A 115,343-nucleotide genomic window follows, 5' to 3' on the forward strand; every position below is an offset into this window, starting at 1 on the left:
GGCGGCGCGTGCGCGCGGCGGCCAGCAGCGAGTACACCCCCACCCCGGAGCCCACGTCGAACACCGCTCCGGGGCGGGTGTGGTCGAGCATCGCCATGAAGCAGGCCAGGCTGTCGGGCTCGTGCCGGGCCAGCCCGAAGGCGGCCAGCCGCCGCGGAACGGTGAGGTCGCCGGGCAGCCGCAGGGTGAGGCCGTCCGGGCCGATGCGGCGCGTGTCCGACTCCAGGCGGGGCAGGGAGAAGGCCACCTCGCGGGTCCACGGCGGAACCCGGTCCGGGTCCAGCCCGCCCAGCCGTCTGGGCAGCCGGACGCGGATCTTGCGGGTCGCGAAGCGCACGAGCGGGTAGCGGCGCACGAGCGCCCTCAGTTGGTCGGTGACCACGGTTGTCTCCCCCCAGGAAAGGTGCTGCGACGGCGGCGCCGGTGCACGGCGTCGGCCGTGTGCCCGGGCGCCTTCGTCCGACGCGGTCCGGGGCCGGTCCCTCCCATCGGCCGCCGCACCGCGCGCCTGCCGTGCCAGCGGCGGTGTGTCGGTCCAGGTCCGGGAGGCGGAGCCGTGTGCGCGACGGGTGGCCCGCGCGCCGGACGGCCGCCGCCCCGGTTCCCGGCAGCGTTTGTCGAACCTACTGTGAGTAGCGTCTCCTGTGCACTGCGTTTCGGTGATTGGCCCTGTTTTTCCGGTCCGGCACCGCACGCGGACCCGCGTCCCGCCTTCGGCCCCGCCGTCCGGAGCGGGGCCCGCCCCGTTGACCGGCGCGGTTCGGCGGCGGGGAGGTTTCCGGCCGCGGGCGGGGACCGGCGATCCGGACGCGGCGGGACCGCCCACCCGCGGGTCCGCATAGACTCTGACCTTGTGAGTCTGTCTATCGGGATCGTCGGCCTGCCCAACGTCGGCAAGTCCACCCTCTTCAACGCGCTGACCAAGAACGACGCCCTGGCCGCGAACTACCCGTTCGCGACCATCGAGCCCAACGTCGGGGTCGTGGGCGTTCCCGACGCCCGGCTCGGCAAGCTGGCCGAGATCTTCGACTCGGCGAAGGTCATTCCGGCGACGGTGGACTTCGTCGACATCGCGGGCATCGTGCGCGGCGCCTCCACGGGTGAGGGCCTGGGCAACAAGTTCCTGGCCAACATCCGCGAGAGCGACGCCATCTGCCAGGTGATCCGGGCCTTCGACGACCCCGACGTCACGCACGTCGACGGCGACGTCGAGCCCTCCCGCGACATCGAGACCATCAACACCGAGCTGATCCTGGCCGACCTCCAGACCCTGGAGAAGGCGCTTCCCCGCCTGGAGAAGGACGCCAAGCGCAACGCCAAGGACAAGGACGCCCAGGAGCTGCTCCAGGCCGCCCGCGACGCGCAGGAGGTCCTCGACGGCGGCACCTCGCTGTCCGCGGCCAAGGGCGTGGACCTGGACCGGCTGCGCGAGCTGAGCCTGCTCACGGTCAAGCCGTTCATCTACGTGTTCAACCTCGACACCGACGAGCTGGCCGACGGGGCGCTGCGCACCAAGCTCCAAGACCTCGTCGCCCCGGCCGAGGCGATCTTCCTGGACGCCAAGATCGAGGCGGAGCTGGCCGAGCTGGACGAGGACGAGGCGCAGGAGCTGCTGGAGTCCATGGGCCAGACCGAGTCGGGCCTGGCCCAGCTCGCCCGGGTCGGCTTCGCCACCCTGGGCCTGCAGACCTACCTGACCGCCGGGCCCAAGGAGGCCCGCGCCTGGACGATCCGCAAGGGCGCCACCGCCCCCGAGGCCGCCGGAGTCATCCACACCGACTTCCAGCGCGGTTTCATCAAGGCCGAGGTGGTCTCCTTCGACGACCTGGTCGCCGCGGGCGACATGCAGACCGCCCGCGCGGCGGGCAAGGTCCGCATGGAGGGCAAGGAGTACGTGATGGCCGACGGCGACGTGGTGGAGTTCCGCTTCAACGTCTGACCGGGCCGACGAGGGGCCGTGGGAACGCGCCGAGCGCGCGACCCCGCGGCCCCTCGGCGCTCCCCGGGTCTGGAATCCCTCCGGCCGGCCCCGTCCGCACGCGAGCGGTGCGACATGCGGTAGCACTCATCGAAGGGGCCGGGACGCCCGTCACCGCGGGCGGAGCACGCAGACCCCCTTCCCGTTGACCACGAGGGCCGACGGCGGCCGAGGCGCCGTCGGGACCGTGCCCGGGCGCGGACCGCGAGGTCATCGACGTCTCCGCCCGCTCCTGCCGCCGAGGCGCGGCGGTTTCCGTCTCGTGGGGAGAGGCCGGTCGGCGGGTCCGGACGGGGGTCAGCCGGCGCCGTCCTCCTCGCGCAAGCGCGGTTCGACGCGCCGCTCCGGGCTGTGCCCCGCCTTGTCGGCGTAGAAGGCGCGGACGCGGCCCATGTCCTCCGCTACGTCGCCGGTCAGTTCGAAGGTCGGGCCGAGCCCGGTGGTCATCGTGGTGCGGTCGACGAAACCGAGCGTCACCGGCATCCCCGTCTCGCGGGCGATGCGGTAGAAGCCGGACTTCCAGTGCGTGTGCGCCCCGCGGGTGCCGTCGGGGGTGATGACCAGGCCGAAGGTCTCGCCGGACCGCAGGCGCCGGACGACGTCGTCGACGACCCGGCCCGGATTCGCGCGATCGACGGGGATTCCACCGAGCGCGCGCATGATCGGGCCGCGCCAGCCGGTGAACAGGCTCTGTTTCCCCAGCCAGTGCAGATCCAGGCCCAGGCGCCAGGAGATGGCGAGCATGAGCACGAAATCCCAGTTGGAGGTGTGCGGGGCACCGATCAGCACGGTGGGGCGGTCGGGCTTGGGCTCGGTGGCCAGCTTCCACCGGCTGAGGGACCAGAACACCCGGGCTGCGAGGTAGCGGAGCATGCCGCCAATCTAGGGCACGCTCCCGGGCTCACACGGTGGATCCGTGCTCGGGGCCGGATCGGCCCGAAGCCGGGGGAGCGCGGCCGGGAGGCGGCTGCCGCTCCGCCGGGCGCGAGGAGATCCCTGTTACATCCCGTCAACGGTTTCCCGGTCCGCGGGGACACATCTTGCTGCCTTCGAGGGAACTAATCCCTTTCCGGTCCGACCATAATTGCGGCGAAGTGTGTGACCGCAGCAGGAGTTAGTGCAACCCTTGCCGTATTGTGCCTGTTTTGGGAAGTTAAGCCCATGTGCGCAATGTGCGGTTGGCGGGGAAACGCGGAGTCACCAAGGACGCTCCCAACCCGCACAATGCCTCACTATAGGGATGGGGTAGACAAGGGCATGGCGGAGACGCCGTCCGGAGCGGGCGGCACGGACCTGTGTGCAGGAGGCGGGGATGGCGAAGGCGTCGCGGCGCGGTGCCGCCGCGGGTGAGCCGGACGACGGCGGTGTGGGGCTCGACGCCCCCCGCGCCCGACGGCCCCGGGCCGGAGCCGGAGGGCGCTGGTGGGTCGGTGTGGGCCGCGCCGTCCTGTGGGCCTTCATCATCGTGGTCGTCTTCAACGGCATCTGGTTCCCGCTGCGCGGCGGGTTCGCCCTTCCCGACACCTCCGAGGAGCCCGAGCGGAGCGACACCGTGACCTATCCGGAGACCGCCGCCGCGGCCTTCGGCATGCGGTTCGCCGAGGCCTACCTCGACACCGCCGACCCCGAGGCGCGCCTGTCCGACCTGGCGGCGTACGTCCCCGAGGGGGAGGCCGCAGCCCTGGACGTCCCCGCCGACAGCCTCACCGGCGACAACCTCACGGTGGTCGCCGTGCACGTGGAGGACGACCACAACGGCCTCGTCGTCGTGCGGGCCGACGTCAACGGCCAGCCCATGCGCCTGGACGTGCCGGTCTACGCCGACGGGGAGTCCCTGGTGGTCTCGGGCAACCCGGCGCTGCTGGCCGCGCCGACGCAGGCCAGCCTGCCCGAGGGCTCGGCCTTCGAGACCGACCCGGAGGCCGAGGAGCAGCTCGGGGAGGTGCTGTCCGGCTTCTTCGAGGCCTACGCGGGGGAGCCGGCGCACCTGGAGCGCTATGTGGAACCGGGTGTCACCATCGCCCCGCTTCCGGAGAACAGCCTGGAATTTGGTGAACTGTCCGATATCACGGTGCCAATCCGGGCCTCGACCGGGAATGATGACGTACGACAGGTAGCGGCCACCGTCCGGTGGGACGTCCCGGCCTCCGACGGGAACGACACCGGGCAGATCACGCAGGACTACCTGGTCACCGTCGTGGACTCGGGCAGCGAGTGGCACGTGCGTGACATCCAGGGAGCCCCGCGCTCGTTCGGCGGATGACGGGGCCTGTAGGCAAGGAGAAGAGACGGACCATGCGCACACCAGAAACGACACCGGGGGGCGGCGCCTGACATGCTCCCCCTGCTGTCCTCCACACCGGACGTGTTCCACGCCGCCGGAGGTGCCGACCTGCTCTTCCTCGCGGCGCAGACCACCGAGAACGCCCCCGACACCGGTGGCCTCGCCGACTTCCTGAGGGGCTTCTTCGGACCCCTCTTCCTCGTCATCGTCTCCATCGTGGCGGTGTTCTTCCTGTTCACGAGGGAGATCACGAGGTTCGCGCAGTTCATCATCCTGGCGATCTTCATCGGGATCGTGTTCTACGTCCCCGGCATCATCGAGGTCATCGCCGTGGCGCTCGCCCGAGCGATGGGCGTATCGACCGAATAGGCGAGGGAGGCCGGGAACGTGGACCTGCCCACGTACACCAACATCTGGCGTATCGAGAAGCGGCTCTACAAGCTCTACGATTTCCGGCTGCCCATGCCGCTCCCGGTGGGCACCTTCGGGGTCGCCCTGGGCGTGTTCGCGCTCTGGGTGGTCCTGCTCAGCCTCGTCAACGCGCCCTTCGTGTTCGGCAACGGCTGGCACCTGGTGCTGTGGGTGGTCCCGCCCGGTGTGATCACCGTGCTGGCCACCCGGCCGGTGATCGAGGGCAAGCGCCTCACCGAGCTGCTCATCTCCCAGGCGCGCTTCCTGGCCGAAGCGCGGGTGTACAACCGCCTGGCCCCCGAGTACGAGCCCGCCGAGGTCCGCGTGACCGTGCGGGTGTGGCACCGCGACCCCGCGTCCGGTCCGCTTCCGCTGGCGTCGCGGCGCCGCGCCGAACCCGAGGCGGAGACGGCCGGGGGCGGGATCGCCGAGGCCGCTGGGACCGCGGTCCGCCCGTCCCGCTCCGACGCGCCGCCGCTGCTCGGTGTGCGCGGTTCCGTCGACCCCGCTCCGTTCGCCGAGACCGAGGGGGAGGCCCCGGCCCGGGGCGGCTCCGGGAGGCCGGACCGGGGACAGGAGAGGGCCCCCGCCGAGGCTCCGCGCATCCGGCCCCGAAGCGACGAGGAGACCGGGAGGCGGGTTCCGGTCCGGGCGAAGGCCGTCCCCGCCCGGCCGGAGTCCGTGTCCACCAGGGCGGAGAGCGCCCCGGCCGAGCCGGAGGCCGTCCCCGCCCGGTTGGAGGCCGCTTCCGCCCGGACCGAGAAAGCTCCGGCCCTGAAGCGGGAGACCCCGGCGGAGAAGGCCCCGGCCGCTTCCGAACGCGCCCCCGTGGCCGTCGCCGCGCGCCCCGACCCCGAGGAGCGGCGCGCCCCGTCGCGTCCGCACGAGGAGCGGCCCGACGCGTCCGCCGCCTCCGGAGGGGACGGCGGAACGCCCGACGGTCCCCGGCGCGGGGTCGGCCGCCGCGTGCTCAACTACTTCGGCTTCGCCTTGGGGTCCGCACCACGGGAACCCCGGGAGGAGGAGCCCCCCGGGCCCGAGGCGGACACCGGGGAGGACCCCGACGACGGTTTCGCGCGGGAGAGGATCTACGAGACCGAGGGCGAGGAGCAGCGCGACAACGACGAGTGGTTCGCCCGCCTGCGCGCCTCCTCCGGCGAGACCCCCCTCGGCCTGACCTCCAAGAGCGCCTACAGCGTCGGTGACACCGCCGCCATGAACCGGGGGGAGCTGGCCGACGCGGTGGACGAGCGGCGCGTCTCCGGCTCCGATGAGGAGGAGACCGCCGCGGCCCGGCGCCTGCGCGGCCGCACGCAGGGTCTCAGGGTCGCCAAGGACCTGGAGGAACAGCGCCGCACCGAGCGCGTGCGCGAGCGCGGCCCGAGGGAGCTGCCGACCTCCCGCGCCCGGGGCCGGGGGCTCCCCGGTACCGGCGAGGAGCCGGAGCCGCCCCGCCGCAGGGGGCGCCCCCACGCCGCCCCGTGGGAACTGGAGAAGAAGGCCGAGCCCGAGGCCGGCTACGGCGACCTGTCGGACTACGCCGCCCGTTACGCGGCGGCCACCGGCCGCCCCCCGGCCGAGGCCGGTGCCCTGCCCTGGCTGCCGCCCTCCTCCGCGACGCCGCGGGAGGAGGACCGCACGGCCGAGGACGGGGACGCGCCCGCCCGCGCCGAACGGCGGGAGGACCCGGTCGGCGCCGAGGACACCGCGAACGCGACCGGTGCGCCCGGGACCACGGACGCGGACGGGACGGCGGACACCGCTCGTCCGGTGACGCGTGCGGAACAGGACACGGCGCAGGACGGGCCCGAAGCCTCCGCGGAGGCCGCTCCCGGCACGGGTACGCGGGACGCCGAGGCCTCCGGGCACGAGGCCGCCTCCGGACCGGAGGGCACCTCGGCCGCCCCCCGCCGGAGCACCACCGGCTCCGAGGACGCCCAGCGCGGGTCCGTCACGGGAGACGAGGAGACCGTCCCACAGCGCGGCCTCGCCGGACGCGGGGACACCGCCGAGCCCGAGGACGTCGAGTACCGGTCCAGCACGGGGCACGAGGCCACCACAGGACACGGGCACACGGCCGGGCGTGCGAGCACCGCCGGGCTCGGGGACGCCACCGGGAACGGGAGCCCCGCCGGGGCCGAGGAGACCGTCGAGCACCGGCCCACCACGGGGCGCGGCGACACCGCTCTTCCCGAGGACACCACCCAGAACGGGGACACCACCAGCCCCGAGACCGCCGCCGCGCGGACCGCTCCCCGCGGCGCGGACGCCCGTCCCGCTGTGGACGCGGCGGCCCGGGGCACGACCGCCCCGGACGACACGTCCACTCCGGGCACCCCCGACACCCGGGTCGCTCCGGACACCGCCGTGCCCGTGGCGCCCGCGGCCGAACGCTCTCCCCACAAGCCCGCGCTGGAACTCGACCACGGCACCGGCGAGCAGGACGCCATGCCCGGGACGCCGCGCGAGGAGTCCCAGGACCGCGGTCCCGAGTGGAACGAGCACATGTCCGTGCTCGACAACCACCTCATCACCGCCGACACCCCGGCACCGCCGCGCCCGAAGTTCGCCGACGCCGTTCCCGCGCAGGAGCGCGACGCCAAGGACCCCTCGCGGTGGTTCGAGGACGGCAGGAAGCGCCACCCCGACCAGCCCAGGGTCGGTGACCGGGGCAACCCCCTCATCCCCGCCAACGAGCTGCGTGAGGAGGACGCCGCCCCGGCCGCCTCCGAAGACACCGCCGGGACCACCGCCGCCGGGGCGGTCGGTGAGGCCGCCCCGGCCGGGCGGGCCCCCGCCGACGAGCCCAAGCCGCCCACCCAGCTCGACCACGGAACCGGTGAACTCGTCAGCTTCGTCGAGGTCCGGGACGACCACGGGCGCGGGGACGGCAACGTCCGCGTGGACCCGGGCACCGAGCAGGTACGCCGACGCACCGCCTCCGACCTGGAGAGGGCGGAGGCCGAGGCCCTGGCCCGCCGCCGGCGGAACGCGCGCCGGGACGCCCTGGACTCCGGTGAGGCCCGGGGCTCCGACGGCGCGGCGGCCCCCGCGGCCTCCGGTTCCGCCGGAGCCGACCGCGGCGACGCGTCCTTCCGCGCCCGCTGGAGCATGCGCGCCACCGGCACCGCCGACTCCTCCGGACGGGACACGGACGCCTCCGCCACGCCCGACCCGGCCGCCGACTCCCGGAGCGGGAACCAGGGCGCCGGGACCGCCCGCGCCGCCTCCGGGGCGCGGGAGCACCGCACCGGCGCCGCACACGACCCGAGGGCCAACCCCAGCATGGCCGGCTCCCTCGCACAGGAGCGGACCTCCACCGAGGAGGAGCGGACCTCCCCGCCGGCCGTCCAGGACACCGGGCGGACCGAGGACGGGGCCCTCACGGACCGCCCCGCCCCGAGCACCGGCCAGGAGCACCCCGCCGAGGAACCGCGGGAGTCGGAGGACCCGCACGACGGCGTCTTCCACCGGGTGGCGCAGAACGCGCGCAGGCTCGGCCAGCTCTTCGGCCAGCCCGTGCCCGGGGAGGAGCCCGAACCGTCCGCCCGCGAACCCAGGACCGCGCTGGAACTCGACCACGGCACCGGCGAACAGGAGCGCCTGGGCGACACCCCCAACGGCGTCCCCGCCCACCGGACCGAGGAGCCCGAACCCCGGCGGCGGGCCGAGGAGCCCGCCGCCAGCGACTCCGGCGGCACCCGGGGCTGGCGGCGCCTGGCCAAGGTCGTCACCGGCGGGGCGGCCCCCGTGCGCTCCGACCTGCCGCCCAGCGACATCGAGCGCCTGCGCACCCCGCTGGACGGCCCGCGCAGCCTCGTCGTGCTGGGCTGCACCGGCGGCGCCGGGCAGACCGTCACCGCGCTGATGATCGGCCACACCCTGGCCGCGCACCGCGACGACCTCGTCGTGGCCGTCGACGTCAACCCCGGGCCCAACGGCCTCTCCCGCCGCGTGGGCGCGCAGACGCCCGAGACCCTCACCGGGCTGCTGGCCAACGCCGAGGCGATCCAGGACTACTCCCGGATGAGCGGCTACACCAGCCGGACCGCGACCGGCCTGGAGGTCGTGCAGACCCTGGACGACCCCTACGTGCAGACCCTGGACGACCGCGACTACGGCCAGCTGGCCTCGCTGCTCGGCGGGTTCTACGGCGTCACCCTGCTGGACCCGGCGGCCACGGGCGTGGCGCGGGCCCTGCCGGTCGCCGACGGGCTGGTGCTGGTCGCCCCGGCCAACGCCGACGCCGAGCGCGCGGTCTCCATGACCTTCGACTGGCTGGACGGCAACGGCTACGGCGCCCTGCGCGCCAGGTCCGTGCTCGTGGTCAACGGGGTCAGCAAGCGCAGCCTCCAGGACGTGGACGCCGCCGAGCGGGTGGCCCGCGGCCGGTGCCGCGCCATCGTCCGCATCCCCTGGGACGACCACCTGGGCTCGTCCTACACCAGGATCGACGTGGGCGCCCTGCGCCCCGCCACCAAGCGCGCCCACGGCGCCCTGGGCGGGGTCCTGGTCAACTCCCTCACCCAGCAGTAGCGCCGGAGGCGGGCCTGGGCGGCTCCGGTCCCGGAGTCAGGGCCGGGAGGTCCCGGCGACCGCGGTTCCCCGGCACGGGAGAACCCCCGTGTGGGGCGGGCTCGGGAGCCCGCCCCACACGGGGGCGCGGGACCACGCCCTCCGGGCGGGTACCGGTTCCGCTCGCCGCGGCCTGCGGCCACGCGGCGCGCTCGGGCGCGTCAGCGGCCCACGGGGGTGAACTCGCGGGCGGAGAGGAACTCCGGGCGCGGGGCGGGGGCGCTGAACGGCCTGTCGCAGGCGTTCTCGACGCTGTTGAAGACGATGAAGACGTTGGACCGGGGGTAGGGCGTGATGTTGCCGCCCGAGCCGTGCATGCAGTTGGAGTCGAACACCGTCACCCCGCCCGCCGGGCCGGTGAGCACGTCGATGCCGTGCTGGTCGGCCAGGTAGGACAGGGAGCTCTGGTCCGGGGTGCCCACGTGCTGGCTCTTCAGCGAGTCGCGGTAGTGGTCGTCCGGGGTCTGGCCCACGCAGGAGACGAACGTCCTGTGCGATCCGGGCATGATCATCAGCGCACCGTTGTGCGCGTAGTTGTCGGTCAGGGCGACCGAGAAGCTGACCGCCCGCATCCGCGGCATGCCGTCCTCGGCGTGCCAGGTCTCGAAGTCGGAGTGCCAGTAGAACGAGCCGCCGCCGAAGCCCGGTTTGTAGTTGACGCGGCTCTGGTGCACGTACACGTCCGAGCCCAGGATCTGGCGGGCGCGGTCGACCAGGCGCGGGTCGTTGACCAGGTCCGCGAAGACCTTGCTGACCTTGTGCACCTCGAACACCGAGCGCACCTCGTCGGAGGTGGGTTCGACGACCACGCGCTCGTCGCCGCGCAGGTCGGGGTCGGAGCTCAGCCGCTCCAGTTCGGCGCTGTAGGCCCCGACCTCGTCCGGGGTGACGAGGGAGTCGATCTGGGTGTAGCCGCGCTCGTCATAGGCGCACAGCTCGTCGTGGGAGAAGGGGCCCTCGTCGGTCCCCCAGACGGCGGGGTCCCTGCGGTACAGCAGGGCCGGTTCGGTGCTCTTACGTGTGGGGTACTCGTCCGCGGTGCTGGTCGGAAGGTCCATCTGCAGAGTCATGGTCGATCCCCTGGCGGGGCTCATCCTCTCCGATGTCGACGGTTTCTCCTACGACATGCGAACTTAACAAAGGACGGGAAAGCCTACTTACGGCTTTTTTATGTGCGGTGTTTAGTGTCCTTTTTGTCGGGTATGACAGTTATACTATATGGAGGAAAACTGTGAGGGCGGCCGGTTTTCCTTTTTGTCTCCATCTTTGCCTCGGGTCGGGGTCGTTCGCTCACCTGCGTAGCGTCACTCAGAGTGAATATTGACAACGGAGCGTGCATATCCCCAGGTCGTCTGCCCGTACTCTTCACCTTCGGGGTCGCTTGTGAAAGAACCCACTTTCGGAGTGTGCTAGATCACACGAATACGGTTCAGGGGCTGGTGCAGAACTCCGGGCGAAGGGTTGGGAGGTCATCCCCGATTCCGGCGGAATTTCCCGCGGGGTACTGGTGGGAGAGGAGCGGTTGTCGCACAGTGGTGGGGTCCGTGCTTTCCTCCCACCCGCTCGCAGAGGAGAAAAACGTGCCCTCCCCCCGCCCCCGTGCGCTTCCCCGCGCGCTCGCGGCCCTCAGCGCCGCCGTCCTCACCGTCGTCCTGGGCTGGTCGGCCCCGGCCGCCGCCGACCACGTCCTGCCCCCGGGCATCCCCGGCACCTCCACCGCCCAGAGCCAGCTCGACTCCCTCACCGTCCGGGCCAAGGGGCCCCAGACCGGCTACGACCGCGGCCTCTTCCCGCACTGGAGCGTCGTCGACAGCCCCTGCACCGCCCGCCAGTACGTGCTCGTCCGCGACGGCCACGACGTGGTGACCGACTCCGACTGCCAGCCGACCTCCGGGCGCTGGTACAGCACCTTCGACGACGTGTGGTGGGACGGCGACGTCTCCCAGATCAGCGTCGACCACATGGTCCCGCTCAGCGAGGCCTGGAAGACCGGCGCGGCCGACTGGACCACCGAGCGGCGCCGCGACTTCGCCAACGACGTCGACTCCCCCCAGCTGTGGGCGGTCACCGTCAGCAGCAACAGCGCCAAGGGCGACAAGGACCCCTCCCAGTGGATGCCGGACAACACCGCGATCCACTGCGACTACGTCAAGGCCTGGGTCAACGTGAAGCACCGCTACGACCTCACCGTCACCTCCGCGGAGAGGTCCGCCATCCAGGACACCATCGACACCGCCTGCTAGGGCGCCACCGGGCGGGACGCGTGCCGACGAACACGCCACCGCCCCCGCGGCGGGTCGGGCCCGTCTCCCCCCGGAGGCGGGCCCGTCACCGTCCTCCGGGGTTCTGGCGCGCCGTAACCCCGTCCGCTTCTCCCGTTCCGGGGCGATACTCCACTATGAAGGGGGCGAGGGCGGCGGGTCCGGGTAGGAACGACGGAACCCCGCCACGCGACGCGACCAGAAGGGCGAAGAGATGACCGGCACCAGGGGGACCCGTGGCACGACCCGCCTCGCGGTCCGCTACTTCGACGACCGCGTGCTGTTCAGCGACAGCGAGGCCTGGGCCTACTTCCGCCTGCCCACGGTCTCCTACGAGTTCACCACGCCCGAGGAGCGCCAGGCGCTGGCCACCAACGTCACCATCGCCCTCGCCGCCATCCGCATGAACGACGCCGAGGTCCACCTGCGCGTCGCCCACCGCACCTACCCGGCCGCGGAGTGGGCCACCCGGCTCGACGCCACCTCCGACTCCGGCCCCGGCTGGTACGACTACCTCGACGAGACGTACCGGCACGTGTGGGCCAAGGACTTCTGGACCAAGGAGGTCTACCTCGGCGTCCGCCTCGGCCAGCGCAACGCCGGCGCCGGACTCGGCCTGTTCTCCCAGGTCTTCGGCGCCTACCAGCGCACCGAACAGGTCCTGGGCATCAACGACGACGCCGTGGACGACCGCGAGATCGCCCGCTGGACCGACCAGGCCGAGCGGCTCGGCCGCGCCCTGGCCGCCAGCTCGCTGCACGCCCGCCACGCCACCTCCGACGAGATCGCCTGGCTCATCCGGCACGCCGTCAGCGGCACCGCCGAGGAGATCCGCCCCTCGGCGGCCGGGCGGCGCACCTGGGGCCGCGGCGAGATCGAGGCGCTGGTCGACGGCGTCGTGCACAACGGCCGCTCCGCGCTGCGCCTCGAACAGCCCGCGGGGTCCACCCACGTCGCCTTCCTGTCCTTCGCCCGCTTCCCGGACCTGATGCCCTTCCCCGACGGCGAGCCCTGGATGCACCACGCCGACGCCCTCCCCTTCCCGGTGGAGATGTCCCTGCGGATGAAGCTCATCCCGCCCGCCAAGGCCTCCAAGGACGTCGGCCGCAAGCTCGCCCACGCCCGCGACATGGACGCCCACATCCGCGAGGCCGGGGTGGAGGCGCCCATCGCGCTCGCCGAACAGATCGACGCCGCCCGCATGCTGGAGCACGGCATCACCAAGGAGCGCCTGCCCTTCGTCTACGGCTGGCACCGCCTCATGGTGTCCGCGCCCACCGAGCGCCTGCTCGGCCAGCACGTCGAGGCGGTCATCGAGCACTACCGCGACATCGGCATCGACGTCATCAACTCCACCGGCGACCAGTTCTCGTTGTTCAACGAGTCGCTGCCCGGCGACCGCATCCGCCTCAACGCCTACGCCCAGCGCCAGCCGCTGCGCACCATCGCGGGCGGCATGCCCACCGCCACCGTCGACGTCGGCGACCGCGTCGACCACTCCGGCGGCGGCTGGGTGGGCCCCTACGTCGGCGAGACCATCGGCCGCGCCCGCTCCATCGTCCACTTCGACCCCATGGTCGCCGCGGCCCGCAACCGCCCCACCGCCATCGCCATCACCGGCGAGCCCGGCGGCGGCAAGACCACCCTCGCCCTCCTGCTCATCTACCAGCTCGCCCTGCGCGGGGTCACCGTCGCCGCCATCGACCCCAAGGGCGACGCCGAGTCCCTGGTCGAACTCCTGCAAAGACGCGGCCGCAAGGCCCGCATGATGTCCCTGGGCTCGGCCCAGCCGGGTCTGCTCGACCCCTTCGCCTTCGGCGACGACCTGTCCGCCAAGAAGACCATGGCCACCGAGACCCTGCGCCTGCTCCTGCCCCGCATGAGCGAGGAGCGCGAGTCCGCCATGATCCAGGCCGTGGCCGCCGTCGCCAACCAGCCCCAGCCCTCACTGGCCAAGGTCGTGGACCACCTGGTCTCCTCGCCCGGCGCGGCCTCGCGCAACCTGGGCGCCGTCCTGCAGTCCATGTCGGAGATGCGTCTGGCCAGCCTGTGCTTCGACCCGCAGGGCGAGGCGCGGATCGACACCGAGGGCTGGACCACCGTGTTCACCCTGGGCGGGCTCACCCTGCCCGACTCCGGCGTGGGCCGCGACGACTACTCCTACGAGCAGCGCCTGTCCGTCGCCCTGCTCTACCTGGTCTCCCAGTTCGCCCGCCGCCTGATGAACGGCCTGGACCGGCACCTGCCCAAGGCGATCTTCCTGGACGAGGCCTGGGCGGTCACCTCCACGCCCGAGGGCGCCAAGCTCGTCCCCGAGGTCTCGCGCATGGGCCGCTCCCGCAACACCGCTCTCATCCTCGTCTCGCAGAACGCGGGCGACCTCCTCAACGAGCAGGTCACCAACTGCCTGTCCTCGGTGTTCGCCTTCCGCTCCAGCGAGCGCTTCGAGGTGGAGAGCGTCATGTCCCTGCTGGGCGTGGAGACCAACGAGGACCACCTCGCCGTGCTGCGCAACCTCGGCAACGGCGAGTGCCTGTTCCGGGACCTGGACGGCAGGGTCGGGCGGATCGGCGTCGACCTGGTCTCGGAGAACCTGCTGCGCTGGCTGGACACCAACCCCACCCGCCAGCGCCCCGGCGAGGAGGGGAACCTGGTGCCCGCGGGCGGACGCGACGAGCAGCTCTAGGCGGTCATCCCAAACTGTTGCGGGTGTGACGCAGGAGTCCTCTCCCTTCCGGTGATCCTGCTGCCGGAGGCGTCGCGGGACGCCGACGGCGCCTCGGGGAGCAGGATCACCGCGGAGGGGGCGGGTCGGCGGGCCCCTCCGGGCAAGGGGCGCGCGGCGCCTGGTTCGGGGCGCTCCCGGGTGGGAATCTCCTACCCTGTCGGGTTCCGCCCCGGGTGCCCGACCTCCCCAGCCCCGGCATTCCGACCCCCCACCGCTCACGAGGGACCGCCCATGCGTGAGGACGCCATCCGGCCGCGACCCGTCATCGACCCCGCCCTGCCCGACCGCCAGCGCCGGGAGGCCTCCCCGGGGGTGCGGCCTCCGGGACCCCCGCCCAGAGGCGGCGGGGGGCCCGCCGAGGCCCGCCCGCCGAGGCTGTCCGACAGCGGCGTCCACCTGCTCGGCGTCGGGTTCACCACGACCCTGGCCCTGATCACCGCGGGCTGGTACCTGGGCATGGTGATCGCCAGCGTCAGCCTCGTCGCCTACGTCGCGGCCCTGGCCTTCCGGCGGGACGCCCACCCCGCCGTGCGGGCCGCGGGCTCCGCGGCGGGGGCGGGCACACTGGTCACCGCACCGGCCTGGCTGCTGGACGTCGTGCCCCAGGACCCCTCCCCGGGCATCCCGTGGGTGGTGTTCGGGGTGCTCGTCGCCGTGGTCACCGCCGACACCCTCACCTCGCGGGTGCGCCGGACCGACCGGGAGCGGCACCGGCAGCGCGTGGTGCTGCCCGACGACGTCAGCGAGGGCGACCACGCCCTGCTGGTGGAGGTGCAGCGCACGATCGACCTGGTGCGCGGGGCCCGGACCGAACTCGGCGGGGAGTCCCTGGACACCGACCGGGCGCTGACCGTCCTGCACGAGCAGGAGTGGCGCATCGCCTCGCTCCTGGCCCGGCAGCGCGAACTGCGCCGCTCCCACCAGCGCCGCTGGCAGCGGGCGGTCTCACCCCGCGTCAGGGAGGCGCTCAAGCCCCAGCGCGAGCACCTGCACGCCGTCGAGGAGGCCGTGCGCGCCCGGGTCGCCCAGATCACCGAGTACGGACGCCTGGTCGAGCAGGCCGTCGCGGCCCACCGGGAGTGGGAGCAGTGCCAGGAGGCGGTGGACTCGACCGCCGAGTACACCGAACACCTGGCCGCGGCGGGCTTCCTCGGCACCCGGGCCGCGGACGTCGCCGAACTCGCCGCCACCGCCGCCCTCGCCCGGCAGGTCCGCGACGAGCGCGTCAGCCGCCTGGCCGGACACGACCTGGTCGCCCACGGGTGAGCCCCCCGCGGTCACCGCGTCCGGGGGAGCGCGGCCGGGCCCCCGGACGCCGCGGCACCGGCTGTGACCAGCATCGCGGTAGTTGTCCGGATGCGGACAGTGGCGACTTCGGCAATCGTCCCCAAACACCTCCGGCTTCTGACACATTGGGCGAATGAGTGAAGTCAGGGAGAGCGTCCACCCCCTCACCTCCGCCAAGGAGACGGTGGCGGTCGGGGTCGCCTCGGGCCGGGACGGGTTCGTCGAACTCCTCCGGGACGCCCGCCGGAGCCTGCTCGACACGCTGGAGGACGGCGACCCCGGCGGGCGGGAGGTCCGCGAGGCCTCCGCCCGGCTCCACGACCACGTGGACCGGGCCCTGGCCGAACACGTCCAGCGCCAGCGCCGCTGGCCCGCCCGCACCGACGGCGAGCGCCTCACGCGCGCCTTCCGCGCCCTGGACGAGTCCGGCGTCATCGCCCGCGAGGAGTTCACCTGCTGCGAGCGCTGCGCCAGGACCGCCCTGGAGGGCGAACTCGCCGCCCGCAACTCCCGACCCGCCGACACCCCGGCGCGCGGGTACGCGTTCTACCACGACCAGGACGCCGCGCACGCGGTCGCGGGGTCCTCGCTCACCATCGGCTTCGGGGCCAGCCACCCGATCCGCCGCGCGGCCGTGGGGGAGGAGGTCGCCGAGGCCCTGCGCGCCCACGGGCTCACGGTCGAGTGGGACGGAGACCCCGACCGCAAGCTCCACGTCGGCATGGACTGGAACCGCCGCCGCTTCGGCCGGGGGGCCGCCTTCCCCGGGCCCGCCGTGGACGGCGAGCCCATGGTCCACGTGTCCTTCAACAACCCGGGGCCCTACGAGGTCCCGGAGTGGGTCTCCCACTACCAGGGCCGCGTGAGCGTCCGCGAGCTGTCCCGGATGGTCCTGCCCTGGCTGCCGCGCTTCTTCGTCGCCACGCTGAGCAGCGACCGGGGCCACACCATCGCCCTCGAACGCGACTTCGACCTCCTGCGCGTCCGGCACGGACCGGCGCTGTCCCGCGAGCGCGTGGAGGAACCCCTCAGCCGCTGGGTGGTGGGCGCCGTCTGGCCGCGCGAGGAGGCCCGCTCCGCCCACACCGGGCTGGTGGAGGTCCACTACGCGGACGCCGCCGAGGAGGGCCTCGGCTTCATGGACTACGCCGAACCCCTGGAGACGGCCGCCGCGCGCCTGGTCGTCCACCAACTCACCCCGAGCAAGGGCACGTTCGCGGTGTTCACCGCCCCGAGCGGCGCCGTCGTGCAGATGGTGTGGGAGAGCGGTCCCCGGCTGTGGATGGAGAGCCCCTCGCCCGCCGAGGCCGTGTCGCGGGGCCGCTACGTCACCCTCTCCGAGGCGGAGGAGACGGTGCGCGTCCTGGCGGAGGAGGGGCGCGTCGCACTGGCGGAGCTGGGAGAGCTGAAGCTCACCCACTGGTGAGCGGTCCGGGGCGGGCGGGGGACCGGTCGGCCTCCCGCCCGCGGCCGGTTCCCGTGGGGGCGTGGGTCTTCCGTTCGCCCGGGTTCCGCGCGCGGGGTGTCGGTGTCCCGCGTGGAGAGGGGCCGAGGGGGCGGCTCAACGCCGACGCCGTGCTCCCCCGCCCGGTGTTCCGCGGCGTCGACCCGTGTTCACCGCTACGCCCTCAGGCGTCGCCGTTCCCCGGTTCACGCGTTCGCGCGAACCCCAGCGCGGCCAGACCGAAGACGAGTCCGCCGACCAGGAACCAGGGGTTCCACAGCAGCAGCGTCCACATCCGCTGTTCCGGGCTGACGGTGATCTCCCGGCCCGCGGGGTCGGCCAGCAGCATCACCTCGACGGTGACGGCGCGCAGCAGCAGCACGGCGCAGACGCACCAGCCGAGGGTCCGGACCACCCGTCCCGCCGGGCCCGGGGGACGCGGCCTGGCGAGGAGCCAGCCCAGCGCGCCGCCGACGAGGCACAGCAGCCCCACACCCCACAGGCCCACCGCCACGAACCACCCCGGGCGTTCCGCGGCCACGGGGCCCGCCGAGACGTCCAGGCCCCAGTTGCCGCCCAGCGCCCAGTAGAGGTGGAGCACGGCGAAGGCGACCGCCCAGGCGCACGCGACGCGCCCCCACAGCCCCGACGCCGCCCTGTCCCCCCTGTCCCGCGGATCTTCGTGCATAGCGAGCAGCATGCCACCGCCCCGGCGCCCACCGTGCCGTGAAGACCGGTGCGCCCGGCCCCGGGTCCCCGCGGAGGGGCGCCCGGGACGGGGTCAGCGAAAGTCCGCGCCGAACCCGAAGTAGGCCCGCGCCCTCGCCGGGACCAGCAGCAGGCCCGCGACCGCCAGGTTCAGCAGCAGCACGAGCACGTAGACCGGCAGCTGTTCGGGGGCGTAGACCACCACCGTGAACATGTTGAGCACCAGGACCACCGCCGCGACCATCTGCAGGAGCACGACGCCCCCGTAGACCAGACGCGACCGGGTCATCAGGGCGGGCGCCGCCACCGTCGACAGCAGGCCCCAGACGTAGAGCTGGGCCATGGAGGCCCCGTTCACCTCCAGGGACCCGCTGGTGGACTCCACGGTGAACAGCACCGCGAGGACCAGCAGGTAGAGCCCGTTGAGCACCAGCATCACGGCCGCGGTGACCACGGTCGCGGGCATGCCCGTCCGGGGGCGCTCCCACGGCATCCGGGCGCCGGTGGCCGGGCCGCCGTGCCCGGGGAACATCCCCGGGTGCCCCGGGCCGCCGACCGGCTGGCCGGGCAGCGGGCCCCGCCCCGTCGGCGTGCCCGCGGAGGGGAAGGGGAGGGAGAACTGGCCGGTCGCCCCGGGGGGCGGCTGCGGCGCGGGCTGGTGGCCAGCGGTGTGCGGCGCCTGCGCGTAGGCCCCGGGACCCGTGCCCGGGCCGTGCGCCGCCGTGCCGCCGGGGAGGTTCGGACCGGTCTGTCCGCCCGGGAAACCGGGACCGCGGGGGCCGGGGGGGAACGCCGGGTTGTGGGGCCCGCTCGCGAATCCGGGGCCGTTGGGGCCGCTCTGGGGGCCGCCGGGACCGTGGGGGGTGTGGGGCCCGCTCGGGAACGCCGGTCCGCCCTGAGGAGCGCCGGGGCTGTTCGTGCCGCCCGCGAACGCCGGGTCGTGCGGGCCGCTCGGGGCCGCGTGCCACGGGGGGTGGGGGCCGGTGCCGGGAGCGCCCTGCCCCGGACCCGCCTGACCGGGGGTTCCCGGACCCGCGACGGGGAACGGCGGTCGGTAACCCCCGGAAGGGCCGGTGGGCACGGCGCCGCCCGGCGTGCTCTGTGCTCCGGTGCCGGGCGCCCTCCACGAACCGCCGTCCGCGTCCTGGGGGCCGGTGAGGGGCACGGGCTGGCCACCGGTGCCGGGGGAGTCCTGCGCCCCGGTGCCGACGCCGCCGTCGCCCCCCTGCGCCTGCTTCTCCCGCTCCAGGAGGGCCAGCGCCTCGTCGGGGCTGGGCCGCGCCGACGCGTCCCGGGCCAGCAGCGCCGCGATCAGCGCCCGCAGCGGCGCGCTCGCGGGGCTGTGCTCCGCGTCGTCCAACGACAGCCGCGGAGGCATCGGCGCGGTCAGCACCGCGCTGATGATCCCCGTGATGCTCTCCCGTTTGAAGGGCGAGCGGCCCTCCAGGAGCGCGTACAGGGTGACGCCCAGGCTCCACAGGTCCGACGCGGGCAGCGCGCGCTTGCCCTCGAACCGCTCCGGCGCCATGTACTCGGGCGAACCGATGTACACGCCGGTCTGGGTGAGGGCGGCGCCGCCGTCGACGTTCGCGATCCCGAAGTCGGTCAGCACGGTCCGGTCGTCGTCGGTGAGCATGATGTTGGCGGGCTTGACGTCGCGGTGGGTGACCCCGCCCGCATGCACCGCCTTCAGGCCGCCGAGCAGCGACCTGGCGGCCTCCTCGACCCGCTCCACCGGCATCGGACCGTGGTGGTCCAGCTGGTACTGGAGGGACTTGCCGCTGAGCAGTTCCATCACGATCCACGGGCTGTCCTCGTGTTCGAGGACGTCGTGGACCGTCACCACCGCCGTGTTGCTGATCCGCGCGGTGGCCTGGGCCTCGCGCAGCGTGCGGGCGTGCGCCTCGGCGCGGGCCTCGGGGTCCATGCCCTGGGGGAGGAGGACCTCCTTGATGGCCACGTCACGCTGGAGGGAGGGGTCCCAGGCGCGCCACACGGTGCCCATCCCGCCGGCGCCGAGCCTCTCCCGCAGCTCGTAGCGGCCGACGGAGGAGTGACCGGAGGCGGACATAGGCGCGCATCCCTTCAGGGGGTCGGAAGAGGGGTGACGATGCGCAGGACAATCTATCCGAGAAAAGCCCTACAGCAGCACTTTGTGACACTCGTCCATGTTTCCTGAACCATTCTCCCTCGATTGCGGACAGTTCCCCACACCCCTGCGGGAGGGTGGCCGGTAGCGGTCATCCGCGCGGCACGGCGCGGAGGACAGGACCCGTTGTTCCGCGTGCTCGTGGAATGTCATTCCGTGACCGCCGAGGCGGTCCCCTCGGCCTCTCCCGGCTCCGCCTCCCGGATGTGTTCCGACAGCCGCGCCATGTCGATGTCGGTGAACTCCATGGTCGAAGCACCCTGCGAGTCGTTGGGCAGGTCCGTCATGAGCGTGGCCCTGACCCCGTCGGCGATCACCAGGGGAAGCCGGCGACGTCGCGTATGAGCTCGGCCCGGGCCCGTCGGTCCTCCTCCTCGACCGTCGTCCACGCCACGCCCGCGATCGGCGGCGACGCCGTGACAGCCAGGGAGAGCGCGAGCGGGAGGGCGAGGGGCTGCCGGGGAGGGAAGGGGCTGTTGATCCGGAAGGGAACAGGGCGACGCCGTTGTGGACCTAGGTCAGGTTTCGGTCCTGCGGCAATGCGGACTCGGGGTTCCACCGAAGGCAGTTCTGGTACCGGGCGTCAGTCCGATTGATGTCACGGTGTCCGCTTTTGATGGCGAAACTGAGTGTGACGCCCCTCATAGTGCGGAGGTGGCTAGGAAATTGTGGCCTTGTGGTTTCTGGGTGTTTCGGAAGACCATTCACGCCCACTACCTGCACAAACGTTGACAGAGGTCGTCTTTGTCCTCCAGGGTCTGACCGCATCGGGGGAGAGAAGGGGAAAACCCGACGCGTTGCGCCGGTTCCCCGACCCGGTGATGGCGCACCATAGAGGATGGGGTAGAGACATGCGGGGGCCTTGCGGTCGTGCACGGCCGCGTGCGGTGCGCACGCGTGTACGGGCGCGTCGACGGGGCCCCGGTGTCTGCGAACATCGCCTTCGGCCGAACCACGACGCAGGAGCCAGCAGATGACGCATCAGCACGTCCGACGGCGGGGATGGCGACGCCTCCTGATGACGTTCCTCATGCTGACCGGTCTCGTCGTGCTGCCCCTCAGCGGGGCCCAGGCGAACCCGCTGTGCCCGGGCGAGCCCGCGCCGCTGCCGGAGTCGGCGGGAAGCGGTTCGGACGGCCTGCTCGTGCCACCGCAGTCGCAGTCCTCCATCGAGGGCTCCACGGACGGTCTGCCGCCCGACGCCAGCATGTACGGCCAGTACGGCACCGCCGGGCAGCAGTGGCACATGATCACCGAGTCCTGCGTCGACGGGATCAGCAACGGCGCGCAGGCGACCCTGGCCAACACGGCCTGGGACCTGTCCAAGACCATCAACCAGTCGACGATCACGGTGTACCAGGCCGCGACATCCGACGGCCTCCTCGCCAGCTTCAACGAACTCGTCGAGAACGTGGTCGTCACGCTGAGGGAGGGCATCTGGCGCCCGCTGATCCCCACGGTCGTCATCCTCGGGGCCCTGTGGCTGGGCTGGTACGGGCTCATCCGGAAGAGGATGACGCTCACGATCGAGTCCAGCATCTGGATGGTCGCGGCGACGGCCCTGGGGCTGTGGATCCTCGTCAACCCGTCCCAGATCATGGGTATGGCCAGTGGCCTGGTGAACTCCGGCAGTCAACTGGTGACGAGCACGATCGGGCAGGTGCCCTACGGAGGCGGATCGGGGACCTGCCCACCGGGGGCCGAGGCTCCGGAACGGGCGGACTGGGAGTCCGAGGCCGACTTCCAGGTCAGGCGCAACGCGGACATGTTGTGGTCCAGCCTTGTGTGTCAGCCTTGGGTTGCCGGACAGTTCGGCAACGGAGACATCGCAGAGATCGCTGCGCAGGAGCACGCGACGGACCTGATCGCGGCCCAGGGAATCAACCGTATAGAGCAGCAGCAGGTCGCGGACGGCGAGGCCGACGCTACAACCCTCGTTGAAGAGAAGCAGCAGTCCTACGAGGAAATTGCTTCAAGTGTCGAGTCGTCGTTTCCCAGCGTCTACCCTCTCTTCGCGGGCGATGACCAGGGAAGCCGTCTGGGAGTGGCCACGCTCGCGCTTTTCGCCTCGGTCTTCGCCGGGGGGCTGATCCTCGCGGGATCCGTGGCGCTCATCGTGCTGAAGATCGCCTTCCTCCTGCTCTTCCTCCTCGCTCCCGTGTTCCTGCTCATCGGGATCCACCCGGGCTACGGACGCATGGTCCTGCTGCGCTGGGTCGAGCTGATGATCGGTTTCCTGCTCAAACAGATCTTCGTCGTACTCCTGATCTCGCTCCTGGTCATGTGCTACGGCATGGTCATGTCCACCAGCCTCGGCTGGGGCCTGCAGATGATCCTGCTGGCGCTCTTCACCGTGGCCCTCTTCGTCTACCGCAAGCCCTTCGCGTACCTGTTCTCCTCGGTCAACGCGAACACCTTCACCTCGCGCATCGTCAGTGACGCCGCGCAGAGCCAGGCGCTCAGCCGGAGCGCTGTCGTGCTGCCGCCGGTCGCCAACCTCAAGGCGCAGGCCTGGGGGCTGCGCCGGGGGCCGCAGATCGCCGGAGCGGCCGCGGGGGTCCCCGCGGGCGGGGGAGGGGTCCCGAACGGCGGTGTGGACACCGGGGTCGGCGACGAGGTCCCGGCCGACGGCGGTCCGGTCCGCGCGGACGGAGCGCGGGCACGCGGCACCGCCGGGTACGGCAGGGTCCGCGACAACGCGGCCCCGCCGCTCAACGTCACCAGGAGCGCTCCGTCCGGCGGCGGTGGCGGCACCCGGCCCGCCGGGTCCGCGCGCAGCGGTGACCAGGCGCCGAGCCTCTCCGGCGGTAGCGCGGCCTCCGGGGCCATCCCGCCCCGACCCAGCGGCGGCTACACCGGCACCGGCGACAGCGGCTGGGCCTCCGTGTTCGGCACCGGCTCGGAAGGCCGTGGCGGCTCCGAGCGCCGGGACGGCGGTGGAAGCAGCGGCGGCGGTTCGGTGTTCGGCGGGGGCGCCCCCGCGGCCGGGAGCGGACGCGCCGCGAGGCCCGAGCGGCCCGAACCCAGTACCGGCCAGGGCATCTTCGGCGGACGCGCGGACACCCCGGCCCGGGGCAACCCGAACGCCCGCGCATCGCGCTGGGGCTCACCGAGGGAGCGGCGCGAACGCCCCGCCCCCCAGCGTCCCGCCCGTCCCGCGCCCTCCGGCGAGAGCCGGGGCCGGGGCGATGGCGACGGCGGTTGGCTGACCGGTTCCGGCCAGCGCGGGGACAACGCGCCCATCACCCCCTTCTGGGGGGAGAGCGGTTCTTCCACGACGAGGGACCGCAAGCGGGACGTGCCCTTCTGGTTGAACGACGACTGACGAACAAAGGCCCGAAGCGATGCCCAACCCTCTCCCCGAACGCGCCCAGCGGGCTGTCTTCATCGGACTGATCGTCGTGCTGGTCGTCTTCGGGCTCTACCTGAGCCTCGGAGGCTTCGGGGGCGCCGGGGAGGACGATCCCTCCGCGGCCTCCCCGGGACCCGAAACCGCACAGGAGGAGCCGCCGGGCGGACCCGGCGGCCCGGACGGGCTGTCCACCGTCGAGCCGAGCCCGATCCCGACCACCGCCGCCGAGGACGTGGACGTCCTCGACTGGTTCCCCTTCACGGAGGCGGAACTCCAGGCGGCCGGCGCGGCGGCCCGGGCCTTCGCCGAGGCCTACGGAACCATCGACTACACCCAGTCCCCCGAGTCCTACTACGCCTCGATGGAGGAGCTGGCCACCCCCGAGTTCGCCGGGGTGCTGGCCGAGACCAGCAGGGTCGGCGCCTTCTGGAGCGAGATGTCCGAGGTCGAGGCGGTCGCCGAGGGGCGTGCCCGGGTCGACTCGGTACGGACCTTCGGCGCCGACTCGGTCACCTTCGTCGTGACGGCGCAGTCCATCACCGAGACGGGGAGCGCCGAGTTCGACGAGGACCTCGGCGAGTTCGCCGTCACCGTCGTGCGCAGCGGCGGCTCCTGGAGGGTCTTCGACTTCCAGCCCGCCGACGCCGGGCAGTTCGGAGGGGAGGAGTGACCCCGTGATCTCCCTTTTCGCCCGCAGGCCCTCTGACAGGGGTGCGGCGGGCCTGTGGTTCGGCGCCGCCGTCGCCGTCACGGCCGCCCTGATGACCATGTTCGCGATGCTGGTGATCCCCGCGATCACCAACACCACCCAGCAGATCGGCTCCATGATGGCGAACGGCCTGGTCTGCGGGCCGGACACGGACGCCGAGCAGCCGGACGCGAGCGGCTACGCCATGAACTCCATTCCGGAGAACTACCTGCGGATCTACATGGAGGTCGGGGAGGACCGCGGGATCCCGTGGAACATCCTCGCGGGTGTCGGCCAGGTCGAGTCCCACCACGGGCGCTGGGAGGGCCCGGGGATCACCGAGGGGCACAACGACTGGGGTGCGGCCGGGCCGATGCAGTTCGGTTCCCTGGACGGCTCCGCGGCGGGCAACAGCTGGGGCGGCGAGCCCGTGCAGCCGGTGGACGAGCGCCCCGAGCAGGGGTACGGCGTCGACGGGAACGACGACGGGATCGTCAGCGTCTACGACCCCGCCGACGCGATCCCGGCCGCGGCCGACTACCTCATCGCCCACGGCCTGAAGGAGGACGTCCGGCAGGCCATCTACGGCTACAACCACGCCTGGTGGTACGTGGACGACGTGCTGGAGTGGGCGCGGCAGTACGCGGAGGGGGAGTACGACACCTCGGGTTCCATCGAGACCGCGGTCGCCTGCCAGCTGGACGCGCAGGGCGCCCCGATCGGGAGCGCCCCGGACGAACTGACCCAGGCCGTGGTCGACTGGGCCCTGGCCCAGCGCGGCAAGCCCTACATCTGGGGCGGCGTCGGCCCGAACGGGTTCGACTGCTCCGGTCTGATGCAGAAGGCCTACGAGAGCATCGGCGTCACCATTCCGCGGATCTCCCAGGACCAGTGGGGTTTCGGCCCCGAGGTCTCCCAGGGGGAGGAGCAGCCTGGCGACCTGGTGTTCTTCCATGTGAGCCGGGCAGGGGAGCCGCCCGGTCCGGGACACGTGGGCATGGTGATCGGTGACGGGCTGATGGTCGAGGCCTGGTGCACCAACTGCGGACCGATCGCGGTGCGCGAGTACGATGACCCCAATCGTGCGGACATCATGGGTTTCACGCGTCCGCTGGAGCACCCGGACGTGCAGGCCCAGTTGGAGGCGCAGGACAGTCGTGGTTGACCAGAAGGCACCGTCCAGCAAGCAGGGGCTGCACGGGTGGAAGGCCGCCGCGGCGGTTTTCGGGTGCGGAACCCTGGCTGCCTTCGGGATCTTCGGAGTCCTCGTGGGCCTGGCCAGCCTCTTCTTCAACTTCACTTCCGACGGTATCGGAACGGAGCCCGACACCTCTGCAGGAAATCCGGCCGAGCAGATCGGTGAGCCCAGGTCCTCTTTGGCTGAAGAGGAGATGAACGTCTGCCAGGAAAACCTGGATCACCTTTCCTCCATCAACACCACCCGCCAAGACGGTGGGGAGGACTACGTTGACACCGCTACCAGTGGAAACCCAGAGATCGAGGGTGCGGAGAGAGTAGTCCGTGACGAGTGCGTCTGGAAGATTATCCCGAGTTCGAATTCGGCCCCTTGGGATTTCAGGTTCTCCTATGAGGCGGTTATTGATGCCCAAGAAGGGGAGAACGTCGAGGAGATCGCTTCATCCAGGTACGAGGAGTTGCGATCAGAAATCTCCGAAGAGTTGGCCGAGGTGGAATCCGAGGGAGAGGCTGGTTTCGGAGACAAGTCCTATGCGGTCTACGGAACCGGAGAACAGGGGCAGTCGGTGTACATAGCTCTCATCCAGACGAAGAGCGCTGTGTACCGAATCCGTTTCGACGAGCAGGCGGATACTTCGGTCGGAACGATATCGGAGAACGAGTTCGTGAACGAGGCGAGGAAGATCGCGAGCTTCCTTGGGCACGGGTTCGAGTACTGGATCCCGGAGTGAGGCGGCAGGGCGTAACCCATCGTCCTTCCCACGTCGACGGCACCTGGACCGCCGTGGGCATCCACGGTTCTGGACCGGTCAGGCGACTCCGGCCATGAAGTGGTGGCGGCACAGGGTCGCGTACGACTCGTTGCCGCCGATGTGCACCTGCTCGCCCTCGTAGATCATGACCCCGTCCACCACGCGCGCGTTGTGGGTGGCGCGGCCGCCGCACCAACAGCGCGCGGACACCGGCAGGACCTCGATCTTGTCGGCGAGTTCCACCAGGCGCTTCGAGCCGGGGAACAGCTGCCCCTGGAAGTCGGTGAGGATCCCATAGCAGTACACGTCGATCCGCATCCCGTCCACCACGCCCGCGAGCTGTCCCACCTGCTTGTAGGACAGGAACTGGGCCTCGTCGCAGATGACGTAGGGGGCCTTGCGGTCGGCGATGTCGTCGTACAGGTCCAGGTCGTCGCCCACCTCCACGGCGGGGGACTCCAGGCCCAGCCGGGACGAGATGATGCCCGCTCCGGCGCGGTCCTGCTTCGTGTACAGCACTCCCTCGCCGCCGCGTGAGTGGTGCTCCTGGAGGGCCATCGTGCTCTTGCCCGAGTTCATCGAACCTGTGAAGTACTTCAGCTCCGCCATGTCTCTTCCTGTGTCGCGGGCGCTGGCGCTGTCGACGGCTCGGGCTCGTCACCGTGTCGGGCTTCCTGCCGTGGCCAGCAGTGAACATACCAGTGACGTGCGGGACCTCCCGAACCACCGCCCGCCTCCCTGTACACCCCCGTTCGCCGCTTCCTCCTCCTCGCGGCCCCTCTCGTCCTCCTTGTCGGGGAGGGCCCTCCCGCCCGGGCGGGAGGGCCCCGCCGGACGCGGTGTTTTCGGTCTCACCGCCTTCGGACATTGATTGGACCGGAAGTCGGGGTGTGGGACGCGGCACCTGCCATTTTCCGTTCCGGTGCCCTCTGGGCGGCCGTCGGAACCGTGAGGGTGCGCCTTCTGTGAAGTGTGGGCACGGGGTGAGGCGGCGCCTGCCGGTGTGAGCGTGAAGCTGTACACACCTGGCCAAAGACAGGAGCGCCGCGCAGGAGTTGAGTCCGCTTCGATATATTTGGTGCTCCATGTCCGAATAGCTCGGAAGTGGAATTGACGAGGGGGAAGTGGCATTGCGGCGTGCTCAGGTCACCAGGCTTGTGGAGAGTCAGTGGTTCTCCAACATCATGCTCGCGGTGATTCTGGCCAATGCCGTGATTTTGGGTTGGATGACTTATGGGGGTTCCGCCCTTCCGTATCTTGTGGTCATCGAGTACGTCGTCGTCGGCGTGTTCGTCGTCGAGATGATCCTCAAGATCCACGCCTGGCGGGGGCGGTTCTTCCGGAGCGCCTGGAACTGGTTCGACTTCCTGGTGGTGCTGGTCTCGGTGATCCCGGCCACCGGTCCGTTCGCCGTGCTCCGCATCCTGCGGGTGCTGCGGATCCTGCGGGTGATCACCGCCGTCCCGCAGATGCGGCAGATCATCACCGCGCTGTTCAAGGCCATGCCGGGGGTGGGAACGGTGATCGGCCTGCTCCTGGTGGTCATCTACACCTCGGCGATCATCGCCCACCAGCTGTTCGGCGAGGCCGTGCCGGTGTTCTTCGGCAACCTCGGCACGTCGCTGTACACGATGTTCCTGCTGATGACGACGGAGGGCTGGCCGGACGTCTCGGACGCGGTGCTGGCGGAGCATCCGACGGCCTGGGTCTTCTTCGTGTGCTACATCGTGCTGACGGCGTTCATCATGCTGAACCTGGTCATCGCGGTGATCGTCACGTCCCTGGAGCAGGAGATCAGCGAGGTCCGCTGGGCCGAGGACCAGCAGTTGGAGGAGGTCCAGCACGAGGCGGTCATGGCCCGCCTGGTGGAACTCGGGCAGCAGGTCGAGCGCCTGGACCGCATGCTGCGCGAGCGGGACGCGGATCCCGGCACCGACGGCCTTCCGGGGAACGTCCAGGCGGATCGGGCGACCCAGACAGCCCAGGCCGTCCGGACGGTCCAGCCCGGTGAACCGGCCGAGTCCGTCCGGCGCGGGAACGGGGACGCGGCGCAGCCGCCGCCCTCATCCCTGTAGCCGAACACCCGCGGGCCCGGAGGAGGGCTGCCGGGTGTCCGCGGGCCCGTGTCACGCCCCGCGGACCAGAGACGGCGAAGAGGGCGGGGGGAGGGCGTGGGCGCTCGCAGCTTCCGGCCGCGAACGGCGTCGGGGCGGGTGGTCCGCCCGGAGGCGGGGAACGAGCGTTCCTCCGGCCCTGCCCTCCGGGTACAGCGGTTTCCCCGACTCGGCGGCCCCCGGGCCTCCACGCTCCGCGAGGCTGCCGGACCCCCGTCTGTCATCCCGAACTGTTAGGCATGGGGGGCAGTACTCCACCCCCCTGAAGTCCGAGAAGAGAGTCCTCATGTCCGACCTCACCGAGTTCGCGGGTCTGCCCGTGGTCGAGTTCCCCGCCAGCGGCACGTGGGAGGAGCGGCTCGAACGTATCCGGGAACGGGGCGGCGACCCGCGCGACCCCGCCTCCAGGGCCTGGCGGCTGCGGACCAGCGAGCACCTGCGCCGGATCCCCGAGGACAAGGGCGCCGACTACCTGGCCCGGTTCCTGTCCGAGGTGGACACCGAGCAGTTGACGGCACTCGTCATCGGTGAATGGGGTTACGCCTCCGACGGGGGTCTGTACCAGGCCGCGGACCTGCTGGTCGAGCACGCCGACGCGCTGCCGAACCTGCGCTCGGTCTTCTTCGGTGACATCACCTTCGACGAGTGCGAGCTGTCCTGGATCTCCCAACCCGACCTGGCGCCGCTCGTGGCGGCCTTCCCCCGGTTGGAGGAGCTGACCGTGAGGGGCGCCGACGGCATGGAGGGGCAGCTCGGGCTGCACGTCCCCTCGCACGAGGCGCTGCGCTCCCTCACCCTGGAGAGCGGGGGCCTGCCGGGCAGGGTCGTGCGCGAGGTGGCGTCCTCGGGGCTGCCCGCGCTGGAGCACCTGGAGCTGTGGCTGGGGATGGAGGAGTACGGCGGCAGCACCTCCCCGCAGGACCTGGCGCCGGTGCTCTCGGGTGAGGCGTTCCCCCGGCTGAGGTACCTGGGCGTGCGCAACGCCGAACACTGGACCGCGTGGGTTCCGGTGCTGGCCGGGGCACCCGTCGTCAAGCGCCTGGAGGTGCTCGACCTGTCCCTGGGCGTCCTGACGGACCAGGGCGCCCGGGAACTCGTCGACCGGGCCGAGGCCTTCTTCGGACTGCGCAAGCTCGACCTGCACCACCACTTCCTCAGCGAGGGGATGGTGGAGCGGGTGCGGGCCGCGTTCGCCGGAACCGGGGTCGAGCTCGACCTCGACGTCGGGAGGGACGGGGAGGACTGGGAGGACGACGAGGACGAGGAGCCCTACTACTACACCGCGGCCTCCGAGTGACCGGGCCGCGCGCCCGGAGGGGACGGCCCGACCGGGGAGGAACCGGCCCGGTGGAGGCAGCGGGGGCCGTGCGTCATCGCCCGTCGCCGTGTGTACCCGGAGGGCGGGTTGGGCAGTGGGATCCCGGCAGCGGAAAGACACGACACCGAGGAGGTTGTCATGGCTGAGCCCGAGAGCCCGCTCAAGGACAAGAACTACAACCTGGTCTGGGCCGTCCACCAGTCGCTGGAGAACGTCTGGCGCCTGGAGGGCTACATCAAGGACGCCGAGAAACAGGGCGACGACGAACTCGCCCAGTGGTTCCGCCGGATCCAGGAGAACAACCAGAAGGCCGGCGAGCAGGGCAAGAAGATGCTCGTCGAGCGCATCAAGAAGGAGAACGGCTGAGGCACCGCGAAAGCGGCTCCGGCAGCCGAGGCGGTTGACTCCGCCCCTTTCCTGACCCTGGTGCTGAAAGGCGCCCCCGGTTCCGACCGGGGGCGCCTTCCTGGGTTCCAGGGCCCCGGGCTCTGTGCGCGGCGAGGCGGTGGTGGGTGCTTGGCCGCTCCCGGCCACACCGTACGGCTGTCCTGCCCTGGCTCGGTGTCCCCGCCGCACGATAGGAACGGGCGGGACGAACCCCTCGAAACCCCTGGGAAGGCTGTTGTCCATGAGCGACGGGCCGCACGACGACCGCCGGACCTCCGGGAGGCGGAAGGAGACCAGGGCGGAGATGGCCTACTTCCACGTGGGCGGGCGCCGCAAGGACCTGAGCGGACGCACCTGGTCGGAGTACCCCGTCCTGCCCCTGCCCCCGCACGAGGCGGACACCGGCGAACACCCCGGACTCCGCGGGAGGAGGTTCGCCGAGGTCCCCGAATCCGGCTGGCACGCCCTGGTCGCCTGGGCGGTCGGCCCCGAGCACGCCGTCCGGTGCCCGGAGCGGCGCCCGCCCTCCCCGGTGCACGTGACCTGCGAGAGCCGCGGCAGGCGCGTCCAGCGGTGGGAGGAGAGGACACGCACCGACCGGGCGGACGCCGACCGTGGCATCGACGACTTCCTGACGGAGGCCGGGGCCCCGCGCCAGCCGTGCGGGTACCGCTGGTTCGCCGAGCTGCCCGAGGGGATCCGCGACGGCGACCACCTCTTCGGTTCGTTCTCCTCCCACCTGGCGTCGGTGGGCTCGAACGAGCAGGACCCGCCGGGGATGCGCCGGTCCATGAGGAACCTGGCCCGGCGCCTGTACGGGGACGCCGACCGGTCCGCGCTCACCGACTCGCCCGGCGGCTGCTGAGGGGTGTTCGGGGGCGGCCCCGCGCGGCGGAGCGGAACACGGGACGGCGGGGTGCGAGAGGTCGGGCGGTACCCGCACGGTGCGGCGGCGCGAGGGGCGGCGCGGGCGGGGTGAGCGGAAGCCGCCCCAGGTGGCGGCTCCGGGCGTGCCAGGCTGTCCCCGGGGGCTGCTAGGCATGGGGGACCACCTCCACCTCCCCGGAAAGAGAGCCCCCATGGCCGATCTCACCGAGTTCGCGGGCCTGCCCGTGGTCGAGTTCCCCGCCGAGGGCACGCGGGAGGAGCGGCTCGAACAGGTCCGAAGGCGCGGAGGCGATCCGCGCGACCCCGCGCCCGTGGCCTGGCGGCTGCGGACCAGCGGAAGCGACGGCAGGCGTCCGGAGGACGACTACGACCGGTACTTCTCCCTCTTCATGTCCGAGGTGGACACCGAGCGCGTGACGGCGCTGGTCCTCGGTGACTGGGTCAGCCCCGACCAGTGCGGTCCCGAGGAGGCCGTGGAGCTGCTGGCCGAGCACGCCGACGCGCTGCCGAACCTGCGCTCGGTCTTCGTCGGCGACATCACCGCCGACGAGTGCGAGCTCTCCTGGATCAACCAGGGGGACATGGCGCCGCTGCTGGCCGCCTTCCCCCGCCTGGAGCGGCTGGCCACGCGGGGCGCCGACGGCATTCGGGGCGGGGGCGGCCTCAGCCTGCACGTGCCCTCCCACACCGGCCTGCGCTCCCTCACCCTGGAGAGCGGCGGCCTGCCGGGCCGGGTCGTGCGCGAGGTGGCGTCCTCCGGGCTGCCCGCGCTGGAGCACCTGGAGCTGTGGCTGGGTGTGGAGGACTACGGCCGCGACGTCTCGCCCCGGGACCTGGAGCCCGTGCTCTCGGGCGGGGCGTTCCCCGGTCTGCGGTACCTGGGCGTGCGCAACGCCGAGGACGTGGACGCGTGGATCCCGGTGCTGGCCGACGCGCCCGTGGTCGGTCGCCTGGAGGTCCTGGACCTGTCGTTGGGCATCCTCACCGACCGGGGAGCCCGGGCGCTCGTCGAACGGGCCGACGCCTTCGCCGGTCTGCGCAGGCTGGATCTGCACCACCACTACCTGGACCAGGAGGCGGTGGAGCGCGTGGGCGCCGCGTTCGCCGGGAGCGGGGTCGAGGTCGACCTGTCCGACCCGCGGGAGCCCGAGGACTACGGAGACGGCGAAATGGAGTACTACACCGCGGCGGCGGAGTAACCGGGACTCCCAGGGGCCGACCGACCGGCCGGACCGGGCGGGACGGGGGCGGGACCACGCCGCCTCACGCGGTGACGGACTCCACGAGGTCGCGGCGCTCACCGGGCTCCTCGGGGCGCAGCGCCCGGGACACCCCGAGCAGGTCGGCGGGCGTGCCCGGCTCCGGGATCAGGATCGCCACCGTGCCGTCGTCGAGGTGCGTGCGCAGCTCACTCGGGTGGCCGTCGGCGTGGTGCACGGCCACCGCCTCCCCCAGGTCCCGGCACCACGTGCCGGGGAAACCGCAGCCCGCGTCCAACCCGGCGTCGGCCGAACGCGCGCCGTCCCACGTCAGCACGTGCAACGGCGCCCCGTTCCCGTCGCGGTAGGTCAGGCGCAGACCGTCCTCCACCTCGTGCACCTGGGCCAGCGTCCAGCCCGGGTGGTCCAGCACCGCGATGGTCCGCTCGAAGGACATGATCTGCGCGCGCGAACGCTCGTCGGCCGCCCGCGCGAGCACCGCGTCCCCCACGGCGGGCAGCGCCACGAGCAGGGCGGCGATCACCGCCACGGCGGGCAGAACCCCCGGCCGCCAGCGGTCGGAGGGCCGGTCCACCAGCATCGACGCGCCCATGCCCAGCGTCGCGACGGTCCCGGTCAGGAAGGCGGTGTTGGCGGCCGTCCCCCAGGGCAGCGGCATGACCTCCGGGGCCAGGAACGCGACGACCACGGGCGTGACCATGGCGGTGGCCGTCAGGAGCGCGGCCGACGCGAAGGGGTGGTGCACGCCGGACCTGTCCAGCCACTGGGACGCCAGCCAGAACATGAGCAGGACGACCCCGGCGACCACCGGCGCGAGCAGCAGCGCCCCCTGGCCCGCGCCGCTCATCGTCAGGGCGCGGGCGGTGTCCCAGACCCCCACGGGGAACAGGGACATCAGCGGAGCCCCCACCAGGCACAGTGCGAGGGTCGCGCCGACCGCGGCGACCCGAGGCCGACCCGATGGTGCTCGTGACCGCACACCGTCCAAGGCCGCATCATCCTCCTGGCGGAAATGACACGTTACGCCTGTTGTGACTTGGGGGCCAGATGTGCAAGGTGGGATTTCGGGTTGACCCTGACGCCTCCAGAGACGGCGGCGGACCAAGAACCGGTGATCCGTTCCCCTCGCGGCGGTGAACGGCCGTCCCGGCCGCTTCCCCCGCCGCCGCGCCCTACTCGCCCAGCTGGCGGCGGAACGGCCTGCGCGCGGCGTTGAACTGCGCCCAGGACGGGTCGAGCTGGCTGCGCAGCTTGACCTCCCCCTCGGACCAGTCCGTCAGCACGGCCTCGAACTCGGGCAGCACGCCCGAGTCCGGGTCCAGGTAGTAGCGGTAGTCGCGCCTGCCGCCCACGGTCTGGCGCATGAACAGCGCGCCGTTGTCCCCCAGCACACCCGAGATCCGGGCCTCCAGGTCGTCCAGCGCCGAGGCGGAGGCGCCGGTGGGCAGCTTGTCCTCGTCCGTGTGCGTGTACGGCACGATCACCTGCACGAACAGGGTGAACGCCGGGAAGTCGCGGCGGGTCAGCGGGTGGCGGAGCAGGATCTCCACCGCGCCCTGGAGGGGGACGCGCCCGTGCAGCGTCGCCCAACCGCCCGACCCGCCGAGCATGTCCGCCATCTGCCGCACCACGGCGGGCATCGACGTGGGCGGCAGCGGGTCCAGCGGCGGCTCGTCGAGCGGCGCCGTCTCACCGATCCACCGCACCCGGTCGTCCTCGCCCAGCGCCAGCAGGGTGACGTGCTCGGCCACGGCGGCGCGCGTGCTCTCGGGCAGGAACATGTTGTCGGGGTGGTACACGCCCACCTCGACCTTGCCGGTCGCGTGGTCGACCCGCATGGACACCGACACGTGCGACAGGTCGAGCTCGTGGTCGTCCAGGTTGACGGTGGAGGACAGCTGGTCGTGGTCGGCGGGCCGCACCGGCCGGAACAGCCACCGGGAGTCCTCGGGAGCCGAGCGCGCCCAGCGCTCGGACAGGATGCGCGCCTCCTCCGAGCCGCCGGGGCGCAGTGTCAGGGCGTAGGCGGGGCCGTCGGTCAGCCGGGAGGGGTCGTCCAGGGCGGCCAGCTGCTCCAGGAGCTTGCCCGGGTCGACGTCGGTCGACAGGTCGAGGTCCTCCAGGCCGCCGCTCGGCTTCGGGGCGCGGCCCACCTCCCACTCCATGTCCGGGTGGATGGAGCGGACCAGCGCGGTGACGCGCTCGGACACCTCGGCGGGCACGGGCTGGTCCGACTCGACCGCGCTCGCCAGGGCCTCGCGTTCGGCGGGCCAGGCGTCCCAGAAGGCGGTGACTGAGGAGGTGGAGTCGGCGGAGCGGCGACGACGGAACAGAGCCATGCCCCGATTTTCGCAGAAGCGGACGACCACACTCGCCGTCGCGTCCGGAGCCGCCCGGCGGACGGTTCGCCCGACCGTGGCCGCGGCCTGGTTCCCCCGCCGGGCGCCGCCGTTGACCCCCGGTCGGAGGTCCCCGTCCCCCAGGCGGGGGTTCCGTCCCCGCCGCTAGCGCATACCCTGGACCCACTATGACTTTGCGTGTACTCGCCGCCATGTCGGGCGGGGTCGACTCCGCGGTCGCCGCGGCCCGTGTGGCCGAGGCGGGCCACGACGTCACCGGTGTCCACCTGGCGCTCTCCAAGAACCCGCAGTCCTACCGCACGGGCGCTCGCGGCTGCTGCACCGTGGAGGACTCCCACGACGCGCGGCGGGCCGCCGACGTCATCGGCATCCCCTTCTACGTGTGGGACATGTCGGAGGAGTTCGACCGCGAGGTCGTGCAGGACTTCGTGGCCGAGTACGAGGCGGGCAACACCCCCAACCCCTGCCTGCGCTGCAACGAGAAGATCAAGTTCGAGGCGGTGCTGGACCGGGCCGTCGCCCTGGGCTTCGACGCCGTGGCCACCGGACACCACGTCCGCAAGGTCGACGGGCGCCTGGTGCGCAGCGTGGACGCGGCCAAGGACCAGTCCTACGTGCTGGGCGTGCTCAACGCCGAGCAGCTGGAGCGCGCGGTGTTCCCGCTGGGGGACTGCACCAAGGACGAGGTGCGCGCGGAGGCCGAGCGGCGCGGCCTGTCGGTGGCGGACAAGCCCGACAGCCACGACATCTGCTTCATCGCCGACGGCGACACGGCGGGCTTCCTCAACCGGCGCATCGGCGAGCGGCCGGGGCCGATCCGGGACGAGGACGGCACGGTGGTGGGCACGCACAACGGCTCGCACACCTTCACCGTGGGCCAGCGCAAGGGCCTGGGCCTGGGCGGCGCCGCCCACCCGCGGTACGTGCTCTCCATCGAGCCGGTCGACAACTCCGTCACGGTGGGGCCGCGGGCGTCCCTGCGGGTGGACGCCATCACCGGCGTGCGCCCGGTGTGGAGCGGCAGCGAGCCCCTGACCGAGCCGACCGACTGCCACGTGCAGCTGCGCGCCCACGGCGAGGTCTACCCGGCGAGCGTGTGGCAGCGCGAGGGCGACGGCGGACCCGAGCTGGTCGTCCGGCTGGCCGAACCCGCGACCGGCGTGGCCACCGGGCAGGCCGTGGTGGTCTACCAGGGCGACACGGTGCTGGGGTCGGCCACGATCTCCGCCACCTCCAGAACCGGGGCCGCGGTCTGAGGGAGGCCGGTGCCGCGCTCCGGGCGGGCGCGGGGACGTGCCATCCGGGGGCGCGGCGGCGGAGTGGGCTGTCCCACCTGGTTCGTCGCCCGCGATCCCTTGCCGAACTTAGGTAAGGCATAGCATAGTTGCGGGGCGAGGTGAGGGGGCCTGCCCATGCCGGAGTTCGATTTCCTCGACGGCCAGCCGTTCTGGATCGTCTACTTCACGCTGCTCGGCGTGGTCCTGTGCCGTGCCCAGGCCACGTACTGGATCGGCCGGGGCCTGGGCGCCGGGGTGACCCGCAGCCGTATGGGCGCCAGACTCGGCCCCCGTCTGGACGCCGCCCGGCGGCGCATCGACCGCTACGGCGCGCCCGTGGTCACCCTGAGCTTTTGCACCGTCGGCGTGCAGACCGCCGTCAACCTCGCCGCGGGCGCGATGCGCATGCGCTTCCCGCGCTACCTCGCCGCGATGTTCGTCGGCTCGCTGATCTGGGCGGGCCTGTGGGGCGTGGTCATCGGCGGCTTGGTGGGCACCTGGTTCTCCCTGTTCCTGGACTCGCCGTGGGCGGCCCTGGGCGTGGCCGCGCTGGCCGCGGCGGTCGTGGCCGTGATGGTGCTGCGCGCCCGCCGCTCCCGCGCCGCCGAAGAGGCCTCCGAGGAGCCCGAGGACGCCGCCGACGCCCACCGCGCCTCCGCGGGTCGGCCCGGCGCGCCCCGACGGTAGCGCCTGACAGGGGCGCGTTGCCCTAACCTTGGGCGATGTGAGCGAACAGCACCCCTACCCCTGGCCCGCGGCGTCCTCCACCGGGGTCGGGTCCTGGCCGGGCGAGGACCCCGACGAGGCGATGCGCACGGTCCTCGGCGAACTCCCCGACCTGCCGCACTTGCCCGAGCTGCCCGCGCGCGGCGTCGGCGCCGACATGGTCGGCCGCACCTGCGGCCTCCTGGTGGAGTTCCCCGTACAGGTCCAGCCCAGCGGCTGGCGGGTCGCCGACAGCCCCGGACGCGACCTGGGCCGCGCGGCCAGCCTCATGTCCTACGACCTCGACGCCCTCACCGAGCACGCGCACGACTTCACCGGCACCCTCAAGGTGCAGGTCGCCGGGCCGTGGACCCTGGCCGCGTCGGTCGAACTGCGCAACGGCCAGCGCCTGGTCTCCGACCCCGGGGCCTGCCGCGACCTGGCCGAGTCCCACCTGGAGGGCGTCCTGGCGCACCTGGGCGAGGTCCGCAGGAGGGTCCCCGGCGCCCGGCTCCTCGTCCAGGTCGACGAACCCTCCCTGCCCGCCGTCCTGCTCGGCGCCCTGCCCACCGCCAGCGGCTACGGCCGCCTGCCCGCCGTCGACCGGGTGCGCGTCGAGGCCACCCTGCGCGTCCTCTTCGCCGTGATCGACGCCACCGGGGCCGTCCCCGCCGCGCACTGCTGCGCCCCCGGAGTCCCCGTCGACCTGCTGCGCCGCAGCGGCGCCCGCGCGCTGAGCCTCAACGCCCTCCTCCTCACCCGCGACCACGACGAGACGGTCGGCACGGCCGTGGAGGCGGGCACCGGGCTCCTGCTCGGCGTGGTCCCCTCCAGCGACGACGCCGAGCCCGCGCGGACCGCCCGAATGTCCGACCCCGCCGCTACTGTCGATCCTGTTCGCGAGTTGTGGAACCGGCTGGGATTCTCCCCCGACCTGCTCTCCCGCGCGGTGGTCACCACGCCCACGTGCGGGCTGGCGGGCGCCTCACCCGGCCACGCGAGGGCGGCCCTGAACGCCTCCCGAGCCGGTGCCCGGGTCCTGCGGGACGAACCCCGAAGGTAGCGCCCGCAGCAGGCGAGCACGAGAGCGAGAAAGGTACCGAGTGAGCGCGCCCGACACCACCACCGACATCCCCGACGAGGTTCGCGCCCGGCACACCGAGCTGTGCCAGGACCTGGACGACCACAGTTACCGGTACTACCTGGGCACACCGGTGATCTCCGACGCCGAGTACGACACCCTCATGCGTGAGCTGGTCGGCATCGAGGACTCCTACCCCGCCCTGGCCACCCAGGACTCGCCCACGCAGAAGGTCGGCGCGCCCATCAGCGTGGACTTCGCCGCGGTCGAGCACCTGGTGCGGATGGAGAGCCTGGGCAACGCCTTCAACGTCGACGAGCTCAACGCCTGGGCCGACCGGGCCAGCGCCGAGGTGCCCGTCAACGGCTACCTGTGCGAGCTCAAGATCGACGGCCTGGCCGTGGACCTGGTGTACGAGAAGGGCCGCCTCGTGCGCGCCGCCACCCGCGGCGACGGCCGCGTCGGCGAGGACATCACCCTCAACGTGCGCACCATCGGGGTCGTCCCCGAGCGCCTGGACGAGAGCGTGCGCCCCGCCCCCGAGCTGCTGGAGGTGCGCGGCGAGGTCTTCCTGCCGGTGGAGGACTTCCGCAGGCTCAACGAGCGCATCACCGCCTCGGGCGAGCACACCCCCTTCGCCAACCCCCGCAACGCCGCCGCCGGTTCGCTGCGCCAGAAGGACCCCCGCGTCACCGCCACCCGGCCGCTGTCGATGATCGTGCACGGTGTGGGCGCCTATGTTCCCGCGGGGGGAAGCGGAAGCGGCGGGAGCGGTGCGCCGGACGGCGGCGGGGAGGTGGCCTTCACCAGCCAGTCGCAGGCCTACCGGCTGCTGGGGGAGTGGGGGCTGCCGCTCAGCGACCGCTACCGGGTCGTCACCACCATGGACGAGGTCCGCGAGTACGTGGCCCACTACGCGGCCCACCGCCACGAGCCCGCCTACGAGATCGACGGCATCGTCATCAAGGTCGACGACTTCGCCCTCCAGCGGCGCCTGGGCTCCACCAGCCGCGTCCCGCGCTGGGCGATCGCCTACAAGTACCCGCCCGAGGAGGTCACCACCCGCCTGCTCGACATCAAGGTGGGCGTGGGCCGCACCGGGCGCGTCACCCCCTACGGGGTCATGGAGCCGGTGGTCGTGGCCGGGTCCGAGGTCGAGTTCGCCACCCTGCACAACGCGCGCGAGGTCGAGCGCAAGGGCGTGCTCATCGGCGACACCGTCGTGCTGCGCAAGGCGGGCGACGTCATCCCCGAGATCGTCGCCCCGGTGCTCGACCGCCGCGACGGCACCGAGCGGGCCTTCGCCATGCCCGAGTCCTGCCCCGAGTGCGGCAGCACGCTCGGCCAGCAGAAGGAGGGCGACGTCGACCTGCGCTGCCCCAACGCCCGCTCCTGCCCGGGCCAGCTGCGCGAGCGACTGTTCTTCGTGGCCAGCCGCAAGGCCCTGGACATCGAGGCGCTGGGCTACGTGGCCGCCACCGCCCTCACCCAGCCGCTGGAGCCCGCCCGGCCGCCGGTGCGCGACGAGGGCGACCTGTTCGACCTCACCGTCGACATGCTGCTGCCCATCCGCACCCACGTGCTCGACCCCGACACCACCGAGCCCAAGACCGACCCCAAGACCGGCGAGCCCAAGGTGGTGTCCTTCTTCGCCAACAAGAAGGGCGAGCCCAAGAAGACGGTCGAGAAGCTCTTCGAGCAGCTGGAGGAGGCCAAGTCCAAGCCGCTGTGGCGGGTGCTGGTGGCGCTGTCCATCCGGCACGTGGGTCCGCGCGCGGCGGAGGACCTGGCCCGCCACTTCCGCTCCATGGACGCCATCCGCGCGGCCAGCGAGGAGGAGCTGGCCGCGGTCGACGGTGTCGGACCGACCATCGCCGCCTCCATCCGCGAGTGGTTCTCGGTGGACTGGCACGCCGAGATCGTCCGCAAGTGGGCCGACGCCGGGGTGCGCATGGAGGACGAGGACGACGGCTCCAGGCCGCGCCACCTGGAGGGGGTCACCGTGGTGGTGACCGGATCCCTGGAGGGCTTCAGCCGCGACGGGGCCAAGGAGGCGATCGCCGAGCGCGGTGGCCGGGCCACGGCGTCGGTGTCCAAGAAGACCGGTTTCGTGGTGGTCGGCGACAGCCCCGGCTCCAAGTACGACAAGGCCGTCAAGCTGGGGGTGCCGGTCCTGGACGAGGAGGGCTTCCGCGTCCTGCTGGAGGCCGGTCCCGAGGCGGCCGAGGCCATGCGGGTCAACCCCGCGCCACAGGAGCACGGGACCGAGGACGCCGAGGCCGGCACCACGGGGGCCGAGGGCGCGACCGGGACCGGCGCCGTCCCCGGAACAGCCGAAACCGGAGCGGCCGAAACCGCCGCCGACACCGAGGAGGCCGTCAGGGGCGAGGCCTGAGGGCACGGGCCGCACCCGCCGACCACGGCCGCGGAACCCGGGGCGTACCGGGCCCGCGGCCGTGTCGGACCCGCGTACCTTTTTGGGGATCTCTCACCACACGCAGCCCCGCCTTGGTTAACTGATAGTTCCCGACAGGCGACAGTTGGTGACGAAACCGCGTAAGGTGGACAGCAACGCACAGGATGCGGGTGTATCCGAAACCGGAATTCGGCCATGAGGGGTGGCCGGGTGCCGGGAACCCCGAGCAGGAGCGGCGGCGCCGTCCGGCGCCGCCGTACTCCGCGGCCCCCTCGCAAGGACCAGGCATGAAGGATCCCAACAGCACAAGGGACATCGGTCCCCGGGTCGGGACACCGCTCTGGCTGTACATGCTGGGCGCCACGGCCGCCGGGGCGGTCCTGCTCCTCGTCTCCGGACTCGGCCTGCGCACGGACGAGCTGCGCGCTCTCGCCGTCGAACCGCTCACCTGGGTTCTGCTGTGCATGATCGTCCTCGGCGAACTGCGTCCCCTCACCCTCCCCGGCCAGGCGCCCGGCGACGGAGTGCCCACCTCGCTGCCCTTCTCCCTCGCGCTCGTCATCCTGCACGGCCTGCCCGTGGCCGCCCTGGCCCAGGTCACCGCCACCGCGGTCTCCGGGTTCGCGCGCGGCCACGCCCCCCACCGCATCGCCTTCAACGCCGCCCAGTACACGCTCTCGCTCGGCGTCGCCGACGCCGTCCTGCGCCTCCTGCTGCCCGGAGCGGTCCAGGGCACGTGGCTGCCCGCCGCGGGCGAACTCCTGACCGTCGCCCTCGCCGGGGCGGGCTACTTCGCGGTCAACCGCGTCCTGGTCCTGTGCGCGGTGGCCATGCACGAACGCGTGCCCCTGCGGCAGGTCATGTCCAAGGGCCTGGCCCAGCAGGTGCACGTCAACGGCGTCCTGCTCAGCCTCGCCCCGCTCGTGGTCGTGGCCGCGACCCACTCGGTGCTCTACGTCCCGCTGTTCGCGCTCCCGCTCGGCGCGCTCTACACGAGCGCCATGCTGTCGGTCCAACGCGACCACCAGGCCAACCACGACGAGCTCACCGGCCTGGCCAACCGCAAGCTCCTCACCCTCCGCGCCCGCGAGGAGATCGTCCACGCCCAGCAGCGCGGCGGCAGTGTCGGCCTGCTCCTGCTCGACCTCGACCGGTTCAAGGAGGTCAACGACACCCTGGGCCACCCCACCGGCGACCGCCTCCTCCAGACCGTCGCGCGCAGGCTCACCCACAGCGTCCGACCCGGAGACCTCGTCTCCCGCCTGGGCGGGGACGAGTTCGCCGTCCTGCTGCCCCAGGTCCGCGACAGCGCCTCCGCGTGCGAGGTGGCCTTCCGGCTGCGCGGCGCCCTCGCCGAACCGGTCCGCCTGGACGGCATGGACTTCGACCTCCAGGCCAGCATCGGCATCGCCCTGCACCCCCACGACGCACCCGACTTCGCGCTCCTCATGCAGCGCGCCGACGTCGCCATGTACGTCGCCAAGGCCGACCGCACCGGTGTGGAGTCCTACGACCCCGGCAAGGACCGCAACTCCACCGCCCGGCTCAGCCTGTACACCGAACTGCGCCGCGGCCTGTCCGAGGGCGCCCTGGAGATGCACTACCAGCCCAAGGTCGACCTGGGCGACGAACGCCCCATCGGCCTGGAGGCCCTGGCCCGCTGGCGCCACCCCAGCCGCGGGCTGCTCACCCCCGAGGAGTTCATGCCGGTCGTGGAGCAGTCCAACCTGCTGCGCGCCTTCACCGGCCAGGTCCTGGACATCACCCTGGCCCGCGCCGCCGGTTGGCACGCCGAGGGCCTCGACCTGCCCGTCGCCGTCAACCTCGGCGTGCGCGAACTGCTCGACCCAGCGCTGCCCGCCACCGTCGCCTCCGCGCTGCGCGAGCACGGCGTACCGGCCGACCGGCTGGTCCTGGAGATCGGCGAGCACGCGCTGATCACCGACACCGAGGGCGCCACCGCGGCCGTCCGCCGCCTGCGCGACCTCGGCGTCGGCCTGTCCCTGGACGACTTCGGCACCGGCCACTTCACCCTCGCCCAGCTCGCCGGCCTGCCCCTGGACGAGGTCAAGATCCACGAGTCCTTCACCGCCCGCCTGGTCGACCGGACCGACAACGGCCACACCGTCGTCCGCGCGGCCATCGCCCTGGTCAAGGCGCTGGGCATGCGCGCCACCGCCGAGGGCGTCCAGAGCGGCGAACTCGCCCGCGCCGCCCGCGACACCGGCTGCCACGCCGCCCAGGGCCACCACTTCTCCGCGCCGCTGACCGCGCGGGAGGTCGCCGACTGGGTCGCCGCCCGCGACGGCGGGACCGCGGCCGGCACCCGCGTCTGACCGGGGAACCGCCGAGCGGCGCCGACCCCGGGGCCCGCGCCGGTCGGCCGACCGGCGTTCGCGGACCGACCGGCGCCGGGACCGGCCCCGGAGCCATAGGATTGGTCCCGATAGTCCTTCCGCCGAAGAAACGGTTCGCATTCCATGACCGCCATCACCCGCGATGAGGTCGCGCACCTCGCACGGTTGTCGCGGCTGGCGCTCGACGAGAGCGAGCTCGACACGCTCGCCGCCCAGCTCGGTGACATCCTGACCGCCGTGGCCAAGGTGCAGGAGGTCGCCCAGGGCGACATCCCGCCCAGCTCGCACGCCCTGCCGCTGACCAACGTCTACCGCCCCGACGAGGCCAGGCCCGGCCTCGCCCACGACCAGGCACTGGCCGGTGCCCCGGCGGTGGAGGACCAGCGCTTCCGGGTTCCGCGGATCCTCGGGGAGGGTGAGTAGCGGTGAGCGACGTCATCAGCCTGACCGCCGCCGAGCTCGGCGAGGCCATCCGGGAGGGACGGGTGACCTCCGAGGAGGCCACCACCGCCTACCTGGACCGGATCGAGTCCGTGGACGGCGAGATCAACGCCTTCCTGCACGTGCGCCGCGAGACCGCGCTGGAGCAGGCCCGCGCGGTGGACGCCCGCCGCGCCGCCGGTGAGGAGCTGGGCCCGCTCGCCGGTGTCCCGGTCGCCCACAAGGACGTGTTCACCACCAAGGACATGCCCACCACCGCCGCCTCGAAGATCCTCGAGGGCTGGCAGCCGCCCTACGACGCCACCGTCACCGCGCGCCTGCGCGAGGCCGGGCTGGTCATCCTGGGCAAGACCAACATGGACGAGTTCGCCATGGGCTCCTCCACGGAGAACTCCGCCTACAAGGTCACCCGCAACCCGTGGGACACCGACCGCATCCCGGGCGGCTCCTCCGGCGGCTCCTCCGCGGCCGTGGCCGCGTTCGAGGCGCCCCTGGCCACCGGCACCGACACCGGCGGCTCCATCCGCCAGCCCGCCGCCGTGTGCGGCCTGGTCGGCGCCAAGCCCACCTACGGCGGCTCCTCCCGCTACGGGATGATCGCCTTCGCCTCCTCCCTGGACACCCCGGGCCCCTTCGCGCGCAACGTGCTCGACGCCGCCCTGCTCCACGAGGCCTTCTCCGGGCACGACCCGCGTGACTCCACCTCCATCGACGCCCCGGTCCCGGCGGTCGTGGACGCCGCCCGCCTGGGCGACGTCGAGGGCCTGCGCGTGGGCGTGGTCAGCGAGCTGGACAGCGACGGCTTCCAGCCGGGCGTGCGCCAGCGCTTCCACGAGACGCTGGAGCTGCTGGAGTCCCTGGGCGCGAAGATCGTGGAGCTGTCCTGCCCGAGCTTCGACGCCGCCCTGTCGGCGTACTACCTCATCGCGCCCAGCGAGTGCTCGTCCAACCTCGCCCGCTTCGACGCCATGCGCTACGGCCTGCGGGTGGGCGACGACGGCACGCGCAGCGCCGAGGAGGTCATGTCGCTGACCCGGGCCCAGGGCTTCGGCCCCGAGGTCAAGCGCCGCATCATGCTGGGCACCTACGCCCTGTCGAGCGGCTACTACGACGCCTACTACGGCAGCGCCCAGCAGGTGCGCACGCTGATCAAGCGCGACTTCGACGCCGCGTTCGAGAACGTGGACGTGCTGGTCTCGCCGACGACACCGACCACGGCGTTCCCGATCGGCGAGCGCGCCGAGGACCCGATGGCCATGTACCTGGCCGACCTGTGCACGATCCCGTCCAACCTGGCCGGGAACGCGTCGCTGTCGGTGCCGTGCGGCCTGGCCCCGGAGGACGGCCTGCCCGTCGGCTTCCAGATCATGGCCCCGCCCCTGGCCGACGACCGCACCTACCGGGTCGCGGCCGCGGTCGAGCGCGCGCTGACCGAGCGCGACGGCGACCTGCTGGCCCGCAGCCCCTACGCGGTCGCCCGCTAGGAGCCAGCGGCCGCAGCGGAACCGTCGAGCGCCCGCCGTCCCCGCGAGGGGCGGCGGGCGCTCTGTCCACAGGCCCGAACCGGGTCTGGCGCGGCGTCCGCGCACGGCCCTAACGTGGATATCGGGGGTCCCCAGGGGCTCCTGGCTTCGTGCTGCCCCCGCGACGCGGGACGGCGCACAACCGGGGGCCCGCCCCGTGGAACACCACGTGACGGGCCCCGGTCACGACCGCCCCGCGGCGGCCGGAAGGGGACTAGCCCTCCAGGTCCTGACCGTTGGCGGCCTTGCGCCTGCGGCTCAGGTAGAGGGCGGCGCCGCCCGCGCCGAGCGCGGCCACACCGGCGGCGACCAGGCCGGCGAGCGCGCCACCGGTCACCGGCAGGCTGGGCTCGTTCTGGTCGTCGGCGGGCTCGGACGGCTTGTCGACGGGCTCGGAGGGCTCGTCGCTCGGGCTCGGCTCCGGGCTCTCGGGCTCGCTCGGCTCCTCGGAGGGCTCCTCGCTCGGCTCCTCCGTGGGGGGCGGGGTCTCGCCGCCGCCGGTCCAGGAGACCGAGGCCGAGGCGGAGACGGTGACCTCGCTGTCCTCGGCGGTGATCAGCGTCTGGGTCGGCTGGTACTCCTCCTCGCCCTTGAACAGGCGGCCGGACTGCACGGTGGCCGTGGTCTCCAGGGAGAAGGAGGCGGTGCCCTCCGCCGCGCCCTCCGGAACGGCCAGGCCGACGGTGTCACCGTTGTTGACCGTGGTGACGGGCTGGCCGGTCTCCAGGTTGACCAGCTCGACCTCGACACCCTCGGGGGCCTGGACGCTGACCTCGATGCCGTCCGCGTCGCTGGTCTCGACGAGGAACTCGCCGATCGTCTCGCCCGCGCTGCCGGAGGCCTCGCCCGGGGTGACGCTCAGGGTCGGGCCGGGCTCCTGCGGGAGGTCCTGGGCTTCCCCGACCAGGTAGTCGTAGACCGCCCTGACGCCGTTCGGGTCGTTCGCGGTCACCTCGGCGCCGTTGCTGAAGTGCCAGATGGCGGCCTGGGTGGCGGCGATCGCCTCTTCATCACCGAAGTGGCGGGCGTTGCCCCGATTCAGCCCCGCGTTCTCGGCGAGCTGGGCGGCGCTGATGGTCGGGTAGCTGTTCTGGAGGATCCAGTGCACCTTGCCCGGCTCGGCGAAGTCGCCCCTGCCCGGGTAGTTCGCCCAGTCGTCCTCCAGGTACCAGGCGTTGTCCTTGATCCTGGTCTCGAGGTCGATGCAGTAGGCGGTGAGGGCGGTGCCGTTCTCCAACCGGAGGTCGAAGAGACTCGTGCTCTCCATCTCACCGTTGATCCGAACGTCCACGCCGGACGCGGCGGTGGCGGGGTACTGGGCGCGGACGGAGCCCTCGTAGGTCTCCACCGGGTCGGCGGAGGCCGGGGCGGCGAGCCCGAAGGCGAGGAGCGCGGCGGCGGAGGCGGCGAGAGTCGCGCGCCCGACGGAATGGGGGAGGGACACGTACGTCACGTCTTTTCCTGTGGGTGGTCTCAAGAGGAGCCAACCGGGTCTTTCACCGGGGCCGGAACACCGGGCGGCGGACTGGTTGGTCCCATGGGAGTTCACAGAGAGGACGTCGAGCCCTCCTACCGGGTTGTCCGCTTCCTGCGTGGAGGACATGAATTCCGGGAGAACGTGACGGGTTCGTTCCCGGAGGCCACGAGGAGCCCGTGCCCGAGGAACACCCGGGGCTCCCGTTCCCTCGGGCAGGTCCCGGACGCCGTCCCCGGCGGCCCGGGCCGCCCGCACCCCTAGGGCGGCCCGACCACCGGGGCCGGTGTGCTCCCTCTGGCGTGCTCCCCCTGGGCGGGGGCCCGGACCCCGGCGGTACGGGTTCCGGCAGCGCGCGTCCCGGCGACACGGGCCCGGACCCACACCCGCCGGGGCCCGCTACGACGCGGCGGCCTGGGCGATGGACTGGGCGTGCCCCCGGACGTTCTGCCAGGCGATCCACTTGACTACGCGGTTGGCGATGACCCGGTGCTTCAGGCCGTTGCGCCAGGACCAGCGCAGGCGCAGCCTGGAGCGCTCCCCCAGCGGTTCGATGAGGATCCGCAGCGCGCGTTCGCTGCCCTCCTGCGTCCAGGTGACCTCACGGCCGGGCACGCTGTGCGTGATCGACTCCCTGACCGCGTCCTCCGTGAGTCTGTTGGTCAGCTCCACGACGCCGTCCCCGAGCTGCCGCGACGAACCGGAGGCCGGATTCCACTCGCCCCGGCGCTCCGGGTCGCTGACCAGTCCCCACACCCGGTCGGCCGCCACGGGCACCTCGAGGTCGTACTTCGTGTACTCCCACCCCTCGGGCGGCTGTTCGGCGGTGTCGTCGCCGTCCGCCGGGGACGGCTCCGGGGCCTGCGGACCCTCCGCCAGCGCGCCGAGGTCGCGCCGGATCCGGTCGGTGTCCGCGCCCAGCCGGTCCAGGACCCGTCGCACCCGGCCGCCCTCGTCGTCGATCAGCGCCGTGAGCAGGGCCGCGTCGCCCCCGGCCAGCGGGACGTCGTACTCGATCTCCTCCAAGCGGGGAGTGAACCGGAGCCATCCCTTCTCCTCCTCGTCGGACGGGGCAGGAACGGTGACGTCGACGCCCAACAGGGCGAGGTCCTCGCGGAGGAGCCCGTCGATCGCCGCGCGCGCCTCGGCCAGGCCCACCCCGGAGTCCATGAGCAGGCGGGCCCCCGGCCCGCCGGTGACCAGCACTCCCAGGAACAGGTGCTCGAAGCCGACTTCGGTGTGGCCCGCGCGGGCGGCCTCGCGGCTCGCGGCCCCGGAGATCGCGATCCGGTCGAAGCCCCTGTTGAGGATGCTCCGTTTCGCCGACGGTTTCGTCATCGTTGTCCCCTCTTGGCTGCTTCGATGTGGCTCAACCGTTTTCCGTACTTCTTGTGGACGGCCTGACGGGTCACTCCGAGCGCGGCGGCGATGGAGCTCCATGACTCGCCCGACCGCAGCGCCTGTTCGACCTGCCGTAGCTCCAGAGAGTCGACCACCGCGCGCAGGGAGGCGACGGCGCGCAGCCCCTGCACGGGGGTCGAGGTGTCCGAGGCGGTGGCCGCCAGCTGTACCGCATCCATGGCGTCAACCTAGGTTGCGCGACTACGGTTGTCAACCTAGGTTGCGCACCCTCATGTTGTCAACCCGGGTTGCTCGCGTGCCGGAGCGCCCCCGCGCGACAGGCGGATCCGGTGCCCCGAACCCTTCCGGGGCCGTCCCGGGGCACGGCCGTCCGCCGTCCCCGCCGGACAACGCGAAGGGCCCGCTTCCGTGGTCTCCCACGGAAACGGGCCCTCAGGCTCCACCGTCCTCGGACGGCGGGAGGGGTGTTAGCCCTCCAGGTCCTGGCTGCCCGCGGCCTTGCGCTTGCGGCTCAGGTAGATGGCGCCACCACCGGCGCCCAGGGCGGCCACACCGGCGGCGACCAGGCCAGCGAGCGCGCCACCGGTCACCGGCAGGGTCGGCTCGTTCTGGTCGTCGGCGGGCTCGGACGGCTTGTCGGCGGGCTCGGAGGGCTTGTCGCTCGGGGTCGGCTCCGGGCTCTCGGGCTCGCTGGGCTCGGGGGACTCCGGCTCGCTGGGCTCCGGGGACTCCGGCGGGGTCTCACCGCCGCCCACGGTCCAGTCGGCCGAGGCGGACGCGGACACGGTGGTCCGGCCGCCCTCCGCGGTGATCAGGGTCTGGGTCGGCTCCTTGGCCTCACCCTTGAACAGGCGGCCGGTCGCGACGGTCGCGCTGGCCTCCAGGGAGAAGCTGGCCTGGCCCGCCTCGGCGTCGGCCGGGACTGCGAAGCCGACGGTGTCACCGCTGCTGACCTCGGTGACGGCCTCGCCGGTCTCCAGGTCGACCAGCGTGACGCCCTCGGGGGCCTGGAGGTCCACCGGGATGGAGCTGGCGTTGGTCTGGATGAGGAACTCACCGACGGTCTCGCCGGCGGTGCCGGAGGCCGTGCCCGGGGTGATGCTCAGGGCCGGGGCGGGCTCGGCGGTCTGCGGCAGCTCCTCGGCGTTCTCGATCAGGTAGGTGTAGACCGCCCTGACGGCCTCGGAGTTGCCCTGCTCCTTGAGGTTCACGCCATTGCTGAAGTGCCAGATCGCGGCCTGGGTGGCGCCCAGGGCGTCCCGCTGGCTCAGGCCCTCGACACCGGCGGCCGCGCCCAGCTCCTCGGCGCTCAGAGCCGGGTAGGCGTGCTGCAGGATCCAGTGGACCTTGGCGGGCGCGGCGAACTCGCCCTTGCCGGGGTAGTTGGCCCAGTCGTCCTCGCGGTACCAGGCGCCGCCGCGGATGTTGGTCTCGAAGTCGATGCAGTACGTCGTCAGGACGTTGCCGTCTTCGAGCTTCAGGGTGAAGAGGCTGGTGCCGATGGTGCCGCCGCTGGTCGCGACGTCGCTGCCTTCCTCGGCGTTGCCGACGTACTGCGCGCGGGCGGAGCCCTCATAGGTCTCCACGGGGTCCGCGGCCGCCGGGGCGGCCAGGCCGAAGGCCAGGAACGCGGCTGCGGTGGCCGCCAGGCCGGTACGGCCGACGGTGCGGGGGAGGGAGGAGATACTCAAATTGTGTCCCGGTGTGTTCTAGGGGTAACCGGATGGAAGGATGTCCGCCCAAAGGACGACGGGAACCGATGGGACGGACAGCGGTGGCCACGGTGCGACGGTCGCCGGAGGGAAAAACCGGTGCCGCCTGCTGCGTTCACCCGTTCCGGGGGGTCACCACGTCGGGGTCGGATCGTGGCGCCGTGTGGGGTGGGCGCGATCTTCCGGTGGGGCTCGCTGTGACGCGGGAGCCGGTCGCGCTCGCCGTGGGGGCCAACGCTCGCCTGATACTAGCGATCCCCTTCGCTACTTCCAAGCTGGTTCACGGAAAATGTGACCGAATACGGGCAGGAAAAAATCCCTCGCAGGTAGATCCGCATTATGTCCAAAAGCTATGCAACGAAAGCGGGAGTTCCGCGTCCTCCACCGCGCTCAGTCGCGTCGTTTACGTCCCACAACCAGGATGATCAGGCCGGATACCACCAGGGCCCCCGCGATGACCAGCAGACCGGACAGCCAGGTGCCGGTGAGGGCCAGATCGTCCTCAGGGATTCGGTCCTCCGCTGTGGGAGATACCTCCTCGGCGGGAACCTCGTCCTCGACGGCCTCCTCGGGGGCGGGGGGCTCCTCCTCCGGGACGGGCTCCGGGCTCGTCCGGGCCACCGGCTCCTCGGTCTGCTCCGGGTGCCACGTGAACGTCGCGGTGGCCGAACTCGTCGCCGAACCCGCCTCCGCGGTCACCAGGGACCGGGTGCGCACGCCGTCCCTGCCGGTGAACAGGCGCCCCTGCGGCAGCGGGAGGTCCCGGCCGTGCAGGTGCAGGGTCGCCACGCCCGCCGGGACCGACGGGTCCACGTCCAGGAAGACCCGCTCGCCGTCGCCCATCTGCGTGACCTGCTCCCCGTCCGCGTCGACCAGCCACGACGCCGGGGCGCCGCGCACCGACACCGACACCGGTTCCGCTCCGGAGCTGTGCACGGTCAACGGCCCCAGCGGCTCCTCGGGGGCGACCGCCTCCACGTGGGACGGCGACACCGCCAGGGACCGGGAGACGGTGTTGTCCGGTGCGGACGCGCTGCCCTCCACCAGGTGGTCGTACAGCGCCATGACGCCCGGGTCGTTGGCGCCGGGGTCCGGTCGCACCCCCTCCAGCACGTGCCACAGGGCGGCCTGGGTGCCCGCGATCGCCCGTGCCTCGTCCAACCGGGGCAGGTCGCTCCCCTCCAGCAGGGACTCCAGGCCGACCGTCGGATAGGAATGGGAGACGATCCAGTCCGCCCGGTCGGCGGGATCCGTTTCCTGCGGGGTTTCGGTCCACTCCGGAACGTCCGACCACGCTGACTCCACGTAGGCCGCGTACGGGTGGACCTCCTCGTCCGCGGTCACTGTGTAGGCCCGGACCGAGGCGTGTTCGGCCACGCGCAGGCTGAACAGCGCCGTGTCGGCCTCCCGGCCGTCGGCGAGCACGAGCGGCGCGCCCACGACGGGGTCGCGGTCCACACGTGAGAAGTCGTCGGCGCTGGCGGCCGGGGCGCCCAGCAGGGTGCCGATCAGGGCCGAGGTGGAAAGCAGCGCGGCGTACCGACGCAGGATGCCGGACATGCTCGTGCGCTCCCGTGAGAAGGCGGCGGCCGCAGTGCGGGGCCGCCGGCGAAATCGTCTTCCTGGGCCACCCAGACTAACGGTCCGGCACCCGGTGGCAGCGGATATTCCCCTGACAGCGTCCCAATCGTGTACTGGCCGTGATGTCCGGTGACCCGGCCGTGACTCCGCTGTCGGGCACCCCACTCCCGCGCGCTCGGTAGGCTGAGCTGGAAGGTATGTCGTCTACGGAAGCGGGTTTGCGGCGATGGCCCACGCGGTACGTCCCAGTTCTGCCACGAACAGCGGTCCTGCGCCGGTGGCCTACGAGCAGGCACTGGCCAGGTACGAGCCCGTGCTCGGCCTGGAGACCCACATCGAGCTGGGCACCGCCTCCAAGATGTTCTGCTCCTGCCCCACCGCGTTCGGCGCCGACCCCAACACGCAGGTGTGCCCGGTCTGCCTGGCGCTGCCCGGCTCCCTGCCGGTCGTCAACGAGAAGGCGGTCGAGGGCGCCATCCGGCTGGGCCTGGCGCTGAACTGCTCCATCGCCCCCTGGGGCAGGTTCGCCCGGAAGAACTACTTCTATCCGGACATGCCGAAGAACTACCAGATCTCCCAGTACGACGAGCCGATCTGCGTCGACGGCCACCTCGACGTCACCGTCGACACCCCCGACGGCCCCCGCGTGTTCCGCGTGGACATCGAGCGGGTCCACATGGAGGAGGACACCGGCAAGACCTCCCACGTGGGCGGGGCCACCGGCCGCATCCACGGCGCCGACTACTCCATCGTCGACTACAACCGCGCGGGCATCCCGCTGCTGGAGATCGTGACCAGGCCCGTCACCGGCACCGGCGACCTGGCGCCCCTGGTGGCCCGCGCCTACGCCGCCGAGCTGCGCGACCTGGTCCGCTCCCTGGGCATCTCCGACGTGCGCATGGAGGAGGGCTCCATGCGCTGCGACGTCAACGTCTCCATCAACCCGCGCGGCGCCTCGGAGTGGGGCACCCGCAGCGAGACCAAGAACGTCAACTCCCTGCGCTCGGTCGAGCGGGCCGTGCGCTCGGAGATCGAGCGCCAGGCGGGCGTGCTCGACGCGGGGCAGAGGGTCGTGCAGGAGACCCGCCACTTCCAGGAGAACACCGGCCGCAGCATCTCCGGCCGCTCCAAGGAGGAGGCGCAGGACTACCGCTACTTCCCCGACCCCGACCTGGTGCCCGTCGCGCCCTCCGAGGAGTGGGTGGAGGAGCTGCGCGCCACCCTGCCGGAGCTGCCCGCCGCCAAGCGCGCCCGGATCCGCGCCGAGTGGGACCTCACCGACACCGAGTTGCGCGACCTGGTCAACGCCGACGCCATCGACCTGGTCGCGGCGACCGTGGCCGAGGGCGCCCCGTCGGCCGAGGCCCGCAAGCTGTGGCTCAACGAGCTGTCGCGCCGCGCCACCGAGCAGGAGGTGGAGCTGGCCGCCCTGCCCATCACCCCGGCGCAGGTCGCGCGCGTCATCGCCCTGGTCGCCGAGGGCACGCTCACCAACAAGCTCGCCCGCCAGGTGGTGGAGGGCGTGCTGGCCGGTGAGGGCGAGCCCGACGCCGTGGTCGAGGCCCGCGGCCTCAAGGTGGTCAGCGACGACGGAGCCCTCGGCGCGGCCGTGGACCAGGCCATCGCCGCCAACCCCGACGCGGCCGACAAGGTGCGCGGCGGCAAGGTCGCCGCGGCCGGCGCCCTGGTGGGCGCCGTGATGAAGGCGACCCGGGGCCAGGCCGACGCGGGACGCGCCCGCGAGCTCATCCTGGCCAAACTCGGCGCGAGCTGATCCGTTACGGCGGCCTCCGTACGGCACCGGGCCCGTGTGCCCGGTGCCCTTCGTCCGTCCCCCGCGGCGGACGGCCGTTCCGGGGGGCGTGCTGTCCGCCACCCGGTTCGTCCCGTTCTGTCGGTGCCGGGTGGCACCCTGCGTGGGCCGTGGGCCGCCGGTTAGGCGGGAGGGCGGGAGACGGACATCACTGTGGGTGATGGTTCCGTCGTCATCTCTCATCCGGTCCTCAATCGCTGTGTGACCTTGGTTGCGTAGGGTTGCGACGCACGGGGACGTGTACGGTCCCCCGGGCCGTTCCGCCACCGGGCCCGTCCCAGTCCCGCGAGATCCTGGGCGGCAGACGCGGTGCCGGGTGCTGTGCCGCGCCCGGACTCGAACGACGCGAGGTGGGTGCTCCATGTCCGAGGAGAGAGCGTGACCGCGGCAGGACGCCGCGTCGACCGTGACGCGCCCACTGGGAGGTCGGTGATGGGAACCCGGGCACGCCGCCTGTGGATCGTGGCCCTGGTGGCGCTGTTCCTGCTCTACCTGGTGGGGACCCTCGTCCCCTCCGCGCAGGACAGCGTGACCGCCGCGCTCGGCGAGTGGCCCACGTCCGTCGCGGCCGGGGCCGCCGGACTGTCGCTGCTCTACGCCTCGCGCCGCTGGGCGGCCACCGGCGCCGACCGGGACGCCCACGCCGACGGCGCGGACGGGCCCTCCGCCCTGCGCCACCTCGGCTTCGCCGCGCTCGCCTGGTGCGCGGGTGGCGTCACTCACGGTCTGATCCGCCTGTTCAGCTCCGCCACGGCACTGTCGCTCACTCTGGGTGACCTCTTCGCCCTCGCGGCCCTGCCACTCTTCGTGATCGGTTTCACCAAGTTCGCGCCGTGGCCGGGCGGCCTGCGGACCGCCGTGCGCCACGTCACCGACAGCTACGTGTGCGCCGCCGCGGTCTTCTCCGTGGTCTGGCTGCTGCTGTTCTCCCCGCTCTACCAGGAACTCGGGGAGGGCGCCGGGTTCCTCGGCTTCGCCCTGGTCTACCCGGTCGCCGACATCGTCGTGCTGTGCCTGCTCGTGCCGCTGGTCTTCATGTCGCCGCACAGCACACGGCGCGCGGTGCTGGTGGCCATCGGCGCCCTCATCGTCATCGCCGGGGCGGACATCCTCGGCGCGCTCACCCGCCTGACCGGACCGCCCGTCCTCGGCGGGGTCGAACACCCGGTCAGGTTCCTGGGCTTCGCCCTGCTGGGGGCCCTGCCGTGGCTCGTGGAGCACCGGCCCGGCACCGATCCGCGCCGGATCACCGGCCGGGGGCTCTACCGGTTCGCGCCCGAACTCGCCGCGATCGGCGCCGTGTTCGTGGCCGCCGTGGTGCTGACCGTGGCGGGGGTCCGCCTGGTCGGGGTGGCGCCGGTGCTGCCGCTGGCCGCGGGCACCGCGGTGGTGGTGCTCCTGGTGCGCATGGTGGGCATGCTGGAGGAGAACGCCACGCTCTCCCGGATGGTGCGCAACCGCGAGGTCCACTTCCACGAGCTGGCGCGCAACAGCGGCGACGTCATCCTCGTGCTGGACCGCGACGGCGGCGTGAACTACGTCAGCCCGGGCACGGCCGAGGCCTTCGGCTACCGTCTCGACGACGTGCTCGCCGCCCCCGTCACCGCGCTCATCCACCCCGAGGACCTGGGGCGCACCAAGGCCGTCACCGACCTGTTCTCCGAGCGCGGCGCGCAGGGGGTGCACATGCGGCTGCGGGTGCGGGCGGCCGACGGGACCTGGCGGCACACCGAGTCCACCATGTCCCTGTACGAGCAGCCCGGTGAGCCCGACCGGCTGCTGGTGACCACCCGCGACATCAGCGCGCAGGTGGCGCTCCAGGACGAGGTGGAGCACCTGACGTTCCACGACGGTGTGACCGGCCTGCCCAACCGCGCCTACCTGGAGGAGCGGGCCAGCGACGTCCTGGCGCACCGGGTGATCAACGAGGAGCCCGCGGGCGAGGTCGCGGTGATCTTCCTGGACCTGGACGGGTTCACGGCGGTCAACGACTCCGCCGGGCACGTGCGCGGCGACCACCTGCTCGGACAGGCGGCCCGCAGGCTGCGCGGCGAGGTGGACTCCGACGCGACCCTGGCGCGCTGGGGCGGCGACGAGTTCGCGGTGCTGGTCGAGAACGTGTCCCGGGTCCAGCGGGTGGTGGACCTGGCCGAGCGCCTGGGGAGGGTGATCGCCTCGGAGCCGTTCCCGGTCGCCGACCGGGACATCATGCTGACCGCCAGCATCGGCGTGGCCTTCGCCGAGCAGGTCACCGACAGCGGCGAGCTGCTGCGCAACGCCGACGTGGCCATGACCCGCGCCAAGGAGCGCGGGGCGGGCCACGTGGAGGTGTACGCCGCGCACATGCACGACACGGTGGTCTCGCGCCTGGAGCTCCAGATCCGCCTGCGCGAGGCGCTGGTCAAGGACGAGTTCTTCCTGGAGTACCAGCCCGTCGTGGACCTGGGCAGCTCCCAGGTGACCTCGGTGGAGGCGCTGGTGCGCTGGGACCGCGACGGCGAGAGGGTCGGCCCCGAGGACTTCATCGGCGCGGCCGAGGAGTCGGGTCTGATCGTGCCGCTGGGCGAGCGGATCCTGCGCGAGGCCTGCGAGAAGGTCGCGGTGTGGCGGCTCTCGGACTGGGACATCGGCCTGTCGGTGAACCTGTCGGTCAAGCAGGTGCTGTCGCCGCGCTTCGTGGAGTCGGTGGCGGGGGTCCTCGCCGAGTCGGGGCTTCCGGCCGAGGTGCTGACCCTGGAGGTGGACGAGGAGGTCCTGCTCGACGACGGCGGGGAGGCCGTGCAGCGCCTGGGCGAGCTGCGCGAGCTGGGCGTGCGGCTGGCCATCGACGACTACGGGATGGGCTACGCGTCCCTGGCGCACCTGCGCAGGCTGAGCGTGGACGCGATCAAGATCGACCCGTCGTTCGTGGCGGACCTGGGCCGCGACGACACGGTCACGCTGCTCACGCACACGATCATCCAGCTGGGGCGCGACCTGGGCGTGCAGGTGGTGGCCGAGGGCATCGAGCGCTCCGAGCAGCTGGAGCAGCTGCGCGCCATGGGCTGCGACCACGGCCAGGGGTTCCTGGTGGCCCGGCCCATGCCCGCGAGCGGTGTGGAGTCGCTCGTCGGCGGCGAGGCCGGGGTCAGCCTGTAGGGAACATCCCTTCGGGCCCGAACCCGTCACCGACCAGAGCGCGGCGGCGGCGCACCCGGTGCTGACCTTCCTCGCTCCGGCCTCGAACCCGACCGGCGACAAGGACGCTCTGGAGGCCCTGACCGCGGCCCTGGAGGGCCTCGTGCCTCGGCTCCGTCCCCAAGCTCCCTGGAGGAGGTCATGGCCGTGCGTGACTACGAGTTCCGGACCGAACTGATCGGCCGCCCCTTCCGAGAGGGCCGGATCCAGGGCCGGATCGAGGCGGTCCCGGGTGCGTTGGACTCCCGGGGGATCGCGGTGTCGAACCAGGTACGCGAGCGGGTCGACGCGTCCTCGGACCTCGACGAGCTGAACCGGTGGGTCCGCCGGGCGGCGAAGGCCGACAGCGCGGAGGACCTCTTCCCCCGAACGGTCGGGGACGGACGCGCGCTGACCGCGCGCTCCGTTCCACTCCCCGGACCCCGGCCGCCGCCCGTGCGGTGTGCGTCACACGAAACCGGGGTGACTTGTCAGTATTCGCCCAGTTCGCAGGGGTTGTCACGTCATCGGGTGAGGCCGCATGCTGACATTGCCGTCTCAATATATGAGACAATATGTCGTTCTGGTTGACGGGTGCCCTCTCCGTCGGCCAATGTGGTCAGCATGCAGAGCAACTCCCTGATTCTCGTACTTGGTCGGCGCGCAGCCCGCTGAGTTTCCTCTGCTGCGCGCCACCCCTCAACCGCCGTCGGCGGTGGGGGTTTTTTTATTGCCAGGCCCAGAGTCAGACCCACCAGGCCAGAGCCCCCGTGCCGCTCTGACCCTCGCTGAAGGATCTTGAGATGACCGAGCAGATGACCGGCGCCCAATCGCTGATCAGGTCGCTGGAACAGGTCGGCGTTGACACTGTCTTCGGGATTCCCGGCGGCGCCATCCTCCCGGCCTACGACCCGCTCTACGACTCGGCCAAGGTGCGCCACATCCTCATGCGCCACGAGCAGGGGGCCGGTCACGCCGCCGAGGGCTACGCCTACGCCACCGGCCGTCCGGGGGTGTGCATGGCCACCAGCGGGCCCGGCGCCACCAACCTGGTCACCCCGCTCGCCGACGCGCACATGGACTCGGTCCCGATGGTCGCCATCACCGGCCAGGTCGCCTCCCCGATGATCGGCACCGACGCCTTCCAGGAAGCCGACATCTGCGGCATCACCATGCCGATCACCAAGCACAACTTCCTGGTCAAGGACGTGCGCGAGATCCCGCGGATCGTCGCCGAGGCCTTCCACATCGCCTCCAGCGGACGCCCCGGCCCCGTCCTGGTCGACATCTCCAAGGACGCCCTGCAGAACTCCGCCGAGTTCGTCTGGCCCGAGCGCCTCGAACTGCCCGGCTACCGCCCGGTCACCAAGCCGCACGGCAAGCAGGTCCGCGAGGCCGCCCGCATGATCGCCGAGGCCCGGCGCCCGGTGTTCTACGTCGGCGGCGGCGTCCTGCGCGCCGGCGCCTCCGCCGAGCTGCGCGTCCTGGCCGAGCTCACCGGCGCCCCCGTCGTCTCCACCCTGATGGCCCGCGGCGTCTTCCCCGACAGCCACCCGCAGTCGGTGGGCATGCCCGGCATGCACGGCGACGTCGCCGCCGTCGGCGCCCTCCAGAAGGCCGACCTCATCGTCGCCCTGGGCGCGCGCTTCGACGACCGCGTCACCGGACGCCTGGACAGCTTCGCCCCCGACGCCAAGATCGTCCACGCCGACATCGACCCGGCCGAGATCTCCAAGAACCGCCACGCCGACGTGCCCATCGTCGGCGACTGCCGCGAGGTCCTCGCCGACCTGGTCGTGGCCGTGCGCGCCGACCAGGAGAAGGGCCGCCAGGGCGACTACGCGGCCTGGTGGCAGCAGCTCAACCGCCTGCGCAACACCTACCCCAAGGGTTACGAGGCACCCGAGGACGGCAGCCTGTCCCCGCAGGCCGTCATCGAGCGCCTGGGCAAGGTCGTCGGCCCGGAGGCCACCTACGTCGCGGGCGTGGGCCAGCACCAGATGTGGGCCGCCCAGTTCATCGACTACGAGCGCCCCGGCTCCTTCGTCAACTCCGGCGGCCTGGGCACCATGGGCTTCTCCGTCCCCGCCGCGCTCGGCGCCAAGGTCGGCGACCCCGACCGGACCGTGTGGTCGGTCGACGGCGACGGCTGCTTCCAGATGACCAACCAGGAACTGGCCACCTGCGCGATCGAGGGCATCCCGGTCAAGGTCGCCGTGGTCAACAACGGCAACCTGGGCATGGTCCGCCAGTGGCAGACCCTGTTCTACGAGGGCCGCTACTCCAACACCGACCTCCAGACCTCCCCGCGCGACGAGAAGGTCCGCATCCCCGACTTCGTCCGCCTCGCGGAGGCGTACGGTTGTGTCGGCCTGCGCTGCGAGCGAGCCGAGGACATCGACGCCACCATCGAGAAGGCCATGGCGATCGACGACGCCCCCGTCGTCGTGGACTTCACCGTCAACCACGACGCCATGGTCTGGCCGATGGTCGGCCCCGGCGTCAGCAACGACAACATCCAGTACGCGCGCGACATGGCGCCGAACTGGGAACACGAGGACTAAGAGGAACAGGCGGAACCACCATGAGCAGTCACACGCTTTCCGTTCTGGTGGAGGACACCCCGGGTATCCTCGCCCGCGCCTCCGCCCTCTTCTCCCGTCGAGGCTTCAACATCGACTCGCTCAGTGTGAGCAACACCGAGTACCCAGGACTGTCCCGGATGACAATCGTGGTCAACTGCGACCTCCACCCCTTGGAGCAGGTGACCAAACAGCTCAACAAGCTGGTCAACGTCGTCAAGATCGTGGAGATGGACACCACCGCGTCGGTCCGGCGCGAGCTCCTGCTCGTCAAGGTCAAGGCCGACGCGTCCAGCCGCACCCACGTGCTACAGACGGCCGAGCTGTTCCGCGCGCACGTCGTGGACGTCAGCCCGGACGTCGTCGTCATCGAGGCCACCGGCGACCCCGAGAAGCTCGATGCCCTGGTCAGGAACCTGGAGCCGTTCGGCATCCGGGAACTCGTCAAATCAGGGCTGGTCGCCCTGGGACGCGGACCCCGGTCGATCACCGACCGATCCCTCCGCACGGTCGAGCGCAGCGCGTAGCAGTGACCTTCGGTCCACCGCGCCCGCTGGTGGATCCGGGGCCCGGGCGCACGGACCCCACCGCGTCCCACACGAAACTGAGAAACAAGGAGCAACCCCAAGTGGCAGCACAGATGTACTACGACGACGCCGCGGACCTCTCGCTCATCCAGGGCAAGAAGGTCGCCGTGATCGGCTACGGCAGCCAGGGCCACGCGCACGCGCTGTCGCTGCGCGACTCGGGCGTGGACGTGCGGATCGGCCTCGCCGAGGGGTCCAAGAGCCGGGCCAAGGCCGAGGAGGAGGGCCTGCGCGTCCTCACCCCCGCGGAGGCCACCCGCGAGGCCGACGTCATCATGATCCTGGTCCCCGACCACATCCACCGGGACCTGTACGCGGCCGAGATCGCGCCGAACCTGGAGGCGGGCAACGCCCTCTTCTTCGGCCACGGCTTCAGCATCCGCTACGGCCTCATCACCCCGCCCGAGGGCGTGGACGTGGCCATGGTCGCCCCCAAGGGCCCGGGCCACCTGGTCCGCCGCCAGTACGAGGCCGGGCGCGGCGTGCCCTGCCTGGTCGCGGTCGAGAAGGACGCCAGCGGGCAGGCCTGGGACCTGGCGCTGTCCTGGGCCAAGGGCATCGGCGGCACCAAGGCCGGCGTCATCAAGACCACGTTCACCGAGGAGACCGAGACCGACCTGTTCGGTGAGCAGGCCGTGCTCTGCGGCGGCACCGAGGAGCTGGTCAAGGCCGGTTTCGCCACCCTGGTCGAGGCGGGCTACCAGCCGGAGATCGCCTACTTCGAGTGCCTGCACGAGCTCAAGCTCATCGTGGACCTCATGTACGAGGGCGGCATCTCCAAGATGAACTGGTCGGTCTCGGACAACGCCGAGTACGGCGGCTACACCCGCGGCCCGCGCCTGATCACCGAGCAGACCCGCCAGGAGATGCGCAAGATCCTCGGCGAGATCCAGGACGGCTCCTACGCCAAGGAGCTCATGGAGGAGTTCGACGCCGGGCAGCCGACCTTCACCAAGCGCCGCGAGGCCGAGCAGAACGAGCAGATCGAGAAGGTGGGCGCGGAGCTGCGCCCGCTGATGAGCTGGCTCAAGGCCTAGGCAGTGCCTTTGTGGGGCTCCGCTTCGCTTCGCCCCGTGTCCGGGCGCACCAAAGGCGGGAACCTTCGGCGCCTCTGGCGGGTTGGCTCGTTCCTCGCGAACCCGTCTCCGGCACCTCCAGAACCCCGCCGCGCCCGAACGACCCTCGGGACCCGGTGAACCACGGGGACGGGCGGCCCTTGGCCACCCGTCCCCGTCGGGCTTCCCTACCCCGCCGGTAGACTTTCGACCAGCCGTCACCCCCGATCCGGGCAGCGCCCACCATCTGCGCGGTCGGGCCGCACCACCCGAAAAGGAACCGTTGTGCCCAAACCCGCCGTACTCGTAGCGGAAAAGCTCTCGCCCGCCGGAATCGCGCTGCTCGAGGAGGACTTCGAGGTACGTCACGTCGACGGCGCCGACCGGTCCCAGCTCCTGCCCGCCCTCGCCGACGTCGACGCCCTCATCGTGCGCAGCGCGACGCAGGTGGACGCCGAGGCGATCGCCGCCGCCTCCCGCCTCCAGGTGGTGGCCCGGGCCGGTGTCGGTCTGGACAACGTGGACGTGGAGGCCGCCACCAAGGCCGGCGTCCTGGTGGTCAACGCGCCCACCTCCAACATCATCAGCGCCGCCGAGCAGGCCATCAACCTGCTGCTGGCCAGTGCGCGCAACACCGCCCCGGCGCACAACGCCCTGGTCAACGGCGAGTGGAAGCGCTCCAAGTACACCGGTGTCGAGCTCTACGAGAAGACCGTCGGCATCGTCGGCCTCGGCCGCATCGGCGCCCTGGTCGCGCAGCGCCTGTCGGCCTTCGGCACCCAGGTCATCGCCTACGACCCCTTCGTGCAGCCCGCCCGCGCGGCCCAGATCGGCGTGGAGATGACCACGCTCGACGAGCTGCTGGAGCGCTCGGACTTCATCACCATCCACCTGCCCAAGAACAAGGACACGCTGGGCCTGATCGGTGACGAGGCCCTGAGCAAGGTCAAGCCCACCGTGCGCGTCATCAACGCCGCGCGCGGCGGCATCCTGGACGAGGACGCGCTCTATCGGGCCCTCAAGGACGGCCGCGTGGCGGGCGCGGGCATCGACGTGTTCGCCAAGGAGCCGTGCACCGACAGCCCCCTCTTCGAGTTCGAGAACGTGGTCGTGGCCCCCCACCTGGGCGCCAGCACCGCCGAGGCCCAGGAGAAGGCGGGCACCCAGGTCGCCCGCTCGGTCAAGCTGGCCCTCTCCGGCGAGTTCGTCCCCGACGCCGTGAACGTGCAGGGCACCGGCGTGGCCGAGGACGTCAAGCCGGGTCTGCCGCTGACCGAGAAGCTCGGCCGCGTGTTCACCTCCCTCGCGGGCACCATCGCCAGCCGCATCGACGTCGAGGTGCGCGGCGAGATCGCCTCGCACGACGTCAAGGTGCTGGAGCTGGCCGCCCTCAAGGGCGTGTTCGCCGACGTGGTCGAGGACACCGTGACCTTCGTCAACGCCCCGCTGCTCGCCAAGGAGCGCGGCGTCGAGGTCAACCTCGTCACCAGCGACGACAACACCGACTGGCGCAACCTCATCACGGTCCGCGGCGTGCTCGCCGACGGTACCCGCGTGTCGGCCTCGGGCACCCTGACCGGTCCCCGCCAGGTCGAGAAGCTGGTGGAGATCAACAACTACACCATGGAGATCGGCCTGGCCGAGCACATGGTGTTCCTGTCCTACGAGGACCGCCCCGGCGTGGTCGGCACGGTCGGCGCCCTGCTGGGCGACGCCGGTGTCAACATCGCGGGCATGCAGGTCATCCGGGACCAGGAGGGCGGCAAGGCGCTGATCGCGCTCACCGTGGACTCCGCGGTGCCCGACGACACCCTCGCCTCGATCTCCGCCGAGATCGACGCCGACATCAGCCGCCAGGTCGACCTGGAGGACTAGGGGACCGGGGAGTTCCCTCCGGGTGGTCGCGGCAGGGGGCCGCACCGCACCCGGCGCCCACCGGCGCCGGGTGCGGTGCGGCCCCTCGTGCTGTCCGGGGACCGCGCGGCGCGGTGAGTTGTGTGGCCTTCGCGGCTCTTCTTCGCTTTTGTGTGGTTACGGCGTGGGCCCGAGGCGCGTCGCGTCCGCGCTCTGACCAGCGATGACACCAAGCCGTCTCGTATGGTGAGAAACCCTGGCCATATAGTTGGACATCCGATATTCTGAGGTCCTAGGAGTCAGCGGCGCCGGTTCCACAGCCGGAGGCCGCCGCCCGGCGCCGCGAGCGCCCCCACCGGGGCCCGTGCGGGCGTTCCACGGCGGTCGATCCCGCCCGGAAGGCTCCCCGTCCCCGTGGACACCGTCGCCCACGTTCCGCGCTCCGCCGCCGTTCGGCGCGATCCGCCCCGAACCCCGGTCCCGTAGTGCACGCCGCCGCAGAGCATTCCCTGGCCGCGCCGTTCCCGGCTCCGGTCACGCAACGCATCCGGAGGATCGCATGTACGACATGATCGAGTACCCGTCCGCGCCCGACTCCCAGGACGAGATCAACCGCGCCCTGCAGGACGCCCTCAACCGGCGGGCCTGAGGGCCCGGCCGCGGGGGCGGCCGCGCGAACCCCCGGCGGGAGGCGTCCGCACTCCGCCGGGGCGGTAGGGTTGTCTCATTCAGTGTTCATCCTGGTCTCACCATATGAGAAGCGGCCGGTGGGGCCGTGTCGAAGCAGAGGCAGTCCGTATGGCAGCGCGCACCGTGAAACTGGCGGTCATTCCCGGCGACGGGATCGGTCCCGAGGTCATCGCCGAAGGGCTCAAGGTGCTGGAGGTCGCGGCCTCCCAGCACGACCTCGCCGTGGAGACCACCGAGTACGAGCTGGGCGCAAGGCTCTGGCACCGCACCGGTGAGACCCTGCCCGACTCGGTCGAGGCCGAACTCGCCGGGCACGAGGCCATCTACCTCGGCGCCGTCGGCGACCCGTCGGTCCCCAGCGGCGTCCTGGAGCGCGGCCTGCTCCTGCGCCTGCGCTTCGACTTCGACCACTACGTCAACCTGCGCCCGGTCCGCCTCTACCCGGGGGTGGACAGCCCGCTCGCGGGTGTGGGCCCCGAGGACATCGACATGCTGGTGGTCCGCGAGGGCACCGAGGGCCCCTACGCGGGCGCCGGAGGCGTCCTGCGCAAGGGCACCCCGCACGAGATCGCCACCCAGGACAGCGTCAACACCCGCTTCGGGGTGGAGCGCGTCGTGCGCTACGCCTTCGACAGGGCCGCCTCCCGCCCCCGCCGCAAGCTCACCCTGGTCCACAAGGACAACGTCCTGACCTTCGCCGGTGAGCTGTGGCAGCGCGTGGTCCGGGAGGTCGGCGCCGAGTACCCGCAGGTCTCCGTGGACTACTGCCACGTCGACGCCGCGTCGATGTTCTTCGTCAACCAGCCCGCCCGCTTCGACGTGGTGGTCACCGACAACCTCTTCGGCGACATCATCACCGACATCGGCGCCGCCATCACCGGAGGCATCGGGCTGGCCGCCAGCGGCAACATCAACCCGGACAACACCTTCCCCAGCATGTTCGAGCCCGTCCACGGCTCCGCGCCCGACATCGCGGGCCAGGGCAAGGCCGACCCCACCGCCACGGTGCTCTCGGCCGCGACCATGCTGGAGCACCTCGGAGTGCCCGAGGCGGCCCGCCGGATCGAGGCCGCGGTCGCCACGGACCTCAAGACCCGCGCCCAGAACGGCGCGGTCCGCTCCACCTCCCAGATCGGCGACGACCTCGCCGCGCGAGTAGCCGAGCAGGGCTGACGCACACGCCGGAAGCCCTGCCCTCCCTCCCTGCGGCGCGGCTGACGGCCTGGTCCACCCTCACCGTCGACGGGCGCGCCCGGGTTCCCGAGCGCGCCCGTCGCCGTGTCCGCACGCGGCTTCCGCTCCCCGAGCGGCGCCGCCCTCGCGTGCGTCACTCCTGCTCTGGCACCGGGTGCGCTCTTCAGACAGACTAGATCCCAGGCCGGCGATGCTGCCGGCCTGATGCACCCGAGAGGACCACCGACACCATGAACAACGACACCACCACAAGCGGGTTGACGTTCGACATCCAGCTCTCCGACAGGCGGAAGACCCCGCAGGAACGAGAGGCACTGCTGGAGAGTCCCGGGTTCGGCAAGGTGTTCACCGACCACATGGTGAGCATCCACTACACCGAGGGGAAGGGGTGGCACGACGCGAAGCTGGAGCCGTACGGTCCGCTGAGCCTGGACCCGGCCACCGCCGCCCTCCACTACGCCCAGGAGATCTTCGAGGGCCTCAAGGCCTACCGGCACCCCGACGGCTCGCTCGCCTCCTTCCGCCCCGAGTCCAACGCGGCCCGCTTCAACCGCAGCGCGGCGCGCATGGCGATGCCCGAGCTCCCCGAGGAGCTCTTCCTGAGGTCCATCGAACTCCTCCTGGAGCACGACGGCGACTGGGTGCCGACCAAGGAGGACTTCAGCCTGTACCTGCGCCCGTTCATGGTCGCCACGGACGTCGGCCTGGGCGTCAACCACCCGTCCCGCTCCTACGTCTACCTGCTGATCGCCTCGCCGGTCGGCTCCTACTTCTCGGGCGGCGTCCAGCCGGTGACGGTGTGGCTGTCCAGGGACTACACGCGCGCCGCGCCGGGCGGCACGGGCGCGGCCAAGTTCGCGGGCAACTACGCGGCGAGCTTCCTCGCCCAGGCGCAGGCGGTGGAGCAGGGCTGCGACCAGGTGGTCTGGCTCGACGCCCATGAGCACCGCTGGGTCGAGGAGATGGGCGGCATGAACCTGTGGTTCGTGTTCGGCTCGGGTGAGAACGCGCGTCTGCGCACGCCCCCGCTGACCGGGACCCTGCTGCCGGGCATCACCCGCGAGTCGCTGCTGACCCTGGCCCCCGACCTCGGCATCCCGGCCGAGGAGGCGCCCATCTCCACCGACGAGTGGCGCGAGGCGGCCGAGTCCGGCGAGCTCACCGAGGTGTTCGCCTGCGGCACCGCGGCCGTCATCACCCCCGTCGGCCGGGTCAAGGGCGACGACGGCGAGTTCACCGTCGGCGACGGCACCCCGGGGCCGGTCACCATGCGCCTGCGCGAGGAGCTGGTGGGCATCCAGACGGGTCTGCGCGCCGACAAGCACGACTGGGTCACCCGGTTCTGACACGCCCCGGCGGGCCGTCCTCCCCCAGGGCGGCCCGCCCCGTTCCTCCCCCCTCTCCCTCCGCGGGGAGCCCTCCGTGCCCGGGTCCGAAGCGGTCGACGCCGACGGGAACGCCGCTGTCGAAGCCTCCGCCGAGGAGGCGGGACCGCCGCGTACCCCGGCCCGTGGCCGCGGACGGATGCAGGGCGGGCGGTCACCCCTCCCCCTCCCCGGTGGCGTCGGTCACCGCCGCGCGCCGACCCGCTCGGTCCGGGGCGGCGCGCCCTCGGGCGGTTCACGAGGGGCGACGGTGTTCCCGGGCGTCCTCGGCGGGGTGCCGGGTATGTCCGGTGTGAGAAACCAGCGTCTCGCATGGTGGGACAATCTGCCGTTGAGCACCGAGAACTCCGCCACCGTGTGGCACACTGACCTCATGCCGTCTCAGGTGCTCATTATCGTGAGGCGCGCTGGCTGACCATCGGACGCCGCCAGCGCGCTGACCTCTCGTGTCCACGAGGGGTCTTTTTTGTTGGCGGGGCCCGGTCGGCCACACCACAGCATCCACCTTCGGGAGTTCCGCCCATGAGGGACGACAGTTTCCACGTCTTCGACACCACGCTGCGCGACGGGGCCCAGCGCGAGGGGATCAACCTGCGGGTCTCCGACAAGCTGGCCATCGCCAAGCTGCTGGACGACTTCGGGGTGGCGTTCATCGAGGGAGGGTGGCCGGGGGCCAACCCCAAGGACACCGAGTTCTTCCAGCGGGCTTCACGAGAGCTGACGCTGGAGCACGCGCAACTCACCGCGTTCGGCGCGACCCGCCGTGCCGGTGTGCGGGCCGCCGACGACCCACAGGTGGCCGCGCTGCGCGACAGCGGCGCACCGGTCGTCACCCTTGTCGCCAAGAGTGACGACCGGCACGTCGAGCGCGCGCTGCGCACGACCCTCGACGAGAACCTCGCCATGATCGCCGACACGGTGTCCCACCTGTGCGAACACGGCCAGCGCGTGTTCGTGGACTGCGAGCACTTCTTCGACGGATACCTCCACAACCCCGACCACGCGCTCGACGTGGTCCGCGCCGCCGCCGGGGCCGGTGCCGACGTCGTCGTGCTGTGCGACACCAACGGCGGCATGCTCCCCACCGACGTCACCCGCATCGTCACCGAGGTCCGCGAGGCCACCGGCGCACGCCTGGGCATCCACGCCCAGGACGACACCGGCTGCGCCGTCGCCAACACCCTCGCCGCCGTGGACGCGGGCGCCACCCACGTGCAGTGCACCGCCAACGGCTACGGCGAGCGGGTCGGCAACGCCAACCTCTTCTCCGTGGTCGGCGCGCTCACGCTCAAGCGCGGCCAGGAGGTCCTCCCCGAGGGCTGCCTGGCCGAGATGACCCGCGTGGCCACCGCCATCGCCGAGATCGTCAACCTCACCCCCGACACGCACCAGCCCTACGTGGGGGTGTCGGCCTTCGCGCACAAGGCGGGGCTGCACGCCTCCGCGATCAAGGTCGACCCCGACCTCTACCAGCACACGGACCCCGCGCTGGTCGGCAACGCCATGCGCATGCTCGTCTCCGACATGGCCGGGCGGGCCTCCATCGAACTCAAGGCCAAGGAGCTGGGCCTGGACCTGTCCGGAGACCGCGCCCTGTCGGGGCGGGCCGTGGAGCGGGTCAAGGGCCTGGAGCTGTCGGGCTACAGCTTCGAGGCCGCCGACGCCTCCCTGGACCTGCTGCTGCGCGAGGAACTGGGGCAGCCGGTCCGCTACTTCGACACCGAGTCCTGGCGCGTCATCACCGAACGCCGCCCCCGGGCCGGGGCCAGCCCCCTGTCCAGCGACTACGAGAGCCTCACCGAGGCCACCGTCAAACTGCGGGTCAAGGGCGAACGCGTGATCGCCACCGCGGAGGGCAACGGCCCCGTCAACGCCCTGGACCGGGCGCTGCGCAGCGCCATGGAGAGCGTGTACACCGCGCTGGCCGGGCTGGAGCTGACCGACTACAAGGTCCGCATCCTGGAGGGCAGCTCCGGCACCAACGCCATCACCCGCATCCTCATCACCTTCAGCGACGGGGTGGGGGAGTGGACCACGGTGGGCGTGGGGCCCAACGTCGTCGACGCGTCCTGGGTCGCCCTCGAACAGGCCGTCACCTACGGGCTCCTGCGCCAGGGCTACCCGCAGGGCTGACCGGGGGCACCCGGGAGCCGGAGCCCTCCGGCGAGCGGACGGGGGCGGGGCGGCAGCCGCCCCGCCCCCTCATGACGATCGCGGTCGCCCTCCAGGACGACCCCTCCATCGCTTTTCGTGTCCATGTCGATACCCGGAGTCACGCGACGGGAGTGCGCGGTCGGCCGGAAAAGCACGGACGGCCTCCGGAGGGGCCCTCAGTCCCCGGAGCCGTTCTCGGGGTGGACCCAGCCGTTGGGTTCGCACCCCTGGAGGCCCAGGGTCTGCTGCTGCATCACCGGGGCGGGCTCCCCCTCGCCGGGGCAGTCCACGTGGCCGTGGCCCAGGGTGTGGCCCACCTCGTGGTTGATCAGGTAGATCCGGTAGGTCTCCAGGTCGTCCCCGAAGTGGGGGACGCCCGACACCCAGCGGTTCTGGTTGATGATCGCCCGGTTCCCGTTCGCGCAGGACACGTACCCGTCGGTGTTCAGCGGGGCGCACAGCCGGTCCACGGTGTCCGGGGCCGCCAGCAGCACGCGGACGTCGGCGTCGTCGCCGTCCACCCGCTGCATCGCGCGCTCGCCGTCGTCGCCCCAGCTGCGCGGATCGCCCAGGATCTCCTCCACGGCGGCCGCGAAGTCCTCGGACTCCCCGGGCAGCCCCTTCTCGACCTCCACGGCGAAGGTGGTCACCGGGCCGTCGCCCATGACGTCGCTCTCGCCCTCCAGCACGGAGAACTCGCCGTCGGCGCTCTCGACCTCCTCCTCCACGGAGCGGAGCAGCAGCGGGGCCTCTTCCTCCTCGGCCCGCTCGGCGGGGTCGGCGGAGGACCCCGCTCCGGGCGCGGCGGCCCCGCCCGCCGAGTCCCGGTCCTCAGCGGAGGTGCGCCGGCCGCCGCCCTCCTCGGGGACCCCGTCGCCGACCGGCCCCGTCGCGGAGGTCTCGGCGGGCTCGCCGAAGTCTGGCCCGGAACCGGGCACGCTCACCATGAGCACGGTGGAGGCCCCGGAGACCATGCACAGACCCAGCGCCAGACCCATCGGGTACCGGCGGCGCTTGCGGTGCCGGGCACGGGGACGACCCCCGGGCGAAGCGGACGTGGGCACGGGAACCAGCCTCTCGACGGCGGACGACGGACCCAGCATGCCAGAATCCCGCCCAAGGAAAGGCCAAGGCATTGTCCGGGAAGAGCAGGTATGAGAGGGAGTCAATATCCTGCGGTCTTTCGCGGCTTCCGTGTGCTTTGACGCCGTCCGCGGCGCGGTTTGGATGTGTCCTTCGACTCCCCCCGGACGGGTCCCGTCCGCTCCCGGCCACCCGCCGCGCCGATACCCTTCAACCGCAAGCGAGACAACAGGGCTGCTGGGAGGCATCAGGTGCGCATCGCGCGGTTCGCGTCCGGTGACGAGGTCGGGTTCGGCCTGGTAGAGAAGGATTCCGACACCGGGGAGGAGTTCGTCGCCCGGCTGAGCGGCCATCCCCTCATCGGCGACATCCAGCTGACCGGCGAGCGGGCCAAGCTCTCCGACGTCCGGCTGCTGTCACCGGTGCTGCCGACCAAGGTGGTCTGCATCGGCAAGAACTACGCCGACCACGTCGCGGAGATGAAGGACGTCACGGGGGAGTCCACCGACGAGCCCGTCGTCTTCCTCAAGCCCTCCACCGCCGTGACCGGGCCCCGCGACCCGATCTTCCGCCCCGCCGTCTCCGAGCGGGTGGACTACGAGGGCGAGCTGGCCATCGTCATCTCCCGCCCCTGCCGCGAGGTGCCGCGCGAGCGCGCCAAGGACGTCATCTTCGGCTACACCGTCGCCAACGACGTCACCGCCCGCGACCTCCAGAAGAAGGACAAGCAGTGGACGCGGGCCAAGGGCTTCGACTCCTTCTGCCCCATCGGTCCCTGGATCACCACCGGGATGAGCATCGAGGAGGCGCAGGACCTGGCCGTCACCACCACCGTGGACGGCCAGACGCGCCAGGACGGGCGCACGTCGCAGTTCATCCACGACATCCCGGACATCATCGCCTACGTCACGTCCTTCATGACGCTGCTCCCCGGTGACGTGGTCCTCACCGGAACCCCCGCAGGGGTGGGCCCGGTCGAGGTCGGCCAGGAGGTCGCGGTCACGGTGGAGCGGTTGGGCACCATCACCAACCGCGTGGTGGCCCGCGACTGAGGGCCCCGCTCCGCGCGCCGATCCGGCGCGGGCCCAGGGGTCGGCGGCTCCCGCGCCGCCGACCCGCGCACGAGTGGAAGGCAGTCCGTTGACCATTCCCCGACGCCGCCGCACCGGTGCCCTCGTCCTCGCCGGTGCGCTCGCCCTCGTGCTCCTGGTCGGGGGAACCGCCTACTGGACGGCCGCGCGCACCGACGACGGCGGCACCGGCACACCGACAGGGGGACCCGTGAGCGAACCGCACCGCATCATGCTGGCGGGAGACTCGATGACCCAGGGCGCCAACGGCGACCGGACCTGGCGCTACCACCTGTGGAACCACCTCTCCCCGCACGTGGAGGAGCTGGACTTCGTCGGCCCCTACAGCGACCCCGCGAGCCGCGACATGATCCTGCCGGTCCCCACCGCCGAGGACGAGACGACGCCGAGCCCGGACGGAGACCCCGCCGAGGACTACCGGGAGGACGGCACCGGCGGGGCCGCTCCCGAGGAGGGCCCCTCCGCTCCCGAGGAGCCGATCCCGCGGGACGGTGCCGTCTGGCCCGGCGCGGACGGCGACCCAGGCACCGCCGAGTACCGGGACCCCGACTTCGACCAGGACCACAACGCCGTGTGGGGCCGTACCCTGCGCGACGCCTCCTCCTCCATCCGGGAGGACGTCCGCGTCCACCGCCCGGACGTGCTGTGCGTCATGCTCGGCGTGAACGACCTGCTGTGGCCGGTCACGATGGAGGAGATGGAGTACCGGCTGCGCGGCTACGTGGAGGCGGCGCGCGAGGCCAACCCGCACCTGCGCGTCGTGCTCGCCGAGACGCCGCCCATCGCCCTGGCCGAGTCCGACGAGGGCTTCGCCCTGCGCGTGTACGCCTACAACGTCCTGGTCCGCGAGGTCGCGGCCGACATGTCCACGGAGCGCTCGCCGGTGATCAGCCTGGACGTGGCGGGCGGCGAGGACTGGGACCCGGCCGCCGACACCTACGACGGCACCCACCCCAACGCGCGCGGGGAGGTCAAGATCGCCGCGGCCTTCGCCGACGCCCTCGCGGAGGGCTACGGGATCGGGCGCCCCTACCCGCGCCCGCTGCCCACGGCCTCCGCGGGGGAGTGAGGAGGGGAGCCGGGCCCGCCCCGGGGCGTTTCCCGGTCGGGGGAGCGGTTCCGTGCGCGCGGCGGGGACCAGCGGGTTTCCCCGGGCCCCCGTCCGGCGCGGATACCCTGGGCGCGTGACTGAGACTTCGATTCGTACCCGCTTCGCCCCGTCCCCCACGGGCATGTTCCACGTCGGCGGCGCGCGCTCCGCGCTGTTCAACTGGGCGCTGGCACAGCAGCGGCCCGAGGGCCGCATGGTGCTGCGCGTCGAGGACACCGACGCCGCACGCAACCGCCCCGAGTGGACCGAGGGCATCATCCGCGCGCTGGCCTGGCTCGGCATCGGCGAGGACGACCCGCACTTCGAGGGCCCCTACTTCCAGTCGGAGTACGCGGACAAGCACCGCGAGACCGCGCAGGAGCTGTACAAGAACGGCCGCGCCTACTACTGCGACTGCACCCGCGAGCAGGTGCAGGAGCGGCGCGACAACCCCAACCTGGGCTACGACGGCTTCTGCCGCGACCGGAACCTGGCTCCCGGCCCGGGCCGGGCCCTGCGCTTCCGCGTGCCCGAGGGCGGCCCCACCGTCGTGGACGACCGGATCCGCGGCCGCGTGGAGTTCGAGCACTCCGCCATCGAGGACTTCGTGATCGCCCGTGCCGACGGCTCGCCGCTGTTCGTGCTGGCCAACGTCGTCGACGACGTCGAGATGCGCATCACCCACGTCGTCCGCGGCGAGGAGCACCTGTCCAACACCCCCAAGCAGCAGCTGCTGTGGGAGGCGCTGGGGCTGACCCCGCCGGTGTGGGCGCACCTGCCGGTCATCGTCAACGAGCAGCGCAAGAAGCTCTCCAAGCGCCGGGACAAGGTCGCCCTGGAGTCCTACCAGGAGGAGGGCTACCTGCCGGAGGCGATGGTCAACTACCTCATGCTGCTGGGCTGGGCGCCGGGCGACGACCGCGAGATCATGCCGTGGTCGCAGATGCAGCCGCTGTTCCGGGTGGAGGACGTCAACAGCTCCAGCGCCTTCTTCGACGAGAAGAAGCTGCGCGCCTTCAACGGCGAGTACATCCGCGAGCTCTCCGCCGAGGAGTTCGTCGAGCGCTGCCAGCCGTGGCTGACCGGCGACGCGGCCCCGTGGGACCCGGCCGACTACGACCCGGCGGTCTTCGCCGCCGTCGCCCCGCTCGCGCAGAGCCGCGTGGCGGTGCTCAGCGAGATCGTGCCGAACGTGGACTTCCTCTTCCTGCGCGAGCCCGTCGAGGACGAGAAGAGCTGGGCCAAGGCCATGAAGCCGGGCGTGGGGCGGGAGATGCTCCAGGCCGCCCTGGCGCGCTTCGCCGACCCGGAGCTGCCGTGGGCCGCCGAGGACCTCAAGGCCGCCACCGAGGAGGTCGGCGCCTCGCTGGGCCTGAAGCTGGGCAAGGCGCAGGCCCCCGTGCGCGTCGCGGTCACCGGCCGCACCGTCGGCCTGCCGCTGTTCGAGTCGCTGGAACTGCTCGGCCGCGAGCGCGTCCGGGAGCGGCTGACCGCGGCCCTGGCGAAGCTGGACGCACAGGACGGCCCCGCCGGGTCCTGAAGCGGACGGGGGTGGTCGGAGCCACAGCCCGGCCGCCCCGATTCCGGTTCGCGACCACTCCGAATGTCCGCTAGAGTTGTCCACGTCGCCGAGGGGGACGGGGAAGCGAAAGCGGACCGGGTCCTCCCAGAGCACTGGGGTATGGTGTAATCGGCAGCACGACTGATTCTGGTTCAGTTAGTCTAGGTTCGAGTCCTGGTACCCCAGCGCAGGTCAGCGTTCAGGCGCTGACCGCGCGGGTCGCAGACCCGAAAGCGCGCCCCCGTCGTCTAGTGGCCTAGGACGCCGCCCTCTCAAGGCGGTAACGGCGGTTCGAATCCGCTCGGGGGTACACAGAGGGAGAAGCTCTCACCAGGTGGGGGCTTTCTTTCTGGCCGGTGCATGCCACCGGTGTCCGGTTGGGGCGGGTATCTTAGTAAAGGTCCGCCCGGACCAGTCCGGCCCCCGTCGTCTAGTGGCCTAGGACGCCGCCCTCTCAAGGCGGTAACGGCGGTTCGAATCCGCTCGGGGGTACCAGCAGGCGAGGCTCCATCCACCAGGATGGGGCCTTTCGTGTTCTCCGGCCCCGAGGGCCCTTCGGAACCGCGCGCCCCTCCCGGGCCGCGGAAGGCGGGTCCGCGGCGCCGGGAAGCCCCTGGGATACTGGGTGGGCGCGGTTCCCCGACCCCTCAACCCCTGTCGGAGCGTATGAAGAGCGACCCCGCCTCCCCAGCCGTCCGGACCGGACCGGCGCCCCCGGGCGCGCCGTGACCGGCCGTGAGCTCGGCCCGGGCAGCCACCAGGACAAGGAGCTGCGCGAGGTCCTCAAGGACCTGTGCGAACAGGGGTGGGTGCTGAGGCAGGAGGGACACTGGGGGCGCCTGTACTGCGACTGCGGCTGCACCCGCATCCAGGTCCCCGGGACGCCGCGCAACTCCGGCCGGGCCGCGCGCCGCATCCGGCAGGAGGCGCGGCGCTGCCCGATGCCCCCGGACGACCCCCGGCGGGGCGCGGGCGGACCCCGCGAGTGAGACCGGTCCGGTCGGAGGTGGTTCCTGCCGCCCCCGGCCGTGGTGGGGCCCGGCCGTTCCGGCTATCCTTGTGTTGACGTTTGCCAACGGATGGGCGGCGCCCGGCGGGTTCGGGGGCGCCGCGGCCGTTGACCGCGGCCGGTAGCCCGGCGCACACCGGAGGACGCTCCGGAGGAAGGCGAGGCCGATGGCCGAGTACGAGTTCGTCTTCGTCGTGGACGGGTTCGACCTGGACGACCACGACACCGTCCAGGCCCTCAGCGAGAGCTTCGACGCCCTCGTCTCCTCCTGGCACGGGTCCCTGCGCCTGTCCGTGGCCGCGCTCGGCCCGGACGCGGTCACGGCGGCCAGGTCGCTGGTGGAGCGCGTCCACGTGACGGTGCCCGGCGTGCGGATCGTCCGTCTGGACCGGGAGCTGGTCGGGATCTCCGACATCGCCGAGATCACCGGTAGGAGCAGGCAGAACGTCGACCAGTGGGTCCGCGGACAGCGGCACGACGGCGTCCCCTTCCCCGCGCCCGAGGCGGCCGTGGGCCGCTCCCTGGTGTGGCTGTGGTCCGAGGTCAACGCGTGGCTGCGCGGGATCGGCCTGGACGACGGTCAGCTGCGGCCCACGCGGACGGAGATGTCCGAGATCGACTGGCTGCTCCAGACCTCGCGCAAGGTCGAGCTCGCCCTGGTCCGCCACGCCAACAGCCCCGACGCGCGCCGGGTGGCCAGGCTGCTGGCCGCGCACGCCCGCACCACGCGCGAGTTCATCCACTACCTGGTGAAGAACCCGCGGGTGTGCGACGCCCGAGGCCGCTACACGGTGCTGGTCTGCTCGCCCCGGGACCAGGCGGTGGACGTCTTCCGCAGGCTGGAGGCGTTCGAGCACCCGGTCGTGCTCGCCACGGTGACCAACCGCATCCACGCCCTGGTCATGGTCGACGGGGAGGGTGAGCGCGGTGACGCGACCGAGCTGGTGCCCGGGATGACCGTGCGCGACTGGCTGGGGATGATCGCCCTGTCGCCCGAGAGCGAGTTCACCGTCGCTTCGGAGGGCGCGTCCACCAAGACCGCGCCCATCACCGCGCGGTCGCCGATGGACCTCGTCGGCGCCTGAACCCGGGCCGGTCCCCGGCGGCGGGCCGTCACGGAGGAGCTCCGCGCCCGCCCCGGGAAGGACCGCCGCCGGGCGCTTCACCACGACACCCTCCGGCGGGCCGCCTTCGCGGCGGCCCGCCGGGGCGGAGCGGCCCGGCTAGTGCGCGCCCTCGTAGCTGTGCAGGGACTCGCTGATCTTCTCCGCCGCCGACAGGACCGCCTGGGAGTGGATGCGGCCGGGGGAGCGGGTCAGGCGCTCTATGGGGCCCGACACCGACACGGCGGCGATCACGCGCCCCCCGGGGCCCGACACCGGCGCGGACACCGACGCCACGCCCTGCTCGCGCTCGGCCACGCTCTGGGCCCACCTGCGGCGGCGCACCTGGGCCAGGCTGGCCGCCGTGAACCGGGCCCCCAGCAGGGAGCGGCGGATGCGGTCGGAGTCCTCCCAGGCCAGCAGCACCTGGGCGGCCGAACCGGCGTTCATGGGCAACTCGCTGCCGACCGGGACCGTGTCGCGCAGTCCGCTGCTGCGCTCGGAGGCGGCCACGCACACCCGCAGGTCCCCCTGGCGGCGGTAGAGCTGCGCGCTCTCCCCGGTCAGGTCGCGCAGCTGCACCAGGACGGGGGAGGCCACGGCCAGCAGCCGGTCCTCGCCGGTCGCTATCGACAGCTCACCCAGGCGCGGGCCCAGCACGAAGCGCCCCTGGCTGTCGCGGGTGACCATGCGGTGGCGCTCCAGCGCCACCGCCAGCCGGTGGGCCGTCGGCCGGGCCAGACCGGTGATCTGTACCAACTGGGCCAGGGACGCCGGTCCCGACTCCAGGGCGTCGAGGACGGACATGGTCTTGTCCAGGACACCGACGCCGCTGGATGAGCTAGAGTTGTCCATGGCTTGATATTGCCGTCTCGAAATATGGAATGCAAGTCAGGCCGCAGTCCGCGCAGGGCTCCACACGAGACGCGCCCGAGACGATTACGAGAGAGGCGATCGCCCATGGCACGCACGATGGCCGAGAAGGTCTGGGAGGAGCACGTCGTCCGGCGTGCCGACGGCGAGCCGGACCTGCTCTACATCGACCTCCACCTCGTCCACGAGGTGACCAGCCCGCAGGCCTTCGAGGGCCTGCGCCTGGCGGGCCGGTCCGTGCGCCGCCCGGACCTGACCATCGCCACCGAGGACCACAACGTCCCCACCCAGGACCTGCTGGCCCCCATCGCCGACCCGGTCTCCCGCAAGCAGGTCGAGACGCTGCGCAAGAACTGCTCCGACTTCGGCGTGCGGCTGCACCCGATGGGCGACATCGAGCAGGGCGTGGTGCACGTGGTCGGCCCCCAGCTGGGCCTGACCCAGCCGGGCATGACCATCGTCTGCGGCGACAGCCACACCAGCACCCACGGCGCGTTCGGCGCCCTGGCCTTCGGTATCGGCACCAGCCAGGTCGAGCACGTCCTGGCCACCCAGACCCTGCCGATGGCCCCCTTCAAGACGATGGCCGTCACCGTGAACGGCACGCTGCGGCCGGGGGTGTCCGCCAAGGACGTCATCCTCGCGGTCATCGCCAAGATCGGCACCGGCGGCGGCCAGGGCTACGTCATCGAGTACCGGGGCGAGGCCATCGAGGCCCTGTCCATGGAAGCCCGCATGACCGTGTGCAACATGTCCATCGAGGCGGGCGCCCGCGCCGGGATGATCGCCCCGGACCAGACCACGTTCGACTACATCCGCGGTCGGGCGCACGCGCCGCAGGGCGAGGACTTCGACGCCGCGGTCGAGCACTGGAGGAGCCTGCGCACCGACGAGGGCGCGGTCTTCGACGCCGAGGTCGTGCTCGACGCCGACGAGCTCAGCCCGTTCGTCACCTGGGGCACCAACCCCGGCCAGGGCGTGCCGCTGGACGCCTCCGTGCCCGACCCCGCCTCGTTCGAGGACCCCTCCGCCCGCGCCGCCGCCGAGAAGGCCCTGGCCTACATGGACCTCGCGGCCGGAACGCCGATGCGCGAGGTGAGCGTGGACACCGTCTTCCTGGGCTCGTGCACCAACGGCCGCATCGAGGACCTGCGCGCCGCCGCCGAGATCATCCGCGGCCGCAGGGTGGCCGAGGGCGTGCGCATGCTCGTCGTCCCCGGCTCCATGCGGGTCAAGGAGCAGGCCAACGAGGAGGGCCTGGGCCGGATCTTCGAGGAGGCCGGCGCCGAGTGGCGCGAGGCCGGCTGCTCGATGTGCCTGGGCATGAACCCCGACCAGCTCAAGCCCGGCGAGCGCAGCGCCTCCACCTCCAACCGCAACTTCGAGGGCCGCCAGGGCCGCGGCGGACGCACCCACCTGGTGTCGCCGCAGGTCGCCGCCGCCACCGCGGTGCGCGGCACCCTGTCCTCGCCCGCCGACCTGGCCGCCCTCTAGCGCGCCCCGTTAGGAGAGACCTCTCATGGAGAAGTTCGACGTCCACACCGGTCGGGCCGTGCCGCTGCGCGCGAGCAACGTCGACACCGACCAGATCATCCCGGCCGTCTACCTCAAGCGGGTCAGCCGGACCGGCTTCGAGGACGGCCTGTTCGCCGAGTGGCGCAAGTCCGACCCCGACTTCGTCCTCAACCGCCCCGAGTACCAGGGCGCGTCCGTGCTGGTGGCCGGGCCGGACTTCGGTACGGGCTCCTCGCGCGAGCACGCCGTGTGGGCGCTCCAGGACTACGGCTTCAGGACCGTGCTGTCCTCCCGCTTCGCCGACATCTTCCGCGGCAACTCGCTCAAGGGCGGCCTGCTGACGGTCCTGCTGGCCCAGGAGGTCATCGACCGCGTCTGGGCGGCCGTCGAGGCCGATCCCGCCACCGAGGTGACCGTGGACCTGGTCGAGCGCGAGGTGCGGGTTCCGGCGGCGGACGTGCGGGAGCCCTTCGAGCTGGACGACTACACCCGCTGGCGGCTCCTGGAGGGCCTGGACGACATCGCGCTGACCCTGCGCCACACGGACGAGATCGGGGAGTTCGAGGGCACCCGCAAGCCCTGGCTGCCGGTGACCCTCTAGACACTGATCGGCTTCTGGGCCGGGGATTCGTGGGCTGTGTGACGCAGGCCACCCCCGGTCCAGAAATATTTTACCTTTACATGCTGTGAGCGCCTGCTTACGGGTCTTCCGTCCTTAAGCTCAGCGTGTCTCGTGCCCGGAATCCGGTTATACGTAGGCATTTGAGGCTCGCAGAAGGGGTCAAAAGGGACTGAAGCCGGGGGTGCCTCCGGTCTGGACCGGAGTCCCGCGGAAGCTGCCGCGCAGGTGGGGATGGGCCCGACACGCCCTGCCCGTAGGCGTTTGTATTTGTGTAAGGGCCTCTGCTTCCCCTAATTTCGTGCGAGCAAGGGGGAACCGGAGGAACCTTATGAACAAGCGTGACCTGATCGACGCGATCTCCGATCGGCTCGGAGACAAGAAGACCGCGACCGAAGCGGTCAACGCTGTGCTTGACACCATTCAGGCCACCGTGGCGTCGGGCGACAAGGTCGCCATCACCGGCTTCGGTGTTTTCGAGAAGTCCGAGCGCGCGGCCCGCACGGCCCGCAACCCCGCCACCGGCGCCACCATCAACGTCCCCGCGAGCTTCGTTCCGAAGTTCCGCGCTGGCGCTGACTTCAAGGCTCTGGTCAACGGCGACAAGAAGTAACCCGCCACCGCACGGCGACGGGTCCGTCCGCCCGGGTCCCCTTCGAGGGGCCCGGGCGGAACGCGTTTGTGGGCCCCGTGAGGTCCAGGGGACGCACGGGGAGCCCAGGAGGGGTGCGCCGGGGCCTTGTACGGGCTCGTGTGGTGTAGGAGGAGCCCAAGAGGGCGCGTCAGGGCCTCGTGAGGCTCCTGGGGTGCACGAGGAGCCTCGGGAGGGTGCGCCAGAGCCTTATGAGGTTCATGGGGCGCATGAGGGGCGCACAAGGCCTCTGCGGCGCCCGAGCGGCGGGGCAGGGTGTTCGGGGCCTCCGGGAGGGCTCAGGGCGCGTTCTGCGGACACAGGCCGCCGTCCACGAGCTCCCACAGCCCGCGCGTCCTGGGGCCCACGCCCAGCGCCACCGCGGCGCGCAGGTCCTCGAACGTGTCCACGTCGCGCCGCACCGACGCCACGTCCGGCACCACCAGCTCCCTGACGCCCCCGGACAGGTGGCGGGCCCGCGAGGGCCCCTCGAAGGCCGGGGTGAACGGGTGCCCGGGCGCGGCGGCGAACAGCGTCGTGCCCACACCGGGGGCGTCCGGCAGGAAGGAGCGGCCGTGCCCGGCCGCCGCGGCCAGGACCCGCTCCAGTTCCTCGGGGCGCAGCGCGGGCAGGTCGGCGGACAGGGCGCACACCCCGAGCCCGGGCAGGCGCCGCCGCGCGACGGCCGCCCCGTGCTCCAGCGCCGGGTTCAGCCCCGTGCCGGGCTCGCCGCCCACCACCACCGCGCCCAACCGGGCCAGTTCGGCGCCCGCGCGCGCGTCCTCGGTCACGGCGAACACCGCCGCCACCCCGGGGCAGGCCCGCGCCGCGGCCACCGTGTCGCAGGCGATGGCCAGCGCCAGGTCCTCGCGGCGGCCCCCCGCGACCGGGGCCAGACGCGTCTTGGCGCGTCCGAGGCGCTTCACCGGGACGACCAGGGACCAGCGCGCCCCGGGGCGCGGCGCCCCGCCCTGCTCTCCACAGCCGGTCACGGTCCCCCCGGAACGTCGGTACGGCACGACAGTGACGAGGGTAGGCGTTCGGTGGGGAGCCGTCGGCTGCGACGCCCGCGACGGGCCGCGTCCGCCGAACACGTCCTACACTGAATCGGTTGTGCTGTGCGGCCTCGACGGGCCCGGAGCGATGGAGTGAGGAGTCCCGTGGCCAAGCAACGAGAATCCCGGTGGGTGAAAGCGGTCGTCTCCCGGATCGTCCGGTTTGTCCTGTGGTTCGTGACCAAACCGGACTGGAAGGGCACCGAGCACGTCCCCGCCAAGGGCGGCGCGATCATCGCCCTCAACCACCTGTCCCTGGCGGACCCGCTGACGGTCGCCCACTTCCTCTACATCGGCGCCCGGCGCTGGCCGACCTTCACCATGAAGGAGGGGGTCATGCGCATCCCCGTGGTGAGCGCGGTGGCCAGGAGCACCGGCCAGATCCCCGTCAAGCGCGGCAGCACCGACGCCGTCAAGGCGCTCCACGAGGCCGAGCTGGCGCTCACCCGGGACGGGGCCTCGGTGATCTTCTACCCCGAGGGCACCTGCACCCGGGACCCGGACCTGTGGCCGATGACCGCCAAGACCGGCGTGGCGCGCCTGGCCCTCACCACGGGCGTGCCCGTGGTCCCGGTGGCGCACTGGGGCGAGCAGCACATCATGCCCTACGGCACCAAGAAGGTCAGGCTGTTCCCGCGCAAGCGCGTGGAGTTCCTGGCCGGACCGCCCGTGGACCTGTCCCGGTTCCGGGAGCAGCCGCTGACCGGAACGGTCCTGCGGGAGGCCACCGAGGCGATCATGGCCGACATCACCGCCCTCCAGGCGCGGATCCGCGGCGAGGAGCCGCCCGCGGTCCCCTACGACCCCAGGAAGGCGCGGGCCGCGGCCGCGGGGAGCGGGGAGCGGCCCCCCGTGGAGGGCGGCACGGCCGCCGCGGCGGACAGCACGGCGCCGGCCGACGACCAGGCCGGGGCGAAGAGCGACAACGGCGGGAACAGCGTGGGGGCATGACGGAGCCGATGGGTAGCGACGACGTGAGGATCGCCGTTCTCGGCGCGGGATCGTGGGGCACCGTGTTCGCGAACATCATCGCGGACGCGGCCGACCTGGCCAGGGAACGCCGTCCGGACGGCCCCGCCGCCGAGGTGGTCCTGTGGGGGCGGCGGTCCTCGGTGGTCGACGCGATCAACGAGACCTCGCAGAACCCCGACTACTTCCCCGGGATCGCCCTCAACCCGCGCCTGCGCGCCACCGCCGACGCCCCCAAGGCGCTGGCGGAGGCCGACGTGGTGGTGCTGGCCGTGCCGTCGCAGACGCTGCGGGCCAACCTCGTGGACTGGCGCCCCCACCTGCGCGAGGACGCGGTGGTCGTCAGCCTCATGAAGGGTGTGGAACTGGGCACCCGCATGCGGGTGAGCCAGATCATCGCCGAGGTCCTGGAGTACTCCGAGGAGCGCATCGCGGTCGTGTCGGGCCCCAACCTGGCCCGGGAGATCGCCGAGCGCCAGCCCGCCACCGCCGTGGTCGCCTGCCCGCACGAGCCGACGGCCGTGCGGCTCCAGAGCCTGTTCAAGTCGGCCTACTTCCGCCCCTACACCAGCACCGACCTGGTCGGGGTGGAGATCGGCGGCGCGATGAAGAACGTGATCGGCCTGGCCGTCGGCGTGGCCGAGGGCATGGGCTTCGGGGACAACACCAAGGCGTCCCTCATCACCCGCGGCCTGGCCGAGACCACGCGCCTGGCGGTGGCCCTGGGCGCGGACGAGCACACCCTGTCCGGCCTGGCCGGGATGGGTGACCTGGTCGCGACATGCTCGTCGCCGCTGTCGCGGAACCGGACTTTCGGTGAGAAACTGGGCGCTGGCAAAACCCTTGAACAGGTCGTCGCGGAGACCAGGCAGACGGCCGAGGGGGTCAAGTCCTCCGAGTCCGTCCTGGAACTCGGATGGGCCCACGGGGTCGACATGCCGATCACCGAGGCCGTCGTCAAGATGATGCACCACGACCTGAGCCCGGCCGAGGCGCTGGCCGCCTTCATGGCGCGCAGCGCCAAGCCCGAGCGCTACGGGGTCTGAGAGCGAGCACGATGTCACACACACCAGGGTCCGCGGCGGGAGCCGGGGCCGAGGGCGAGTACACACGGGCGGTCTCCCTCCCGCAGGCGCCGGTTCCCGCCGAGCGCCCGATGCGCATGCCCGTCCACCGGGCCACCACCTACGCGTTCGACACCTCCCAGGAGTACGCGGACGTGCTGGCGGGCACCCGGCCGGGCTATTCCTACGCGCGCATCGACAGCCCCACCGTGGACGCGTTCGCCGACGCCGTCGCGGCCCTGGAGGGCGTCGGCGTACCGGGCCCGGTGCGCGGACAGGCCTTCTCCTCGGGCATGGGCGCGCTCAGCACGGTGTTCATGGCGCTGACCGAGGCCGGATCGCACGTGGTGGCCTCGCAGTCCATCTACGGCAACACCCACTCGCTGCTGGACCGGCTGCTGCGCCGGTTCGGCGTGCGCACCGACTTCGTGGACATCACCGACCTCGACGCCGTGCGCGCCGCCGTGGGGCCCGACACCCGGATGGTGTTCACCGAGACGCTGTCCAACCCCACCATGACCGTCTCCGACCTGCCCGAGCTGGCACGGATCTCCCACGAGGCCGGTGCCGCCCTGGTGGTGGACTCCACCTTCGCCTCCCCGGCCGTGTGCCGACCGCTGGAGCACGGCGCCGACGTGGTCGTGCACTCGGCCACCAAGTACATCGGAGGCCACAGCGACACCACCGGCGGCGTGGCCGTGGCCTCGCCCGACCTGATCGGGCGCATCCGCTCCGCGCGCGTGGACCTGGGCCCCTGCCTGGCACCCGACGAGGCCTACCTGCTGCACCGGGGGCTGGAGACGCTGCCGCTGCGGGTGCAGCGCCAGTGCGAGAGCGCGGCGGCCCTCGCCGCGGCACTGGAGGGACACCCCCTGGTGGAGCGGGTGGACCACCCCTCGCTGGCCTCCCACCCCCAGTCGGCGCTCGCCGACAAGCTGTTCGACCGCGGCCGCTACGGCGCGGTCGTGACCGTGCACCCGCGAGGCGGACGCGAGGCCGGGATGGCCTTCGCCGACCGGCTGCGCGTGGCCACCATCGCCGCCTCGCTGGGCGGTACGCACACGCTCGCCGGACACGTCGCCTCCACGTCGCACCGCAGCATGAGCGAGCGGGAACTGGCCGCCGCGGGCATCTCCCCGGGGGCGGTGCGGTTCTCCGTCGGCCTGGAGGACCCCCGTGACCTCGTCGAGGACGCCCTGACGGCCCTCGGCGGGGACAGCTGACACACCGCGGGGTTCCACCCGCTCCGGTTCCAACCAACGGCGAGATAGGGTCAGGCAGCATGTCGTCCGAACAGCGCAAGATTCGGGTGGCCGTCGTCTTCGGCGGGCGTAGCTCCGAACACGAGATCTCCTGCGTCACCGCGGGCAGCGTGCTGTCCGTCGTCGACCACGACCGCTATGAGATCGTGCCGGTCGGTATCACCCGTACGGGCAACTGGGTGCTGACCTCGGGCGACCCCGAGAGCCTGCGCATCGACGCGGGTACCAGAGCGTTGCCGTCGGTGTCCGAGGACGGCGTCGACCTCGCGCTGCCCTTCGACTCGGCGGGCCAGCTGATGGTCGTGGACCCGGTCAAGGGCCCCGAGCGCCTGGCCGGGGTGGACGTGGTGCTGCCGCTGCTGCACGGCCCCTTCGGCGAGGACGGCACCATCCAGGGGCTGTTCGAGATGATGGGCGTGCGCTACGCCGGGGCCGGGGTGTTCTCCAGCTCCGCCTCCATGGACAAGGTCTTCATGAAGGCCATGCTGCGCGGCAACGGCATCCCCACCAGCGACTTCGTGGCCATCACCGACCGCCAGTGGCGTACCGAGCGCAAGAGGGTGCTGGACGACGTGGCCGAGCTGGGCGCCACCGTGTTCGTCAAGCCCGCCCGCGCGGGCAGCAGCGTCGGCATCAGCAAGGTGGAGGACTCCTCCGACGCCGACGCGGTGGTCGCCGCGGTCGAGGCCGCCCGCGAGCACGACCCCAAGGTCCTGGTGGAGGCCCGGGTCGTGGGCCGCGAGGTGGAGTGCGGCGTGCTGGAGTCCGAGGACGGCGGCACGCCCGACGTGTCCCTCCCGGCCGAGGTGCACGTCGCCGACGGCTTCGACTTCTACGACTTCGAGGCCAAGTACCTGTCCACGAGCAGCCTGACCATCCCGGCCGAGCTCCCCGAGGAGGCCACGGCGCGCCTGCGCGCGCTGGCCGCCGAGGTGTTCGAGGCGATGGGGTGCGAGGGCCTGGCCCGCGTGGACTTCTTCTACACCGAGGACGGCGACATCCTCGTCAACGAGCTCAACACCATGCCCGGCTTCACCCCGGCGTCGGCCTTCCCGCAGATGTGGGCCGCCACCGGCGTGGACTACGCGGCCCTGGTGGAGCGGATGATCTCCACGGCGCTGCGCCGCGCCCCCGGCCTGCGGTAGCAGGGGCCCTCTCCGGGCGGGCGCTCCGAGCGTTCGCCCGACCGCGTACTCTCTGGGGTTTCTCTCCGAAAACGCGTACGCTGGAACGGTGCTCTCGTTACGCTCAGCAGCGTTCCGGATACCGCAGGGGGTACAGATGACGTGTGCTGCTCAAGAGCGGGTGGAGGAGACGAAGATGGACCTCCCGACGCTGGCTGAAAGCCTCGAACTCCCGGATGGTTACCGCACGGAGATCATCAACGGGAGCATTATCGTGTCGCCGACACCGACCTACCGGCACGCCAGGGCTGTCAGGAAGCTTGAAAGGGTTCTCTCTCACGTAGAGGAAGAGGGGCTCGACATGCTGCAGACGGCGACGGTGGAAGTCAGTGGGACCGGGGACCGCTACGTTCCCGACCTCCTGGTTATACCGACGGCTCTGGCCGAGGGCGAGGGGTGGGACGGTCCGGAGTGGATTCGGCCGGCAGAGGCGTTGGAGCTCGCGGTGGAGGTCGTCTCTCCGAGCAGTGCCCTCCACGACTGGCAGGCCAAGGCACGGGGGTATGCCAAAGCCGGAGTACCCCTCTACTTGGTCGTCGACCCCCGCAGGAGTGAGGTCGCGCTCTTCTCCGACCCCAAGGGCGACGAGTACCAGGAGGTCGCTCGCGCCGTACGGGGGGGATCGGTGAACCTCCCCAAACCCTTCGACGTCGAGATCGAGGCCTCCGCGCTGCTCACGTGAGTACGGGCACGCCCGAGTCGGGCGGCGGAAGTATCCACAGGCGGGCGGCCTGGCGGTTGCCCGCCTTCCGCGTTCGCGAGGACACTGGTACACGGGGGCGGGCCCACCCGGGCAAGACGGGCCTGCGGAGGCCCCTCCGCGAGGGTACGCCCACCGCGACCGAGCCACCAGCCCTTCCCGCCAGCCTGTGGACGACCCCGGCTCCGGCTGGCGGAACGCTGATCGCCGCCGGTGGCGCCGGGAGGGTCCGGCTCCGGTCAGCCCTGACCGTGTCCGCCCGGGAAGGGGCCGCCGGGAAGCGGCCCGTCGGGAGCGCCCGGTCCCGGAAGGGGGCTCTTGGGGTCCGGCCGGGACGGCGCGGCGGGCACCAGCTCGCGGGTGAGGAGCACCGCGCCCGCGGTGGCGGCGGGGAAGACCACGACCGCCAGGAACGGGATCGCCAACAGGAAGTACGTCGGCACCGCGTAGCCCAGCACCCGCGCCCGCCGCGTGCCCATGTACCGGCGCCGCTCGCGGATGGTCGTCAGCCCGCGCCGGTCGAACGCGCTCGCCAGCAGCTCGATCGCCAGCAGCCACCCGCCCAGCACGGCGGCCAGCACCGGACCGGCCACCTGCCCCACCAGCGGGATGAAACCGATCGCGAACACGAACACCGTCACCAGCAGGGACACCGCCACGATCGCCAGCGACTGCCGGACGGCCCGCCACATCGACGCCATCAGCGGCTCGTCGAGCTCGCCGGGGTCGTTGCCCAGCTCCTTCTCGACCAGTTCGGTGACCTTGTCGTAGATCGGCCCGCCCAGGGTCAGCGTGACCGTCGTGAACAGCACCACCATCAGCAGGAGGGATCCGGCCAGGACCGCCACGGACACGGCGCCGCGCAGCAGTCCCTGCCACAGGGGGTCCCAGCCGTCGGCGAAGGGCGTCGCCCAGTCGGCCAGGTCGGTCAGATTCACCACCAGGAGCACGAACAACGCCAGGAACACCAGTGACGTGATCAGGGCGGGAAGGGCGCCGAGCAGGAACAGGCGCGGTTTACGCAACAGCAGGGTGAAGCCGCGCAGGAGGGCGCCGACACCACCGAGAAACTCACGAACAGGATTGGCCACGGGGGAACCCTAGAGGAGACCGCTCCCGCTGTCAGATCCAGGGCCCGGCGCCCCGGCCGTCATCCTCCGCGCTGGGACCGGCGCTTGAGCGTGCGCCGGTAGTCCTGGAAGCGGGCCTTGGCGATCACCGACCGGTCCATCGTGCGCAGCACGATCCCCTCCGCCCGGCCGCCCGCGCCCCCGTCCAGCGCCACCCGGGTGCCCGGCAGGTGTTCGGCGACGAACTCCGAGGTCTCGGCGACGCCCCGGGGCAGCTTGTCGGCGGGCACGGTGGCGAGCCGGGGTGTGAGCTCGATCCCCTCGCGCTCGGCGAGCCGGGAGAGCGTCGCCTCGCGGAGGAAGTCCTGGCCCCCGCCCTCGCGCCAGGCGGAGACCTCCCGGCGCTGGCGGGAGAGCACCTCGGTCGGGACGGCCGCCGAGTCGAACATCCGGTACCCGACGGCGCGGTCACCGGTGTACTCGCGGCTGGCCGCGGTGACCTTGCCCCCGTACACCTCCAGGTAGTGGACGACGATTCCGGTCCTGGGAGGAGTGATCCGCTCGGCCAGGGCGCGCAGGGCGTCGACGATGCCCAGGGCGGGGTTGCCGATCAGGTCGCCCCTGGCGTACAGCAGCTCCTCGCGGCTGCCCAGGATGTAGTCCCCGGAGGGGAAGGAGATGATACGGGCATTGACTCCGTCGACTTTTTCGGTCAATACGACGTCACCGGTGAAGGCGGTGACCTCCTCCAGTAGACCACCGTTCTTGGGATCGAGGGTGTGGTAGGTGGGGATGCTGGGGTACTTGGTGGCCGAGTTGAGGACGGACAGGTCGAGCGCGCGCAGCTCGGGGGCGGTCATGATCACTCCAGGGGGTTCGTCCAGCTCGTCGGGCGCATCCGGCCCACCCGTTCCAAGCGGTCTGTCGGAGCGGCCCGGTGGGACGGTATCCCAGTACTGCCCGTCACGTCCCCCCGTTTTCGGCCCGTCTCCACCGCACGCGTGCGCCGCGGACTCCGGGGGAGTACGGCCTGTCCACAGGCGCGAACCAGGGGTGGTGAAGGGCCGGGCGGGGCATGCTCGTGAGGGGGGCTCCTGCCGGTCCCACGGCGCGGTACGCGCCCCCGTACCAAGGTCCGCCCCGACGTCCGCCGCCTCGGACACCGTCGCCCGGGCCTGTGGACAGGTGTGCCGGTCCCCGGCCGCGGTCAGTCCGCGCTGACGTCGCGGTACCAGCCCTCCTGCCGGGACAGCTCCTCGTGCGTGCCCTGCTGGATCACCCGGCCCTCGCGCACCACGTAGATCCGGTCCACGCGGTCCAGACCCGTCAGGTCGTGCGTGACCAGCAGGGTGGAGTACCCCTCGGCCGCGGCCAGCAGGTCCTCCACCACCGCGTCGCGCGTGTCCGGGTCCAGGTGGGCGGTCGGCTCGTCCAGCACCAGCACCCGGGGCGCAGCCAGCAGGGCGCGGGCCAGCGCCAGCCGCTGCACCATCCCCCCGCTCAGGCCCAGGCCGTGCGTGCCCACCCGCGTGTCCAGCCCCTTGGGCATCGCCGCCACCTCGTCGGCCAGCCGCGCGCGCCGCAGCGCCTCCCACAGCTCCTCGTCCTCCGCGCCGGGCCGCGCCAGCCGCAGGTTCTCCCGCAGCGTCGAGGCGAACACGTGCGGGTCCTGCGGCACCCCCGACACCACCCCGCGCACCTCGTCGGCCGGGTAGGACGTGACGTCCTCCCCGCCGATCTCTACCAGGCCGCCGTCCGGATCGCGGAACCGCAGCAGCACCGACGCCAGCGTGCTCTTGCCCGCGCCGCTGGGGCCGATCACCGCCACCGTCCACCCGGCGGGGATCTCCAGGTCCACCCCGTCCAGCGCCCACGGCTCCCCGGGTCCGTAGCGCACCCGCAGGTCCCGTACCCGCACCGTCGCGTCCCCGTGCGGGTCCAGGCCCGTGCGCGTGGGCGCGGCGACCGCGGGCGGGGTGTCCAGGACCCCGAACAGCCTGGCGCCGCTCGCCCGGATCGCACCCAGCCTTGCCGCCACGGCGGGCAGCGGCGCCACGATCTCGAACGCCGCCAGCGTCACCAGCACCAGCACCGCCAGCGACACCGCGTCCAGCGCCCCGCCCGCCACGGCGGCCACGCCCAGGAACAGCGCGCCCCACACGGTCAGCCCGGTGATCAGCGCGCTCGCCCCGGCGCCCAGCCCCAGGATCGCGGAGTCCCTGCGCGCCAGCCGGGTCAGCTCCTCGTCGGCCGCGTACACCCGCGCCACCTGGTGGTCCATGGCGCCGTAGGCGACCAGGTCGGGCGCCCCGTGCAGGGTGTCCACCAGGGTCGTCGACAGCTCCCCGCGCGCTCTGGCCTGGCGCCTGCCCGGTTCCCGGCCCAGCGCGGCCGCGGCCAGCGGCACCGCCAGCCCCGCCAGCAGCAGGCCCGCCGCCAGCAGCAGCCCTCCCGGGACGTACAGCGCGGTCAGGACCAGCACCGTCACGCCGCCCGTCACCACCGAGACCAGGGGCGGCGTCAGGCCGCGCACCAGCAGGTCCAGGGTTGCCTCGGTGTCGTTGACCAGTCGGGACACCAGGTCGCCGGACCGGAAGCGGCCGAACGGCTCGGTCCTGGCGAGCCGCTCGTACACCCGCACCCTGACCTCGGCCAGTGTGCGGAACGCGGCGTCGTGGGTGACCAGCCGCTCCAGGTAGCGGGCCACTCCGCGGCCCACGCCCAGCGCGCGGGTGGCGACCACGGCCACGCCCAGCGCGGTGATGGGCGGGTGGTCGGCGGCGGTGGCCAGCATCCACGCGGCCACGCCCAGCAGGGCCACGGCCGCGCCGGTCGCGGCGGCGCCCAGCAGCACGCCGAGCGCGAAGCGGCCCCCGCGGGGCCGGGCCAGGGCCGTCATCCGCAGCAGCGGGTCGCGGCGGCGTTCGCGCCCGGGCACCCGGAGCGTGTCGGGGGCGGCGGTGTCGGCGCTCATCGCGACACGTTCCCTTCCTGGGTCAGCAGCGGTAGCGACGCGGTCCGCAGGGTGTCCCCGAGGACGCCGCGCGCCCACCCGGTGTCGTGGGCGACGATGACGGCGGTCCGCCCCTCCAGGAGCCGGGCGACGGCCGTGCGCACCGCCGCGGCGCTCTCCGGGTCCAGATGGGCGGTGGGTTCGTCCAGCAGGACGAGCGGGGCGTCCCGGCACAGCGCCCGCGCCAGCGCGATCCGCTGCCTCTGCCCGGCCGACAGCCGGGCGCCGCGCTCGCCGAGCCGGGTGTCGTAGCCGTCGGGGAGGGCGCGGACGAACGCGTCGGCCTCGGCCAGCCGGGCCGCCTCGCGGATCCGCTCCATGGAGGCGTCGGGCGCGCCCAGCCGGATGTTGTCGGCCACGGACACGTCGAACAGGTAGGGGTTCTGGGGGACCCAGGCGGTGCCGAGGCGCCAGTCGTCGGCGTCGATCCCGTCCAAGGGCTCCCACCGCCCGCCCGGCGCGCGCACGCTGACGCGTCCGCGGGTGGGTTCGTTCAGCCGCAGCAGCAGTGACAACAGGGTGGACTTGCCCGCCCCGCTGGGGCCGGTGAGCAGCAGGTGCTCCCCGGCCGCCACCTCCAGGTCCAGTCCGGACAGGGCGGGCACGTCCCGTCCGGGGTAGAGCAGTTCCACGTCCTCGAAGCGGATGTCGCCCCCGGCGGCGGGGGCGGGCCGGCCGGTCGCCGGGGCGGGGGCGGAGGAGCGGCCGGATCCCGTCGCCTGGTCCTCGGCGGTGTCGTCGGAGGCGGCGGCCGCGGTCCGCGCCGTTCCGCGTCCGCGTTCCAGTTCGGTGAACACCTGCTCGGCGGCGGACACGCCCTCCATGCTCGCGTGGAACCGGGCGCCCACCTCCCGCAGCGGCAGGTAGGCCTCCGGCGCCAGGATCAGCACCAGCAGCGCCGTCTGGTAGTCCATGTGGCCGCCCAGCAGGCGCAGGCCCACCTCCACCGCGACCAGTGCCACCGCCAGGGTGGACAGCAGCTCCAGCGCGAACGCCGACAGGAAGGCGATCCGCAGTGTCCCCATCGTCGCCCGCCGGTGGTCCTCGCCCACCCGGCGCAGGATCTCGGCCTGCGCCCTGGCCCGGCGGAACACGGCCAGGGTCGGCAGCCCCTCCACCACGTCCAGGAAGTGTCCGCCCAGACGGCTCAGCAGCTTCCACTGCCGGTCGGTGCGCTGCTGGGTGTGCATGCCGATCAGCGCCATGAACACCGGGATCAGCGGCACCGTCACCAGGATGACGATCCCCGAGATCCAGTCGGCCCAGAACACCACCGCCAGCACGGCGAGCGGCACGATCGCGGCCAGGACCAGCTGGGGCAGGTAGCGGGCGAAGTAGTCGTCGAGCGCGTCCAGGCCCCGGGTGGCCAGGGTGACCAGCTCTCCCGCCTTGGGTGAGCCCTGCTCGCCGCCGGGTTCGGCGGCCCACACCCTGCCCGATCCGGTCACGTGCGCCACCAGCCGGCGGCGCAGCTGCGACTTGGTGCGCGCGGCGCTGTGCAGCGCGGAGGTCTCGGCCACATAGGAGAGCAGGGCCCGGACCACGGCGACGGCCGCGACCGCGCCGACCACCCAGCCCAGGGTGTCCAGCCCCTCGCCCCGCCAGGCGCCGGTGACGGCGCGGGCCAGCAGCCAGGCCTGGAGCAGGATCAGGCCGGTGATGAGCACTCCGCTGGCCACGGAGACGGCCAGGTGCGCGCGTACCGCGCTGGCGGTGCGCACCAGGCGCGGGTCAAGGGGCTTCATGGGCGCGGGACCTCACGACGTCGTTCGGGTCGGGTGCACGGCTGACCCGGAGTGGCTGGGCCTTCACGGTGGCACGGTGCCGCCCCGGTCGGCCGGAGCGGGCGTGACGGCCCCAGTATCCACCGGGTGCGCCCCGCGGACCGGCCGACTCCGCGACTCCTCCTCCGGACGGGGCGGCCAAAGGCCTCCCGGGCGGGTGCGTCCGCCGGGAGGCTCCGCGGCGCGGTCAGGCTGCGGGTTCGGGGTTCCTGCCCCCGTGGTCGGTGCGGGTGACGGTCGCCCCCGTCACGGTCTCGCCGGTCACCCTCCTGCGGAACACCCAGTAGCTCCACCCCTGGTAGAGGAGCACGAGCGGCAGGAACACCACCGCCACCCACGACATCACGGTCAGCGTGTACTCGGCGGAGGAGGCGTTCGCGACGGTCAGGCTGAACGCGGGGTCGGTGGTGGAGGGCAGCACGTTCGGGAACAGCGCGGTGAACAGGGCGGCGAACGCGGTGAGGATGGTCACCGCGGTGCAGGCGAACGACCACCCCTCGCGGCGCCGCCAGGCCGCGGCGACCCCGCCCGCCAGGGCGGCGGCGGAGAGGGAGACGAGCGGCAGGGTCGCGGTCCCGTCGCCGTGGGCGAGCTGGGTCCAGGCCAGGAAGACCGAGCCCAGCGGGACCGCGGCGCACGCGGACCACAGGGCGGCCCGGCGCGCGCGGGTCCGCACCGGCCCGTCGGTCTTCAGGGTCAGGAAGATCGCCCCGTGCAGGGTGAACAGGGACAGCGTCGTCAGCCCGCCGAGCAGGGCGTAGGGGTTGAGCAGGTCGGCCACCGAGGAGGTGACCACCTGGTCCGGGCCCATGGCCACACCCCGGACGACGTTGGCGAAGACCACGCCCCACAGGAAGGCGGGCGCGGTGCTGCCCGCGAAGATCGCCCGGTCCCACCAGGCGCGCCACACGGAGCTGTCGCGCTTGCCCCGGTACTCGAAGGCCACGCCGCGCAGGATCAGCGCGACGAGGATGAGGAACACCGGTGCGTAGAACCCGCTGAGCAGCGAGGCGTACCAGGCGGGGAAGGCGGCGAAGGTCGCGCCGACCGCGGTGATCAGCCACACCTCGTTGGCGTCCCAGACCGGCCCGATCGCGTTGATGGCGACCCGGCGGTCGACGGAGTCGCGCCTGCCCATGAAGGGCATGAGCGTGCCCACCCCGAAGTCGAACCCCTCCAGGACGAAGTACCCGATCCACAGGACCGAGATGGCGATGAACCAGATGACGGCCAGTTCCATGGTCCTTGGCTCCTAGTAGCTGAAGTGCGGGATCTTGGACTCGTCCTCGTCGTCCTCCAGGTCGGGGACGAGGTGGGAGGGTCCGGCCTTGACGTACTTCAGGAGCAGGCCGACCTCGACGACGAAGAGCACCCCGTACACCGCGGTGAACCCGGCCAGGCTCGCCGCGACGGCCCCCAGGCTCACCCCGGGGGAGACGCTGGCCGCGGTGAGCAGCTCACCGTGCACGGTCCAGGGCTGGCGGCCCATCTCGGTGAGCACCCAGCCGAAGATGTTGGCGGCCAGCGCCGAGGGCAGCGCGAGCATGGCCGCGTAGTAGAACCACTTGCTGGTCGGGGTGCGCTCCCTGCCCCAGGTGAGCAGGAGGCCGAGCGCGGCCACCGCCACCCCGAACATGCCCAGGCCCATCATCAGGCGGAAGGACCAGTACACGACGAACACGTTGGGGGTGTAGTCCCCGGGGCCGTAGTACTCGTCGTAGGCCTCCTCCAGGTTGTTCATCCCGTGCACCTCGCCGTCGAACTGGCCGGTGGCGAGGAAGCTGAGCACGTTGGGGATGGTGATGTCGATGGGGTTGTAGCGCTCCTCGGTGTCGCCGACGGCCAGGGCGGAGAAGGCCGCGCCCTCCTCGGTCTCCCACAGGGCCTCGGCGGCGGCGAGCTTCATCGGCTCGTACTCGGCGGCGAGCTTGGCCTGGTGGTCGCCGGAGAAGACCACCAGGGCACCGGCGACCAGGGTGAAGACCAGGCCGACCTTGAGCGTGCCCCGGAACAGGGCGAAGTCCTTCCGGGGCGGGACCACCCCGGGGACGCCGGTGTCGTTGTGGTGGCTGTTGCGCCAGAGCTTGTAGGCGCTGACCGCCACGACGAACAGCCCGGCGGTGACGAACGCGGCCGAGACGGTGTGCAGGTAGGTGGACCAGGCCTGGTCGTTGCTGAGCACGGCCCAGATGTCGGTGAGTTCGGCGCGCCCGTTCTCCTCGTTGACCGTGTAGCCCACGGGGTGCCGCATCCAGGCGTTGGCGGCGAGGATGAAGTACGCCGAGAGGTTGGTGCCGATGGCGACCGCCCAGATGCAGGCCAGGTGGACGCCCCGCGGCAGCCGGTGCCAGCCGAAGATCCACAGCCCGATGAAGGTGGACTCCAGGAAGAAGGCGAGCAGGGCCTCCATGGCCAGCGGGGCGCCGAAGACGTCGCCGACGAAGCGGGAGTACTCGCTCCAGTTCATGCCGAACTGGAACTCCTGCACGATGCCGGTGACCACGCCCATGGCGAAGTTGATGAGGAAGAGCTTGCCGAAGAACTGGGTGGCCTGCAGGTACTCGTGCCTGCCGGTGCGGTACCAGAGGGTCTGGAGCACGGCCACGATGAACGACAGCCCGATGGTCAGGGGTACGAACAGGAAGTGGTAGATCGTGGTGACACCGAACTGCCACCTCGCGAGTTCAAGGGCTTCCATACCCGCCTCTCCAAGTACCGACCGCCGGTAGTACTACAAATCGTAGTTCTACAGCGTGTCGTAGTTCCAGCGGGTCCCGCGGAAAACGGTGTTCCGTGCGTCTCCCCGGTGGGTGTGCGGGCTCTCCGGGGTGCGCCGGGGAGGACTGGCGACGGGCCTCCACCGCCGCCACCTGCGGTGAAGCCGCTCGGGAGGGAGGGGTGGGGCCGTGAGACGAGCCGTCGTGTGCGTTCGGACACACGCGCTCCGGGGCCCTTGGAGTTCCGGGCGGGGACGGTAGTGGACACACGGGGGCCGGGCGCGGACGGTCACGGGCGGGACCGGCCCGGAGCACGCGAGAGCCGGGAGCGAAAGGTTCCGGACACGGCGACGGCGGCCCGCCCGCGGGTGGGCCGCCGTCGCCGTGTCCGGGGAAGCGGGGTCAGTCGCCGGAGGCGCCGTCCCGGCGCTGGTCGATCATGCCCTCCATCAGGTCGATCTCCTTGAGCTGGGAGTCGGCCATCCCCTGTGCGAAGTTGGTGACCAGCTCCTCCTGGCCCAGCTCCACCTCCGCCTCGGCCATCTCGATGCCGCCCTTGTGGTGGGCGATCATCAGCTCCAGGAAGAGGAGTTCGGCCTCCTCGCCCGTGGCCTCCTCCAGGGAGACCATCTCCTCCGAGGAGGCCAGGCCCGGCATCGTGTCGGGGACCTCGCCGCCCTCGCCGCCGTGGTCGTGGCCCTCCATCCAGGCCATCGGCTCCCGCACGCCGCGCGCGTTGAGGTCCCAGGCCATCAGCCACCCCTGCATGATCCCGATCTGGGCCTGCTGGGTGCGGGCGATGTCGGTGGCCACCGTGCGCAGCTCGGGATCCTCGGTCCTCTCCAGGATGAGCATCGACATGTCCACGGCCTGGGCGTGGTGCGCGCTCATGTCGCGCAGGAACCCGGCGTCGGCGCCGGTGTCCAGCGGGTAGGACGGGCGTCCCAGCAGGTAACCCCCGCCCAGGGCCAGTACGGCGAGGATCACAGTGATCCACATCGGTACCGAGCGCCAGGACACCCGTGACGGGGTCTCCTCGTCCGCTGCCCCGTCCTCCCACGGGGGCCCGTCGTCGTCCGGGGCATCGCCGACGTGGTCGGCGGTCCCGGCCGCGGGACCGTTTTTCTGTTCCATAGGAACCATCCTGGTCGAATCGCCCAACTCTGGTGCCAAAGTAGAGGATAGGTAAGTCCCTAATGTCACCATCCATCCCAGGAGACCCCGTGGCCAAGAAGAAGACGGCGGAGGAGCGTCGCCGCCGCGCCGCCGAGCTGAAGGCGCAACGCCTCAAAGAGGAACGCCGCCGCAAAATCCTTACCACCACCGGTATCACGACCGCTGTGGTCCTGGTCGTGGGTTTGATCGGTTTCCTCGTCTTCATGGAGTTCCGCAGCCGCACCATCTCGGGGGTGGAGGAGTACGAGGTCGGCTCCTACGTCCACGTGGACACCGGACAGCGCGTGAACTACGAGCAGTCCCCGCCCGTGGGCGGCGACCACTGGAACGCCTGGCAGAACTGCGGCGTCTACACCGAGCCGGTGACCCACGAGTTCGCGGTGCACTCCCTGGAGCACGGCGCGGTGTGGATCAACTACCGGCCCGACCTGCCCGAGGACCAGGTGCAGACGCTGACCGACATGTACAGCTCCGGCGACTACCTGGTGATCAGCCCCTACGCGGGTGAGCTGGACGCGCCGATCGTCGCCTCCAGCTGGGGACGCCAGATCACCGCCGAGAGCGCCGACGACGAGAACCTCCAGCGCTTCGTGCGGCTGTACGAGCGCGGCACCGACGTTCCCGAGCCGGGCGCCGCCTGCTCCGGCGGCGTGGCGGAGAACGCCGAGGAGGTCGACGCCATGCTCGGCAGCGGCGCCGGCGTGGACGCCGAGACCATGGAGGGCCCCGAGGGCGGCGACGCCGGAGCCGAGGAGGGCGCTGGGGAGGACACCGGGGACGAGGCGTCCGACGCCCCCTCCGACGCCGCTGAGGACGAGCCGTCCGCGGAGGAGTCGGCCGGGGCGGAGAACTGACGGGACTTTCCGCCGTCACCGTGACCCCGTGATGACCGACGTGGGGCCGTCAGCGTCCGCTGGCGGCCCCGCGCGCGTGTCGGCCACGGGTCGTGCGGGTTGTCCACAGGCCGCGCCGGCCACTGGTGGGCGGGCTCGGCGTGGTGAAGGGGGAGGCCGCGCCTTCGCCCGCTTCGGCGTGCCCGCACACCGGGCCCCGTCGTCAGCGCACGCGCCGGATCACAGCTCCCCTTCGGGAAGCGCGGGGACGTGTTCGACGATCAGGTCGCTGACCGTGGACAGCGCGGCGGCGGGGGCACCGTGGGCGGCCGGGACCGACAGCTCCACGTACGCCTCGTGGCCGATCGCCGTGTACATGGTGGGGGCGTCCTCCGGCTGCGGCAGCCACGGAACACCGTTGACCTCCTGAAGGTAGGAGGTGCTGGTCAGCGTCACCGGGCGCTCCACCCCGCAGCGCAGTCCGATGGGCGGGTCACCCCAGGCCGCCGTGAGCTCCGAGTCGGGCCGCACCTGTGCCCGCTCCGCTCCCAGCAGGGTGTCGGGGAGCGCCGCGACGAGGTCGGCGCAGACCTCGGCGGTCGCCGCGTCCGCCTCGGGCGGCTGCATCCGCACCGTCTGCGCGCCGCAGCCCGTCGCCACCAGGGCCAGGGCCGCGACCACACCGGCGCACGCGAACCGACTCAGCACAGCAGACCCCGCTCCGGACGACGCGATGCGTCAGATGTTGACGATGGGACAGGTGAGAGTCCGGGCGATGCCGTCCAACCGCTGGATCCGGGCCACCACGAGGGTGCCCAGGGAGTCGATGTCTTCGGCGCTGGCCTGGACGATGACATCGTAGGGCCCGGTCACGTCGTGGGCCTTCTCGACCCCCTCGATGCCCCGGATGCGCCCCGCCACCTCGGCTGCCTGACCGACCTCGGTCTGGATCAGGATGTATGCCTGCACCATGAGTACTCCTTCGTGTCGCCGGTCGGAGCGGCGAGTGGTTCACGGCCGAGCCAGGGTGCGGCCGATGACGGACGGATGACAAGCGTGGGTCCGGATCACCGCGCCGGAGCGTCACCGTACCCTGATCCCTGTGCGGAACACCATTGGGGGTCTTGGTGAGTTCGCTCTGATCGCGCGCGTGACGAGCCAATTCCCCACCACGGACGATGTAATCCTCGGACCCGGGGACGACGCGGCCGTCGTCGCGTCCCCCGACGGCCGGACGGTCGCGACCACCGACCTGCTGGTCGAGGGCCGCCACTTCCGGCGCGAGTGGTCCACCGCCCGTGACGTGGGGCACCGGGCCGTCGCGCAGAACTTCGCCGACGTCGCCGCCATGGGCGCCCGCCCCACCGGCCTGCTCATCGGCTTCGCCGCGCCCTCCGACCTCCCGGTGACCTGGGCGGAGGAGTTCACCGCCGGGGTCCGCGACGAGTGCGCGGTCGCGGGCGGCGCCGTCGTGGGCGGGGACATGGTCGGCTCGGACACCCTCACCATCGCGGTCACCGCGCTCGGCGACCTCCAGGGGCGGGCTCCGGTCCGCCGCGACGGCGCCCGTCCCGGCGACGTGGTCGCCTACACCGGCCACCTGGGGCTGTCGGCCGCCGGGCTCGCCCTGCTGGAGCAGGGGATCGACGGCCCTGCCGAGTGCCTGTCCGAGCACCGCAGGCCCAGTCCGCCCTACGCCCGCGGGGCGGAGGCGGCCCGGCTCGGGGCCACGGCCATGCTCGACGTCAGTGACGGCCTCGCCCAGGACCTCGGGCACGTCTGCCGGGCCAGTGGGGTGCGCATCGACCTGGAGGGGGAGGCGCTGCGCCCCGAGCCCGCGCTCGTCGAGGCGGTCCGCGTCCTGGGAGCCGGAGCCGACACGGCCGAGCGGGCCGCGCGGGACCTCATGGTCGCCGGGGGAGAGGACCACGCCCTCGCCGCCGTGTTCCCGCCGCACACCGTTCTGCCCGCTCACTGGTCCAGGGTGGGAACCGTTGTGCGAACAACAGGTGAAAACGCCGAGGAAAACACAATTCCGGTCACGGTCGACGGGCGGGTTCCACCTCGCGGAGGATGGGATCATTTCCGGCGCTGAGGCGCCCGATGGGATTTGTCCTGTTTAACTCTCGCGCTAGGCTTTGCCAACGCGGCCTTTCCGGGCGCGGCACCCGCCCTGCGGGACGCGGCGGCCCCAGGGAGTCCCCGGGAGCGACCGACGGTCGGAGCAGGAAGCCACGGCTTCGCCGGTGTCCCCCGCGCCGGACGGGGCACACACGGCGGAGGGCGACGGGGGAGGGACCGGAAACCGGCGCCCTCGGTGGAGGGCGCTGGCAACGTCGAGGGGCGGTTTATGGGGCGGCATGGCTGGCGGAACGGCAACCGCCGGGGTGTGCACCGCAGCGAGCCGGAGGACGTCGGCGTGCTGCGGCGGCTCGGCGGCCTCATCGAGAGCACGGTCCCCAAACGCGTCGAACCCCCGCGGCTGCTCAACGTGCTCGTCGTCTCCGGCGTGATCCTCGGCCTGCTCCTGTTCGGGTACAGCACCACCCAGATCTACCTCCAGTTCGGCGGCACCCCGGGCGCGACCGAGGCCCCCGGAACCCAGGACGGGGTCCAGCCCACGCACGACGCCTCGCCCGGTACCGGCACCGAGGAGCCCGCGGCCGAGGGCGAGGGGGCGCAGGGGCCGCAGACCCAGGCGGGTTCGGAGCCGACCACGGTCGTCTACCGCATCACGGAGTCCACGGCGGTCGGTTTCAGCGGCCACGTCACCGTCACCAACACCTCGCACGCCAACCTGGACGGCTGGGAGCTGGCCCTGGCCTTCGACTCCGCGGAGATCACGCACGTCAACGGCGCGGACTGGGCGGAGATCGAGGACGGCATCCTGGCCCGCCAGCCCGCCGACCAGGACAGCCTGGAGCCGGGCGACTCGGTGGCGCTCACCTTCGAGGCGGTCGGCGTGCCGCAGAGCCCGATCCGCTGCTCCCTCAACGGGCACGTCTGCCAGCTGTGAACCGGGGGGAAGCGGGGGCGCGGGTCGCCTCCGGGCCCGCCGAGACCCCCGCCGGATCCCAGTGCGGCCCCCGGCCTCCGACAGGCCCCCGACAAAGGGCGAAGGCCTCCGACCGAGAGGGTCAGAGGCCTTCATGGAAGGTCCGGAGGGCTGGGAACCCTAGCGGGTCACCTTGCCGGCCTTGATGCACGAGGTGCAGGCGTTCACGCGCTTGGGCGTGCCGCCCACACGGGTGCGGACGGTCTGGATGTTGGGGTTCCAGCGGCGGCGGGTGCGACGGTGCGAGTGGGAAACACTGTTACCGAACCCTGGTCCCTTGCCGCAGACGTCGCAGACAGAAGCCACGGTAACTCCATTCAAGCGCTCGGGATCGCGCACGTCGCCGCACGCGAAGGTTCATCCGACCGGGAGAGGTCGGGCGGACTGGTCGGCGGTGACGCCAACCGTGGAAGGTTACACGAAGGACATGGCCAGGCGCGCAGCGCGGGCCGACGACCGGTGTCCGTACGCGTGATGGCGGGCCGCACCGTGGTCGAGAACGACCCGGGCGAGCGCCGGGAGCATCGAATACGCCACGCGGGCATGGCGGGAACGCGATGAACTTCCACGAGTATATCCCGGTTGGGAGGGGCGGGAACCGCGAGCGGGGAACCGCCGCCGGAATCCGCGGGGCCCGCCCTCCCGGGAGGTGCCCCTGCAGCCGAGGGGCGTCCGCCGGAGCCGGGGAGCCCGCCCTCCCGTGGGACGCCCTCCAGGACCGGCGATCCCGCCGCGACCCGGGGGTCCCGGGCCGGAGACACGGGACCCGTGTCCGCGGGCCGACCGGGGCGGAAGGCGCGCGAGCGTCGCACCGGAGGACTACCGTGGCGGTGACCGGCGATCCGAGACGGGAAGCACACGTGAGCACCTGGGACGAACCGCTGAGCAGGGGGCCCCTCAGGGGCAAGACGGCCAAGGCCCTCGCCGAGAAGCTCGACCTGCACACCCTCGGCGACCTGCTGCGCTACTACCCGCGCCGCTACGACCGGCGCGGCGACCTGACCGACCTCGCGGCACTGCGCGAGGGCGAGGAGGTCACCGTGCAGGCCCGCGTCCTGGACGCCAAGCGGCGCACCGTGCCCGCGCGGCAGGGACGACGCCGCATGGACATGATGGAGGCCACCGTCACCGACGGCACCGGCCGCCTGCACCTGACCTTCTTCAACCGGGGCTCCTACCACCAGGGGGCCCTCGTCCCCGGGCGCCTGGCGATGTTCTCCGGCCGGGTCTCCACCTTCAAGGGCCGCCGCCAGCTCGACCACCCCCAGTACGAACTCCTCGACGAGGACGGCCACGAGGGCGAGCGGGCCCGGGCCTACGCCGAGGAGCTCATCCCCGTCTACCCGGCGGTCAAGGGCCTGGACTCCACCACCATCGCCCGCACCGTCGACATCGTCCTCGCCGACGTGGACAGCCTGCCCGACCCGCTGCCCCCCGAACTGCGCGAACGGCGCGGACTCCTCGGTGTCGCCGACGCCCTGCGCCGGATCCACCGGCCCGCGGAGTGGTCCGACGTCGGCGCCGCCCGCCGCCGGTTGAAGTGGGACGAGGCCTTCGTCCTCCAGCTCGCGCTCGCCCAGCGGCGCCACCGCGCGGAGGACCTGCCGGCCAAGCCCCGGCCCGGCGCGGCCGGCGGTCTCCTGGACGCCTTCGACGCCCAGCTGCCGTTCACGCTCACCGAGGGCCAGCGGGAGGTGGGTGAACGCCTCGCCGAGCGGCTAGACGCGGCCCACCCCATGCACTGCCTGCTCCAGGGCGACGTCGGCGCGGGCAAGACCCTGGTCGCGCTGCGGGCCATGCTCCGGGTCGTGGACTCCGGAGGCCAGGCCGTCATGCTCGCGCCCACCGAGGTCCTGGCCCAGCAGCACCACCGGTCCATCAGCGCCATGCTCGGCGCGCTCGGCCGCGCCGGACAGATCGACGGCGCGGAGAACGCCACGCGGGTGGCGCTGCTCACCGGTTCCATGAACACCGCCGCCCGCCGGGAGGCCCTGCTCGACGCGGCCTCCGGCGCCGCGGGGATCGTCGTGGGCACCCACGCCCTGCTCCAGGAGCACGTGTCCTTCGCCGACCTGGGGCTGGTGGTGGTCGACGAGCAGCACCGGTTCGGCGTGGAGCAGCGCGACGCCCTGCGGGAGAAGGCCGTGGACGGGCGCCCCCACGTGCTGGTCATGACGGCCACGCCCATCCCGCGCACCGTCGCGATGACCGTCTACGGCGACCTCGACGTGGTCGCGCTCACCCAGCTGCCCACCGGCCGCGCGCCCGTGTCCACACACGTGGTGCCCGCGAGCGAGAAACCGCACTTCCTGGCCAGGGCCTGGGAGCGCATCCGGGAGGAGGCGGGCGGCGGGCACCAGGCCTTCGTGGTCTGCCCGCGGATCGGCGACGACGCCAAGGAGGAGGCGGAGGAGGAGGTCGGCGCGGGCGACGGCGAGGAGGCCGCGGGCGCCCGGCCGCCCCTGGCGGTGCTCGACGTGGCGGCGCGGCTGCGGGAGGGGCCGCTCTCCGAGCTGCGCGTGGAGGTCCTGCACGGCCGGATGGCGCCCGACGACAAGGACGCGGTGATGCGCCGGTTCTCGGCCGGGGACACCGACGCCGTCGTCTCCACCACCGTCATCGAGGTGGGCGTGGACGTGCCCAACGCCACAGTGATGGTCATCATGGACGCGGACCGCTTCGGCGTCTCGCAGCTGCACCAGCTGCGCGGCCGGGTCGGCCGGGGCCAGCTGCCGGGGCTGTGCCTGCTGGTCACCGACGCGGAGGAGGGTTCCCCGGCGCGTGAACGGCTGGCCGCGGTGGCCGCGACCACCGACGGCTTCGAACTCTCCCGGGTGGACCTGGAGATGCGCCGCGAGGGCGACGTGCTGGGCGACTCGCAGTCCGGAGCCCGGTCCAGCCTGCGGATGCTCACCCTGCTCAAGGACGAGGAGCTCATCGGAGAGGCGCGCGAGGAGGCCACGGCCTACGTGGCGGCCGATCCCGGGCTGACCGGGCACCCGCCGCTGGCCCGGGCGCTGGAGACGCTGCTGCCCGAGGAGCGGGCGGAGTACCTGGACAAGGCCTGAGCGCCCGGGGCGCCCCGGCCGTCCAGGGGCCGCGGCGTCGTCCACAGGCCGCGGTCGGACCTGGTGCGGCCCGCGTTCCGGGGCCTAACGTGGAAAGCGGGGGGTCCCCGGGGCGCCAGCCTCGTGCTGCCCGCGTACCGGGGCGCCCGCGCACCCCGGCCGCTACCGTGGGGGCATGACCCGCATCATCGCCGGTACGGCCGGTGGACGGCGCATCTCCGTCCCCGAGGGCCGTAACACCCGCCCCACCAGCGACCGGGCCCGCGAGGCGCTGTTCTCCTCCGTGCAGTCCGACCTCGGCTCCCTCGACGGCGCCCGGGTGATGGACCTGTACGCGGGCTCGGGGGCCATCGGCCTGGAGGCCCTGTCCCGGGGCGCCGCGCACGCGCTGCTGGTGGAGGCCGACCGCCGGGCGGCCCAGGTGCTGCGGGACAACGTCCAGACGCTCGGCCTCCCCGGGGCGCGTCTGGTCGCCGACCGCGTGGAACGGGTGGTCGGCGCGGACAACACCGGCGACCCCTACGACGTCGTCGTCGCCGACCCGCCCTACGCCGTCACCGACGCCGAGGTCGCCGGGGTGCTGGCCGACCTGGTCGGCCGCGGCTGGCTGGCCGAGGACGCCGTGGTCGTCGTCGAACGCTCCAAGCGCGGTGCCGAACCCTCCTGGCCCGAGGGCCTGGAGCGCGACCGCAGCCGGGGGTACGGGGAGGCGGTTCTCTGGTACGCCCGCCCGTCACCCACCACCACCCTCAACTGACGCCTGCGGCGCGGTGTTCTCCATGCCCGTCACCCACCACCACCCTCAACTGACGCCTGCGGCGCGGTGTTCTCCATGCCCGTCACCCACCACCACCCTCAACTGACGCCTGCGGCGCGGTGTTCTCCATGCCCGTCACCCACCACCACCCTCAACTGACGCCTGCGGCGCGGTGTTCTCCATGCCCGTCACCCACCACCACCCTCAACTGACGCCTGCGGCGCGGTGTTCTCCATGCCCGTCACCCACCACCACCCTCAACTGACGCCTGCGGCGCGGTGTTCTCCATGCCCGTCACCCACCACCACCCTCAACTGACGCCTGCGGCGCGGTGTTCTCCATGCCCGTCACCCACCACCACCCTCAACTGACGCCTGCGGCGCGGTGTTCTCCATGCCCGTCACCCACCACCACCCTCAACTGACGCCTGCGGCGCGGTGTTCTCCATGCCCGTCACCCACCACCACCTGACACCCGCACCACACTCGTCCCAGCCCCGCGCGCTTGGCTCCCCGCCCCGTACGCCTCGCCCCCAACCCCGGCGCGCCTCCCGGGCGACGGCGGGAGGCGGGGTTAGAACACGGCCAGGAGGAGGGCGCCGGTTCGGGAGGGGGAAGCCCGCTTCGGCCGTCATGACGTGCGGTGCGCCCAAAGCGCGCACACGTCCCGACCACGGACGGAGACGACCGCTAAACGGGTGTTGCCCGAATCCGCGCGGGGACCAACCCCTACCATCGCGGTACCCGAACGTCGTTCGTTGCTGAAAGGGGCGATCCACCGTGCGCCGTGTCGTCTGCCCGGGTTCCTTCGACCCGGTGACCTACGGTCATATCGACATCATCGGCCGGGCGGCCAAACAGTACGACGAGGTCGTCGCCGCCGTGCTCAACAACGTCAACAAGCGCGGCCTGTTCACGGTCCCGGAGAAGCTCGACATGCTCCGGGAGGGCACCGCCGGGTTCGGCAACGTCCGGATCAGCGAGTTCGACGGCCTCCTCGTCGACTTCTGCCGGTCGAACGGCATCGAGACCATCGTCCGCAGCCTGCGCTCGGTCAGCGACTTCGACTACGAGCTCCAGATCGCCCAGATGAACTACCAGCTCTCCGGCGTGGAGACCGTGTTCATGACGGCGAACCCGCAGTACTCCTTCCTGTCCTCCAGCCTCGTGCGCGAGATCGCCCAGCACCGCGGGGACGTCTCCAGCCTGGTCACCCCCTACGTCCAGGAGCGCCTGCGCGAGAAGTACGAGCAGAAGAGGTCCGAGGGCCTCTGATCCGGGGCCTCCGGGCGTTCGGCTCCGCCGCCCTCCCCGCCGCCGGGACGGGGGCTGATTTGGGCGGCAGGGTACATGCTGGGTACAATCTCGGTTTGACCATGGGTACCGTCGGTTCTCGGCGTGCCCCGACACCGGCCGTGCCCGTCGCACGCGACGCCTCCCGCACGTCCGGTGCCGCGCCCGCAACCCTCGTGAAAGCCCGATGACCCTGTCTCGCCTAGATCCTCGTGACCCGTTCGTGGTCGACACCCGCCAGCTGGGCCGCCAGCCGGGGTCGATGCGGACCGTCAACCGCATCGTGACCGTCCCCGAGGCGTTCGCCACGGCGATGGCGGCCGTGCCCGAGGGCAGCGAGGTCGAGTTGGACCTGCGCCTGGAGGCGGTGATGGAGGGAGTCCTCGTCACCGGCACCGCACGCGGCCAGCTCACCGCGGAGTGCTCGCGCTGTCTGGACCCGATCTCGGAGGGCGTCGAGGCCGGATTCCAGGAGCTGTACCGGTACTCCGCCGACGACGAGGTGGCGGTGACGGGCGAGGACGCGGACGACGAGGATGAGGACTACTATCTGGAGGGCGATCTCCTCGACCTCGGACCCGTGGTCCGAGACGCCGTCGTGCTCGCGCTCCCGCTCACGCCGTTGTGCGGTCCGGACTGCCCCGGCCTGTGCTCCGAGTGCGGTGCCAAAATCGCCGAGGCCGGGCCCGACCACGGCCACGGCGACAACATCGACCCTCGTTGGGAGGCGCTCCGCGAGATCGCGGACGACCCCGGCGAACGATGAGCTCGTGCACCGATCGCGGACGGCCGCCCCCGGGCGCGCCCCCGCCGACCGGGGCACACCTTCCCCGCCACAGTGCGCGGGGTGACCGAGAGAAGCGACCTCCCGCGACCGCGCGGGGGTGACCCAGGAGGATTGAAGTGGCCGTCCCGAAGCGGAAGATGTCGCGGAGCAACACCCGGACCCGCCGTTCCCAGTGGAAGGCGTCGCGCCCGGTGCTGGTCAACTGCCCGCGCTGCCGCGACCCCAAGCAGCCCCACATCGCGTGCCCGACCTGCGGCACCTACAACAACCGCCAGGTCACCAACCCGGCCTAGGCGCGCCGTGGATCACATCGCTGGTCCTGCGCACCGCAGCCGAACGCGTCCGGCGGATGACGGGTTCCGGGTCCTCGCACCCGGTTCCCCAGCCATATCGGGGCGGATCCCGCACAGGGGTCCGCCCCGAAGCGCTGTCACCGGTCGGCAGACGGTCCGAGCGGACGCGCCCGTGCACGTGCTGGGTCACGTGCCCGTGCCCGTGCCGCCCCGCGTGCGCTGCGGGTGCCCGCGCCGGTGCGGGCGGGGTCCGCGCGGATCCGGCCCCCTGTCCACGTACTCCCCGAGCGCCGCCGTACGCGGGTTTGTAGAGTGATGTCAAGGAACAAAGCGTGATACACGACGAGCACCGGCGCGCGGGAGCGTGCGCGCGCCGCACGGCGGTCCGGGTTCTCCCGGGTTCCCGAGTTCGTGGTGGTTGCCGGGGGAGCGGAGCCTCCCGCGACGGTCACCTCGTTTTCGAGCACCCTGACGGAGCCGCGGGGGCCGCACCCGACTCCAGCCGTCCGCGCGCCGCAGCCCGGCGCGTACGAACAGGGAAGTGAACGAGTGGCCAACCAACTCCCCGTCTCCGAAGCCAAGGCGTTCCACCAGGCCATCGGGGTCGAAGTCGATCCGAAGATCCTGCTCAGGGCGCTGACCCACCGCTCCTACGCCTACGAGAAGGGCGGTCTGCCCACCAACGAGCGCCTGGAGTTCCTCGGGGACTCCGTGCTCGGCCTGGTGGTCACCGACACCCTCTTCCGCAAGCACCCCGACCTGCCCGAGGGGCAGCTCGCCAAGCTGCGCGCCGCCGTGGTCAACATGCGCGCCCTCGCCGACGTCGCCCGGGGGCTGGGCGTCGGCGCCTACATCCGGCTCGGCCGAGGTGAGGAGGGGACCGGGGGCCGCGACAAGTCCTCGATCCTCGCCGACACCCTGGAGGCCGTCATCGGCGCCGTCTACCTGGACCGCGGCCTGGACGTGGCCTCGGAGTTCGTGCACCGCCTCTTCGACCCGCTCATCGCCACCGCCTCCGGGCTGGGCGCGGGCCTGGACTGGAAGACCTCCCTCCAGGAGCTGACCGCGGCCGAGATGCTGGGCGTCCCCGAGTACCACGTGGACGAGAGCGGGCCCGACCACCAGAAGACCTTCCGCGCGACGGTCCGCGTCGCGGGGGAGAGCTACGGCCTGGGCGAGGGGCGCAGCAAGAAGGAGGCCGAGCAGCAGGCCGCCGAGTCCGCGTGGAAGGCCATCAAGGCCCGCTCCGAGGCCGCCGCCGGCGCGGCCGGCGCCGTCTCCGGCGACGGGCAGGGGTGAGGCGGCCGTGCCCGAACTCCCCGAGGTCGAGGTCGTCCGGCGAGGCCTGGCCGAACACGCCCTGGGCCGTACGGTCGGCGCCGTCGAGGTCCTGCACCCCCGCGCGGTGCGCCGCTACCTGCCCGGTCCCGCCGACTTCGCCGCCCGCCTGTCGGGCCGCGTGCCCACCGCCGCGCGGCGCCGCGGCAAGTACCTGTGGCTCGTCCTGGACAACGGCGAGATGCTCCTCACCCACCTGGGCATGAGCGGGCAGATGCTGGTCCAGCCCGGGGGCAAGCCCGACGAGAGGCACCTGCGGGTGCGCCTGCCCCTGTCGGACGGCACCGAGCTGCGCTTCGTCGACCAGCGCACCTTCGGCCACCTGATGGTGGACGTGCCCGGGGCGCGCGAGGACGTGCCCTCGTCGGTGGACCACATCGCCCTGGACCCGCTGGACCCCGACTTCGTCGCCGAGGACTTCGTGCGGGCGCTGCGGGCCCGGCGCACCGAGGTCAAGCGGGCTCTGCTGGACCAGTCGCTGATCAGCGGGGTGGGCAACATCTACGCCGACGAGGCGCTGTGGCGGTCCCGGCTGCACTGGGCGCGCTCCACGCGAGGGCTGTCCGACGCCGAGGCGGTGGAGCTGCTGGGCCACGTGGGCCAGGTGATGAACGAGGCCCTGGAGGTGGGCGGCACCACCTTCGACGGCCTGTACGTCAACGTCAACGGGGAGAGCGGTTACTTCGAGCGCGGGCTCAACGCCTACGGCCGCCGCGACCGCCCGTGCGGGCGGTGCGGCGCCCTGATCGTCCGCGAGGCGTTCATGAACCGCTCCTCCTACAGCTGTCCGACCTGCCAGCGGGCGCCCCGCGGCCGCACATAAGGCCCCTTTGGCGTGTCGGCAAGCAAAGTATGTCTGCCAGGTAAGTAAGGAGTCCGTCCGTGGGGGACGAGGTCGAGGCCGTCCGGATGACCGCGTGGGTGCGCGGGCAGGTGCAGGGCGTGGGTTTCCGCTGGTGGACGCGGTCCAAGGCGCTGGAACTGGGCCTGGTCGGGGCGGCGACGAACCTGCGGGACGGCCGCGTCGAGGTGGTCGCCGAGGGCCCCAGGGACGCGTGCGAACGGCTTCTTGGCCATCTCCGGGGCGGTGCAACACCCGGTCGTGTGGACTCCGTGGTCGAACGTTGGTCCTCGTCTGGGGGGACGTTCACCGGATTCGACGAACGGTGAGTATGCTTGTGGGGTAACGCGATTCGAGCACACCGCGCGACCGCGGCGGTCCCCAGGGACTCGCGGCGGGACCTCGCGGGGTGTGAGGCGACCGTCGTGCGGCCAGTCCGCGCGTTCCGGCTGGACCCGGGGTGGCCTTGTTCGGATCGTGCGCTGCCACCTGCCCTGGATACCTGTCCGGGGCGTGGCCGTTACGGACTGTCGTAATCCAATCTTGACCAGCGGCGCGCACAGTGAGACTCTGGAAGACACATCGCGCAGATCTTCCACCCGGGCCGGACCACCATCGGTCGGCTTTCCACGGGACATCACGTGCGCGGATCATCACTGGTCACTCAGTGTGGAGGACCCACATCATGGCGAAGGCTCTGTTTGGCCACGTCGGCGTCTCCGACCCTCGGATGGTCTCGGAGGTGCGGCGGCTCCAGAACCGGGTACGCGACCTTGAGGACGAGATCAGCCGTCTCCAGGCACAGAACGACCAGCTCAGCATGGCCGTCACCGATGCCGCCTCCGGCGCGACCGACCGCGAGCCGGCGCTCGCCTGACCTGACGACGTCGACGTTTCGGGCGCAGCCAGAGCTGCTCTTTCCGATGTGCTCGACCCACTGACGGGGACGCCGAACACACGAGCCAGGCGTCCCTGGTCGGAACCGTCGACGGACCGGGTCTGCTTGTCCTCAGTCCGCTTCGCCGCAGTCTTTCCTTTCCCTTGCGGCTCTTTTTACCGTTGTACCCGGCGGACCCTTTCGCAACCCTACGTGTCCGCCGGACATCCCCCCTCTTCCCCGCCCGGGCACGGGCCCCGGGGCCGTCCGCTCGGGGACACCAGCCCGAACCCCACCCTCCGGTCACCGCTTCGTGGCACCCTTAGGTGGTCGCGCTGTGTATCAACGGTGACCGTCGTGGGAGGTGTGGGTGTACCTGAAGAATCTGACGCTGCGCGGCTTCAAGTCGTTCGCGTCGGCCACCACCTTGCGTTTCGAGCCCGGGATCACCTGTGTGGTCGGTCCCAACGGCTCGGGCAAGTCCAACGTGGTGGACGCCCTGTCCTGGGTGATGGGGGAGCAGGGGGCCAAGTCCCTGCGCGGCGGCAAGATGGAGGACGTCATCTTCGCGGGCACCTCCACCCGCCAGGCGCTGGGCCGCGCCGAGGTCAGCCTCACCATCGACAACACCGACGGTGCGCTGCCCATCGACTACACCGAGGTCACCATCCGGCGGACCATGTTCCGCAACGGCGGCTCGGAGTACGCCATCAACGGCGACACCTGCCGCCTCCTGGACATCCAGGACCTGCTCAGCGACTCCGGTATCGGCCGTGAGATGCACGTCATCGTCGGCCAGGGGCAGCTGGACACCGTCCTGCACGCCGGTCCCGAGGAGCGCCGCGCCCTCATCGAGGAGGCCGCGGGCATCCTCAAGCACCGCAAGCGCAAAGAGAAGGCGATCCGCAAGCTCAACGCGATGCAGGGCAACCTGGACCGGGTCACCGACCTCACCGCGGAGCTGCGCCGCCAGCTCAAGCCCCTGGGCCGCCAGGCGGAGCTGGCCCGCAGGGCCGCCGTCATCCAGGCCGACCTGCGCGACGCCCGCCTGCGCCTGCTCGCCGACGACATCGTCACGCTCACCGGCCAGCTGGCCAAGGAGGAGGCGGACGAGAAGGAGGTCCTCGCCCGCCGCGGGGCCGCCGAGGCAGCCCTCGCCCAGACCCAGGAGCGCGAGACCGAGCTGGAGGCGCAGGCCGCCGAGGCCGCGCCCGCCCTGGCCCGCGCCCTGGAGACCTACCACGCGCTGTCGCGCCTGACCGAGCGCCTGGACGCCGTGCGCGGCCTGGCCAACGAGCGCCACCGCAACCTGGCCTCCGTCTCCGACGAGCCCGTCCACCGCCGCGACCCCGAGGAACTGGAGATGGAGGCCGAGGAGGCCGCCGCCCAGGAGGAGGAGCTGCTCACCCGGCTGGAGGAGGCCCGCGAGGCCCTGGAGGCCACCGTCACCGAGCGCTCCGCCGCCGAGGACGCCCTGCACCGCGAGGAGAAGCGGCTGGAGGCCGCCAACCGCGCCTCCGCCGAGCGCAGGGAGGGCCTCGTGCGGCTGTCCGCGCGGGTGGAGAGCCTGCGCGGCCGACTGGCCTCGAACGGGGACGAGATCACCCGGCTGGAGGAGTCCGCCCGCCAGGCCGCCGAACGCGCGGAGCGGGCCCAGGCCGAGTACGAGATGGCCGCCGAGGAGGCGGCCGGCCTCGACGAGGGCGACGCCGAGCTCGACGCCGCCCAGGAGGAGGCGGCCCGCCGCCTGTCCGAGGCCGACGCCGGGATCAACCGGCTGCGCGACGCCGAGCGCACCGCCGAGGGGGAGCGGGCCGCGCTCGCCGCGCGCAAGGAGGCCTTGGAGCTGGGGCTGGCGCACAAGGACGGCGCGGGCACCCTCCTGGGCGCCGACCTGCCGGGGATGCTCGGCAGCCTCGCCGCCCTCGTCCAGGTGGAGTCCGGCCAGGAGACCGCCGTGGCCGCGGCCTTCGGCACGGCCGCGGGAGCGGTCGCGGTCAGCGACCCCGACACCGCCGTGGCCGCGCTCGACCTGCTCCGGTCCGAGGACGCGGGCCGCGCCGGGATCGTCATCGCCCAGGCCGTCCCCGCGGTGCCCCGCGGGGAGTGGCCCGCGCTGCCCTCCGGGGTCCGCTACGCCCTCGACGCCGTCGTCGCCCCCGAGCACCTGGCCGGAGCGGTCACCGCCCTGCTGGACCGCACCGCGCTGGCGGCCGACGCCCGCGCCGCCCGCGACCTGGTCCGCAAGGTCCCCGGCGTGCGCGCCGTCACCCCCGAGGGGGACGTGTTCTCCGCCGCGCTGGTGCACGGCGGTTCGGCCGCCGCGCCGAGCCTGCTGGAGGTCCAGGCGGCCGTGGACGAGGCGGCCGGGAGGCTGGAGACGGCCACCGAGGCCGCCGGACGGATCGCCGCCGAGCTGGAGGAGCGCAGGCGCGAGCGCGCCGACCTGGCCGCCGAGGTCGAGGAGCTGACCGCGCGCCGCCGCCAGGGCGACCGCAGGCGCAACGAGTCCGCGCAGCGGCTGGGCAAGCTGGGCGGGCAGGCCCGTTCCGCCGAGGCCGAGTCCGAGCGGTACGCGGCCGCCGCCGCCAAGGCCGCCGCCGCGCGCGGCGAGGAGGCCGCCAAGCTGGAGCGGCTGGAGGAGGAGCTGGCCGAGGCCGAGGAGGTGGCCGCCTCCATCGAGGAGGACGCCCCCGATCCCGAGACCCGCGACGAGCTCGCCGCCCAGGCCTCGCGGGCCCGCGCCACCGAGATGGAGCGCCGCCTGTCGGTGCGCACCGCCGAGGAGCGCGCCCGCTCGATCGAGGGCCGCGCCGAGCGGTTGCGCGCCCAGGCCTTCGAGGAGCGCCGCGCCATGGAGCGCGCCGCCGAGCGCCGGCGCACCCGCGCCGCGCAGGCCACCATCGCCGAGGCGGTCGCCGAGGGCGCCCGCCTGGCCCTGGAGCGGATCGCGGTGTCCCTGGCCGCGGCCGAGGCCGAGCGCACCGCCGCCGAGGCGGACAAGGAGGCGCGCGACGCCGAGCTGCGGACCGTGCGCGCCCGCGTCCGCGAGCTGTCCGTGGACCTGGAGAAGCTGACCAGTTCGGCGCACAGCGGCGAGGTGGCCCGTGCCGAGCGCCGCCTGCGCCTGGAGCAGCTGGAGGACAGGGCGAACGAGGAGATGGGCGTTGACGTGCCCACCCTGGTCGCCGAGTACGGGCCGAACGTGCCCGTGCCCCCTCCGGGCGACGCCGAGGAGGACGCGGTCCCGCTGCCGTACGTGCGCGAGGTGCAGGCCAAGCGGGCCAAGGCCGCCGAGCGCCAGCTCAACCAGCTGGGCAAGATCAACCCGCTCGCGCTGGAGGAGTTCGCTGCGCTGGAGGAGCGGCACGCCTTCCTCAACGCCCAGCTGGAGGACCTCAAGAAGACCCGCCGGGACCTGATGGACATCGTCCAGGAGGTCGACGCCCGGGTGCAGGAGGTGTTCTCCTCCGCCTACCTGGACGTGGAGCGGGAGTTCGCGGCGATCTTCGGGCGGCTCTTCCCCGGGGGCGAGGGTCGGCTGCTGCTCACCTCGCCCGAGGACATGCTGACCACCGGGGTGGAGGTGGAGGCCCGTCCGCCCGGCAAGAAGGTCAAGCGCCTGTCGCTGCTCTCCGGCGGCGAGCGCTCCCTGACCGCGGTGGCCTTCCTGGCCGCGATCTTCAAGGCCCGGCCGTCCCCGTTCTACGTGATGGACGAGGTCGAGGCGGCCCTGGACGACACCAACCTCCAGCGCCTGCTGGTGATCTTCGAGGAGCTGCGGGCCGCCTCGCAGCTCATCGTGATCACCCACCAGAAGCGCACCATGGAGGCGGCCGACGCGCTGTACGGCGTGACGATGCAGGGCGACGGCATCTCCCAGGTGATCAGCCAGAAGCTGGAGCGCCCCGCCTGACACACGGCCGGGGCCGCCCTCCCGGAGGGGAGGGCGGCCCCGGTGCTGTTCCCCTTCGGGCCCCTTCGCTTCGGCTCCAGCCGACGGGGGCTGGTTCCCGCGTCGAAGGGCGCCCGAACACGGGCCGAAGCGGAGGTCCTCAGAGGTACTGCTAGCCGCGGTCGATGGTGATGACCGGGGAGGTCCAGGTCTCCCAGTGGTCGGGGTTGTCCGGGTCGCCGAGCGCCTTGAGCGCGCGGGCCTCCAGGCGGTACTGGCCGTCCCGGACCGGGGTGATCCGGTCGTGGCGGTCCAGGACCGTGCCGTCCCACGCGTAGCTGAAGAACGACGTCCCGGTCGCGCTGCGGCTCACGTGGTCCACCGACACCCCGACGTTGCGGTCCGGGTGGACGGGGCGCCCGGTGCGCTCGTCGACGACGGTCATCTCCAGCAGCGTGACGTGGTGGTCGAAGTGCGCGATGACGTACGGGACGTCGGGCAGGCCGTCGACCCACTCCAGGGTGTAGGTGGCGCCGTCGGGCTGGTTCTCGAACGTGCCCCCGCCCTCGCTCACGCACTCCAGGCCGGAGAACGCGCCGCACTCGGTGATCCTGGTCAGCCACGGCAGTTCGAGGACGTTGCCGCTGCCGTCGGTGATCGGGGTCATCGCCTCGATCTGCTGGTAGTCGCCGTTGTAGGCGGCGTAGGGGACCCGGTAGGTCTCGCCGCCGGCCTCGGCCACGGAGACGTAGCCGCCGTAGATCATCTGCTGGAAGTCCTGGGCGGGCGGGGTGAAGGTCACCTGCACCTCGGCCGTGCCGCCCGGTGCGACGGTCACCTCGTCCCGGTCGAAGGCCACCTCGGCGGAGGCGTCGTTGTAACCGGGGGCGAAGGTGTTGCCGTGGGTGCCCAGGGCGCTCTCGTGGCCCAGGGTGTAGGTGGCTTCCTCGTCACCGTCGTTGGCGATGGTGATCGTCTCGGTCACCTCGCCCTCGGTGGCGCCCAGGGACAGCTTGCCCGGGGTCACGGCGGTGGTGGCCAGCACGGCTCCGGGCACGTCCATCATGCCCGCGCCCTGGCGGTGGACGTTGTCGGTGTAGCCCGCGTCGGGGTCGCCCCACCAGCTCTTGGGGTCGGCGCTGTTCTGGAGGACGTCGCGCACCTCGTGCGCGCCGAGGTCGGGGCGGGCCTCCAGCAGCAGCGCGACGCCGCCCGCCACGTGCGGCGAGGACATCGAGGTGCCGCTGATGGTGGCGTAGCCGCCCTTGGCCATGGGGTAGGTGGAGTTGATCAGGCCGCCGGGCGCGCCGATGTCCGGCTTCAGGGCCAGGTCGGGGGACAGGCCGAAGGAGCTGAAGGAGCTGATCAGCCCGCCGGTCGGGTTGGGGATGGTGGTGGTCTCACCGGTCCAGGACAGGGTGACGGGCCCGTCTCCCTCCAGGAGTTCCAGCAGGTGGGCTCCGGAGGTGTCGGAGATCCCGACGGAGAACGCGCCCTGGTCGACGATGCCGCTGCCCGCGAACATGCCGGGGACGTTGTTGTACATCACCACGCCGGTGGCGCCCGCGGCCACGGCCGCGTCGTACTTCTCGGCGAAGGTGCACGCGCCGCGCACCATCAGGGCGGTCTTGCCCTCGGGGTCGGCCTCCAGCTCGTCGCCCAGGGACGGGCAGCCCCGTCCGACGTGGACGAGTTCGTCGGTCTCACCCGAGGTGGGCGGCGGGGAGGCCTCGCCCATCTCCATGTAGGCCAGGGTCTCGCCGCTGGGGTTGGCGGTCGCCGACGCGGACCGGATGTGGGTGTTGTCGTAGGAGGCGACGCCGATCACGTCCTCGCCCAGGCCGGGGGCGCCCGCGGAGTACAGGCCGGTGTCGCCCTCGTTGCCGATGGAGGCGACCACGACCATGCCCTCGTCGACCAGGTTGTCGGAGGCGACCGCGGTGGGGTACTGCGGCCAGGAGTGCGCCGAGCCGATGCTCATGTTGAGCACGTCCATGTCGTCGGCCAGGGCCCGCTCCATGGCGGCGATCATGATGTCGGAGGTGGTGGAGCCCCCGCAGCCGAACACCTTGTAGGCGCCGAAGTCCACGCCGGGCGCCACACCGGTGACCTCGCCCCGGGCGCCGACGATCCCGGCCACGTGGGTGCCGTGGCCGTGGCAGTCCTGGGGGTCGTCGTCGGGGGCGGGCACGGTGGTGGGGTCGCCCGCGTTGAAGTCGTCGCCGACGAAGTCGTACCCGGTGACCACCCGGTCGTTCGGGAAGCCGCCGCCGCCCAGGTCGGGGTGGGTGTAGTCGACTCCGGTGTCCATGACGGCCACGCGCAGTCCCTCGCCGGTGAGGCCGAGTTCGTTCTGGGCGATGTCGGACCCGGTCATCGGCAGCGCGGTGTCCAGGTCGGGGACGCTTGTGTCGCCCTCGGGGACCTCGTAGGTGACGACGGGGTAGATGGCGCTGACACCGGGGATCTCCCGTGCCGTGCCCACCTGCGCGTCGTCCATCTCCACGGAGAAGCCGTTCCAGAGGTCGCCGAACGAGTGCCGTTCGGTGTACTCCAGGCCCGACTCCTCGGCCTCGGCGCGGAACGCCTCGTGCTCGTTCTCGACCTGTGCCGAGGAGGTGCCCGCGGTGGTCGGGGGGCTCTCCAGTTCGATGAACCACAGGCCGTCCGCCTGGTGGGTCAGTTCGCCGTTCTCGGCGGAGGGGGCGGGGTGCAGGGGGGCGAGCTCGGAGGCGTCGTCGGCGCTGGCCGGTGCGGCCGCGACCAGGCCCGCGACGAGTGTCAACCCGGCGAGCGACGCCAGGCGCGTGCGGTGGGGTACCACCTTGTCAACACATCCCTTCTCGGTGCGCGCCTCAGGACACCGGGGGAGCGGGAGTACCCCACTGGGTACGGCTGTGGTGCTCAGGGGGATACGCCGCTTAATGTCCGTCATCGGTTAGTCGGCGCGCATAGCAACGAGATCATTGCCGTGCGCCATGAAAGTGTCAATGCTCACCAAGGCTCAATCTGGACACACAGGGGACCGAACCATCCCTCTGCTTTACAGACGTAATCAAAACCGGCATTCTTCTCTTTTTTCGCGAAAGCAATAAAAGATGCGAAAAAGGGTGGCTCGTTCCCGTGCGGCGCCTTCCCGGCCGCCCTCGGCGAAGAGGCGCGGCCCCGCCGGAGAAAGCGCAGGCCAGAGTAGCCGTCGGGGTGCCCGCGGGGGTGTGCGGCGGGCCGAGTACGCTGGGGGTTCCGGGCCGCCCGCGGGCGGCCCGAGCGGTGTCGACGGAGCGAAGTCCGGTGGCGCGGCCACAACCGGCCGTCCAACCCGGCGCTGTCCCGCAACTGTGAGGCCCCCTCGGGGGACGAGCCAGGTCGCCTTCCCGACACCGACGTCCCCGTCCTCGTGGGAAGGACAGGCCGCCTCCGTCGGGACCGCGCTGCTCCTTCCCCCCGCCCGACAAGGAGCACCGTGCGGACCGCACGCCACCTTTCCCCCGTCCTTCTCGGAGCCGTGCTCGCCCTGACCGCCTGCGGTGCACCGGACGGCGGCGAGCCCGAGGCCGAGCCCGCCACCGAGGCCGCCTCCGTCCCCTGCGGGCCCCCGGAGCCCGACCCCGAGCGCCTCTCCGTGGGCGACGGCGCCTTCCCCGTCACCGTCACCGACGCCACCGGCGAGGTCACCGTCGAGGAGGCCCCCGAGCGGATCGTCTCCCTGTCGGCCAGCCACACCGAGATGCTCTTCGCCATCGGCGCGGGCGACCGGGTCGAGGCCGCCGACGAGTACTCCGACTACCCGGAGGAGGCCCCCACCACCTCGCTGAGCGGCTTCGAGCCCAGCGTGGAGGCCATCACCGAGTACGACCCCGACCTGGTCCTGCTCGCCCGCAGCGCCGAGGCGACCGCCGCCCAGCTGGAGGACGTCGGCATCCCGTCGCTGGTCCTGGACGCCGCCCGGGACCTGGAGGACACCTACGCCCAGATCCGCATGCTCGGCGACGTCACCGGCCACACCGAGGAGGCCGACGCCGAGGCCACCCGGGTCGAGGACGAGTTCAACGCGATCGTCGAGGGCGTGTGCGAGGAGACCGGCGACGCCGGCCTGTCCTTCTACCAGGAGCTCGACGAGACCTCCTACTCCGCCACCTCCGACACCTTCGTCGGCCAGATCTACGCGTCCTTCGGCCTGGTCAACATCGCCGACGAGGCCGACGCCGACGGGGCCGCGGGCGGTTACCCGCAGCTGTCCCAGGAGTACGTCGTGGAGCAGAACCCGGACCTGATCTTCCTGTCCTACGGGGACGAGTCGACGGTTGCCGACGTGGCCGGGCGCCCCGCCTTCGACACCGTCACCGCGGTGCGCAACGACGCCGTCTACCTGCTCGACGCCGACATCGCCTCCCGCTGGGGGCCGCGCGTGGTCGAGTTCGCCGAGCTGGTCGGCCAGGCCGTCACCGAGAACGCGGCGGACTGACGTGCGGGGCGGTGTCGGCCTCCCGCTGGGGTGGGTCGCGGGCGGGCTGGTCGCGCTGCTCGCGGCGGCCCTGCTCGGCGTCTCCGCCGGAGCGGCCTCCCTCTCCGCGGCCGACATCGCCCGGCACCTGCTCAGCCTCCTGCCGTTCGGTGCGCAGTCCCCCCTCACCGAACGGGAGGCGGCCGTCCTGGTGGAGCTGCGCCTGCCGCGCGTGGTGATGGGCGCGCTCGTCGGCGCCCTCCTGGCCACCGCGGGCGGCGCCTACCAGGGCGTGTTCCGCAACCCGCTGGCCGACCCCTACCTCCTCGGCGCCGCCGCCGGAGCCGGGCTCGGCGCGACGACGGTCATCGTCTTCGGCGCGCAGTTCAGCGACTCCCCGCGCGCCCTGGTCCCGGTCGCCGCGTTCGCCGGCGCCCTGCTCGGCGTGGCCGCCGCCTACCTGCTCGGGTCCACCGCGGGCGGGGGCGGCACCGCCGCGCTCGTCCTGGCGGGCGTGGCCGTCTCCTCGTTCCTGTCCGCCGCCCAGACCCTCGTCCAGCAGATGGGCGTGGACGAACTCCAGCGCATCTTCGCCTGGCTGCTCGGCGGACTCGGCAGGGGCGGCTGGGACGACGTGCGGCTGGTCGCCCCGTACGCGGTGGTCGGACTCGTCGTCCTGCTGGCCAGCGGCTACCTGCTGGACATGCTCGCCCTGGGAGACGACAAGGCGGTCAGCCTGGGACTGAACCCGGCCGCCGTGCGCATCGTGGTGATCGGCGCCGCGTCCCTGGCCA

Annotated in this window: 89 protein-coding genes and 3 tRNA genes (2 of these 92 cut by a window edge); 64 read left to right on the plus strand and 28 right to left on the minus strand. The window is 72.3% G+C overall.

Annotated elements, in window-relative coordinates:
* A protein-coding gene (locus EV372_RS14855; protein ID WP_130396458.1) for an FkbM family methyltransferase crosses the window boundary here: on the minus strand, window positions 1-382 show its beginning. It extends 599 nt beyond the left edge of the window; 382 of the gene's 981 nt are visible here — the first part of the coding sequence; it begins with the start codon at window positions 380-382; its stop codon lies beyond the left edge, outside the window.
* Between the two features lie 471 nt (window positions 383-853).
* Between EV372_RS14855 and ychF the strand changes: the two genes are divergently transcribed.
* Window positions 854-1,939: a redox-regulated ATPase YchF gene (gene ychF, locus EV372_RS14860; RefSeq protein ID WP_130396459.1), complete on the plus strand. Its 1,086-nt coding sequence runs from the start codon at window positions 854-856 to the stop codon at window positions 1,937-1,939.
* Window positions 1,940-2,275: 336 nt separating this feature from the next.
* Here ychF and EV372_RS14865 read toward each other — a convergent pair whose 3' ends face one another.
* A complete protein-coding gene (locus EV372_RS14865) occupies window positions 2,276-2,851 on the minus strand; it encodes a 1-acyl-sn-glycerol-3-phosphate acyltransferase (RefSeq protein ID WP_130396460.1) in 576 nt (191 codons plus the stop codon).
* Between the two features lie 439 nt (window positions 2,852-3,290).
* On the opposite strand from EV372_RS14865, the gene EV372_RS14870 reads away from it, so the two are divergent.
* The 3 genes from EV372_RS14870 to EV372_RS14880 all read left to right on the plus strand — a co-directional run bounded on the left by EV372_RS14870 (window position 3,291) and on the right by EV372_RS14880 (window position 9,209).
* A complete protein-coding gene (locus EV372_RS14870) occupies window positions 3,291-4,241 on the plus strand; it encodes a conjugal transfer protein (RefSeq protein WP_130396461.1) in 951 nt (316 codons plus the stop codon).
* Between the two features lie 72 nt (window positions 4,242-4,313).
* The gene (locus tag EV372_RS14875) at window positions 4,314-4,631 is read left to right on the plus strand and encodes a hypothetical protein (protein ID WP_013151193.1); all 318 of its coding nucleotides are present in this window, start codon (window positions 4,314-4,316) and stop codon (window positions 4,629-4,631) included.
* Window positions 4,632-4,649: 18 nt separating this feature from the next.
* Window positions 4,650-9,209, plus strand: coding sequence for a TcpE family conjugal transfer membrane protein (locus EV372_RS14880; RefSeq protein WP_130396462.1), 4,560 nt, complete (start codon window positions 4,650-4,652; stop codon window positions 9,207-9,209).
* A 200-nt stretch (window positions 9,210-9,409) separates the two neighbouring features.
* On the opposite strand, the gene thpD is transcribed toward EV372_RS14880, so the two are convergent.
* On the minus strand, window positions 9,410-10,318 hold the full coding sequence (gene thpD, locus EV372_RS14885) for an ectoine hydroxylase (RefSeq protein WP_130396463.1): 909 nt from the start codon (window positions 10,316-10,318) through the stop codon (window positions 9,410-9,412).
* A gap of 510 nt (window positions 10,319-10,828) precedes the next feature.
* Here thpD and EV372_RS14890 point away from each other — a divergent pair.
* The 4 genes from EV372_RS14890 to EV372_RS14905 all read left to right on the plus strand — a co-directional run bounded on the left by EV372_RS14890 (window position 10,829) and on the right by EV372_RS14905 (window position 16,950).
* Window positions 10,829-11,491, plus strand: coding sequence for an HNH endonuclease family protein (locus tag EV372_RS14890; RefSeq protein WP_130396464.1), 663 nt, complete (start codon window positions 10,829-10,831; stop codon window positions 11,489-11,491).
* A gap of 232 nt (window positions 11,492-11,723) precedes the next feature.
* Window positions 11,724-14,195, plus strand: coding sequence for an ATP-binding protein (locus EV372_RS14895; protein WP_130396465.1), 2,472 nt, complete (start codon window positions 11,724-11,726; stop codon window positions 14,193-14,195).
* Window positions 14,196-14,468: 273 nt separating this feature from the next.
* Window positions 14,469-15,503 (plus strand): hypothetical protein, encoded by a 1,035-nt coding sequence (locus tag EV372_RS14900; RefSeq protein WP_130396466.1) that lies wholly within the window; start codon window positions 14,469-14,471, stop codon window positions 15,501-15,503.
* 154 nt (window positions 15,504-15,657) lie between these two features.
* Window positions 15,658-16,950 (plus strand): DUF6891 domain-containing protein, encoded by a 1,293-nt coding sequence (locus EV372_RS14905; RefSeq protein WP_130396467.1) that lies wholly within the window; start codon window positions 15,658-15,660, stop codon window positions 16,948-16,950.
* 202 nt (window positions 16,951-17,152) lie between these two features.
* Here the strand turns inward: EV372_RS14905 and EV372_RS14910 are convergent, their stop codons facing one another.
* The 3 genes from EV372_RS14910 to EV372_RS29075 all read right to left on the minus strand — a co-directional run bounded on the left by EV372_RS14910 (window position 17,153) and on the right by EV372_RS29075 (window position 20,142).
* Window positions 17,153-17,656 carry a DUF3995 domain-containing protein gene (locus EV372_RS14910; RefSeq protein ID WP_130396468.1) on the minus strand — a complete coding sequence of 168 codons (504 nt, stop codon included), beginning with the start codon at window positions 17,654-17,656 and terminating at the stop codon, window positions 17,153-17,155.
* A gap of 93 nt (window positions 17,657-17,749) precedes the next feature.
* A complete protein-coding gene (locus EV372_RS14915) occupies window positions 17,750-19,747 on the minus strand; it encodes a serine/threonine-protein kinase (protein WP_130396469.1) in 1,998 nt (665 codons plus the stop codon).
* 227 nt (window positions 19,748-19,974) lie between these two features.
* On the minus strand, window positions 19,975-20,142 hold the full coding sequence (locus EV372_RS29075; RefSeq protein WP_156095245.1) for a hypothetical protein: 168 nt from the start codon (window positions 20,140-20,142) through the stop codon (window positions 19,975-19,977).
* A gap of 656 nt (window positions 20,143-20,798) precedes the next feature.
* Here EV372_RS29075 and EV372_RS14920 point away from each other — a divergent pair.
* Genes EV372_RS14920 through EV372_RS14935 form a run of 4 tightly spaced genes read left to right on the plus strand, consistent with a single transcriptional unit; the run spans window position 20,799 to window position 25,793 of the window.
* Window positions 20,799-23,150 (plus strand): type IV secretion system protein, encoded by a 2,352-nt coding sequence (locus EV372_RS14920; protein WP_130396470.1) that lies wholly within the window; start codon window positions 20,799-20,801, stop codon window positions 23,148-23,150.
* Window positions 23,151-23,169: 19 nt separating this feature from the next.
* Window positions 23,170-23,847, plus strand: a complete 678-nt coding sequence (locus EV372_RS14925; protein WP_130396471.1) for a hypothetical protein — start codon at window positions 23,170-23,172, stop codon at window positions 23,845-23,847.
* Window positions 23,848-23,851: 4 nt separating this feature from the next.
* A complete protein-coding gene (locus EV372_RS14930) occupies window positions 23,852-25,030 on the plus strand; it encodes a bifunctional lysozyme/C40 family peptidase (RefSeq protein ID WP_130396472.1) in 1,179 nt (392 codons plus the stop codon).
* Window positions 25,023-25,793, plus strand: coding sequence for a hypothetical protein (locus tag EV372_RS14935; RefSeq protein WP_130396473.1), 771 nt, complete (start codon window positions 25,023-25,025; stop codon window positions 25,791-25,793). The genes EV372_RS14930 and EV372_RS14935 overlap by 8 nt, the downstream gene beginning before the upstream one ends.
* A 78-nt stretch (window positions 25,794-25,871) precedes the next feature.
* Here the strand turns inward: EV372_RS14935 and EV372_RS14940 are convergent, their stop codons facing one another.
* On the minus strand, window positions 25,872-26,423 hold the full coding sequence (locus EV372_RS14940) for a thymidine kinase (RefSeq protein ID WP_013151206.1): 552 nt from the start codon (window positions 26,421-26,423) through the stop codon (window positions 25,872-25,874).
* A 617-nt stretch (window positions 26,424-27,040) separates the two neighbouring features.
* On the opposite strand from EV372_RS14940, the gene EV372_RS14945 reads away from it, so the two are divergent.
* From EV372_RS14945 to EV372_RS14965, 5 genes are all read left to right on the plus strand, one after another.
* Window positions 27,041-27,889, plus strand: a complete 849-nt coding sequence (locus tag EV372_RS14945) for an ion transporter (RefSeq protein WP_486483980.1) — start codon at window positions 27,041-27,043, stop codon at window positions 27,887-27,889.
* Window positions 27,890-28,214: 325 nt separating this feature from the next.
* Window positions 28,215-29,225, plus strand: coding sequence for an STM4015 family protein (locus EV372_RS14950; RefSeq protein ID WP_130396475.1), 1,011 nt, complete (start codon window positions 28,215-28,217; stop codon window positions 29,223-29,225).
* 159 nt (window positions 29,226-29,384) lie between these two features.
* Window positions 29,385-29,612, plus strand: coding sequence for a hypothetical protein (locus tag EV372_RS14955; RefSeq protein WP_013151209.1), 228 nt, complete (start codon window positions 29,385-29,387; stop codon window positions 29,610-29,612).
* Window positions 29,613-29,874: 262 nt separating this feature from the next.
* Window positions 29,875-30,498: a DUF5956 family protein gene (locus EV372_RS14960; RefSeq protein ID WP_130396476.1), complete on the plus strand. Its 624-nt coding sequence runs from the start codon at window positions 29,875-29,877 to the stop codon at window positions 30,496-30,498.
* A 214-nt stretch (window positions 30,499-30,712) separates the two neighbouring features.
* Entirely contained in the window at window positions 30,713-31,720 is a 1,008-nt protein-coding gene (locus EV372_RS14965; protein ID WP_130396477.1) for an STM4015 family protein, read from the plus strand.
* Between the two features lie 64 nt (window positions 31,721-31,784).
* On the opposite strand, the gene EV372_RS14970 is transcribed toward EV372_RS14965, so the two are convergent.
* Together EV372_RS14970 and EV372_RS14975 are read right to left on the minus strand one after the other, a co-directional pair.
* Entirely contained in the window at window positions 31,785-32,636 is an 852-nt protein-coding gene (locus EV372_RS14970; protein WP_130396478.1) for a hypothetical protein, read from the minus strand.
* Between the two features lie 277 nt (window positions 32,637-32,913).
* Window positions 32,914-34,080 carry a DUF695 domain-containing protein gene (locus tag EV372_RS14975; protein ID WP_130396479.1) on the minus strand — a complete coding sequence of 389 codons (1,167 nt, stop codon included), beginning with the start codon at window positions 34,078-34,080 and terminating at the stop codon, window positions 32,914-32,916.
* A 188-nt stretch (window positions 34,081-34,268) separates the two neighbouring features.
* Here EV372_RS14975 and mnmA point away from each other — a divergent pair, with 188 nt between their 5' ends.
* The 7 genes from mnmA (at window position 34,269) to gatA (ending at window position 43,862) form a co-directional block, all read left to right on the plus strand.
* Window positions 34,269-35,357 (plus strand): tRNA 2-thiouridine(34) synthase MnmA, encoded by a 1,089-nt coding sequence (mnmA, locus tag EV372_RS14980; RefSeq protein WP_174547162.1) that lies wholly within the window; start codon window positions 34,269-34,271, stop codon window positions 35,355-35,357.
* Window positions 35,358-35,513: 156 nt separating this feature from the next.
* Window positions 35,514-36,065, plus strand: coding sequence for a DedA family protein (locus EV372_RS14985; RefSeq protein ID WP_130396480.1), 552 nt, complete (start codon window positions 35,514-35,516; stop codon window positions 36,063-36,065).
* A gap of 37 nt (window positions 36,066-36,102) precedes the next feature.
* Window positions 36,103-37,146, plus strand: a complete 1,044-nt coding sequence (locus tag EV372_RS14990) for a methionine synthase (protein WP_130396481.1) — start codon at window positions 36,103-36,105, stop codon at window positions 37,144-37,146.
* 40 nt (window positions 37,147-37,186) lie between these two features.
* A complete protein-coding gene (gene ligA / locus EV372_RS14995; RefSeq protein ID WP_130396482.1) occupies window positions 37,187-39,559 on the plus strand; it encodes an NAD-dependent DNA ligase LigA in 2,373 nt (790 codons plus the stop codon).
* A gap of 308 nt (window positions 39,560-39,867) precedes the next feature.
* Window positions 39,868-41,916 carry a putative bifunctional diguanylate cyclase/phosphodiesterase gene (locus tag EV372_RS15000; RefSeq protein ID WP_130396483.1) on the plus strand — a complete coding sequence of 683 codons (2,049 nt, stop codon included), beginning with the start codon at window positions 39,868-39,870 and terminating at the stop codon, window positions 41,914-41,916.
* A gap of 144 nt (window positions 41,917-42,060) precedes the next feature.
* Window positions 42,061-42,360 (plus strand): Asp-tRNA(Asn)/Glu-tRNA(Gln) amidotransferase subunit GatC, encoded by a 300-nt coding sequence (gene gatC, locus EV372_RS15005; RefSeq protein ID WP_013151219.1) that lies wholly within the window; start codon window positions 42,061-42,063, stop codon window positions 42,358-42,360.
* Window positions 42,361-42,362: 2 nt separating this feature from the next.
* Window positions 42,363-43,862 carry an Asp-tRNA(Asn)/Glu-tRNA(Gln) amidotransferase subunit GatA gene (gene gatA / locus EV372_RS15010; protein ID WP_130396484.1) on the plus strand — a complete coding sequence of 500 codons (1,500 nt, stop codon included), beginning with the start codon at window positions 42,363-42,365 and terminating at the stop codon, window positions 43,860-43,862.
* Window positions 43,863-44,115: 253 nt separating this feature from the next.
* Here gatA and EV372_RS15015 read toward each other — a convergent pair whose 3' ends face one another.
* From EV372_RS15015 to EV372_RS15035, 5 genes are all read right to left on the minus strand, one after another.
* Window positions 44,116-45,354 carry a thioester domain-containing protein gene (locus EV372_RS15015; protein ID WP_130396485.1) on the minus strand — a complete coding sequence of 413 codons (1,239 nt, stop codon included), beginning with the start codon at window positions 45,352-45,354 and terminating at the stop codon, window positions 44,116-44,118.
* Window positions 45,355-45,774: 420 nt separating this feature from the next.
* Window positions 45,775-46,713 carry an SRPBCC family protein gene (locus EV372_RS15020; RefSeq protein WP_130396486.1) on the minus strand — a complete coding sequence of 313 codons (939 nt, stop codon included), beginning with the start codon at window positions 46,711-46,713 and terminating at the stop codon, window positions 45,775-45,777.
* Window positions 46,710-46,955 carry a hypothetical protein gene (locus EV372_RS15025; RefSeq protein WP_013151223.1) on the minus strand — a complete coding sequence of 82 codons (246 nt, stop codon included), beginning with the start codon at window positions 46,953-46,955 and terminating at the stop codon, window positions 46,710-46,712. Before EV372_RS15025 ends, EV372_RS15020 begins: the two co-directional genes overlap by 4 nt.
* Before the next feature lie 249 nt (window positions 46,956-47,204).
* A complete protein-coding gene (locus EV372_RS15030; protein ID WP_130396487.1) occupies window positions 47,205-48,428 on the minus strand; it encodes a thioester domain-containing protein in 1,224 nt (407 codons plus the stop codon).
* A gap of 411 nt (window positions 48,429-48,839) precedes the next feature.
* On the minus strand, window positions 48,840-50,009 hold the full coding sequence (locus EV372_RS15035; protein ID WP_130396488.1) for a thioester domain-containing protein: 1,170 nt from the start codon (window positions 50,007-50,009) through the stop codon (window positions 48,840-48,842).
* A gap of 298 nt (window positions 50,010-50,307) precedes the next feature.
* Here EV372_RS15035 and gatB point away from each other — a divergent pair, with 298 nt between their 5' ends.
* From gatB to cimA, 9 genes are all read left to right on the plus strand, one after another.
* The gene (gene gatB, locus EV372_RS15040) at window positions 50,308-51,804 is read left to right on the plus strand and encodes an Asp-tRNA(Asn)/Glu-tRNA(Gln) amidotransferase subunit GatB (protein WP_130396489.1); all 1,497 of its coding nucleotides are present in this window, start codon (window positions 50,308-50,310) and stop codon (window positions 51,802-51,804) included.
* A 471-nt stretch (window positions 51,805-52,275) separates the two neighbouring features.
* Window positions 52,276-54,981 (plus strand): EAL domain-containing protein, encoded by a 2,706-nt coding sequence (locus EV372_RS15045; protein ID WP_130398933.1) that lies wholly within the window; start codon window positions 52,276-52,278, stop codon window positions 54,979-54,981.
* A gap of 821 nt (window positions 54,982-55,802) precedes the next feature.
* Window positions 55,803-57,563, plus strand: coding sequence for an acetolactate synthase large subunit (locus EV372_RS15055; protein ID WP_130396490.1), 1,761 nt, complete (start codon window positions 55,803-55,805; stop codon window positions 57,561-57,563).
* A gap of 20 nt (window positions 57,564-57,583) precedes the next feature.
* Entirely contained in the window at window positions 57,584-58,108 is a 525-nt protein-coding gene (gene ilvN / locus EV372_RS15060; RefSeq protein WP_013151229.1) for an acetolactate synthase small subunit, read from the plus strand.
* A 101-nt stretch (window positions 58,109-58,209) separates the two neighbouring features.
* Window positions 58,210-59,205, plus strand: coding sequence for a ketol-acid reductoisomerase (gene ilvC, locus EV372_RS15065; RefSeq protein WP_197044259.1), 996 nt, complete (start codon window positions 58,210-58,212; stop codon window positions 59,203-59,205).
* Window positions 59,206-59,508: 303 nt separating this feature from the next.
* Window positions 59,509-61,098: a phosphoglycerate dehydrogenase gene (gene serA / locus EV372_RS15070; protein WP_130396491.1), complete on the plus strand. Its 1,590-nt coding sequence runs from the start codon at window positions 59,509-59,511 to the stop codon at window positions 61,096-61,098.
* 777 nt (window positions 61,099-61,875) lie between these two features.
* Window positions 61,876-62,940: a 3-isopropylmalate dehydrogenase gene (locus EV372_RS15075; RefSeq protein ID WP_130396492.1), complete on the plus strand. Its 1,065-nt coding sequence runs from the start codon at window positions 61,876-61,878 to the stop codon at window positions 62,938-62,940.
* Between the two features lie 251 nt (window positions 62,941-63,191).
* Complete coding sequence (locus tag EV372_RS15080; RefSeq protein ID WP_130396493.1) at window positions 63,192-64,307, plus strand: branched-chain amino acid aminotransferase; 1,116 nt, start codon at window positions 63,192-63,194, stop codon at window positions 64,305-64,307.
* A 561-nt stretch (window positions 64,308-64,868) separates the two neighbouring features.
* Window positions 64,869-66,479 (plus strand): citramalate synthase, encoded by a 1,611-nt coding sequence (gene cimA / locus EV372_RS15085; RefSeq protein ID WP_130396494.1) that lies wholly within the window; start codon window positions 64,869-64,871, stop codon window positions 66,477-66,479.
* A 197-nt stretch (window positions 66,480-66,676) separates the two neighbouring features.
* Here the strand turns inward: cimA and EV372_RS15090 are convergent, their stop codons facing one another.
* Window positions 66,677-67,498 carry a DUF3152 domain-containing protein gene (locus EV372_RS15090; protein ID WP_130398935.1) on the minus strand — a complete coding sequence of 274 codons (822 nt, stop codon included), beginning with the start codon at window positions 67,496-67,498 and terminating at the stop codon, window positions 66,677-66,679.
* 336 nt (window positions 67,499-67,834) lie between these two features.
* Here EV372_RS15090 and EV372_RS15095 point away from each other — a divergent pair, with 336 nt between their 5' ends.
* The 8 genes from EV372_RS15095 (at window position 67,835) to EV372_RS15130 (ending at window position 73,419) form a co-directional block, all read left to right on the plus strand.
* Complete coding sequence (locus EV372_RS15095) at window positions 67,835-68,635, plus strand: fumarylacetoacetate hydrolase family protein (protein ID WP_013151236.1); 801 nt, start codon at window positions 67,835-67,837, stop codon at window positions 68,633-68,635.
* An 88-nt stretch (window positions 68,636-68,723) separates the two neighbouring features.
* Window positions 68,724-69,743 carry a GDSL-type esterase/lipase family protein gene (locus tag EV372_RS15100; protein ID WP_130396495.1) on the plus strand — a complete coding sequence of 340 codons (1,020 nt, stop codon included), beginning with the start codon at window positions 68,724-68,726 and terminating at the stop codon, window positions 69,741-69,743.
* A 115-nt stretch (window positions 69,744-69,858) separates the two neighbouring features.
* Window positions 69,859-71,304 carry a glutamate--tRNA ligase gene (gene gltX / locus EV372_RS15105; RefSeq protein ID WP_130396496.1) on the plus strand — a complete coding sequence of 482 codons (1,446 nt, stop codon included), beginning with the start codon at window positions 69,859-69,861 and terminating at the stop codon, window positions 71,302-71,304.
* 135 nt (window positions 71,305-71,439) lie between these two features.
* A tRNA-Gln gene (locus EV372_RS15110) sits at window positions 71,440-71,511 on the plus strand.
* A gap of 51 nt (window positions 71,512-71,562) precedes the next feature.
* Window positions 71,563-71,635, plus strand: a tRNA-Glu gene (locus EV372_RS15115).
* A gap of 109 nt (window positions 71,636-71,744) precedes the next feature.
* Window positions 71,745-71,820 (plus strand) — tRNA-Glu (locus EV372_RS15120).
* 230 nt (window positions 71,821-72,050) lie between these two features.
* On the plus strand, window positions 72,051-72,314 hold the full coding sequence (locus EV372_RS15125) for a hypothetical protein (protein ID WP_130396497.1): 264 nt from the start codon (window positions 72,051-72,053) through the stop codon (window positions 72,312-72,314).
* 187 nt (window positions 72,315-72,501) lie between these two features.
* Window positions 72,502-73,419 (plus strand): hypothetical protein, encoded by a 918-nt coding sequence (locus tag EV372_RS15130; RefSeq protein WP_130396498.1) that lies wholly within the window; start codon window positions 72,502-72,504, stop codon window positions 73,417-73,419.
* Window positions 73,420-73,557: 138 nt separating this feature from the next.
* Here EV372_RS15130 and EV372_RS15135 read toward each other — a convergent pair whose 3' ends face one another.
* Complete coding sequence (locus EV372_RS15135; protein ID WP_019608647.1) at window positions 73,558-74,244, minus strand: IclR family transcriptional regulator; 687 nt, start codon at window positions 74,242-74,244, stop codon at window positions 73,558-73,560.
* Window positions 74,245-74,397: 153 nt separating this feature from the next.
* Here EV372_RS15135 and leuC point away from each other — a divergent pair, with 153 nt between their 5' ends.
* The 3 genes from leuC to EV372_RS15150 all read left to right on the plus strand — a co-directional run bounded on the left by leuC (window position 74,398) and on the right by EV372_RS15150 (window position 77,057).
* Window positions 74,398-75,804, plus strand: coding sequence for a 3-isopropylmalate dehydratase large subunit (gene leuC, locus EV372_RS15140; protein WP_130396499.1), 1,407 nt, complete (start codon window positions 74,398-74,400; stop codon window positions 75,802-75,804).
* A 25-nt stretch (window positions 75,805-75,829) separates the two neighbouring features.
* Entirely contained in the window at window positions 75,830-76,426 is a 597-nt protein-coding gene (gene leuD, locus EV372_RS15145; protein WP_130396500.1) for a 3-isopropylmalate dehydratase small subunit, read from the plus strand.
* Between the two features lie 349 nt (window positions 76,427-76,775).
* A complete protein-coding gene (locus EV372_RS15150; protein ID WP_013151244.1) occupies window positions 76,776-77,057 on the plus strand; it encodes an HU family DNA-binding protein in 282 nt (93 codons plus the stop codon).
* A gap of 317 nt (window positions 77,058-77,374) precedes the next feature.
* On the opposite strand, the gene cofC is transcribed toward EV372_RS15150, so the two are convergent.
* Window positions 77,375-78,067 (minus strand): 2-phospho-L-lactate guanylyltransferase, encoded by a 693-nt coding sequence (cofC, locus tag EV372_RS15155; RefSeq protein WP_130396501.1) that lies wholly within the window; start codon window positions 78,065-78,067, stop codon window positions 77,375-77,377.
* A gap of 168 nt (window positions 78,068-78,235) precedes the next feature.
* On the opposite strand from cofC, the gene EV372_RS15160 reads away from it, so the two are divergent.
* The 5 genes from EV372_RS15160 (at window position 78,236) to EV372_RS15180 (ending at window position 83,291) form a co-directional block, all read left to right on the plus strand.
* On the plus strand, window positions 78,236-79,081 hold the full coding sequence (locus EV372_RS15160; RefSeq protein ID WP_130396502.1) for a lysophospholipid acyltransferase family protein: 846 nt from the start codon (window positions 78,236-78,238) through the stop codon (window positions 79,079-79,081).
* 8 nt (window positions 79,082-79,089) lie between these two features.
* Complete coding sequence (locus tag EV372_RS15165; RefSeq protein WP_130398936.1) at window positions 79,090-80,145, plus strand: NAD(P)H-dependent glycerol-3-phosphate dehydrogenase; 1,056 nt, start codon at window positions 79,090-79,092, stop codon at window positions 80,143-80,145.
* A gap of 11 nt (window positions 80,146-80,156) precedes the next feature.
* The gene (locus tag EV372_RS15170) at window positions 80,157-81,386 is read left to right on the plus strand and encodes an aminotransferase class I/II-fold pyridoxal phosphate-dependent enzyme (RefSeq protein WP_130396503.1); all 1,230 of its coding nucleotides are present in this window, start codon (window positions 80,157-80,159) and stop codon (window positions 81,384-81,386) included.
* A gap of 59 nt (window positions 81,387-81,445) precedes the next feature.
* A complete protein-coding gene (locus EV372_RS15175) occupies window positions 81,446-82,570 on the plus strand; it encodes a D-alanine--D-alanine ligase family protein (protein ID WP_130396504.1) in 1,125 nt (374 codons plus the stop codon).
* A gap of 175 nt (window positions 82,571-82,745) precedes the next feature.
* A complete protein-coding gene (locus EV372_RS15180) occupies window positions 82,746-83,291 on the plus strand; it encodes a Uma2 family endonuclease (protein ID WP_486483981.1) in 546 nt (181 codons plus the stop codon).
* Window positions 83,292-83,548: 257 nt separating this feature from the next.
* Here the strand turns inward: EV372_RS15180 and EV372_RS15185 are convergent, their stop codons facing one another.
* From EV372_RS15185 to EV372_RS15215, 7 genes are all read right to left on the minus strand, one after another.
* Complete coding sequence (locus EV372_RS15185; protein ID WP_130396506.1) at window positions 83,549-84,400, minus strand: EI24 domain-containing protein; 852 nt, start codon at window positions 84,398-84,400, stop codon at window positions 83,549-83,551.
* 59 nt (window positions 84,401-84,459) lie between these two features.
* On the minus strand, window positions 84,460-85,239 hold the full coding sequence (locus EV372_RS15190) for an RNA ligase family protein (protein WP_130396507.1): 780 nt from the start codon (window positions 85,237-85,239) through the stop codon (window positions 84,460-84,462).
* A gap of 347 nt (window positions 85,240-85,586) precedes the next feature.
* Window positions 85,587-87,353, minus strand: a complete 1,767-nt coding sequence (gene cydC / locus EV372_RS15195; RefSeq protein ID WP_130396508.1) for a thiol reductant ABC exporter subunit CydC — start codon at window positions 87,351-87,353, stop codon at window positions 85,587-85,589.
* The gene (cydD, locus tag EV372_RS15200; protein ID WP_130396509.1) at window positions 87,350-89,137 is read right to left on the minus strand and encodes a thiol reductant ABC exporter subunit CydD; all 1,788 of its coding nucleotides are present in this window, start codon (window positions 89,135-89,137) and stop codon (window positions 87,350-87,352) included. The genes cydC and cydD overlap by 4 nt, the downstream gene beginning before the upstream one ends.
* Window positions 89,138-89,363: 226 nt before the next feature.
* Complete coding sequence (gene cydB / locus EV372_RS15205; RefSeq protein WP_130396510.1) at window positions 89,364-90,416, minus strand: cytochrome d ubiquinol oxidase subunit II; 1,053 nt, start codon at window positions 90,414-90,416, stop codon at window positions 89,364-89,366.
* A gap of 12 nt (window positions 90,417-90,428) precedes the next feature.
* Window positions 90,429-91,874 (minus strand): cytochrome ubiquinol oxidase subunit I, encoded by a 1,446-nt coding sequence (locus tag EV372_RS15210; RefSeq protein WP_094800972.1) that lies wholly within the window; start codon window positions 91,872-91,874, stop codon window positions 90,429-90,431.
* Between the two features lie 421 nt (window positions 91,875-92,295).
* Window positions 92,296-93,027, minus strand: coding sequence for a DUF305 domain-containing protein (locus EV372_RS15215; RefSeq protein WP_130396511.1), 732 nt, complete (start codon window positions 93,025-93,027; stop codon window positions 92,296-92,298).
* A gap of 89 nt (window positions 93,028-93,116) precedes the next feature.
* Between EV372_RS15215 and EV372_RS15220 the strand changes: the two genes are divergently transcribed.
* Window positions 93,117-93,923 carry a thioredoxin-like domain-containing protein gene (locus EV372_RS15220; protein ID WP_130396512.1) on the plus strand — a complete coding sequence of 269 codons (807 nt, stop codon included), beginning with the start codon at window positions 93,117-93,119 and terminating at the stop codon, window positions 93,921-93,923.
* Between the two features lie 219 nt (window positions 93,924-94,142).
* Here EV372_RS15220 and EV372_RS15225 read toward each other — a convergent pair whose 3' ends face one another.
* Complete coding sequence (locus EV372_RS15225) at window positions 94,143-94,610, minus strand: DUF3515 domain-containing protein (RefSeq protein ID WP_130396513.1); 468 nt, start codon at window positions 94,608-94,610, stop codon at window positions 94,143-94,145.
* Window positions 94,611-94,640: 30 nt separating this feature from the next.
* Window positions 94,641-94,874, minus strand: a complete 234-nt coding sequence (locus EV372_RS15230) for an Lrp/AsnC family transcriptional regulator (RefSeq protein ID WP_013151260.1) — start codon at window positions 94,872-94,874, stop codon at window positions 94,641-94,643.
* A gap of 130 nt (window positions 94,875-95,004) precedes the next feature.
* Here EV372_RS15230 and EV372_RS15235 point away from each other — a divergent pair, with 130 nt between their 5' ends.
* The gene (locus EV372_RS15235; protein ID WP_130396514.1) at window positions 95,005-95,997 is read left to right on the plus strand and encodes a thiamine-phosphate kinase; all 993 of its coding nucleotides are present in this window, start codon (window positions 95,005-95,007) and stop codon (window positions 95,995-95,997) included.
* A 255-nt stretch (window positions 95,998-96,252) separates the two neighbouring features.
* A complete protein-coding gene (locus EV372_RS15240; protein WP_130396515.1) occupies window positions 96,253-96,918 on the plus strand; it encodes a cellulose binding domain-containing protein in 666 nt (221 codons plus the stop codon).
* A gap of 159 nt (window positions 96,919-97,077) precedes the next feature.
* On the opposite strand, the gene rpmB is transcribed toward EV372_RS15240, so the two are convergent.
* Window positions 97,078-97,263 (minus strand): 50S ribosomal protein L28, encoded by a 186-nt coding sequence (gene rpmB / locus EV372_RS15245; protein WP_013151263.1) that lies wholly within the window; start codon window positions 97,261-97,263, stop codon window positions 97,078-97,080.
* A gap of 554 nt (window positions 97,264-97,817) precedes the next feature.
* On the opposite strand from rpmB, the gene recG reads away from it, so the two are divergent.
* The 10 genes from recG to smc all read left to right on the plus strand — a co-directional run bounded on the left by recG (window position 97,818) and on the right by smc (window position 110,126).
* A complete protein-coding gene (gene recG / locus EV372_RS15250) occupies window positions 97,818-100,025 on the plus strand; it encodes an ATP-dependent DNA helicase RecG (RefSeq protein WP_130396516.1) in 2,208 nt (735 codons plus the stop codon).
* Window positions 100,026-100,200: 175 nt separating this feature from the next.
* Window positions 100,201-100,782 carry a 16S rRNA (guanine(966)-N(2))-methyltransferase RsmD gene (rsmD, locus tag EV372_RS15255; protein WP_130396517.1) on the plus strand — a complete coding sequence of 194 codons (582 nt, stop codon included), beginning with the start codon at window positions 100,201-100,203 and terminating at the stop codon, window positions 100,780-100,782.
* Between the two features lie 779 nt (window positions 100,783-101,561).
* Complete coding sequence (gene coaD, locus EV372_RS15260; RefSeq protein ID WP_130396518.1) at window positions 101,562-102,056, plus strand: pantetheine-phosphate adenylyltransferase; 495 nt, start codon at window positions 101,562-101,564, stop codon at window positions 102,054-102,056.
* Window positions 102,057-102,261: 205 nt separating this feature from the next.
* Window positions 102,262-102,840 (plus strand): YceD family protein, encoded by a 579-nt coding sequence (locus tag EV372_RS15265; protein WP_051104355.1) that lies wholly within the window; start codon window positions 102,262-102,264, stop codon window positions 102,838-102,840.
* Window positions 102,841-102,977: 137 nt separating this feature from the next.
* Window positions 102,978-103,154, plus strand: a complete 177-nt coding sequence (gene rpmF, locus EV372_RS15270) for a 50S ribosomal protein L32 (RefSeq protein ID WP_013151268.1) — start codon at window positions 102,978-102,980, stop codon at window positions 103,152-103,154.
* A gap of 549 nt (window positions 103,155-103,703) precedes the next feature.
* Window positions 103,704-104,453 carry a ribonuclease III gene (gene rnc / locus EV372_RS15275; RefSeq protein ID WP_130396519.1) on the plus strand — a complete coding sequence of 250 codons (750 nt, stop codon included), beginning with the start codon at window positions 103,704-103,706 and terminating at the stop codon, window positions 104,451-104,453.
* Between the two features lie 7 nt (window positions 104,454-104,460).
* Window positions 104,461-105,315, plus strand: a complete 855-nt coding sequence (gene mutM, locus EV372_RS15280; RefSeq protein ID WP_130396520.1) for a bifunctional DNA-formamidopyrimidine glycosylase/DNA-(apurinic or apyrimidinic site) lyase — start codon at window positions 104,461-104,463, stop codon at window positions 105,313-105,315.
* 59 nt (window positions 105,316-105,374) lie between these two features.
* On the plus strand, window positions 105,375-105,662 hold the full coding sequence (locus EV372_RS15285; RefSeq protein ID WP_130396521.1) for an acylphosphatase: 288 nt from the start codon (window positions 105,375-105,377) through the stop codon (window positions 105,660-105,662).
* Between the two features lie 356 nt (window positions 105,663-106,018).
* Window positions 106,019-106,210: a hypothetical protein gene (locus EV372_RS15290; RefSeq protein ID WP_019608670.1), complete on the plus strand. Its 192-nt coding sequence runs from the start codon at window positions 106,019-106,021 to the stop codon at window positions 106,208-106,210.
* Window positions 106,211-106,580: 370 nt separating this feature from the next.
* Window positions 106,581-110,126 (plus strand): chromosome segregation protein SMC, encoded by a 3,546-nt coding sequence (smc, locus tag EV372_RS15295; RefSeq protein ID WP_130396522.1) that lies wholly within the window; start codon window positions 106,581-106,583, stop codon window positions 110,124-110,126.
* Window positions 110,127-110,277: 151 nt separating this feature from the next.
* Here smc and EV372_RS15300 read toward each other — a convergent pair whose 3' ends face one another.
* Complete coding sequence (locus EV372_RS15300; RefSeq protein ID WP_130396523.1) at window positions 110,278-112,929, minus strand: S8 family serine peptidase; 2,652 nt, start codon at window positions 112,927-112,929, stop codon at window positions 110,278-110,280.
* A gap of 639 nt (window positions 112,930-113,568) precedes the next feature.
* On the opposite strand from EV372_RS15300, the gene EV372_RS15305 reads away from it, so the two are divergent.
* Entirely contained in the window at window positions 113,569-114,570 is a 1,002-nt protein-coding gene (locus EV372_RS15305) for an ABC transporter substrate-binding protein (protein ID WP_130396524.1), read from the plus strand.
* A 1-nt stretch (window position 114,571) separates the two neighbouring features.
* Window positions 114,572-115,343, plus strand: the 5' portion of a protein-coding gene (locus tag EV372_RS15310; RefSeq protein WP_130396525.1) for a FecCD family ABC transporter permease. It continues 263 nt past the right edge of the window; only the first 772 of its 1,035 coding nucleotides appear in the window; its start codon is at window positions 114,572-114,574; the stop codon falls past the right edge of the window.

The organism is Nocardiopsis sp. CNZ308 (genome assembly GCF_004217075.1).

What these genes read in the sequence shown, in the direction of transcription:
- EV372_RS15075 (WP_130396492.1), top strand. Translation starts at nt 61,876, where the DNA reads ATGGCAGCGCGCACCGTGAAACTGGCGGTCATTCCCGGCGACGGGATC.
- cimA (WP_130396494.1), top strand. Translation starts at nt 64,869, where the DNA reads ATGAGGGACGACAGTTTCCACGTCTTCGACACCACGCTGCGCGACGGG.
- EV372_RS14940 (WP_013151206.1), bottom strand. Translation starts at nt 26,423, where the DNA reads ATGGCGGAGCTGAAGTACTTCACAGGTTCGATGAACTCGGGCAAGAGC.
- EV372_RS14960 (WP_130396476.1), top strand. Translation starts at nt 29,875, where the DNA reads ATGAGCGACGGGCCGCACGACGACCGCCGGACCTCCGGGAGGCGGAAG.
- EV372_RS14905 (WP_130396467.1), top strand. Translation starts at nt 15,658, where the DNA reads ATGAGTGAAGTCAGGGAGAGCGTCCACCCCCTCACCTCCGCCAAGGAG.
- EV372_RS14945 (WP_486483980.1), top strand. Translation starts at nt 27,041, where the DNA reads ATGACTTATGGGGGTTCCGCCCTTCCGTATCTTGTGGTCATCGAGTAC.
- EV372_RS14865 (WP_130396460.1), bottom strand. Translation starts at nt 2,851, where the DNA reads ATGCTCCGCTACCTCGCAGCCCGGGTGTTCTGGTCCCTCAGCCGGTGG.
- EV372_RS15240 (WP_130396515.1), top strand. Translation starts at nt 96,253, where the DNA reads ATGGGGCGGCATGGCTGGCGGAACGGCAACCGCCGGGGTGTGCACCGC.
- EV372_RS14875 (WP_013151193.1), top strand. Translation starts at nt 4,314, where the DNA reads ATGCTCCCCCTGCTGTCCTCCACACCGGACGTGTTCCACGCCGCCGGA.
- EV372_RS14900 (WP_130396466.1), top strand. Translation starts at nt 14,469, where the DNA reads ATGCGTGAGGACGCCATCCGGCCGCGACCCGTCATCGACCCCGCCCTG.
- EV372_RS15170 (WP_130396503.1), top strand. Translation starts at nt 80,157, where the DNA reads ATGTCACACACACCAGGGTCCGCGGCGGGAGCCGGGGCCGAGGGCGAG.
- mnmA (WP_174547162.1), top strand. Translation starts at nt 34,269, where the DNA reads ATGACTTTGCGTGTACTCGCCGCCATGTCGGGCGGGGTCGACTCCGCG.
- EV372_RS15055 (WP_130396490.1), top strand. Translation starts at nt 55,803, where the DNA reads ATGACCGAGCAGATGACCGGCGCCCAATCGCTGATCAGGTCGCTGGAA.
- gatC (WP_013151219.1), top strand. Translation starts at nt 42,061, where the DNA reads ATGACCGCCATCACCCGCGATGAGGTCGCGCACCTCGCACGGTTGTCG.
- cydC (WP_130396508.1), bottom strand. Translation starts at nt 87,353, where the DNA reads ATGAGCGCCGACACCGCCGCCCCCGACACGCTCCGGGTGCCCGGGCGC.
- EV372_RS15175 (WP_130396504.1), top strand. Translation starts at nt 81,446, where the DNA reads ATGTCGTCCGAACAGCGCAAGATTCGGGTGGCCGTCGTCTTCGGCGGG.
- EV372_RS14910 (WP_130396468.1), bottom strand. Translation starts at nt 17,656, where the DNA reads ATGCACGAAGATCCGCGGGACAGGGGGGACAGGGCGGCGTCGGGGCTG.
- EV372_RS15045 (WP_130398933.1), top strand. Translation starts at nt 52,276, where the DNA reads ATGGGAACCCGGGCACGCCGCCTGTGGATCGTGGCCCTGGTGGCGCTG.
- leuD (WP_130396500.1), top strand. Translation starts at nt 75,830, where the DNA reads ATGGAGAAGTTCGACGTCCACACCGGTCGGGCCGTGCCGCTGCGCGCG.
- EV372_RS15135 (WP_019608647.1), bottom strand. Translation starts at nt 74,244, where the DNA reads ATGTCCGTCCTCGACGCCCTGGAGTCGGGACCGGCGTCCCTGGCCCAG.
- EV372_RS14950 (WP_130396475.1), top strand. Translation starts at nt 28,215, where the DNA reads ATGTCCGACCTCACCGAGTTCGCGGGTCTGCCCGTGGTCGAGTTCCCC.
- EV372_RS14920 (WP_130396470.1), top strand. Translation starts at nt 20,799, where the DNA reads ATGACGCATCAGCACGTCCGACGGCGGGGATGGCGACGCCTCCTGATG.
- EV372_RS15000 (WP_130396483.1), top strand. Translation starts at nt 39,868, where the DNA reads ATGAAGGATCCCAACAGCACAAGGGACATCGGTCCCCGGGTCGGGACA.
- EV372_RS15020 (WP_130396486.1), bottom strand. Translation starts at nt 46,713, where the DNA reads ATGACGAAACCGTCGGCGAAACGGAGCATCCTCAACAGGGGCTTCGAC.
- thpD (WP_130396463.1), bottom strand. Translation starts at nt 10,318, where the DNA reads ATGACTCTGCAGATGGACCTTCCGACCAGCACCGCGGACGAGTACCCC.
- cydD (WP_130396509.1), bottom strand. Translation starts at nt 89,137, where the DNA reads ATGAAGCCCCTTGACCCGCGCCTGGTGCGCACCGCCAGCGCGGTACGC.
- EV372_RS15290 (WP_019608670.1), top strand. Translation starts at nt 106,019, where the DNA reads ATGGCGAAGGCTCTGTTTGGCCACGTCGGCGTCTCCGACCCTCGGATG.
- EV372_RS14955 (WP_013151209.1), top strand. Translation starts at nt 29,385, where the DNA reads ATGGCTGAGCCCGAGAGCCCGCTCAAGGACAAGAACTACAACCTGGTC.
- EV372_RS15190 (WP_130396507.1), bottom strand. Translation starts at nt 85,239, where the DNA reads ATGACCGCCCCCGAGCTGCGCGCGCTCGACCTGTCCGTCCTCAACTCG.
- EV372_RS15150 (WP_013151244.1), top strand. Translation starts at nt 76,776, where the DNA reads ATGAACAAGCGTGACCTGATCGACGCGATCTCCGATCGGCTCGGAGAC.
- EV372_RS15210 (WP_094800972.1), bottom strand. Translation starts at nt 91,874, where the DNA reads ATGGAAGCCCTTGAACTCGCGAGGTGGCAGTTCGGTGTCACCACGATC.
- cydB (WP_130396510.1), bottom strand. Translation starts at nt 90,416, where the DNA reads ATGGAACTGGCCGTCATCTGGTTCATCGCCATCTCGGTCCTGTGGATC.
- EV372_RS14975 (WP_130396479.1), bottom strand. Translation starts at nt 34,080, where the DNA reads ATGGCTCTGTTCCGTCGTCGCCGCTCCGCCGACTCCACCTCCTCAGTC.
- EV372_RS14985 (WP_130396480.1), top strand. Translation starts at nt 35,514, where the DNA reads ATGCCGGAGTTCGATTTCCTCGACGGCCAGCCGTTCTGGATCGTCTAC.
- EV372_RS15080 (WP_130396493.1), top strand. Translation starts at nt 63,192, where the DNA reads ATGAACAACGACACCACCACAAGCGGGTTGACGTTCGACATCCAGCTC.
- leuC (WP_130396499.1), top strand. Translation starts at nt 74,398, where the DNA reads ATGGCACGCACGATGGCCGAGAAGGTCTGGGAGGAGCACGTCGTCCGG.
- EV372_RS14925 (WP_130396471.1), top strand. Translation starts at nt 23,170, where the DNA reads ATGCCCAACCCTCTCCCCGAACGCGCCCAGCGGGCTGTCTTCATCGGA.
- EV372_RS15130 (WP_130396498.1), top strand. Translation starts at nt 72,502, where the DNA reads ATGGCCGAGTACGAGTTCGTCTTCGTCGTGGACGGGTTCGACCTGGAC.
- EV372_RS15215 (WP_130396511.1), bottom strand. Translation starts at nt 93,027, where the DNA reads ATGGAACAGAAAAACGGTCCCGCGGCCGGGACCGCCGACCACGTCGGC.
- EV372_RS15180 (WP_486483981.1), top strand. Translation starts at nt 82,746, where the DNA reads ATGGACCTCCCGACGCTGGCTGAAAGCCTCGAACTCCCGGATGGTTAC.
- EV372_RS15035 (WP_130396488.1), bottom strand. Translation starts at nt 50,009, where the DNA reads ATGTCCGGCATCCTGCGTCGGTACGCCGCGCTGCTTTCCACCTCGGCC.
- EV372_RS14970 (WP_130396478.1), bottom strand. Translation starts at nt 32,636, where the DNA reads ATGTCCCTGTTCCCCGTGGGGGTCTGGGACACCGCCCGCGCCCTGACG.
- ilvN (WP_013151229.1), top strand. Translation starts at nt 57,584, where the DNA reads ATGAGCAGTCACACGCTTTCCGTTCTGGTGGAGGACACCCCGGGTATC.
- EV372_RS15025 (WP_013151223.1), bottom strand. Translation starts at nt 46,955, where the DNA reads ATGGATGCGGTACAGCTGGCGGCCACCGCCTCGGACACCTCGACCCCC.
- EV372_RS15265 (WP_051104355.1), top strand. Translation starts at nt 102,262, where the DNA reads ATGACCCTGTCTCGCCTAGATCCTCGTGACCCGTTCGTGGTCGACACC.
- EV372_RS14895 (WP_130396465.1), top strand. Translation starts at nt 11,724, where the DNA reads ATGACCGGCACCAGGGGGACCCGTGGCACGACCCGCCTCGCGGTCCGC.
- EV372_RS15230 (WP_013151260.1), bottom strand. Translation starts at nt 94,874, where the DNA reads ATGGTGCAGGCATACATCCTGATCCAGACCGAGGTCGGTCAGGCAGCC.
- rsmD (WP_130396517.1), top strand. Translation starts at nt 100,201, where the DNA reads ATGACCCGCATCATCGCCGGTACGGCCGGTGGACGGCGCATCTCCGTC.
- EV372_RS15090 (WP_130398935.1), bottom strand. Translation starts at nt 67,498, where the DNA reads ATGGGTCTGGCGCTGGGTCTGTGCATGGTCTCCGGGGCCTCCACCGTG.
- EV372_RS14915 (WP_130396469.1), bottom strand. Translation starts at nt 19,747, where the DNA reads ATGTCCGCCTCCGGTCACTCCTCCGTCGGCCGCTACGAGCTGCGGGAG.
- EV372_RS14870 (WP_130396461.1), top strand. Translation starts at nt 3,291, where the DNA reads ATGGCGAAGGCGTCGCGGCGCGGTGCCGCCGCGGGTGAGCCGGACGAC.
- EV372_RS15165 (WP_130398936.1), top strand. Translation starts at nt 79,090, where the DNA reads ATGGGTAGCGACGACGTGAGGATCGCCGTTCTCGGCGCGGGATCGTGG.
- EV372_RS14965 (WP_130396477.1), top strand. Translation starts at nt 30,713, where the DNA reads ATGGCCGATCTCACCGAGTTCGCGGGCCTGCCCGTGGTCGAGTTCCCC.